This window comes from Bacillus sp. SIMBA_005 (assembly GCF_046535585.1).
Taxonomy (GTDB): Bacteria; Bacillota; Bacilli; order Bacillales; family Bacillaceae; genus Bacillus; species Bacillus pumilus.
Genome location: NZ_JAWRWI010000007.1, coordinates 1 through 115,343 on the forward strand (window position 1 = coordinate 1; position 115,343 = coordinate 115,343).

A 115,343-nucleotide genomic window follows, 5' to 3' on the forward strand; every position below is an offset into this window, starting at 1 on the left:
TGATGTTTTTATCAAAAAAATGTGAAAACCCCACTTTTACTTGAAGTAAAGGTGGGGTTTGTCTACGGTCTGAAAGCACACTGAGGTGTGCTTTTTCTATTTCATTCAGCCTGGCTTTTTGTGATCGCCTGTTCAAGATCTGCAATAATGTCTTCAATCGCTTCTGTTCCGACAGATAAACGAATAAGCTCTGGTGTGACACCTGTCGCTTTTTGCTCTGCTTCACTTAATTGCTGATGCGTTGTACTGGCAGGATGAATAATCAGTGATTTAGAATCGCCCACATTTGCAAGGTGTGAGAACAGCTTAACAGAATCAATGAGCTTTTTACCAGCTTCTCGTCCACCTTTAATACCAAATGTGAGAATGGCGCCTTGTCCTTTTGGTAAATAGGTTTTAGCAAGCTCATAAGATTCATGGCTTTCAAGTCCTGGGTAGCTTACCCAATCTACTAGAGGATGATCTTGTAAGAATTGCGCTGTTTTTAACGCATTTTCACTATGTCGCTCGAGACGCAGATGCAAAGTTTCTAAGCCTTGGAGAAGTAAAAATGAGTTGAAAGGTGACAAGGCTGCTCCTAAATCACGTAAGAGCTGTACACGTGCTTTTGTAATATAAGCCGCTTCTCCAATTGCTTCGGTATATGTCAGGCCGTGATAACTTGGATCTGGTTCAGTCAGCCCTTTGAACTTATCACTGTCGTCCCAAGGAAACTTGCCGCTATCCACAATGACACCGCCAATTGATGTACCATGACCGCCAATGAATTTCGTAGCGGAATGGACAACAATGTCTGCACCAAACTCAATCGGTCTTAATAAATAAGGACTTGCGAGTGTATTATCCACAATAAGCGGAATATGGTGCTTGTGTGCAATGGCTGAGATGGCTTCAATATGTAGAATGTCGCCTTTAGGATTCCCAATGCTTTCTGCATACACTGCCTTCGTTTTGTCTGTAATCGCTGCTTCGAGTTCTTCTAAATTGGATGAATCAACAAATTTCACTGTAATACCGAGTTTTTTGAGTGTATGAGCAAATAAATTGTACGTGCCTCCATATAGGCTGCTGGAGGAGACAATTTCGTCACCAGCTCCTGCAATGTTTAAAATAGAATAAGTGGTCGCTGCTTGTCCAGAAGAGACAGCGAGTGCACCAATGCCGCCCTCAAGCTCGGCGATCCGTTTTTCAAAGACGTCATTTGTAGGGTTCATAATGCGAGAATAAATATTTCCGGGTTCCTGCAGTCCGAATAAATTCGCAGCATGCTCACTATCTCTAAAACCGAAAGAGCTTGTTTGGTAAATAGGAACGGCTCTTGAATAGGTTGCTGAATCAAGCTCCTGACCTGCGTGAATGGCTTTTGTTTCTAAACGGAATGGACGTTCTTCTGACATGTGTGTATCCTCCTTTTGTTAGATAAAACCAACTACTTTGATAAGAAATATTTAATATGACTATAAAACTTGTTTCATGCTTGGTCAATCATTTTTTAGATAAATCTGAAAAAATAATCAATAAAGTTGATGGGCCTTTTTTATTTCAATGAGAAAGGGTGTAGATATGCTGAGGAAAAGAGAGATTGTGTTATTAGAGAGTACGGATCAGTTTTTTTTTTTGAAAGCAGTACAGCTAGTGAAGTCATTGGAATGCCAATGCTGTAAGTTGCTTTTTCATAGAAAGAAGCGAATCATATGTTGGATGTTACTCAAGAAAAGAAAGGGCTTTTTTCCCAATGGACTTTCTTGTATATACATATTTTAAGTGACAAGAGAAGAAGGAAAATAGACTCACTCTTTTGTCGGAATTATCAGTAAATATTTCACAAATGGTGTTTTAACGACATATAATCAGGACTTTTTTATCTGATATATCGGGGGAATTCTTTCTATTTCACAAAAAAGAAAGCATATATAAAGGGATTGATAAATAAGGACTATTTCAAAAAAGGGAGAAAAAAGATGGTTTCATTGCCATTATATGGGTTTTGTGGTTCTTAAGGGGTGGGAAAATCTAGATAATAAGATAGGGTTTCTACACTTAAAAGTGAAGAATTGAATAAAAAGTCACATTTTACTCGAAAGTACGTTTGGTCAAAAATGGGATCTTCTGTTGATGTTTGGAGAGTGAAGCCTATGATACGATCATCATAAGCTGGGAGGTGAAAAGTATGACTTATGCAGCGCCGCAAGTTGACTATTCCACTATGGAACCTGCTATTATGGACCAAGCTTGGTTCTTAGTATTTGTTGCTGTCCTTCTTGGATTGGGAGCAACAGTTGTTCTAGGAGCAGCAGTTTGGTGTTTAGCAAACGGCAAGGGTAGCTTTACAGGAGCCGTTCAGTGGGAAAGTGGCTTAAAAGTCCAAATTGAATGTAAGTAGCTATACTTAGGATTCATCTTTTTACTTCTATGAAATGACACCAGGGCTAAACCGTCTGTGGCGGGCGGTTTAGCCTGATCTGTTTTTAAAGAATATGCAGACACTTGGAGGTTATATGTTTACGATCGAGAAATTAACCAAGACGTATAAAAATAACGTGACTGCTGTCAATGATTTTCATTTAAAGATCGCCCCTCATCAAATCGTTGCTGTTGCTGGACCGAATGGTTCCGGTAAAACAACGATGATTAACTGTATACTCGGCATCATTAAGCATACAGAAGGAACGATTCTGTTGCAGGACGAGACAAATGACGAACCATCCTTTAAAAAACAAGTAGCCTATGTTCCAGATGACCTGCTGCTTCCTGAAGCATTGACTGGTGCTGAATATTTAGATTTTGTTTCTTCTATGTATGAATGTAAAACAATTCATAGAAGAAATCAACTAATTGAACTGTTTGATATGGACTCGGCTTTATCAAGACCGATTGAAACCTATTCACATGGTATGAAAAAAAAGACACAGCTGATTGCCGCCTTTATGCTTGATAGTCAATTGGTGATCATGGATGAGCCCTTTAGAGGACTTGATATTGAAGCGGTTATAAACACAAAGAAACTGATGAAGCGTTATGCCGAGCACCATGGTGCGATCTTGCTTTCAACGCATGATATGCTTTCAGCGGAAGAGCTGTGCCACAAAATCGCCATTATTTCTAAAGGAAATAAAATGGATGAAGGAACGGTCTCAGCCTTAAAGGAGAAATATCAATCAAGTACATTGGAACAGGTGTTTCTGAAAGCTTCAATGTTAAGTGATAGGGGTGCACATTTTGATGAAATCATTAATCATTTCTAGAATGATGCTTAAAATGTGGCAGCAGGAGATGTATAAGCTCTTTGATACTCAGACGAAGCGAATCATTGTGATCTTATTCTTTTTATTTGCCATCACAATGGGCGCCATCATCGGATATAGTTTTACGGGCGTCTTTATGAAGGCTTTCTTAAATGGAGATGAACGTTCACTTGGATTACTTGTTGTATCAATGGCGATCAATGCATCCATCTTTACAAGCCTGTTATTCATTTTGATCAAGGTCAGAACGCCTGAGCAAGACCGTTTTTCTATGCAGCTAAGCTGGTTCCCGCTTTCTACCTTTCAGAAAAGCCTTGGGTACTTTATCCCGATGGTGACAGTGGTGGCAGGGCTTGTTTTATTTTTTATCGGTATTCTGCTTTTACCTAATTTTATTGCCCAGGGAATAGGTATTTTCTTTATCTTCACGTTCTTTTTGATGGTGATTTTGCAATCGCTTTTTGTCTTAATGCTTTTACAGCTCATTTATAATATGACCTATTTGGTCGTACTGAAATTAAAATTACCGTTGCAAAAATTTGCAGCGATCTTTGTTTTATTAGCACTAGTTGTGGCGTATGGAATGACGCACTTTAATATCAGTCAAATTCAGCAATCATATATACAGTTTGATTATCATTTGATGTATTTTACAGCACCGTTTTTCTTAGCGGCTCAAGGAATGTCTCCTGAAGGGGTAAACTATGTAATTTTGATTCTGTTTATCCTTTTATCGGCGGGCGGCGCCTTTCTTTCTCTTGCGATGATGCCGATTATGGCAGAAAAAAAAGCGTTAACCTTTTTAAACAAGCTGCCATTTTCTTCTTCAAAAAAATGGTCACTTATTGTAAAGGAAATGAAATCACAGGTGCGAAATGAAGAAAACATTTTAAACTTTCTCATTCTCCTCATTGTGATCTTATTCGTCCGTTATCAATTTGGATTCCGCTTTGAAGAAGAAGCATTTTTTATTCTCTGCGCTCTCGCTGGATTAACCGCCTTCAATTCATTTGGCAATGATAAACGAATGCTGGGGATGTACAAAACGTTTGGCCTAAGGTCTTGGGAAGTGGCTCTGTATAAGTTTATCGGGCTTTTGCTTGTTGGTGTACTGCAAATTGCAATATTTATGCTGACAACGCTGACGCTTCCTGATCAGGTTTGGAACGTATTGATTGGGGCCGCTGTCTTATGCAATGCCACTGCGCTCTTTTATGTGGTAGGTATTTTACTTCCGCTTGATCGGAACAATCCTTACACAGGCATTTTTTCATTTGGAGCACTTATTTTACTCATGATTCCGATTGTTTTTATTGGAAACTATGTCATAGGGGAGTCGAGTCAAACACTTCAGTGGCTGCTTGTAGCTGCATTTGAAGGTCTGCTCATCTTTGCCATATATAAAGGTTTTTCATGGAGGTATTCACATGATTCAACTTCTTAACAATAAGCTAAAGATAGAGCGGGTTCCGGCACTCGCGCCGTATGTGACCTTACAAAAGAGGCATCTCACGGATACGCAGTATGGAAGCACACTCCCGATTAATGAAAGTGCCTATCATATGTTAAAGAAAGTAGATGGCAAAAGAACAGAAGCGAGTATTACCGCAGAGCTCGCTGATTTGTTTCAGGTCGATGAGTCTGTGATTTCTCGTGACTTTTATCAACTGATGATGGGGTTGAATCAGCACCACTTAATGTCTATTCATTATCAATCACCATATCGGGTTGTAACAGCCTGCTGTCAATTTTTTAAACAGTATCAAGTGAAAATGAAGGAACGATTTGATTGCACTGGTCACTCGTTCCTTCACATTTTTGGGACAGCATTGCTCATGGTGACACGTAAAATCATTTTTTTCTGGATGCTTTTTATGGTCATGGCAGGGCTCGCTTTTTTATTCATTCCTGACCGGTCGATTGCAGCCATTGCGATTTATTTTACAATTATTTATTTTGGATTAATTACCGGGACCGCCTTACATGAGGCAGCACACGGCTATGCGCATCGGAAATTTGCGGGACGGGATGGTCCACAAGGGTTTTTTGCGAGTGATATGATGTCTGTGAAATTTGTGAGACCCGTATTAGATCCGTTTCAGAAAAAGCAGGTATGGATTACCTTGCTTGGGCCGCTTGTCCCAGGTGTGATCGGGGCAGCAGGGGTCATTGTGACCGTATTATGTCTAAAAGAAAATCCAATTTCAACAGGCTTCTTTATTTTTTCAATCACGTATTTTATTCAATTACTCTATCTTCTTCCGTTTATGGGGGATGGTAAATCCATTATGAAGCAACTATTGCTTGGGGGAATGGGAGGACAACGATCATGAACGTACAGGCGATGAAACAAGGTGCTATTGTTGGTGGTTTCTTGGGGTTTTTAGGCTTTCCGATGCTGACAATCGGTGTATTGTTTTATCATTTATTTCAATCAAAAACGAATGATGCTTTATTATTTAACAGTCTCGCTTTTGAGATGGAAGGTTCATCCGCATTTACTTTTCAAATCAAGCCAAACTTTTTTATTTATATGATTGTGATTTTTGCCGCGAGTTTTCTCATTGTGGCTTTCTTATCAGCCATGAAGCAGAAAAAAGCGAAAGGTTAGGAGAATTCTCCTAATCTTTTTTTGTATGTAAAACCAAATTTTAGTATAATAGAAAATAAAAAACATCAAAGGGGATCTCAATGTTAAAAAAATGGAGTGTTCTTATATTCACTGTTTTTCTATTAGCAGGATGCGGCGAGAAGGCCGAAGAAACCACGCAAACCGAGAAGACGGTATCTACAATAAACACGGAGTCTACTAACAAGAAAGTAACCATTGAACAAATGAAACTGACAAAAAAAGAAAAGAGCTTACTAGAAGCATCAACCACTAATGAAATGGTGGCTTTAACAATAAAAGGATTAACGAAGAAGGATAAGAGTATTACGTTTATCGGGAGTCATTATAAAAATGGCCGATTAGCTAATAAGGAAGCATCATCTGCCACCTTTACTTTACATCAGGATGGAACCGACCAAACGATGAATGTGCTCTTACAATTAAGACATGAGAAAGATACATATGAATCACAATTTAGTATGTGGTCAGACAACAAGAACGAGGGAATGACGAAAGCGACGGCAAGCTTTCCGTTCAAAGTAAGTGACTATGTTTTCTCTGCTCAATCTGAAACTGTCAAAGTCTCTTCTGGAGGAAAGGCACTGATTGCGTACACAGCGGCAATGGGGAAAGACGGAAATTCACCGATGCTTGAAAAGATTGAGAAAAATCCTAAGCAAGCGCTGAAGAATAAGTCACATGCCTACTTATTTTATATCCAACTCGATAAATAACTATCGTAATATATACGGAGAATATGAAGTTTTTTGACGGAAATTCTTCATATTCTCTTGACGAATTGTTAAGAAAGTTGTAACATAATAAAAGTCAACGCGATGACGTTGCTTTTTAAAAATTGATGCGGGTGTAGTTTAGTGGTAAAACCTCAGCCTTCCAAGCTGATGTCGTGAGTTCGATTCTCATCACCCGCTCCAATACATAGTTTTGTTTATAACGCAGTATTTCGTTTCTTAGATAAACGAAGTGTTGCGTTTTTTATTATGTCAGTATAATGTGAAAAAGCACTGTCAAGCTACAGTGCTTTTTCAATAAGTTCATATTTACTTTCTCCACCATGTATTTGTACAAACATCTTCGTCAAGGATTGAATGAGAGCTTCACTCTTTTCCCGGGAAATAGATGGCGGAAACAGGATGATTTGCAAAATGTTTTTTGTTTCTTGAGAAATGTGAGCTTTACTTGGTTGAGAAAATAATTCCTTAAGTCCTGCGTTGTCCTGCCATTCAATGTGACCTCTTTCATATTTTGCTAGTGAAAGCGGCTCTTCTATTCGATCAGCATCGAATGTCAGGATAGGCAAGAAATATTTTAAAGAGAAAAAGATCGACAAATCCTGTACGGAATTGGTCGAGTCAATAAATTGTTCTTTTTGGATATCAGCAAGAATTGGCAAGAAAGGGATGTCTTTTAAAAGATCCATCCATTCTTTGATTGCTGGTACTTCTTCTAAGACTTTATCTTCGTATTCAAAAAATAAAGATTCTTGAAACAGGCGGAGCCTGCCTTTTAACATTTGCGGGGAAGTGCCAACTTCAATATGCGAATATTCAATCTGTCCAACATGGATAGACGGGTTTTCAGGATGAGAAATTTCCATATGTATCTTCACAGTGACTCACTCCAATCGGTCATGATACACTCGTATTATACTGAAAACAATAGAATAAACAAAGAAAGGAGGTTTGCAAGGTGATTCATGTTGGAGAATTAAAAGAAGAATTGATTCAATATGCGAAAGAAATTGGTGTTGATAAAATCCGATTTGCAAGTGCTGATACATTTGATTCATTAAAAGACCGCCTCATCTTACATGAATCGTTAGGGTATTTGTCAGGCTTTGAAGAGCCTGATATCGAAAAACGAACAAACCCTTCTTTGCTGCTTCCGAAGGCCAAATCAATTGTTGCGATAGCGCTCGCGTATCCTTCCAAAATGAAAGATGCTCCTCGAAGTACAAAGGATGCAAGAAGAGGGATCTTTTGCCGTGCTTCTTGGGGAACAGACTATCATGTTGTGCTGAAAAAAAAGCTCGATATGCTCGAAGAATTCTTGCGAAGCAAACATGCCGATATACGAACAAAGTCAATGGTGGACACAGGGGAACTGTCCGATCGTGCAGTAGCGGAACGTGCTGGCATAGGTTTTAGTGCGAAGAACTGTATGATTATCACGCCAGAGTTTGGGTCTTACGTGTATTTGGCTGAAATGATCACAAATGTCCCATTTGAACCGGATGAAAAAATTGAAGACCAGTGCGGAACGTGTAATAAATGTGTAGATTCATGTCCAACTGGTGCACTTGTAAATCCAGGACAGCTGAATTCTCAACGGTGTATTTCCTTTTTAACGCAAACAAAAGGATTTTTGCCTGACGAATTTCGTTCGAAAATAGGAAATCGTTTATATGGGTGTGATACGTGCCAAATTGTCTGCCCGATCAATAAAGGAAAGGACTTTCACCTGCATCCTGAAATGGAGCCGGATCCTGAAATTGCGAAGCCGCTCTTAAAACCGCTTCTTACGATCAGTAATCGAGAGTTTAAGGAAAAATACGGTCATGTTTCAGGTTCATGGCGGGGGAAAAAGCCGATTCAGCGAAATGCGATTTTGGCACTTGCACACTTTAAAGATACATCTGCCTTACCCGTGTTGATTGATTTGATGCACAAGGATCCGCGGCCTGTTATTCGGGGCACGGCTGCTTGGGCAATAGGGAAAATTGGTGATGTGGAGCTGCTCCCAGAGCTGGAAAAAGCCCTTGAGCGGGAAAGTGATGAAGAAGCGAAACAAGAAATTGTTAAAGGGATGGATCTTTTACAGACACCTTTAAATACTAAATAACATCCCTATGAACATAGAATGAACCAAACAGAGATTTTAAAAAAAGTTTGGTGGTGTCTGTGTGAAACAATTATTAGAGCAAACATTAGAAGACAGGCTTGGTTATTTATTAAATGGGAGTGCAATCAAACAGCCGCAGCTGATGTCTGATGTGGAAGCAGTCGAACGGAAAAAAGAGCTTTTTGCTAGAAGACAGGTGGAAATTGTCAAAGCGAAAGCCAAAGCAACACTCCTAGATTCATCGATTCAGGATGACGGTGCTCAGCATGTGCAGTATCTCGCTCATCTCACTTATGTATGCAAGGATGTAGACGATTCTTTTTATTTAGAGGAACAGGTAGAAAAAAGAGAAGCGTTCCTTTACAACGACATGCTTGTAAAAGATCGATTGATGATAGAAGAACGTCAAATGGAAGAGCAAGTGGATGAGCGCTTTCAGACCGAAGAACAGTTTGGGAGAGCCTTTCACTATGACCGGCGGGCAGCCGTGCAATATGCGGAGACCTACTGGAATAAACGAAATCCTGCCTATAAAAATTTTGAAGATAACTGCACAAATTTTATTTCACAATGCTTGAAGGCAGGGAATGCGCCAACGAGAGGATATCCGAACCGCGGATCTGGCTGGTGGGTGAGGCCGCATACGTGGAGCTATAGCTGGACAGTAGCTCATTCGATGAAAAATTATTTAGCGAATTCGAAAGCGGGTTTAAGAGCAAAGAAACTAAAAGAAGCGCAGGAGCTTCAAATTGGTGATGTCATTTGCTACGATTTTGAGGGAGATGGCAGGTATAATCATACAACCATTGTCGTCGATCACGATAAAGGCGGGATGCCTCTTGTGAATGCTCAGACATATGACAGCCGTATGCGTTATTGGTCGTATGAGGATTCGACCGCCTATACACCAGCTATTCGTTATATGTTTTTTCACATTTTGGACGATGCCGCAAAGGATAGTTAATGGTATAATGTTGAGCGGAAAAGAAAATTAGAGGTGAACTTTTTTGGGACTTCATGTCGTTTTATATCAACCAGAGATTCCAGCTAATACTGGAAATATTGCGCGTACATGTGCAGCAACAAATACAACCCTTCATCTGATTCGTCCGCTTGGTTTTTCGACAGATGATAAAATGCTGAAGCGTGCAGGACTCGATTATTGGAAATATGCCAATGTGGTCTATCATGACTCGCTTGATGAATTGTTTGGGGCTCATCCGAAGGGACAATTCTTCTATATTACAAAATTTGGCCAAAAGCCGCATACGACATTTGATTACTCTCAGCTAGATGAAGACTATTTCTTCGTTTTTGGCAGAGAGACAAGTGGATTGCCGAAGGATTTGATCGAGCGGAATATGGACCGCTGCCTTCGTTTACCGATGACAGAACATGTTCGTTCTCTGAATCTATCGAATACGGCAGCAATTCTTGTGTATGAGGCACTTCGCCAGCAGCAATACCGTGATCTGATTTAAGGTCATCATGAAAGCCGGGATACTGATCTCGGCTTTTTTATATGAAATAAGAAACAAAAAGGAGGAAAATACGACACTTTTATACTTTTTTTGACATGTAAAAAAATAGGTAGTATGATAGATTGTGATAACGCTTTCAAAAATTGAATCCATTAGGAGGAAAAATGAGATGAAAAAGCTACTGATCACTAGTGCCATTAGTTCAGCTATTTTAATGGGGACGATTCCAGTCAGTATCCCAGGTCTCTCTCTAACGCAGGAAATAGAAGCAGCGCAACTATCGAAAGGTATCGGCGGGCGTACTTATATCAATAGCAATGGATCTATATTGGTCACAAAGATTCAACTCCCTTCCGCAATAAGTGTGTCAAATGGGACAGCTTATATTTATTCTGGGTTCACAGGATCAAAGGAAGCGGATATTGGTCTTCAATACAGTTCAACTTATAATGTGTGGAAACCTACGATGAAAGTAGGAGCAAATAATCAAGAGACATATATCGAAGGGAAAAATGACTTTACGTATACAAAAGGATTTAAGCCTGGAAGTACTGTGCAAATGACCATTTACAAAAACTTGAATGGACATACAAGAGCAACGTTCTGGGGGACAAATAATGTTGGTTATACCGGGCGTATCATCACGGAAATCCAAAACTCAAACATTGGCTCTGTGACGAAGTGGAAATTACTGTCCACAGTAGCAGTGACTGACGATATCTACCGGAAAGATATTCGTGCGAACTTCTCTACTCGTTTTACTGACATTACATTAGACAGTCGTGCCGTCACACCTGTGATTGATACGCAAGACTTTACGTCCATTCAGGTATCAGGAAATACAGTGAATATGCAGGTGCTAAAAACAACGAACTAAATGAAAAAAGGATGTTCCGCTAATGGAACATCCTTTTTTTCATTTACCAGGCTTGCCTTCGTAGCCAGCTGTGAAAATGGATACTAAAAACGTAATGATGACGCCCATCATAATGACCGTTCTCATATAAGCTCCCCCTTATCCCTTTGTTTCGATCGCTGCCTGTTTCATATGATGTGAAGTTCGCCTCTGAAAAGCAGGAGAAGAAGATCATTTTTCTCCTGTTTTTCCTTTATTATGAAGGGTCTTGCGGATGGTTGTCAATTCAGTTTGCCAATTCGTCATTTTGAAGAACGAAAGCATGTAATAGGACGCCTCCGCATAGATTGTAAAACAGTATCTGATTACTTGCTTCAATCTTGAAAGAGGAGGTTCATATGGATATTTTAAAGAAAATCGAACAGCACAGAGAAGAAGAGCAGCGTCTTAAATGGGAAGGCACATTTGGCGAGTATTTAGACATAATAAAGGAAAATCCACTTGTCGCTCAATCTGCTCATTCTCGCGTTTATCATATGATTAAAGACAGCGGGATTGAAGAGGAGAATGGGGTCAGAACGTACAAATTTTTTGATCAGGAGCTTTTTGGATTAGAGGAATCACTCGAAAGATTAGTGGAGGAATATTTTCACCCTGCTGCCAAGAGGCTCGATGTGAGGAAGCGTATTTTGTTATTGATGGGACCAGTGAGCGGGGGGAAATCTACGCTTGTTACTAGGCTGAAAAGAGGACTAGAAGAATATTCACTGACAGATAATGGCGCAGTCTATGCGATCAAAGGCTGCCCAATGCATGAAGATCCGCTTCATCTTATTCCGCAAAATCTGCGGGAGGATTTCTATAGAGAGTATGGCATTCGTGTGCAGGGGAATTTGTCTCCTCTCAATACGATGAGGCTGGAAGAGGAATATGGCGGACGAATTGAGGATGTAAGGGTTGAACGGATCTTTTTCTCAGAGGATAAACGGACCGGTATTGGTACCTTTAGTCCGTCTGATCCGAAATCTCAGGACATTGCTGATTTAACAGGGAGCATCGATTTTTCAACCATTGCTGAATTTGGATCAGAGTCAGATCCAAGGGCCTACCGCTTTGATGGAGAACTCAATAAAGCAAACCGCGGGATGATGGAGTTTCAGGAGATGTTAAAGTGTGATGAGAAATTTTTATGGCATCTTCTGTCATTAACACAGGAAGGAAATTTTAAAGCAGGCCGTTTTGCCTTGATTAGTGCAGATGAATTGATCGTTGCTCATACGAATGAAACCGAGTACAGGTCATTTATTTCAAATAAAAAGAACGAGGCCTTGCATTCAAGAATTATTGTGATGCCAATTCCTTATAACTTGAAGGTAACAGAGGAGGAACGCATTTATCATAAAATGATTTCAGAAAGTGATGTCGCAGGTGTGCATATTGCCCCGCATACACTGAAGGTGGCAGCGATGTTCTCCATTTTGACAAGACTCAAAGAGCCGAAGCGTTCTGATATTGATTTGGTGAAAAAAATGCGTCTGTATGACGGAGAAAGTGTCGAGGGCTTCCAATCTGCTGATATTGATGAGATGAAAAAGGAATTTCATGATGAAGGGATGAGCGGAATTGATCCGCGGTATGTCATTAACCGCATTTCCTCCACCATTATAAGGAAGAATATGGAATCTATCAATGCGCTGGATGTCCTTCGTTCGTTAAAAGAAGGGCTCGATCAGCATCCATCTATCTCAAGCGAGGACCGGGAGCGCTATTTGAATTTTATTTCTGTTGCGCGAAAAGAGTACGACGATATTGCGAAGAAGGAAGTACAAAAGGCATTTGTGTATTCCTATGAGGAGTCAGCGAAAACGCTCATGGATAATTACTTAGATAATGTCGAGGCCTATTGCAACAAAAACAAGCTGCGTGATCCATTAACCGGTGAAGAAATGAATCCTGATGAGAAGCTTATGCGTTCAATTGAAGAGCAGATCGGGATTTCTGAAAACGCCAAAAAGGCTTTCAGAGAAGAAATTCTGATTCGTATTTCGGCTTATGCGAGAAAGGGCAAACGCTTTGATTATAATTCTCATGAGAGATTGCGTGAGGCGATTCAGAAGAAGCTGTTTGCTGATTTAAAAGATGTGGTAAAAATCACGACGTCAACGAAGACACCGGATGAACAGCAGCTGAAGAAAGTGAATGAAGTAGTGGCTAGATTAATTGATGAACATGGCTATAATTCAACAAGTGCAAATGAACTTTTAAAATATGTAGGCAGTCTTCTCAATCGTTAATAAATGAAGGAGGCATTATTGGCGCACCTGCACCGGTAATGTCTTTTTTAGAAATGACCGTCAACTTGGGTGACGAGCAGCATAAGATAAAGGAATCGGTGGTTAGAAGAATAGTGCAAACAGGTGAGGAGGGGGATGGATGTCCCGGCAAGAAAAAAGTCAGTTTATTGTATCTCAGGAAGACTGGTCCCTCCATCGAAAAGGCTATGACGACCAGCAGCGTCATCAGAAAAAGGTCAAAGAAGCGATTAAAAACAATTTGCCGGATCTTGTCACAGAAGAGAGCATTATCATGTCTAATGGAAAAGATGTTGTTAAAATTCCAATTCGTTCGTTAGATGAATATAAAATTCGGTACAACTACGATAAAAATAAGCATGTGGGTCAAGGCGATGGAGACAGCGAGGTAGGCGATATTGTCGCACGTGATGGATCAGACAGTAAGCAAGGGCAAGGAAAGGGGCAGAGCGCAGGAGATCAGGCTGGAGAGGATTATTACGAAGCTGAGGTCTCATTAATGGATCTTGAGGAAGCGCTGTTTCGGGAATTAGAGCTGCCAAACCTTAAACAAAAGGAGCTTGACGACATCATTGTCGAGCAAATTGAGTTTAACGATATTCGCAAAACCGGGTTAACAGGGAATATTCATAAAAAACGAACGATGCTGTCAGCATTTAAACGAAATGCAATGACAGGCAGTCCTTCCTTTTATCCAATCTACCCAGAGGATATCAAATATAAGACGTGGAATGAAGTGACCAAACCAGAGTCGAAAGCCGTCGTTTTGGCAATGATGGATACGAGCGGAAGTATGGGACTTTGGGAAAAATATATGGCGAGAAGTTTTTTCTTTTGGATGACACGTTTCTTACGGACAAAGTATGAGACGGTCGATATTGAATTTATTGCCCATCATACAGAGGCGAAGGTTGTAGATGAAGAGCATTTCTTCTCGCGCGGTGAGAGCGGGGGGACGATTTGCTCCTCTGTCTATCGAAAGGCGCTAGAGCTCATAGACGAACGTTACCCGCCGTCACAATATAATATTTATCCTTTTCATTTTTCTGATGGAGACAATTTGACCTCAGACAATGCACGGTGCGTGAAACTTGTTTCTGAAATTATGAAAAAAGCCAACTTATTCTGTTATGGAGAAGTGAATCAATACAACCGTCATTCCACATTAATGTCAGCATATAAGCATATACAGGATGAGAAATTTAAGCATTATATTTTGAAGCAAAAATCAGATGTTTTTCTCGCCCTAAAAAAATTTTTTCAGCAGGAAGAAGTTCTTTCGTAAATAGCACATTAAAAAAAACCTTTCAGTATAAGGGCTGAAGGGTTTTTTGTATGGAGAAGGAAGGGATCACCAGAAAAAAAGTAAAACTTTCTCTTTGACATTTCAATTTTCATTTATTAATATTTAATCTTGTTAAATATAAGTTTTTCAAAAAAGATGCCGATCTTCTTTTCTTCTTTTTCTACTCTTTGCTCATGAGTGAACAATAAGTATAAATGGGCTGCACACCATTATTCATGCGGGGAAGATGAAGGGGAAATAACAGTTTTATGAGCTTACTTCATATTCTGTCAGATGATGGGCATTCTAAGTTTGCTAAAGCAGATGACACTATATTTTTATACATGAAAGGAGAAACAAAACATGAACAGAGGGCGTTTATTGCTAACGAACATTATTGGCCTTATTGTGATTCTTGCCATTATTGCCGGAGGTGCTTATTACTACTACGAAAGCACAAATTTTGTCAAAACTGACGAGGCGAAAGTAACAGGTGACATGTATCAAATCACAGCACCAGCAGCTGGACAAATCAAAGGCTGGGATATCAATGAAGGTGACGAAGTGCAAAAAGACAGCACTGTTGCAAAAGTTGAAGGAGAAACAAAAACAAACGTTAAATCAGTGGCTGATGGCACATTAGTCAAAAAAGAAGTACAAAATAATCAACAAGTGCAGCCTGGTACAGTTCTTGGTGAAACGATTGATTTAAGCAAGCTTTACATCACAGCAAATATCAAAGAAACAGATATTAAAAACATTGAAAAAGGCGACAAAGTCGACATCGTGGTAGATGGTGATCCTGATACAACATTTGAAGGAACAGTTGAACAAATTGGTTATGCGACAAATTCAACATTCAACATGCTGCCAGCAACAAACTCAAGTGGTAACTATACAAAAGTGACACAAAAAGTAGCAGTGAAAATTTCAATTAAAAATCCATCAGACAAAGTACTTCCTGGTATGAATGCTTCTGTCAAAATTTCATCTTAATGATGATTGATATCAAAAAATGAAAGGAGGTTGTCTGAGATGGCAAATCAACCTGCAGCAACAAAACAGGGAGCAGGCTCCTTGTCTTTACTGATCATTTTAATGGCCGGCTTGTTCGTCGCGATTTTGAACCAAACACTTCTGAACGTAGCTATGCCCCATTTAATGACTGAATTTAATGTGAGTGCAACGACGATTCAGTGGCTTACAACAGGTTATATGCTTGTCAACGGTGTGCTGATTCCGTTATCTGCGTTTTTAATCACACGCTTTGGACAGCGCAGTTTATTCCTAGTTGCCATGATCTCGTTTACACTAGGGACCTTTATTTGCGGGATTGCACCGAACTTTTCGACCATGCTCATCGGCCGTTTGATTCAGGCAGTCGGCGGCGGTATTCTGCAGCCACTCGTAATGACAACAATCCTTTTTATTTTCCCTCCAGAAAACAGAGGGAAAGGAATGGGGATTTTCGGTCTTGCGATGATGTTTGCTCCTGCGGTAGGACCAACTTTATCTGGTTACATTATTGAACATTATTCTTGGCGTATTATGTTTTATGGACTTGTTCCAATCGGAGCAATTGTCATTATCGCGGCTTTCTTTATGTTTAGAAATATTGTAGAGCCTAAAAAGATCAAGCTGGACAGCCTTGGTGCGATTCTTTCCATCGTTGGTTTTGCTTCGCTCCTATACGGAGTGAGTGAAGCTGGAAGTGATGGCTGGACAGATCCGATCGTCTTATCGACGATTATTGTAGGTGCGATTGCGATCATTCTCTTTATTTTCCAACAGCTGAAAGCTGATAATCCGATGCTTGATTTCCGAGTGTTTAAATACAGCATTTTCTCATTATCAAGTGTCATTAATATTATTATTACAGTTGCCTTATACACTGGGATGTTCTTACTTCCGATTTATTTGCAGAACCTCGTTGGGTTTACCGCATTGCAATCCGGGCTATTAATGCTTCCAGGAGCACTTGCGATGCTGATAATGTCCCCGATTTCAGGTATTTTGTTTGATAAATTTGGACCTCGTCCGCTTGCGATTGTGGGGATGCTCATTACCGTTGTCACCACATTTGAGTTTACAAGGCTGACTATTGATACATCATATAGTCACATTGTGCTCATGTATGCAATTCGTGCATTCGGTATGTCACTCCTTATGATGCCGGTGATGACAGCTGGGATGAACCAACTACCACAGCACTTAAACAGCCATGGGACAGCGATGTCTAATACATTAAGACAAATAAGCGGTTCGATCGGTACGAGTTTGATCACAACGATTTATACGAATCGGACAACATTCCATTATTCCAATATGGCGGATCAAACAAATACAGCGGACCCGTTCTTTATGAATTCATTCCAGGCGGCTGTGTCGAATGTGATGCACCATATGGGCATGACAGCTGAAGCTGCTCAAAAATATGTATCTACCCAGCTCTTTACGAAAGCACAGGTTGATTCAAACGTAATGGGTATCAATGATGCTTACATGTGGGTAACGTTATTCTGTGCCGCTGGTGTCATTCTCAGCTTGTTCCTGCGTGATGTACGTAAGGATAAAAAGCGAAAAGATCAGCAGCATAAAAAACAAGAAATGACACTGCTTCCAGCACCTAAGGAAGCAAATCAAGATGCAAGATAAGTGTGGAGGGACCGTACATGAAAATTTATGTCGTATACGATAGTGAAGGTGACCATACGAAAGCACTGGCAGAAGCAATTGCAGCGGGTGCAGGTGAAACAGAGCAGGCAGAAGTATTCGTTGATCACGTAAAAGATGCGGATATTCGCAAGCTTGATCAAATGGATGCAATCATTTGGGGCTGCCCTGGTCACTTTGGGACCATTAGTGCTGGATTAAAGACATGGATTGACCGTCTTGGCTATCTATGGGCAGAGGGAAAACTAATCGATAAAGTCGGTGCCGTTTTCTGTACAACTGCTACAACGCACGGCGGTTTAGAAATGACAATGCATAATTTGATTACACCAATGTTCCACCAAGGGATGCTTGTCGTTGGTCTTCCTGGAAATGTGCCAGAAAATGCTTTATACGGCTCTTACTATGGAGCAGGTGTGACATGTCCGATTGATTCTGATGAAGTGATTTCGACAGAAGGCATTGAACTCGGGAAAGCATTAGGAAGACGTGTAGCATCAGTCACTGCGTCATTTAAGCGATAAGGAGAGGGTTCTTTTGGCGACGATTATTGTAGCGTTAGTAGCTGCTGTTCTAGTCATTATCGGATTAGTAGCATTCAATGTTAGACACGCTTCGGTCGAGAAGAAAGAGATCAATGAAGATGTGCCCAATCAGCCTGACGTGGCCCGCAGCGAGTCAGAAGTTGCGGTGAGACCTGTAGAGCCTGAAGTAGAAGAGGAAGCGTCAACGCCTCCTCAAACGGATGAACGAGTGCCTGGAGATGATTTCTATAGACAGGCGCTTCAAAAGTTTAAGCAGCCAGAACCACCTGTCAAAGAAGAAGAACCAGAGACAAAAATGAATGATGATATGTATCGTTCTGCTTTGCAGAAGCTAAAGCAGAAGGATAAATAAAAAAGAGAACCTCTCGTCAGGTTCTCTTTTTTATTATGGCACAAAAAAACCGCCGGCAGAAGCCGGGCGGTTTTCCTTCACTCTATAAAGTGCTAAAGAGCAGATGCTCTTAAATTACGCTTTGTTAACGTTAGCAGCTTGTGGTCCACGGTTACCTTCAACGATTTCGAAAGAAACTGCTTGACCTTCTTCTAAAGTTTTGAAGCCTTCGCCTTGGATAGCAGAGAAGTGAACGAATACATCGTCTTGACCTTCTACTTCGATGAATCCGAAACCTTTTTCAGAGTTGAACCATTTTACTTTACCTTCTAACATGAAATTTCCTCCTAAAGCGATCATAACGCTTAAATTCACTATTCTTGCTCTTACACAAACTTCAAAGACGAAAACTCTTTCAAAACTTTCTTCTTAAAGATGATACGAACAAAAATAATTACCTTTACTTTACCAGTGTTTGCGGGAAAAAACAACTGTTATACGAAAACTTTTTTAAAAATAATTAGCGATAACAAATTGAGGAAAAAGCCTATATTCATTGGCCTCTTTTTCTCCTTGAGAAGCTCACTTGATTTCGGCCAGACTGCTTCGCTTTATAGAGCTCCTGGTCAGCTATAATCGGTAATTGTTTGATATCTGGACTTGTCCCGGGGTAATACGCACACCCAAGTGATACTGTAATATGAATGGACATGCCATTTTGTAAATAAACCGGCTGATCTGCTATTTTTCTCCGTAAGCGTTCTGCAATCTGCCATGTTTTTTCAACTGTACAATTTGGTAGAAAGACTGCAAATTCCTCGCCGCCGATCCGGCCAATATAATCAGAACTTCTTGTGTTTTTGATCAGCCTTTTTCCGATTTCTTTTAAAACCATATCTCCCTCATGATGTCCATATTGGTCATTGATGGATTTGAAGTAATCAATGTCTAAGTAAATAAGGGACATTTGATGGATAGGCTGCTTAAATTTCATCGAAAAAGCATCATTTAAGACCTCATCGAACTTCCGTTTATTTAAAACACCTGTTAAAAAATCATAATGAGCTTGGAATTTATATAAATTCAGCAGCTGATATGCTTTTGTTTGATGCTCAATGACGTAAAAGTTAAACAATCCTGCAATAAAAGAGAACATCCAATAAGCAAAATGCAGTTCAAATGATGTCTCATGCACGATTAAGATAAATAGGCTTGTGGCAATCACATTACCTAACGTAATGGACAACAGCATTTTCACAACATGATTCATATGCCGTTCAGCAATTAAAAAAGAAGCAGTTGCGATGATCATCATGGAAAAAATATTGATGAAAGAAGCGACGTTGGCTTCGATTAATAATCGACCAATGATCACAACAAAGGCTGCAATGATGGTTTGGGCGATGCCTCCGTAAAAGGCCGTTAAAATAAGGGGGATATGTCTTAAATCGATGATGGCTGGTCCTGCTTTGATAGAGAAGAACATTAAAAGGACACCGAGTAACCCAGAAAGAATGCCTTTGCATAGTTGTCTAAGCAGGGTATCTTCTTTCTTAAGGAAATTCTCTTTAAACACAAGCATAAATAAATAATGGAAAGTGACAAGAATTGTTAAATTAATAAAGAGGTCTCTTAGCAAAATTAAATCACCTTTTTAAAATTACTAAAATTTGTTGCAAAAGAAAAGGGGAAAAAGGATAATTAATAAAAATTTCACTTATGAGGGGAACGAAACACATGCGAGGAAAACGTTTCCCAGATGAAACGGACTGGCTTTCTTTTTTTGAAACGGAGCCTGATGAAAGGTTCGAGAAAGGGATGCCTATTGAATATCAAAGCCTGACATTTCGATTTGAGAATCAAGACGAGCGCTTTGTTGTCACGATGTACCTTGGAAGTCAAGAATTTACGTTAAAAGCTGTTCGAAAAAAAGATGGATCTGTTTTAGGCATCTATGATTTTAAAACCGTGCAGCATGTAGAGATCAAAAAGGATCGGCCGAACGAAAAAGAGCTTTTAATCATAATGGAAGCTTATCACGATTTTATGGCAACAGTTGAAATCACCTTTTTACCTTTCTTCTCTGTGATGGTGAAAGAACATTTTTCAGGAGAATAAACAGGAGCCTCTATACATGAAGGCTCCTGTTTTCTTATTTGTGCTCGATGTCATTGATCACTTGCTGGATTGATTCATCATCCATCACATTCATGACACTCTCATCAATATGGAGAGACTGTGCATAAGACTCTCTTGGCTGATGGTTTCTTGATGTTGATTGGTGCTGGTTCGAATGGTTTGGCTGTACAGCAGTGAATGCTTGCTTCATCATTTGTCCGATTTCCGCAGTGCCCTTTGATTCTTTCTGTGCGTGTGACTCGTGTCGAGTCGAGTCATGGTGCTGTTGATCTTTTCCCTTCATCATTGAAGACATGTTCATTTGCGTCATGCTTTTCAGTCTTCTTCTTAAAACCGGGGAAAATAATGCAATGATGGCTGTTGATGCTGCGATCATTGCGCCAGTGCTCATGCCTTTTCTTTTTTTAAACAAACGAATCCCTCCATTTGGTCGTGATGATACTTCTTCATCATGTTTAGGATGACCAAACAAAGCTGAATTATGAATTCATTTCGCTGAAAGAGAGGATGGATGCATAAAAAGCCGACTGGATGAAAAACCTAAGAGCAAAAGGAGGGAATAATTGATGAATAAGAAATGGATGCTATCTTTACTACTCGTTCCAGCATTGATCACCACTGGATGTGGTATGAACAACCAAGGAGACGAGCGAAGAGGAACAATGAAACGACAGTATGAAAATGTCACATATAAGAATGACAACATGAGGCAGGATCAGCAAAATGTCCAAACACCTCAGAAGGTCAAAGTGGCAGATAAAGCGTCAGAGCTTGTAGCCAACATGTCTGAAGTAAAAACAGCGAACGTACTTGTTACAGGAAAGAATGCATTTGTTGCCGTTATGCTTGAAGGCGATAAAAGTGGTAATGTCACAGAAGATTTGAAAAAGAAAATTTCTGATAAAGTCAAATCAACGGATCAACAAATCGACAATGTGTATGTATCTGCCAATCCAGACTTTGTCGACCGCATGGAAGGGTACGGAAAACGTATTAGAAGCGGAGAGCCTATCTCAGGATTTTTCGATGAATTTACTGATACGGTCAGACGTGTCTTCCCTGAATCAAAATAGCTACGACAAAAGCCGTATGTCATATGCGGCTTTTTTGTTTGGAACCGCACCTTGCGCACCTGACTGCATAAAGTGAAAAATATATCACCTCTTGTTGATCTTTGTTTCTTCATAGAAAGAGAAAGAGGCTGCAGGATGAATTCAGGTGGGGAGCAAATGAAAGCCAAGTCGTCTTTGATTCATAAAAAGCTTGTAGGCGGAATGATAGCAGCAGGTCTCATTTTTTATGCTTTCACCGCGTACTTGATTTATGTTGCGTTTCAGCTGACAGGACAATATTTAGAGCAGCAGTCTTCTCCTAAAACAATTCTAACGGAGGGACTCAATAAGCAAGTCTATGAACATATTAGAATATACTATGCAGAGGAAGAGGACGCTTTTGTTGATTTGACAATCGAGGCCATGGATCAGGCAAAGAAGAGGACAGCGTCAGTGTTTCAATTTGAAACTGACAAACCTTTAGACATTATTTATTTTGATGATAAAGAGACAATCGAGCAATTTGCCGGGATCAAGCATATTACAGGTTTTTACTCTGATCATGATCAAATGATAGGGCTATATCCAGATAAGCGGGAAGCATTATTGAAGAAAGAGACACTCCCTTTATACTTTTTCAACACGTTATTGATTCATGAATATGCTCACTTTGTTTTCTATGAAAAAGTTCATTCTTACGAAGTGTCTCCGGTGATCTTTCCCCTTTGGTTCCATGAGGGGACTGCAGAATGGACGGCCTATGATGTGTTAAATGCTACGTCTGAGCGGTTCGACGTCATTCCCTTTCAGTCTCTTCATTCCGATCAAGATTGGCAGGACTCCCGGATGACGTATGAGACAGATGTTTATGTGCAAAGCTACTATATGATTTATGAGCTCGTGCAGCTTTATGGACGAGACGTCATACATGAGATTATGGAGGAAACGGCGAAGACTGGCCGTTTTGATAGAGGTTTTGAACAAGCGACAGGACAGCGGCTCGCAGATTTTGAAGATCAGTTTAACAAGATATATCAAATAAAAAACGGCTGACCTGAGGATATAGGCCGGCCGTTTTTTATTTAATGAAGCGGTTTTTGCTGATTGGCTTTGTTTGGCGGCATTTGAACTTGGCCCTTCATTGGGGCAAATGTAGACGTCATCGCCTGCATATCTTGAGCTGTAAGCTGCGGAACTTGATAATAGCTATGTTTATTTTGATATAAGAAAATTTCATACGCCATTTCAATAAAGTTCGGAATTTGCGCTGCAAGCACACGTCGCACCACAGGGTTTGTTACCTCTAGTGCAGTCATTGAAAGTAATCCAGCATGTGATTTCACGAGACCTAGCATATGCCCTGTAATTCCCGTGTCTTTTACATCCTGTAACGATTGATTTGGCTTCTTAGGCTGAGATGGTTTTATTCCGTATGTCACCTGTGTTTGTTCTTTCATCATATACGTAGATGTTTCTTCACTAGGCTTTTGACCAGTAGAAAAACAATCTACTGTGACATTATACTGTGACAATACAAATTGATATTGTCGATCTAAAATGTCGGATAATGCGGGATCTTGGATGAATTGGCGAAAGATCATGTATTGATCCAAAATATTAATGGTCCCTGCTAATACTTCATGTAAATCAAATAACTCATGCCCGCCATGATTGAATTGGGGCTGCTGGACATTTCCTTGAACGTTTGTCTGCTGATCGTTTTGCATAGAGATTCCTCCTATTGTTTATACATTCTGTTTTAATGTGAGGATGTTTTCCTTCTTTCATGCAAAAACATTATTTACAATTAGAGGGTTTTCTTCCTTTTTGTCGAAAAAAAGTATCAGACGAATGAACATGGGGGTACCAGATGCAGGACAAAATCATTAATCGTTTGATAGAAGACGAACATGTGCAGACACCAGTGATTGGCATCGGTGTTTCGCCGTTTGAACAGCATCATCTTGAGGCTTTTTTTCAATCATTTCCACATGAATTAAATGCCTCTTTTATTGTTGTGCAAAATCATGTGACAGGCGATTGTATAACTGATTTGGAAGCACTTGTTTTACCGATTGGCTACCGGGCAAAAACGATTAAACATGGTGAGAAAGTCATGAAGAAGACGATTTATTTTTGTCCACAGCATGCGGTGGTGACGTTAACAGAAGATCAGCGGCTACACCTATCAGACCAGCTGCCGGCGTGCATGGCTTGCTCTGTGGACTTGCTTTTTCAGTCTCTTGCCAGCGTTCAAAAGGAGGAGGCTTATGCGATTTTCTTTCAAAAAGGTCATTGCGTGGGAAGTGGCTTGCTTCAGTTGGTTGAGCAGGGCGGTACAGCTTTATCGTGCAGTGAGGAAGAAAGTGGTTTTGACACCTTGTATCAACAAACATTCAAGGATCCTACCACCCTTGCGGCATATATCTCCAATATCATGAATGTTCCGCACATCGATGAGGCAGATCCTGTTTTACTGAGAATTATTGAACGACTTGAAATGTATAAAGGCATTGCCTTTTCAACCTATGAAAGGAAAAGGCTGCTATCTGTCATTCAAAAACGAATGAAGGTTGCAAAAAAACGGATTTCATTATTATCAGAGTACGACAACTTATTAGAAAGAGAACCAGATGAGCTTGACCTTCTGCACGTACAGCTTCTAAGCGGTATGACATCTTTTTTTAGAGATATGGAGGCTTTTCATGTATGTGAACATCAGATCATTCCGTCGATCATTGAAAATGCGGTGAAAAACGGGAAATCTCGATGCCGTATTTGGATTGCTGGATGTTCGACAGGAGAGGAAGCCTATTCTTTTACGATCTTATTTTTAGAAGAAATGAAGCGAAGACAAGTGACCATTGAACTTCAAGTATTTGCAACAGATATCAACCGGAAAGCCATTCAAACAGCTAGTAAAGGTCTTTACTCAGTAGAGTCTATGGCAAGGATGCCGGAAAAATGGCGGGCGCGATATTTCGAAAGGAAAGGTGACGCTTTTATTGTGAAGCAGTCGCTTAGAAAACATATTGTCTTTGCACCTCACAATTTATTGATCGATTCACCTTTTATCCACCTCGATTTTATCAGTTGCCGAAATGTTCTGATGTACTTCCAGCCTGAAGTGCAAAAACGAGTATTGTCCCGATTCCAATATGCTTTAAAAGACCAAGGGATGTTGATATTAGGGCCAAATGAAACTGTACCCAATATCCCTCGTTTGTTTCATTTGTTCAATGAAAAATGGAACATTTACACTCATTCAAACGTTTCAAAACCACATGTCCCTTGGACACCAGACGCTCGTGATATCGAGTTGAAAGCGCGAGCCGAACAATATATGCAAGAAGTAAGCAAGGATTATGATGCATGTATGGTCATCAACGATAGTGACAAAATCCTGGCAGTATCAAAGGGTGCGTATTCTTTTTTAGATCATACAGAAGTGTCAGATCAATCATGTGAATATGTGACACCTGATTATATGAAAGAGATGCTCAGTCAAACCTTTCAAAAGGTGTGGACAGACGAGACAGAGGTTGTGTTTCAACATGTTCTCATTTCGGAAAAAGGCAGAAAGCAGTATGCAGATTTTACCGTGAAAAGTTTTGACCGCCGTTTTAAGGGAGTTTACGTCATTCTCATTCGAATGAATGAGAGAGGGAAAAATCAAAAGAACGGCAGGGACATAGGGATGTCAGATCAGAATTCAGTCTACCAACAGCGTATTGTCGATTTGGAAAATGAACTCAATGAAGTCAAACAAAAGGAGCAGGAGGCAAGGGCTCAATTAAAAGCAAAACACACGCAATTAGAGGAGTTTGAGAAAAAACACGAGCATTATATAAATATCATAAACAATTTAAGGGTGACGAGAGAAGAACTGTACAGACCCTCTGTCAAGCCGGAGCTGGCAACGCTGTTTGTGGACAGGGACATGAATATACACTATTACACTCCTACAGCTGCCTCTTTATTTACTTCTGCGAAAATCAGACATCAGCAATCCTTTCAGTCGATGGCTAAAAAGCTTACGCAGGAAACGCTCTATCATGATATCCAATCCGTCATATCGAATAGGCGCGCGATCGAACGTGAAATTGAAACGAACGAAGGCGAGCAATTCACTGTTCACATCACACCCATCTACGATGAAGAACATGAAGGCGCGGTGATGACTTGGATTAAAATGACTGAAGTAACGAAAATCAAGCAGTCGCTTCATCTAGCGGTAACGGCACTTGATAACAGCCATATTCATATTGTTGTGGCAACTGAGGAAGGAGTCATCCAATGCGTGAACCAGCGTTTCTGTCAGTTTGTCCAGCAACATGAATATGACCTGATCGGCAAAGATATTTTTTCTGTCTATCATTCACTATGTCAATGTGATGATTTAGAGAAGCAATGGAAGGTTTGTTTAAGAGAGGGCAGTTGGACAGGTGAGCTGTACTTTCAAGATTTATCTGGACGTGAACGATGGGAGAGAGTCTCTTTACATCGAATTGATGACCCTGACAAAATGCAGTCAACCGTCATGCGGATTTCAGAGGATATCACCAATCAAAAGCAGTCAGAGAAGATGCTGATGAAATCAGAGATGCTGTCAGCAGTAGGGCAGCTTGCAGCAGGCATCGCTCATGAGATACGGAACCCGCTGACCTCATTAAAAGGATTTTTACAGCTGATGATTCAAAGTAAGAAGTATCAGAAAGATTATGCAGATGTGATGATGTCAGAGTTTAATCGGCTCGAGTCGATTATTAATGAATTCCTCGTTCTTTCTAGAAGCAAATCGGTGAAATTTGAACCAGTACATGTCAATCTTCTGCTCGAAGAAGTGATCATGGTCGTTGAATCTCAGGCGGTCTTAAAAGGCGTGTCCATTCAGAAAAAGCTGTCTCCGTCGCTCCCTAACATTCAAGGCATTCCGAATGAACTAAAACAAGTCTTCCTAAACATCCTTAAAAATGGAATAGAAGCGATGGATGGTGTGACAGGCGTCATCAAGGTGGCCTCTCTCATGAAAGATCAGCAAATGATGCTGATCTTTGAAGACCAAGGAAAGGGAATACCAGAGGACGAAATAGGGAAACTCGGTGAACCATTTTATACAACAAAAGAAAAGGGGACAGGCCTTGGTTTAATGATGACCATTAAAATCATCGAAAGCCATGGCGGCACCATTCGTTTTGAAAGCAAAAGCTTTGAGGGGACACGAGTGATTATTACCTTTCCGATGAGTTAAAAAAGACAAGTTTTACATGAAATCCATTCAACATCAATATTTACTTTGTACACTATGAGAGATGAAGCGCAAAGGGGAGAGGTCTAATGAGACGAATGCTATCTATTCGAATGATTTGTTGTTTGGTTTTGGTGATCTTTAGTTTGCAATCCTTATTGCCTGGCATGTCCGCAGGGAGCGAGGTCAATGCATCTGAAAAGAAAGAAATGGTGTGGAAACAAAAAAAGATTGTGCAGATCAAAAAAGCCCGTCAGCTCATAGGAGAGACTGTGACGGTGAGCGGAATTGTGACAGCAGATCAATCAGCTGTTGGCAATGGGAAACTGTCCACATACATTCAAGACAAATCAGCTGGAATCAATGTTTATTCAGCGCAGCCCAATCACTTCCCGGAACTAAAAGCAGGGATGAAGGTGACAGTGACTGGTAAAATCACGTCTTATAAAGGACTGATTGAAATTGTGCCAGATCAAGGCAGTCTGAAGATAGATGCTGTGAAGCAAACCTTGCCAAAGGCGAAGCGAGTGTCTGTGAAGCAGCTAGAAACGGAACAAGCCGGTAAACATGAAGGAAGACTAGTAAAGCTCAAAGGCTATGTAGAGGCAAAACCAGCGCAGCCGGCTGGTGGTGGATACAATGTGGTGATCATTGATAAAAAATATCACAGCACCACTCTGAGAGTGATGGTCGATACGAATGCGATTGATAAAGTAAAGACAGGGAAATGGTACGAGTTTACAGGGGTGTTAAGCAGGTATGATACGCTGCAGGTGCTTCCAAGACATAAGGATGATATCAACCTGCTGAAACGCCAGCCAAAGCCGCCAAAGATGAAGAAAGAATACAAAGCAACGGTTGACCGTGTGGTGGATGGAGATACGATTCATCTAAAGAAGCCCGTTTTAGGTACAACAAAGGTGCGCTTTGTGAATATGGACACGCCTGAAACGTATCATCAGCCAAAAAGCGAATTAGACAAAAACCAATTGCGTTTTGGACAGCAAGCAACTGACTATTTAAAAACACTGCTTTCGAGTGGTGACCAGGTCACATTAAAGATTGGTCCTGAAGCAAAGGATAACTATGGACGTCTTTTAGCTCAAGTGAAAACCAAAAAAGGGTTAAATACAAATCTAGAGCTTGTGAAAAAAGGATATGCTCCTACTTATTTCATCTGGCCAGTAGGAGATGAAAAGGAGTATCATACGTATCAAAAAGCAGTAAAAGAAGCAAAGGAAAAAGGACTGGGCATATGGAACGAAGCGGACCCTCTCTTGGAACAGCCGTTTGAATTTAGAGCACGTGAACAGAAAAAAGGACTGACACGCTATGTTGGTGACTCATCTGTCAAAACCTACGTGTCCCCTGACAAATGGAAAGAAATCGATGTGGACAAACGGATCTTTTTTGCTTCCAAAGAAGAAGCAGAACAGGCTGGTTATCAGCCTGTAAAGGATGCGGACGACGTACCATTAACGATTTTAAGTATGAATGATTTACACGGTAAAATTGATCAAGAATACGAGCTGGATCTAAAAGGTGATGGCAATAAAGGCATGTATGGACGAATGGATTATGTCGCGGCCTATATGAAGCAAAAACAAGCAGCGCACAAAAATACGATTACGGTCCATGCCGGAGATATGATTGGCGGGAGCTCTCCAATATCTTCTCTTCTACAAGATGAACCAACCGTTGAACTCATGGAGAACATTGGATTTGATGTGGGCACGGTCGGCAACCATGAATTCGATGAAGGGGTAGACGAGCTATTGCGTATCTTAAATGGCGGAGATCATCCTAAAGGCACAAAGGGGTATGATGGACAGAACTTTCCGCTCGTTTGTGCGAACTGTGAATACAAGGATACTGGCAAACCGCTTTTACCAGCTTATGAAATCATCGATGTCGATGGAATCCCAGTCGCATTTATCGGCGTTGTGACCAAGTCAGCCGCAGGAATGGTCATGCCAGAAGGGATTAAAGACATTCAGTTTACAGATGAAGTCAAAGCCGTGAATGAAGCCACGAAGGAATTAAAACCATAGCGGTTTTAGCTCATATGACAGCCTCTCAAAATGGAGATACAATCACTGGAGAGAGTGCAAAGCTTGCCAAAGAAGGTGATGATGAAATTGACGTCATCTTTGCAGGGCATAATCACGAAGTGGTCAATGGAGAGGTCAATGGAAAATTAATTGTGCAAGCCTTTGAATATGGAAAGGCGATTGGCGAAGTCAATGTGACACTTGACCGTAAAACGAAGGATATCGTCAAAAAGAGTGCGAAAATCCAGTATATAGATCAAGCAGGTATAGAAAAGGACAAGGAAGCAGCAGACATCTTGGCACATTACGGGAAAGAAGTGGAGCCGATAATTAGTGAGGTTGTTGGAGAAGCCGGGGTCAAAATGGAAGGCGGCTATTCAAATGATGGAGACACGCCGCTCGGTAATTTGATTGCGGATGGTATGAGATATTCAATGAAAAGTGACTTTGCCATGATGAATGGAGGCGGCATTAGGCAAAACCTTGAAAAAGGGCCGATAACGTGGGGAGATCTCTTTAATATTCAGCCATTTGGCAACGTTTTAGTCAAACTAGAGATCAAGGGAAAAGACTTAGTAGAGATCATAGAAGCACAAATTTCTCCACAATTTGGACCAGATTATAGCATTTCAGGCTTTTCATATTCCTATGATCCGGTAACATATAAAGTAGTCGACTTGAAGCTGCCAGACGGTTCAGCTGTAGCTCTTGATCAAACGTATACACTCACTGTGAATAACTTCATGGCAACTGCAACTGGCAGTAAATATGCACCAATAGGCAGGCTGGGGCAAAACCCTGAAACAGGCCCAGAAGACTTAGAAGCGACTGTCGATTTTGTGAAAAGCTTTGAGGGAGCTTCCATTGTGTATCAAAAAGAGGGACGAATTCAAAAAGCAAAACAAGAAGAAAAAGCAGCAAGCTAAAGAGCGTATCATCTAAGAGAAATGGAACAAGCAAAGGAGTTTAAGCATGAAAAAGTGGCTTGCACTGACTGTGATGACAGCTGGGATTGTGCTTCTCGGCTGGGGAATTTGGCAAATCGCATCGACTCATCTTCAAACAGCCCAATCATTAGACGAAGCGAAGAAGGTCGTGGCGGACGATCAAGGGATGTCCAAGAAGCAGTTTGCTCCTGAAATGGGGAAAGCCTCTGGCATCCTGACGATTCCAAAATTAAAAGCAGACCTTCCCATTGTCGAAGGGACGGATGCCGATGACCTTGCGAAGGGAGTAGGACACTACAAAGACAGTTATTATCCGGATCAAAATGGACAAATCGTCCTTTCTGGCCATCGTGACACGGTGTTTCGCCGGACAGGCGAACTGGATATTGGAGATCAACTGAAAATCACTGTGCCGTATGGTGAATTTATATATGAAATCACACATACAAAAATTGTCGATCAGCATGATACATCCATCATTACATTGCAGAATGAAAAGGAAGAGCTCATATTAACCACATGCTATCCTTTTCATTTCGTCGGCAATGCGCCAGAGCGGTATATTATTTATGCAAAAAGAGTGTCTGAATAAAGAAAAAGAGCCTGCGTATGAAAGCAGGCTCTTTTGTTAATGGATGATTTGACTCATGAGCTGGTCCATATCAGGTGGTAGAGGTGCTTCTATGATTAGATGCTCGCCTGTAAAAGGATGTTTCATGTCTACTTGCTTGGCGTGAAGAGCACACCTGTTGATGTATTCACGAACTCCGTCATATAATGTATCCCCAACTAGTGGATGCCCGATACTGCTCAGGTGAACACGAATTTGATGCGTTCTACCCGTCTCTAATTGAAGTTTAACCGCTGTTAGTTGCAGACGTTTATTTATGTCCATGACCTGAAAATGAGTCACAGCTTTTTGCCCTGTAGGGGAGATTCTTCGTTTGACTGCATGGTGTTTGTCACGGCCGATCGCTGCATCGATGGTGCCTTTCTTCTTTTTGAAAAGTCCCTCTGCGATGGCGATGTATGTACGTTTGATTGTTTTTTTAGAAAGCATTTGATCAAGAGCCGCATGGGCTAATCTATGCTTTGCAAATATGACGGTGCCGCTCGTGTCTTGATCAAGTCTGTGGATATGTCTTACCCGCTTTTCTTCTCCATTTGCTTGAAAATGGAACGCCACAAGATTTGCCAGTGTGCCTGTTTGTCCTTGTTCATTCGGATGAGTGGGTCGTCCGGCAGGTTTTTGCACAATTAATAAATGCTCGTCTTCGAAGAGTACCTCTAATTCACCGTATTCCGGTGTCACATCACTTTCTTCTGTTTCAAATAAATCAATGATGATCTGGTCGCCTTGACTGACTTTAGCCGCGTGATGGGCAGGCTTTTGATTTAAACGGACTTTTTGATGCTCCATCCAAAAATGAATAATTGGTTTTGATGCAGATACGGCCGTCTTTAAAAAATGACTGAGTGATGTGTGATGATACTGCTCGTCTACTTTGAGTGAGAGCGTGTGTCCTTTTATGATCATGATATCCGTTCCTCTCTATGGGTATATATAGGAAACACTTACCTTGGCGAACGCCTTTTTTTCTGTGCTATTCTGAATGGAGAAATAACGACAGAGAGGTAGATGTCACGTGAGATTAATGAAAGCTGCTACAGACCTGCAAGAGCAGGCAATTGAAGAAATATCAAAGGATGTTGAAGATCTTCTTTCTCATGCTGTCAATGGACAGCAGCGGGATATGCGTCAAAAAGATCGCTCCCTTACCTTTATTGATGGCGTATATAACGGGACGATGGATGATGCTTTTCGTATTTTATCGGGACTTCAGCTATTACATACCATTATTGTAAAACCGAAACGTCATATCACCAAACGTGATCGTGAGTTATTCGAGCGAAACCGTGAGCAGGTCAATGCCTGCGGCTTTTCTTTTCCGTTTGATCTAGACGATTTTGCCAGTCGTCACCTTCAAAATGCGTAAAAGATGGTGTGAACTTCCTTGTTAACTTACAAGGCCCTCGCACATACTATTTTTAAGGGAACGGAGAAACCTTTAAGATCTGTAATACCAAACCCGCTCTTTTTCAACATTGCCTATTTCTCCACGAATCGGAGCGCTTGGATCTCTTGCAGAATAAACCGAACACGGGTAGGAGCCTGACAAAATGGTGCAGGCTCCTTTTATACATAATCATTTTAGCAGACATTCATCTTTGAAAGTCAATTTTATTCACGATATGATAGCATGGAGTATATGTTTAAGACTTTTGTAAAAAAAAGGAGTGGCCTCGTTGGTAAAGGCGATTATATTTGATTTTGACGGATTAATTTTAGATACAGAAACACATGAATATGAGGTTTTACAAGAAATGTTTGCGGAGCACGAGTCAGATCTGCCTCTTTCTGTATGGGGCAAGGTCATTGGCACGCAGGCAGGCTTTAAGCCATTTGAATATTTGGAAAAGCAGCTAGGGAAGACGCTGGATCATGAGACACTCACAGCAGATCGGCGTTCTCGTTTTCAACAAAGAATGAAGGACGAATCAGCAAGACCTGGCGTAGAAGCTTATTTAGAAGCAGCAAAGGAGCTGGGGATTAAGATTGGACTTGCTTCCAGCTCAGACTATAAATGGGTGTCTGATCACCTGAAGCAGATTGGTCTTTTCGACTACTTTGAATGTATCCGCACGTCAGATGATGTGGAAGAAGTGAAACCAAATCCAGAGCTCTATTTGCAAACCGCACGCTGCTTAGGGGTAGAACCAAAAGATTGCGTGGCATTTGAGGATTCTGTAAATGGATCAGTAGCTGCCAAACGCGCAGGCATGAAATGTGTCATCGTCCCAAACAAAGTGACGAGCACGCTGCAATTTGAAGAATATGATGTCAGATTAGAATCCATGGCTGAAATCGAATTGCTCCAGCTATTCCATCAGCTTGAAAAAGAGGATCAGTAAGGGGGCAAATACATCATGGCAGAAAAACTAGACTTAACGCGATTTGAAAAAAGAATGGTGATCCGTAATATCCGGGAAGAGGATATTGACCGAATCATTGCCTTGCAAGAGGTATGCTTTCCTGGCATGGATCCTTGGAAACGAGAGCATCTTGAAAGCCATCTTGAGCATTTCCCAGAAGGGCAGTTTTGTGCTGAATTCGAGGGGGAAATTATTGGCTCTTGTTCAAGTTTATTAATTAACTTTGATGAATACGATGATCGCCACACGTGGCAGGACATTACAGATGATGGGTACATCACAAACCATAATCCTGATGGAATGAATATGTACGGAATCGAAGTCATGGTGAGTCCTGAATACCGACGAATGAAAATTGGACATCGTTTGTATGAAGCAAGAAAAGACTTGGCAAGAAGATTAAATTTAAAAAGCATCATCATTGGCGGGCGCATTCCGAACTATCATAAATACCAAGAGGAAATGACGCCTCGCCAGTATGTCGAGCAGGTCATGCTTCACCAAATTTATGATCCTGTTTTATCTTTTCAGCTGTTAAATGAATTTAGTCTCATGCGGATCAATCCGAATTACTTGCCAGATGATAAAGCATCCAGCACATATGCGACGTTAATGGAATGGAACAATGTCGATTATCGCCCGCAATCGAAAAGGTATTATAAATCGGCGTTCCCTGTTCGAATTTGTGTAATTCAATATGCAATGAAACAAATTCATTCCTTTGAAGAATTTATGAACCAGGTCGAGTATTATGTGGATGTCGCATCAGATGCATCAGCTGACTTTGCCGTATTCCCAGAAATTTTCACGACGCAGCTCATGTCTTATTTAGAAGAGCGGTCACCAAGTCTTGCCGTGCAGCGGATCACGGAATATACAGAGGACTACATCAATTTGTTCACAGACCTTTCTGTGAAATATAACATTAATATCATCGGTGGTTCCCACTTTGTAGAAGAGGAAGGGAAAATCTACAATATTGCCTATTTATTTAGACGTGATGGAACGATTGAAAAACAATATAAGCTTCACATCACGCCAAATGAAAGAAAATGGTGGGGGATTTCAGCAGGTGACCAAGTCCGGGTATTTGATACGGATTGCGGCAAAATTGCGATCCAAATTTGCTACGATATAGAATTTCCTGAGCTTGCACGGATCGCAGCGGACAAAGGAGCGAAAATTATTTTCACTCCGTTCTGTACAGAAGACCGCCAAGGCTATTTAAGAGTACGTTACTGTGCACAGGCGAGAGCAGTTGAAAACCAGATTTATACCGTTATCTCTGGAACAGTTGGCAACCTTCCGCAAACCGAAAATATGGATGTTCAATATGCACAATCGGCTATATTTGCCCCATCAGACTTTGAATTTGCAAGAGATGGGATTGTAGGAGAGTGTAATCCAAACATTGAGATGGTCGTCGTAGGTGATGTCGATTTAGAAATTTTAAGAAGACAAAGACAAGATGGGACTGTACGTCAACTGAAAGACCGAAGAAGAGATGTGTACCATATTGAATATAAGAAATAATGAAGGAAGCGCCTATCGTTGAGGCGCTTCTTTTTGATGACATCAGATTTTTTCAATTGACAAAGGGATGCTGGAGAAAAAGCTGAATATACTTAAAGGAGATTATGTGTTCAAGAAGGAGAGGAACATGAGGCGACAATCTAAACATTTGTATATCAATTTGCCGGTAAATCATGTGAAGGAATCTATCGCTTTCTTTGAGCGGCTGGGTTTTGAATTTGAGCAGCAGTTCACGAATGATCAGGCGGCCTGTTTGGTCATTGATGACACGATCACCGTCATGCTGTTATCTCTTAGGCATTTTCAATCTATTTCAGAGAAACAATTAGTGGATGCAAAAAAAGCATCAGAGGTGATTATCTCTATGCGCGTTCATTCACGGGAAGAGGTCGATGAGCTTGTCGAGCAGGCAATGGCGGCAGGCGGTTCACCGTTTAAGGAGAAGCAGGATCATGAGTTCATGTATGGATGGAGCTTTCAGGATCTAGATGGTCATTTGTGGGAAGTGTTTTATATGGATGAGGAAAGAAGCGGCCTTTCATAGGGGTGCTTCTTTTTTATTGTTTATCAGTGGTATGATAATGAGGAGCAGAAGGAATCTGGAATTCAACTAGAGAAAAGTAGGTGCAGCATGGAGTTTTTACTTGTCTTACTGCCAGTGTTCGGCATATTCCTGATCGGGTATATCGGGCAGAAGGCGATTGGTTTTGACATACATACGCTCTCATCAATGTCTTTATATTTAATGTCACCATTTCTTGCGTTTGAAACCTTTTATCAAAACAAAGTGTCGATGGACTATGTGTATTTATCCATTTTTGTTGTCGGGCTTTGTCTTGCACTTATTTTATTTGTTTTTATTTTATCTCGTATTTATGGGTATTCGAATGAAACGTATTGCGCCATGATTCTGTCGTCAGCCTTTATGAACAATGGAAATTATGGCACGCCCGTTGTGCTACTTGTCTTCGGAGCAGCAGGATTGGATATTGCGATCGTGTTGATGGTGCTGCAGCAGCTTGTCATGAGTACAATCGGCATGTATTATGCAGCAAAGGGCGGAGAGGATGCAGGAGATGGAAAGGTCGTCTTGAAAAAAGTGCTGCGTATGCCAGTTGCTTACGGGGCGCTCATCGGTCTATTATTTCAGCTGATTGACCTTTCATTACCTAAAGAGCTGATGACGGGTATTCAGCTTGTGGGGAATGCTGCCATACCGACGATTATGCTTATTTTAGGCATGCAGCTTGCCGTGATCTCTTTTAAGCAAGTGGATTATCGCAATATTTCTTATGCTGTATTGCTGAAGCTGTTTATCTCCCCACTCATCGCATTTGGCTTTACGCTTATTTTACCGGTAGATGATATGGTGAAACAAATTATGATTTTAGTGGCAGCGATGCCGACAGCAGCAAATACCACGCTGATGGCTGTACAATTTCGAACGAAGCCTGAGTTTGTCTCAAGCACGACATTTCTCAGTACAATCTTAAGTATCGTGACATTACCAGTTTTATTATGGATTTTATCCATGCACCCTCTGGGATAGGGGATAGGCGGCAAACAAAGGGGGACATATGAATGAATGTAGATGTTCATTTCCAAGTGAGTGACGTGTTGAAAACGAAGCATTTTGCGCATGCAAAAGTGTTAGCAGGGGAAAAAGGATTGTTTCGGCAGGTCAAATGGATACATGTGTTAGAAGTTCCTGATGTAGAGGATTTATTAAATGGCGGCGAGCTTATATTAACAACAGCCGCAGGCTTCCATGATCAACTGGATGTGTTTCAAGCGTTTTTACGACAGTTGATTGATTCAGGGGCGGCCGGCTTGTGTATTGAATTTGTCCCGCTAAGATTCGAAGTGCCAGAAGAATTACTGACTTATGCAGAAGAGAGAGATTTTCCGCTTATTCTGTTTACAAAAGAAGTGAAGTTCGTCAACATCACGCAACATCTTCATACGATGATGATCGAGCGTCAGTATCAAATGATGGCTGATTTAGAAGCATTGTCATCAAAGCTAAATGAGCTTTTGCTGACTCCGCATCCGCAGATGGATATTTTGGATCAAGTGTATCAGCATGTAAGGGGGATTCTTTTACTCCTCCCTGTTCAGGGCGAGCCGATTATTTTATGCGATTCTTCCAAACAAACGGAAGAACTGGTCATGAATTATTTGCAGTTTGCTTCCGTGCCAAAAGGATACGAAGTGACACAAAAACAAGTGCTTGCACTCAAACAAACATTTGCAGATCTTGTGCTCATTCATCAAGCAGACACGCTCTCTGAATTTGAACTGCTTGTGATGGATAAAGGAGCGAATGCTCTAGCCCAGCAAACATTAAGAGAGCTTTATACAGAAGAACTGAAAAAGACAAAAGAAAATGAATGGCTGCAAAAATGGTTTCAAGAAGAGCATACAGAACAAGAGATTATAGAGCACCTTGAAGAAACAGAAGGGGTGAAAAAGCCAACTGGCTGCGTCGTCTTGCTCTTTCAAAAGCATCATCAAATTGAAGAAATCGCAGGGAATCTTTACTTTCTTGTCTCTTGCCGCTCTATTTTTCAGCGTGCTGGTTTCCATCTGATTGCATATGAGCATCAAGAACAAACCTTGTTTATTTTACTAAACACGAGAAAGAAAGAGGACTGGAAAGAGCGTGCGGAAAAGGCTGCAAACGACATCAAACAATTGTATAATCGGGAGCAGCCCCGAGGGGCCGAGATCAATTTTGGTATCGGTCAATATTGTGAAAAATTTCAGCACATGAGAAAAAGCTTTCAAGCAGCCAAAGAATTGCTGCATTTAAAAAAAGTGATGCCTCAGCGGGTGGAAAGCCCATTTTACCAAGATCTACATATGCTCCGTCTCATGCCTATGATGAAGGAAAGCGGTCTGCTTGAATGTATGGTGAAAGAGTATTTAGAGCCCGTGATTGTATACGATAATCAAAATAGCGGGAGACTCTATCAAACGCTGAATATCTTTTTACAAACAAACGGTTCTAAAAAAGAAACCGCAAGCCAGCTTTATATTGTCAGGCAAACTCTTTATCATAGACTGGATAAACTGCATGCCTTGCTCGGTGAGGATATGATGAAGGCGCCAAAACGACAGGCGCTTGAATTTGCGATTCTTGCTCATGAATTCCTGCAAGGAAATAAACGTTAGCGATTTTGCCAAGGCATTAAGAAAAGTGTCTTATGATGGTGTTCAATCAGTTGACGATCTGTCTAATGTAATCGGCCTGACCCCTTTCTTATAATGAAAGTATCGATTGGTTCTCTTTTACAGGCGTTCTAGTGCCAGTTTCATAAGCCTCACGTTTCATCCATATAATGAATGGAGCGGCAATGTGCTGCTGAACTGGTCTAAGCTTCTTTAATGATGAAAACGGATACATGGGGGCGGGAAGATGAAAATACATGAGCAGGCTCAAAATCTTCAGGCGAAAGATGATCAGTTGATTTGGCATCATATGAAAGGGACAAACAAGGAAAATGAAAGTATGGTCATTCACGAGGCAGAAGGTGCTTGGGTGACAGATATTCATGGGAATCGCTATTTAGACGGAATGTCAGGCCTTTGGTGTGTAAATGCCGGATATGGCCGGAAAGAGCTTGCAGAAGCGGCGTATAAGCAATTAAAGACAATGCCTTACTATCCGCTTACACAAAGCCACGTGCCGGCGATTCAGCTGGCTGAAAAGCTAAATGAGTGGCTTGGCGGAGATTATGTCATCTTCTTTTCTAACAGCGGTTCTGAAGCCAACGAAGCTGCATTTAAAATGGCTAAACAATACCATGCGCAAAAAGGAGAGAGTACTAGGACAAAGTTTATCTCCCGGTATCGGTCGTATCACGGCAATACAGCAGCAGCTCTTGCCGCAACCGGTCAAGCGCAGCGTAAATATAAATATGAACCATTAGGTCAAGGCTTTATTCATGTCGCACCGCCTGATATGTATCGTCATCCTGAGGATCAAGAGAATCTGGCAAGTGCTGCGGCAATAGATCAGGCCATGACGTGGGAACTAAGTGAGACGATAGCTGGGGTCATTATGGAGCCGATCATTACGGGCGGAGGTATCCTAATGCCGCCAAAAGGGTATTTGAAGAAGGTCAAAGATATCTGTGAAGCCCATGGAGCGCTTCTCATTGTAGATGAAGTCATCTGCGGATTTGGACGGACAGGGAAGCGGTTTGGTTTTATGCATGAGGAAGTAAAGCCGGATATTATCACCATGGCAAAAGGGATCACAAGCGGTTATTTACCACTTTCTGCAACGTGCGTGAAACGAGAAATCTATGAAGCCTATGCAGGAGAAGATACGTATGACAGGCTGCGCCATGTGAATACATTTGGCGGTCACCCTGCTTCCTGTGCGGTGGCACTTGCGAACCTAGAGATTATGGAAAACGAGCAATTAGTGGAACGGTCCGATGCGCTCGGCCGGGATATGCTTGAACGTTTGCAAGAGTTAAAAGAACACCCATTTGTCGGAGATGTCAGAGGAAAAGGGTTGCTGTTTGGCATTGAGCTTGTTCAGGAGCAACAATCCAAAAAACCAGCTGAACCACATGTCGTCGGCCAATTGATTGCTGAATGTAAAAAACGCGGGCTGATCATCGGGAAAAATGGGGATACAGTGGCCGGCTATAATAACGTTGCCCAGCTTGCACCGCCGCTTAATATAACAGATGATGACGCCTCATTTATCATCAATACCTTAAAAGAAAGCATGGCACAGCTATAGCAGAGAGACTTCTCTGCTTTTTTTTATTGAATAAAAGTTTGCTTTTCATCATTTTGAGCTAGTTCTAGGAAGGTGATGTGAGATGAAAGCGGTATTGGGCACACTACGTGTATTGAAAAATAGAAGAGTTTCTATTACTGTTAGGAGAAGACTGATCCAATACACTTTTGAAGGAGACGGCTTATGAGTTTTCATGATCAACCCATTTTACCTGCTGTGCGCAATATGAAGCAATTTGAGGAATTTTTAAAAAGTCCATTTACATATGGTGTTTTACTTGATGTTCATTTAGGCCGGCTTAAGGGCATCATGAATGAGGCAAATGCTCATCACAAAAAAATGTTTGTCCATGTTGATCTCATTCACGGGATTAAACATGATGAGTATGGAACAGAATTTATTTGTCAGGAAATGAAGCCAGCAGGAATTATTTCTACTAGGTCTTCTGTCATAGTAAAAGCCAAGCAAAAAAAGGTATATGCCATTCAGCGAATGTTTTTACTGGATACAAGTGCCATGGAAAAAAGCATGGAGTTCGTTGGGAAACATCGTCCAGATTTTATTGAAGTATTGCCGGGCGTCGTGCCAGATTTAATTACAGAAGTGCGCGAGCGAGCTGGGATCCCGATTTTTGCAGGCGGATTTATCCGTACAAAAGAAGATGTAGAAAGAGCGCTTGAAGCAGGGGCTACAGCTGTGACGACCTCAAATACCACCCTTTGGAAAGCGTTCCAAAAGTAAAAAGATAAAATGTGAATATTTATTGACAACGTTTTCATCCTCTGATACTATAGCACTAAGTTAATATCATGTGATGGAGAAATGGAGATCCACAACAACGCTTTACTAGGTGACAAATGACCCTAATGTAAAGTATGTTTGTTGTGGATCTTTTTCTTTATCTTTTCTACACATTCATAGGGGATGGCAACTGAACCAGAGGAGGAATTTTTCATGACACCATTTTGGGGAGAAGTCGTAGGTACAATGCTGCTCATTATTTTTGGAGGCGGTGTGTGTGCGGCAGTTAATTTAAAGAAATCACTCGCATATCAATCCGGCTGGATTGTAATCGCTTTCGGATGGGGATTTGCAGTAGCCATTGCAGCATATGCAACTGGTGGAATCAGCGGAGCGCATTTAAACCCCGCACTCACAATTGGGCTTGCGCTAGAAGGAAGTTTTCCTTGGGCTGATGTTCCAATGTATATTGTTGGTCAAATGCTTGGCGCATTAATAGGGGCTACTATTGTCTTTTTACATTACTTACCGCACTGGAAAGCAACAGATGATCCAGGTGCAAAACTAGGTGTATTTTCAACTGGTCCTGCGATTCCGCATACTTTTGCAAACGTACTTAGTGAAGTCATCGGTACATTTGTATTAGTTCTTGGAATCTTAGCGATTGGTGCAAATAAATTTGCAGACGGAGTCAATCCGCTGATTGTTGGTTTCTTAATTGTTGCAATTGGTCTTTCTTTAGGTGGAACAACTGGTTATGCAATTAACCCTGCACGTGATTTAGGTCCGAGAATCGCACATGCGATCTTGCCGATTCCAGGAAAAGGTCCATCGAATTGGAAGTATGCTTGGGTGCCAGTCGTTGGTCCAATTTTAGGCGGGGCATTTGGCGGTGTTTTCTACAATGCAGCCTTTAAAGCGAACGTCACTCCAGCCTTTTGGATTGTAAGCGTTATTTTAGTTGTGGTATTGTTAGGACTCTATGTCACTACGAAAAACCAAACAAATGCTGTAAATGAAAGTATGTAAGGGGAGGAAAACATCATGACAAAAGAAAAATATATTCTTGCATTAGATCAAGGGACAACAAGCACAAGAGCGATCTTATTTGATCAAGAAGGCAAAATTGCACATACAACTCAGAAGGAATTTAATCAATACTTTCCGAACCCAGGCTGGGTAGAACACAATGCAAATGAAATTTGGAGCTCTGTTCTATCGGTCATTTCAACTGCTTTAATTGAATCAGGAATTGAAGCAGACCAAATCGCTGGTATCGGAATTACGAACCAGCGTGAGACAGCGGTTGTTTGGGATAAACATACAGGCGCACCTATTTACAATGCCATTGTTTGGCAGTCAAGACAAACGTCTGGCATTTGTGAAGAGTTAAAAGAACAAGGACACAATGAAACGTTTAGAAATAAAACAGGTCTTCTCATTGATGCTTATTTCTCAGGTACAAAGGTAAAATGGATCTTAGACAATGTAGAAGGTGCCCGTGAGAAAGCAGAAAATGGTGACTTACTGTTTGGCACAATTGATACTTGGCTGATTTGGAAGATGACAGGCGGTAAATCACACGTCACAGATTACTCCAATGCGTCCAGAACATTAATGTTCAACATTTACGATTTGAAATGGGATGAAGAATTACTTGATATCCTTGGCGTACCGGCTTCTATGCTTCCAGAGGTGAAACCATCTTCACACATTTATGGTGAAACAACAGACTATCACTTCTTTGGCAGAAATATTCCGATTGCAGGAGCGGCGGGAGATCAGCAGGCTGCTTTATTCGGTCAGGCTTGCTTTGAAGAAGGAATGGCGAAGAACACATATGGTACAGGATGTTTCATGTTGATGAATACAGGGGAAAAAGCCATTAAGTCGGATCATGGTTTATTAACGACGATTGCATGGGGCATTGACGGCAAAGTTGAATATGCTTTAGAAGGAAGTATTTTCGTTGCTGGCTCAGCGATTCAATGGCTGCGTGATGGACTCAGAATGTTTAAAGACTCGAAAGACAGCGAAGCTTATGCAGAGCGCGTTGAGTCAACAGATGGCGTATACGTCGTTCCGGCATTCGTTGGTCTAGGCACACCATACTGGGATAGTGATGTCAGAGGCGCTGTGTTTGGGTTAACACGCGGTACTTCAAAAGAGCACTTTGTCCGTGCAACGTTAGAATCACTTGCTTATCAAACGAAAGATGTGTTAGATGCGATGGAAAAGGATTCAAACATTTCATTAAAAACATTGCGTGTTGATGGCGGAGCTGTAAAGAATGATTTCTTAATGGGCTTCCAAAGTGATTTACTGGATGTGCCTGTAGAGCGTCCAGAAATTAATGAAACGACGGCACTCGGTGCGGCCTATCTTGCGGGAATAGCAGTTGGCTTCTGGAACGACCGTTCAGACATTGCAAAACAATGGAACCTTGACAAGCGCTTTGATCCTAAGATGGAAGAAGACAGCCGTGACTCGTTATACAGCGGGTGGAAAAAGGCTGTAAAAGCAGCTCAAGCTTTCAAATAAACCAAAAGTATGGTATACTTCAAGTAAGTTAATAGAACGGTTGGAGAACTGGAGAGACCGCAGGCACCGAAGTGTAGAAATACGCTTTGGGTGTTTGCGGTCTCTTTTTCTTTACCGTACAACATGGGAGGAACAAGAGATGACTTTTTCTAGCTTAGAAAGAGAACAAATGCTGCAGGAAATGACAAAAAAACCATATGATGTGTTTATCATTGGTGGGGGTATAACAGGCGCGGGTACAGCACTTGACGCGGCTTCACGAGGAATGCGTGTCGGTCTTGCAGAAATGCAGGATTTCGCAGCAGGTACGTCTAGCCGCTCAACGAAACTAGTGCACGGTGGACTTCGTTATTTAAAACAATTTGAAGTGAAAATGGTCGCAGAGGTCGGTAAAGAGCGTGCCATTGTATATGAAAATGGTCCTCATGTGACAACACCAGAATGGATGCTTCTTCCGATGCATAAAGGCGGCACATTCGGTAAGTTTTCAACATCCATTGGGCTTAGAGTGTATGACTTTTTAGCTGGCGTCAAGCATAGTGAACGCAGAAGCATGCTAAGTGCGAAGGAAACACTTGCAAAAGAACCGCTTGTGAAAAAGGACGGTTTAAAAGGCGGCGGCTACTATGTTGAATACCGTACAGACGATGCACGCCTTACAATCGAAGTCATGAAAGAGGCTGTGAAATTCGGAGCAGAAGCGGTCAACTATGCGAAAGTAAAAGAATTTATTTATGATAAAGGCAAAGTGGTCGGTGTTGTCATTGAAGATGTCATGACGCAGAAAACCTACGATGTATATGCGAAGAAAATCGTCAATGCGACAGGTCCGTGGGTCGATCAGCTAAGAGACAAGGATCACTCAAAAGAAGGGAAGCACTTACAGCATACAAAAGGGATTCACTTAGTATTCGACCAATCAGTCTTCCCATTAAAACAAGCGATCTACTTTGACACACCTGATAAACGGATGGTCTTTGCGATTCCAAGAGAAGGCAAAACGTACGTTGGTACAACAGATACAGTGTACAAAAAGCAGCTGGAACATCCGCGTATGACAAAAGCAGATCGTGATTATGTCATCAAAGCGATTCAATACATGTTCCCTGATCTCAATATTACAGAAAAAGATGTAGAATCTAACTGGGCTGGTCTTCGTCCACTTATTCATGAAGAGGGCAAAGACCCTTCAGAAATTTCTCGTAAGGATGAAGTGTGGACATCATCTTCAGGCTTAATCACCATTGCTGGCGGTAAATTAACAGGCTACCGCAAAATGGCTGAGCACATTGTGAATCTTGTACGTGATGGACTAAAAGAAGAAACAGGCAAAGACTTTGGACCATGTAAAACAAAGCATATGCCAATTTCAGGCGGTCATGTAGGCGGATCAAAAAATATGGCTGCCTTTGTCCAAGCGAAAACAGCAGAAGGAGCATCTGTTGGTCTAACAGAACCAGTTGCTCAAAAACTTGCCGAAAAATATGGCTCAAATGTCAGCAGTCTTTTCAAACGTGTAGAGCAGCTTCAAGGTGAAGCAGACAAACGAAACATTCCAGCGTATGTACTCGCAGAGCTTGTCTATGCAATCGAAGAAGAATTAGCTGTTACCCCTGTCGATTTCTTCTTAAGAAGAACAGGAAGTCTATTATTTAATATCAACTGGGCAAAAAAATATGCACAGCCTGTCGTTGATTATATGGCAGAGCGTTTTGGCTGGGATGAAGAAGTCAAACAGAAGCATCAAACAGAATTAGATCAACTATTCCATGAAGCAGTTGTACCGCTTGATGCTGAATAAAAGAAAAGCCGCTAAGGGCTAAAATCAAGTATATTTTAGCCCTTTGTCAACAATCTGAAGCCGATCAAGTATCGGCTTTTTTTATTTGTTCATCATTTTCTTCATCTCCCAACGATATAGCATGACATAAAGGTTGATTCCATATAAAATAACAGGAGAGGTTATTTTATTGATGATAAGAGCTGGGAGGACGACCATGAGTTGGAAGAGGAATTATGAGCGATGGATCAATGAGAAGCACCTGGATACTGAGCTAAGGGAATGGCTGGAGGCACATCAAGATGATCAACAAGCACTTGAAGACTGTTTCTACAAAAACCTTGAGTTCGGCACTGGAGGAATGCGCGGGGAGATTGGTGCTGGCACGAACCGAATGAATGTGTACACGGTTCGTAAAGCATCTGCAGGCCTTGCTGCGTATATTGCGAAACATGGAGAGGATGCAAAAAGAAGAGGCGTCGCCATTGCATATGATTCACGCCATAAATCGCCTGAATTTGCGATGGAAGCAGCCAAAACTCTTGCTTCACAGGGCATCCAAACATACGTATTTGACGAACTGCGTCCAACACCAGAGCTCTCCTTTGCTGTTCGAGAGCTGAATGCATTTGCTGGGATTGTCGTAACAGCAAGTCACAATCCACCAGAATATAATGGCTATAAAGTATATGGAGAAGACGGCGGACAGCTGCCACCATTTCAGGCAGATCAAGTCATTCAAGAAGTAGATGCAATAGAAAATGAACTGTCGATTTCAGTTGATTCAGAAGAAACGTTAAAACAACAAGGGCTGATCAAGATGATCGGAGCAGAAATCGATCATGCTTATATTGAAAAATTAAAAACGATCAGTGTCCACCCTGAGCTGGCAGGTGAGGTCGATGTTAAAGTCGTTTTCACACCGCTTCATGGTACGGCCAACCAGCCTGTCCGAAAAGGACTTCAAGCTTTAGGCTATCAGCATGTAACCGTTGTGCCTGAACAGGAAAGACCAGATCCGCAATTTTCAACAGTGACATCACCAAACCCAGAAGAGCATGCAGCATTTGAGTATGCCATCAAGCTTGGCGAAAAGCAGAATGCCGATATCCTCATTGCAACAGACCCAGATGCGGATAGGTTAGGTATTGCGGTCAGAGATCATGATGGAGAGTTTACCGTCTTAACAGGCAACCAAACAGGAGCCCTATTGCTCCATTATTTATTGTCTGAAAAACAAAAGCTTGGTCAGCTGCCGCCTCGTCCTGTTGTGATGAAAACGATTGTCACAAGTGAGCTCGGGCGTGCTGTTGCTTCCGCATTTGGTGCCCATACGATGGACACACTGACCGGCTTTAAGTTTATCGGAGAAAAAATCAGGCAATTTGAAGAGAGTGGAGAATACACATTTCAATTCGGGTACGAAGAAAGCTATGGCTATTTGATCGGCGACTTTGCCCGAGATAAAGATGCGGTGCAAGCAGCGCTGTTAGCTGTCGAAGTTGCTGCTTTCTATAAAAAACAAGGCAAGTCCTTGTACGATGCGCTTGTTGATATTTTCAAGGAGTTTGGATTTTACCGGGAAGGGTTAAAGTCGTTAACCTTAAAAGGAAAAGAAGGCGCAGAGCAAATTTCAGCGATCCTTCATACCTTTAGAACAAATCCGCCAGCTGCTATTGCGGGTCAGCGCATCACTGTCATCGAGGATTACCAATCAAGTCAAAGACACCTCGTTTCCGAAAAGAAAGAAGAAACCATTCATCTGCCAGCATCAAACGTGCTGAAGTATTTTCTTGAGGATGGCTCGTGGTTCTGTTTAAGACCTTCCGGCACTGAGCCTAAAGTGAAATTTTATATGGCTGTCAAAGGTACATCGTTAACAGATAGCGAAGAAAAGCTGAAGCATTTGTCAGAAGAAGTGATGAAAGTCGTTTATGAAATCGTGGAAGAAACAGCTAAATAAACAAACAAGGCCATCGTGAATGCATGATGGCTTTTTCTCCATCAAAAGGATGAGAAAAAATCATCCTTTTAGAGAAAGAACCGGCAGAATGCTCATGATATAATGAGCGTAATGAAAAGAGAAGGCAGCAAAGGCCGGGGGTAAACAGTATGGGAGAATACCAAGAGAAGGTTGAGACATTAAAAACGTTAAAAGAAATTGCTGAAAAGCTAAATGAAGGCACGGAAATGAAAGAAACGCTTCATGAAGTGCTTCATATGTTGATGGATATCACAGGCTTTCACTCAGCATGGATTTATTTTATAGAAAAAGACGGCTCGTATGAACTGATGGCAGAGGTCTCCTTACCCGAAGCGCTGGCAAAGCATCAAAAAGAGCTCATGTGCCAAAACGATTGCTATTGCATCAATCGATACACAAAAGGTTCACTCCAATCAGCCACAAACATTATGAATTGTAAACGCATCGAAACGGCGATGAAAAAGCAGCTCGGGGATACTGAAGGAATTACGCATCATGCGACGGTTCCCCTCAAAGCATGTAAGCGTACGTTCGGATTATTGAATGTGGCGGCAAAAGGAAAAGTCACATTTACGCAAGAAGAATTGAACTTGCTTGAAAGCATTGCGCTTCAAATTGGTACGGCTATTCAACGGATGAAGCTTGTGCAAAACGAACATCAGCATGCTCTTTTGGAAGAAAGAAACCGGCTTGCACAGGACTTGCATGATTCCGTTAACCAAATGCTATTTTCAGTTAGTCTGACGGCGAAAGCCGCCCGTCAAATGACAAACGATCAGAATTTAGGGGAAATGATTGATTTTATTCAGCATTTGTCACAAGATGCACTGGTTGAAATGCGGTCACTCATTTGGCAGCTAAGGCCAAGAGGACTTGAAAAAGGATTCACAACAGGGATTCAAGAATATGCAAAACTTTTAGGATTACGCTGTACATTATCGTTATCAGGCTGTATGGAGATGGATCATACCCAGCATGAAACGTTGTTTCGAGTATGCCAGGAAGCGCTGAATAATTGTCAAAAACATGCGGAAGTAGAGGAAGTTAAGGTCCAGCTTGAACAATCAAAAGACACGTTTGAGATGAAAATCATCGACCACGGAAAAGGGTTTCAGTATGACGAGCAAATGAGCCTTCCCTCACTCGGTCTGAAAGGGATGTCTGACCGCATCAAAAGAGCTGGAGGGACATTTTGTATAGAGTCTGAGCTCGGTAAAGGAACCACTATTCAAGTAAAGGTGCCATTTTCTCAAGAAAGGAAGGGGTCGTCATGAGAGTCGTCATTGCAGATGATCATCATATTGTGAGAAAAGGGCTTGTGTTTTTCCTGCAGACACAGCCTGACGTTGAAATCGTTGGTGAGGCTTCTAATGGAGAAGAAGCATTAGAAATTGTCAGACAAACGCGCCCTGACATCGTTCTCATGGATTTATCGATGCCTGTAATGAATGGCATTGAGGCAACGAAACAAATGACGCTGGAAATGCCTGATACCCGCATTGTGATCCTGACAAGCTATGCGGATAAAGATTATGTTATTCCCGCTATTCAAGCAGGGGCAAAAGCCTATCAGCTCAAGGATGTAGCGCCAGAAAAACTTCTTACGACAATGATTGACGTACAAAAGGACACCTATCAATTAGATGGTCATATCACCAATTTTCTTGTGCAGCATTTAACTGAGCCAAAAGAGCAAAGATGGGAGTTAATGAAAGAGCTGACCAATAGAGAGCGAGATGTCTTATTCGAAATTGCAAAGGGGAAAAGCAATAAAGAAATTGCCTCATCTTTGTTCATTTCTGAAAAGACTGTCAAAACGCACGTATCTCATGTATTATCAAAACTAGAGCTGGCAGATCGTACCCAAGCGGCTCTGTATGCAGTGGATTATCAAAAAAGTCAGCCCAAAGAGCTGCTATAACAGAAGGGAATTTAGTCGTTATGCTAAAACTTTTAAGCAGCACACATTCAGTTCAATGAATTGAATAAAAGAGCACAGTTGTTGGTTTATTTGACGTGCCCTTTTGCGTGATAAGAGAAACATGTTCAGTCTAATTTCTATGAGATAAACGTTAAAAGACTTGATGAGTATATGCTCATCAAGTCTTTTTTTATTTTGAAGGTGGTGATAAACCGGCTGACTTGACATTAAAAAAGGAGGAAATGAGCATGGGCACATATGAATTAGTGAGTGATTATCGCCATGATAACGAATTGAAAGAAAGCTTTAATCAATTAGCGATCAAAACTTTTGATTTGGATTTTAGTGACTAGTACAAAAGAGGATCTTGGGATGAAAAATATATTCCTTATCCCTTTGTCCATCACGGGAAAGTGATATCAAACGCTTCCGTTTATCTCATGTCACTAATCAGTGATGGCGAAACGTATCGAGCTGTTCAAATTGGCACGGTGATGACGGATCAAGCCTACCGCAACAAGGGATTAGCGACAAAGTTAATGCAGCATATTATGGATACGTACGAACATGACTGTGGTTTGATTTTTCTTTTTGCCAATGAAACTGTACTGGACTTTTATCCGAAATTCGGCTTTACCCGTTACCAAGAAAGTGAATTTAGCCTCGATATCGGCAAAAGCGTCATTCAAATAAATAAGGACATGCGCTTCAAGCAGCTAACATTGGAACATGACCTGCCATTACTTGAACAGTTCGCAGAAAAACGTCAAACGGGTTCAATGAAATTAGATGCTGAGGATCATGGCAGCTTATTAATGTTCTACTTTACATTGGTTTGGCCGGAGGCCATTTTCTATATTGAAGCATTGGATACGATTGTCCTGATGAATGAAGAAAATGAAACCATACATGTCTTTGATATCATTTCTCTTGAGCCACAAAATATAGAGGAAGTTGTTGCACATATTATGAATGAAACGACGAAAAAAGTGATGTTCTATTTTACACCTGATCCGTCAATTGACGGCTTACACACGGTGAAGGCGCCAAATGATGAGGATGCGCTGTTTGTTTATACAAAACAAGATTGGGCCAAAGACCACTTTATGCTTCCAATTACTGCGCACTGCTAAATGTATGTAAAAAGGCTGATCATCAGCCTTTTTCTTTATGTGTACATCGGTTGTGAATAAACTTCAGAAGCAGCAGCCTCTGAAGCATGGTCAATGTACTGCAGGAGCCCATATAAACATTTTTCAACATCAGCATCGTTTCGGTTAAATTGATACGCGTGTAAGAAATGCTCAATACGTTTCGAGAGCAAGTCATCTTGCGTACGTACCATAAGAATAAGTAAATTATCCCACTGCGAGCGATGCGTATAATAAAGTGCTTTATCATAATCCGCCACATTCATTAAACCTTCTCCTTTCCCTTGAGAAGTCCTCATTAGTTTGCTCGGAACATATCGACATTTTCAGGGGAAAAGTTGGTGTCCGCATCAATCGTGTACCGGGAATTATAGGCTGAATAAATGCTTCATGTATGAAAATGGATCGATCAGCAAAACATAAACAAAATATACATGAAAGTGAGATCAATGATATCATGCAGCCGAAATGGTGGGTGCCGTTTGCAGCGGGAATGGTTTTGTTTGGCAGTTTCATGATCCATCCTGCAACAAATGCAGCGATGCAGCCTGTTGAAAATTGGGAAAGACTTGCGTACACAGCGCTGCAAGAGGAATATGAAGGCGCCGCTTTAAACGATTATCAATATATCGGGCGTACACAAGTAAATGAAGATCAGACAAAAGATGTCTTTCGCGTCACAGTGAAGGAAGGCTCAACGCTTTTTGCTGCGCATGCAGAAATCTATTTTCACCCGGTCACCGGTCATTTGATTAGTATTAACGTATTCCGGCTATAAAAAAAGCACCTCTATTAAAGAGGTGCTCCAGCGTGGAGACAAACCCTTGCATTCGTTGTGTGCTGGTGCTCACATCACAAATGCGCGCCAATACTCGTCCTTCCTAGGGCTGCAAAGGTTTTCTATTCCGCTGAAAAGAAGACAAAGGGGCTAAAATCAAGATCTTTTTAGCCCTTTGTCAACATTCTTAAGCCATTATTTCATGCTTCCTTGCAGGTATGAGCGGATATCTACGCCAAGTGAATCGGCTAATCGTTGTCCATAATCTTCATCTGCACGATAGAAGTTGCAGATCGCAAGTAATTTTGTTTTGTCATTTACGTCTTTCAGGTCAGCTGTTAGGTTTTTGATCAATGCTTGTTTCTCTTCTTCTGAGTAGCTTCGATATTTTTCCCCAGCTTGTTTGAAGTCGTTTGGTTTTTCAATTTTTTGTCTCACCATTCGATCACCGTGAAGAACTTGTTCGCTTTCTTTGTAGTGAGGATTTTCTTTTGGCTGATCATCGTAACGGTTTGGTTCATAGTTAATATGACCGCTTGGACGAGTCGTTGTCATAAAGCCATCCTGCTGATTATTGTGTACAGGTGCATAAGGACAGTTCACCGGAATACGCATATAGTTGGCACCAAGACGATGACGCTGCGTATCTGGATATGAGAACAGACGGCCTTGAAGCAGTTTATCTTCAGATGCTTCAATTCCTGGAACAAGTGCACTTGGTGTGAAAGCAGATTGCTCTGTTTCAGCAAAGAAGTTCTCAGGATTGCGGTTCAGTGTCATGCGTCCTACTTTTTGAAGCGGGTAATCTTCTTCGCTCCATGTCTTTGTTGGATCACAAGGATCATAATCAAGATCATCATAATCGCTCAGCGGCATCAACTGCACATATAAGTCCCATGCCGGGTAGTTGCCATTTTCAATCCTGTCATATAAGTCTCTTGTCGCATGCTGGAAATCATTTGCTTGGATTTCTGCTGCTTCTTCCATTGATAAATTGTGAATACCTTCTGAAGGTCTCCAGTGATATTTCACATATTTTGTTTCTCCATATTTGTTGACCCATCTAAATGTATGCACACCAGAACCGCGCATTTCAGCGTAGCTCGCAGGAATTCCTTCATCAGAGAAGAGCCATGTGAGCATATGAGTGGATTCAGGTGTTAAGGTCATAAAATCCCAATAACGGTCAGGATCTTGAATATTGGTTACAGGATCTGGCTTGAGAGAGTGAACCATATCAGGGAATTTCAATGCATCACGTATAAAGAAGATCGGCAAGTTGTTACCAACTAAATCATAGTTGCCTTCTTCTGTGTAAAATTTGACAGCAAAGCCGCGCGGATCACGCAATGTTTCAGGTGAACCTTTAGGATGAATAACGGTTGAGAAGCGAACAAAAACATCTGTCTGTTTTCCTTCTTCACTTAAAAAGGCAGCTTTTGTATGTTTCTCCATGCTATTTTCAACTTCAAACACACCATAAGCGCCGGCGCCTCTTGCATGAACGACACGCTCTGGAATACGTTCACGATCGAAGTGTGCAAGTTTTTCAATCAAATGGTAATCATCAAGAAATGTAGGTCCGCGGTGACCAGCTGTTCTTGAGTTTTGGTTATCGCCAACAGGTACGCCTTGGTTCGTTGTCAAATTTTTATGATTTGAATTTGTCATTCTTTTTCTCCTCCTGTAAACAAAAAAATGGTTTCTAGCAATCTATATACCCTAATTATATTGAATCAAACATGATAGTCAATATCTATTTATAATAATTTTAAATTAATTATTATTACAAGGAGGTAAAGAAAAAGACGAAAGAATAGAATTCTTTCGCCTAAAGGAGGAGCTCTCTAAGAGCATCTTTGTTTTGAGTTAAATCTTTTAATGTGTATTGGTCAAGTACGCGCAAGTAAGCAGTAAGTGCTTCATGAAGTACATGCTTTAATGAACAAATCGGGGAGATGATACAGTTGTTTTTGCTTGGATCAAAGCATTCAACCATGACTAAATCATCCTCTGTATAACGGACAACCTCTCCAATGTTAATGCTTTCTGGGCTTTTCCCAAGCCTAATCCCGCCATTTCGCCCACGTATTGTTTCTACATACCCTCGTTTTCCAAGATGGTAAATCACCTTTGTCAGATGATTTTTAGAGATGCCATAAACATCGGCGATCTGCTGAATATTTGACAGTTCATTGTTCTCTCTTGATGCTAAATAAATGAGTACTCTTAATGAGAAATCTGTATAATTCGTTAGTTTCATTTTGACGACCTCTAAACCTGATAGAGTTTTGTATCATCGTAACACACTTTAGACAAAAACTGTTCGAGAAAGTGTTAAATGTGACAACATTTAAAACATGTATTATAAATATTGCTTTTATAAGCTGTCATCCATTACGATAAAGATGTATTTAAAATACATCTTTTGAAAGAAGGAATAACGATGTTATCTAAAGATCAAATGAATGCCATTAAACAATCAGCCCCTTTATTAAAAGCCGAGGGAACCAAACTTGTGACTGTTTTTTATCAAAATATGATTCGTCAGCATCCAGAGCTACTCAATCAATTCAATAAAACAAACCTTATGAACGGAAGTCAGCCAGAGGCGCTTGCTGCAACACTATACCAAGCTGCACTGCATATCGATCGATTAGAAGAATTACTTCCTGCGGTCAAACAGATTGCCCATAAGCATGTCAGTGTGATGGTCAAAGAAGAGCAATATCCAATCGTCGGATTTCACCTAATTGAAGCGATGAAAGAAGTGTTTGGTTTAACGGAAAAAGATGACACACTTTTAGCTTGGAAGGCGGCATATGACATCATTGCGAATATCTTTATTACGATTGAAGCAGAAATGATGGAGGAGAATGTAAAACAAACAGGCGGATGGTCAGATGTGAAACCGTTTGTGATTAAGAAAAAAGTACAGGAATCTCCAGCACTGATCTCCTTTTATTTAGTACCAGAAGATGAGTCAGAGCTGCCAATGTTTGAAGCCGGCCAATACATTACGGTTCAGGCAGATATGCCGGGTGAGGCTTATATGTGCAGCAGACAATACAGCTTATCAGATCAGCATCATCCATCTTATTACCGCATCACAGTGAAGCGCGATGGTCATGTGTCTACATTTTTGCATGATGAAATGGAAGAAGGAGACGTTCTTCAAGTGAGTATGCCGCAGGGAATGTTCTGCTTGCAAGAAGACACAAAAGAGCCTGTTTATTTCATTAGTGCGGGTTCTGGCGTCACACCAATGATCGGTTTATTGAAAACAGCAGCGCAAAACAGCCAGCCATTTACAATGATTCATGCAGATCGATTAGAGGATGTCACCGCTTTTGAACATGAATTTGAAAGCGTTCTAGCTTCAGCTCCTCATGGCCGCATCCTCTTATGTAATGAACAATTTGCGCAGTCTGGTAAAGGTGAGCTTGTTGAAAAGGCAGCTTCCCGCATTGACCGTCCATTCCTTCAATCAGTGGTTGGTGAAGGGAAAGGTCAATTTTATCTATGCGGTTCCCCGGTGTTTACACAAGAGATGATTTATATACTAAAAGAGCTGGGAATTCCAGAACAGAATATACATTTCGAGTCATTCGGTGGGCAGTCCACAAAAGAAATGGAAGTCGTCTAAACGAATGGCGGAACATCATGTTTTTTTAGATGCGCTCATATAGTAGGGATAAGTCCGATGAGGAGGGATGGTTTCCTTGAGCGTATCAGAAAAACGTCTTTTACAAAGAGCCATTGATGAAATTACAGAAATTGCAGAAGGATTTGGTCTAGATTTTTATCCGATGAGGTATGAAATCTGTCCCGCGGAAATTATTTATACGTTCGGTGCATACGGAATGCCAACACGATTCAGCCACTGGAGCTTCGGGAAACAATTTCATAAAATGAAGCTTCATTATGATTTAGGATTAAGCAAAATTTATGAGCTGGTCATCAATTCAAATCCTTGCTACGCCTTTCTACTTGATAACAACACGCTTGTTCAAAATAAATTAATTGTGGCTCATGTACTGGCTCACTGTGACTTCTTCAAAAATAATTGCCGTTTTCAAAACACAAAACGAGACATGGTAGAAAGTATGTCAGCAGCGGCAGAGCGGATCAAGGAATATGAGCACCTTCATGGAACAAAAGAAGTTGAATCCTTTTTAGACGCCGTATTGGCTCTTCAGGAGCATATTGATCCGTCTCTTGTACGTTCAAAACTAAGCTGGAATATCGGCGATGAAGAAGAATATGAAGATGACAAACCAAAGCGTCAGACGCCGTATGATGATTTGTGGGGAATGGATGAGCCGAAAATACGTGAGAAAAAGAAAATCGCCAAGCCATTTCCGCCAAAGCCGGAAAAAGATATTTTACTCTTTATTGAGGCGCACTCCCGGGAGCTAGAGCCGTGGCAGCGTGACGTCCTCACGATGCTGAGAGAGGAAATGCTCTATTTTTGGCCGCAGCTAGAAACAAAGATTATGAATGAAGGCTGGGCATCGTATTGGCATCAGCGGATTATGCGAGAGCTTGATTTGGATTCAAGTGAATCGATTGAGTTTGCCAAATTAAATGCTGGCGTGGTGCAGCCGTCAAAAACGGGCATCAATCCTTACTATTTAGGTCTGAAGATTTTTGAAGATATCGAAGAGCGCTATGACAACCCATGTGAAGAATTAAAAAAAGCAGGGGTGACAGAAGGATCAGGCCGCAGCAAAATGTTTGAAGTCAGGGAGATTGAATCAGATATTTCCTTCATTCGAAATTACTTAACAAAAGACCTTGTGATGAGAGAAGATTTGTACTTGTTTCAAAAACAAGGGAGAGATTATAAAGTCATCGATAAAGAATGGAAGGCTGTTCGTGATCAGCTAGTCAGCATGAGGGTCAATGGCGGTTTTCCTTATTTGACCGTGATGGATGGCGACTATTTAAAAAACAACGAACTCTATATTAAACATTGGTATGAAGGCATTGAACTAGATCTGAAATACTTAGAAAAAGTACTCCCATATTTGCACCAGCTATGGGGAAGAAGTGTGCATATCGAATCCATTCTTGAAGGAAAAGAAGTCATGTTTTCGTATGATGGAAAAGGGGTTCATAGAAAATATCTCGCATAAAAAAATCAAAAAAAGATGTCTCTGAGCAGACATCTTTTTTTGCCGATTTTATTGGTTTTTCAGCAGTTTGAAAATGTGTTTTGCTTGATCAGTGTTTTCCATCAGACCTTTTAGCTTTTGGCTTGTTGGGCCATACGCAAAGAATGGCACTTCATCACCCGTATGACCTGATGTGGTCCAGCCTGTATGAGATCTCACGTTGATCACTTCTTCAATCGCATCATCAATTTTAACAGCATCCTTTGTTTCAGCAGCCTTTTGAATGGAGGCCATTTCTTCTTTTGTGAAATCAAGATCGATATATTGTTTTAGCGCTGATTCAACAGTCATGCCATTGACGATTTTGTTTGCGATAAAATCAGGGGTCTTTTTCGCTGCTTTTACCGGTTTATAATCCCAGCTGCCCGAGCCGTCTGCCCCAAAGGAGAGTCCGCCAGTTGAATGATCGGCAGTGGTGATGATTAACGTATTTTTATCCTTTTTTGCAAAACGAATCGCTTCTTCAAATGCTTTTTCAAAATCCTTCATTTCACTCATGGCACTCACAATATCATGATCATGTCCAGCCCAGTCAATTTGGCTGCCTTCAACCACAAGGAAAAATCCATTTTTGTTTTTAGACAGCTGTTTAATAGCTGAGGATGTCATGTCTTGCAGGGAAGGGGTCTTTTTATCACGATCAATCGCTTTATCAAGACCGCCATCTGCAAAAATGCCTAACACCTTTTGATTTTTGTTTTTTTGTAAGGCCTCTTTATTGGTGACATAATCATAGCCAGCTTGCTTAAATTCCTTCGTTAAATCACGATCCTTTCGGACAAAATCGACGAGACCTCCGCCAAGCATGACATCGACTGTATGCTGTTTACCGATTTTTTCATCGAAGAAATCATCAGCGATGGATGCTGTGTTTTTTCTCGATACATCGTGAGCCGCATACGCAGCAGGAGTGGCATTTGTTAATTCAGAGGTCACGACAAGTCCCGTAGATTTTCCCTTCCGTTTTGCTTCTTCTAGAACTGTTTTTAATTTTTTGCCCTTTTTATTTACACTGATTGCATTGTTGTAAGTCTTTTTACCAGTTGCCATAGCTGTACCAGCTGCGGCAGAATCAGTGATATTGCTTTTCGAATCATTAGGGTATGTTTTGTGCATGCCAGTGAGGTAAGGGTCAAACGCTGTTTGTTTTGAAAGGTCTCCGTTGTGCTTAAATGAGCGGTAAGTTGAAAGGTACGGTGTTCCCATGCCATCCCCGATCAGCACGATCACATTTTGCACGTCATTTTTGGGCTTCTTTTTAGCCTCTGCTTTGTCCGCTTGTCCAAATTCAATTCCTGAAAAAATGCCAATCGATAGCACAGATGCTGCCGCCACTGCAGCGATTTTCGTTTTCGAGCTTTTCAACACACTCATTCATTTTGCCTCCTCATTGTTTATGTATCGCTCTTACGTTTACAATGGTAGAGCAGAATTGTGGATTCCCATTTACAGGATCGTAAAAATCCCTTTAAAATTGTAAAGGTCCACTTTACATAGAATGAGCCAAAAAGAGAAATGAATGTATCATTTATCCATGACAAGATGCATTTATTTTGTCATGATTGTGTAATGAAAATGAAATATAAAGAACCCTAAAAAAAAATAAATTTTGCCGAATTAATAAGCATAATGTCGTAGGAAGTCAAGACTATTTCTTCTGGTATTTGATCCTTATAATAGTAAGTAGATAAAAATTCGGATCACGATAGATACATACAGGAGGAACAAATGAAAAAACAATTGATCACAGCTGCAAGTGCAGTTCTACTTGGGACGACATTATTTGCCGGAGCTGCCTCAGCACAATCAGTAAAAGTTCAAAAAGGTGACTCTCTTTCTGTTCTAGCGAAAAAATATAAGACAAGCGTGAGCAAGATTAAATCAGACAATAAGCTGAAATCTAACACGATATATATTGGACAAACGTTAAAAGTAAATGGTACTGCCGCTAAAAAAACAACGAAAACATCAAAAACAACAACAAAAGTAAAAGCGGCGTCAGCGACAGCCACTCATAAAGTTGTGAAAGGTGATACATTATCGAAAATCGGCAAAAAGTACGGCATGACTGTAAAAGAGCTGAAATCGTTAAATAAACTCAAAACAAACCTGATCAAAATTGGGCAAAAGCTAAAGGTCAAAAAGACGTCTAAAAAAGTAAAGACAACACCTGTTAAAGAAAAAACAGTTTCTGTTTCTTCTTTAAACACGTCTAAGCTTGTTTCGGATGCTAAAGCGTACAATGGCACACCATATAGATGGGGTGGAACGACACCAAAGGGCTTTGATTGCAGTGGATTTATGTGGTATATCATTAACAAGCAAAAAAAGATTTCAAGACAAACAACTGAAGGTTTCTGGGGATCAATGAAAAGCGTATCTTCTCCAAAGGTTGGCGATTTTGTGTTCTTTACAACATATAAATCGGGTCCATCTCACATGGGTGTCTACATTGGGAACAACAAGTTTATTCATGCTGCTTCCGATGGTGTGACGATCAGTGATATGAATTCAAGCTACTGGAAGCCGATTTACCTTGGAGCGAAAACATTTGTGAACTAATTTATTTTAAAAGACTGCTTATGAAGCAGTCTTTTTTATTTGCGCTGTAGAATGAAGAAAATAAATCGATAGAAAAAGCCCGTGTTACTTGGCATTAGTCAAGTAACACGGGCTTTTCATTTTGAGAGCGGCTTAAAAGCCTAATTGAAGATCGACATCGATCGATACGATGGCATAGACACATAAAATGACAAAGATATTCAGTACGACACCGAGGAACCCAGGGCCCGTACGGCCTTTTTTAATGAACAGTTCAATTATGCCAAATGGAACTGCGGCCATTGCAAAAGGGAGCATCTGAAAAGAATAAAATGTCACATTACTGATAATGGCGAGGTTCAGCATGAGCAGGGATAATATCGCTGTACCGACAGAAATCCAGCCAAATACATTATGCTCTTTAAAAATTCTTACCAATTCCATAATTCCACCTCGCTCACTTTTGCCGTTTTAATGCGTTTTGTCTTCACAAATTTCTCGATTTCTTTCGAAGGACCTGTGATTACAGAGCCATAAATCGTGACACCATTTTGGTTGATATAGCGTATTCGGTTTGACAGATCCAATTCAGGTCTGCCAGAGATCGTTTTTGCCCAGGTTGGGTGCTGATTGACATAAGCAAGGGCATCTTTAAATTGATCTACCTCTGTTTTTGATGTGTGCTGAAGCTCTTTTAAGAATTCAGAGTCTCTCCCAGGAAAGCCAATTGGCCGCTGATTCCCGCTTAATGAATCCTCTGTTTTAATCGCATTCCAGAGCACTTTCATATCATATTTTTTAGCAAAGGAATAAACGTCCTTTGGTATATACGCTTTGTCATAGGAGACATACACTTCACTGACTGTTCCTTCAGGAAGCTTGTCTAAAGTAGTGAGTGTTTGTTTTTTTGATGCATCTGCCTGAGTAGAAGGATGGGTAAAGAAATCCTCTGTCTCGCGTGCGCTGTCACCATAATATGAGATCGTAGGCTGCTTTAATTTATCGAAGAACATCTCGATTTGCTCACTGCCAATGGCTTCTGTTTTATTGCCAATTTGTTTTTGCAGCTTCAGTTCTGTGTTCATTCCAAAAAGCTTGACTTGGCCTTTTAAATCTTTCATTTCAATTGCCACGTTTGGTTTCGTCAAAGCGACTGTTACAGCGGCTGTTTCCATGAAATGATTCCCTTTGCTCTCTGCTCCGCCAACGCCGTAATATAGATAACTTCCTAATGTACAAAGCGGTAAAATAATAAGTGTAGAGATGACAGCAAGTACAGAAATACGTAAATAAGACTTTCTTTTTCCGTATTGCAAGATGGCTTTTTGCTTTTCAGGACTGATGGAAAAATCGGTCCAATCCGAGCCGTTCAGTTCCTGACTTAAGCGTTTTTCGTTTTCTTCAAGCTCTACTTCAAACGCCATCATTTCTTCCTCGTTCATCTCACCATTATTATATTGTTCCCATCGCTTGTTAAACTCTTCATTCATCATTAACACCTCTGTTATATAGTGCTTTTAGGCGCTGCCTTGCACGAAATAAAACACTTTTAAAATTTGCTTCAGTAATATTCATGACCTTGGATGCTTCCTTGTAATTCAGTTCCTTTAAATAATACAATGTCAACGCTTCCTTGTAGTTATCTGGAAGCTGTTCCAAATACATGTTGAGGACTTCTTTTATTTCAACCTGTTCAGCAGGGCTTTGTACAGACGTTTGTAAAAGGCCGCCAATAAGATCATCCGATATGGTCACTTCTTTTTTATGTTTCCTGACATAATCAATAAAAGCATTTCGTGCCACCTGAAATAACCAAGGTTTCACTTTGCTATGGTCGTAGGAATGAATATGTATATAAGCACGCATAAAGGTTTCCTGCAATAAGTCTTCTGCCAAATGTTTGTCTTTTGTCATGGAGAGCAGAAACCTGTAAACATCGTTCATATACATTTGATAAATTTCATCGATCGTCACTGATTTTTCTCCCCTCTATGTTATAAACGCATAAGAAAGGCATAAAGTTGCACGAAACTTCTCAATACCGTACAATACTCATCTCTTTCGCCGAATCAAAATCATTTCTCCTTATCATAGCGAAATTTGCGCCATTTATAAAGCATTTTCAATAGAACAAATCAGGAAAAAACCTTAAAAAACGACAAAATTGGACACAATTCTTCTTCTATTCTCTCCTAAAACCATAGACCTGAATACAGAAAGAACGATGATTCTGAATGAAAAATGATGTGATGGTTTGATTGTTTCAAAAAAATTAGTACCAGGTAATAAAAAATTTGTTATAATAGAAACAAATCCTTCATTTTTCAAACAAAGGAAGTGCACTATGTATAAATTTTCAGGCTATACCATTAAAGTATTATTTACTCTCCGAGGCGGAATCAAAGTATATCAAAAAGAGAATCTGCCAACGGATCGGGGATTTGTCATTGCATGTACACATGAGGGTTTTGTGGATGTTCTTGCATTAGGCGCAGGGATTCTTCCGTTTGAGATCCACTACATGGCGAAAAAAGAATTGTTTGCAAATAAATGGATCGGTGGATTTTTAAAGAAGATTCATGCCTTTCCAGTTGATCGAGAGAATCCTGGGCCAAGCAGTATTAAAACGCCCATTAAATTATTAAAAGAGGGAAAGATCGTTGGGATTTTTCCAAGCGGAACACGTACAACAGAGGATGTACCTTTAAAAAGAGGTGCGGTTACCATTGCGCAGCTCGGTAAAGCGCCAATCGTTCCAGCAGCGTACAAAGGGCCGTCCAATGCGAAAAGTCTTTTCAAAAAGGGGAAAATGCGCTTAATTATTGGTGAACCGATAGAGCAGTCAGAATTTGAGCATCTGCCGCCAAAAGAACGTTTAGGTGCCATGACTGAAGTATTAAACACGAGAATTAAAGAACTTGAAGCTCAATTAATGGAAAAAGGATAAGAAAAACGACCGCTTGCTTTGGCAAGGGTCGTTTTTTTCTTAAGAAGCGCCTTCTTCAGCGGCTTCTGCTAATTGTTCATTTAACTTTTTGACTTCGATATATACCACATGGTGTCCATCGACTTCATTAATGATAAATTCATAGCCTTGTTCACGAATGGTGTCATTTTTCTCAACTTCATATTTCTGAGTAAGGAACCAGCCGCCGATCGTATCGACTTCTTCGTTATCAAGCTGCGTACCTAAGAGCAGGTTGACTTGATCAACTAGGACCTTTCCATCAAAGATGTAATGGTCTTCTCCAAGTTTACGCACTTCGTTGATTTCATCCATATCGAATTCATCACGAATTTCACCGACGATTTCTTCAAGGATGTCTTCTACAGTCACAAGACCAGCTGTACCGCCGTATTCATCTGATAAAATCGCCATGTGTACACGTTCGCGCTGCATTTTGAGCAATAGATCATGTACAGGAACGGTTTCAATTACATGAATAATTGGATTGACAAACTTTTCGATCGTATCACTTGTAGAACACTCACCGCTAATGCAGGCAGTGAGAACCTCTTTAATGTTCAGAACACCAATCATATTATCTTTATCGCCATCTTCAATTGGATAACGTGTATATTTCTCTACCTTGGTCACCTTCAGCATTTCCTCAATGGTAATATCATGAGGGAAGCTGACAACTTCGGTACGAGGAATCATAATTTCTTTCGCCAGACGGTCATCAAATTCAAAAATTTTATTTACATATTTGAATTCAGACTGGTTAATTTCGCCGCTTTTATAGCTCTCTGATAAAATAATCCGCAATTCTTCTTCAGAGTGCGCCATGTCATGCTCAGAAACTTGCTGAAGACCGAACGCTTTTGTTAACAAACGAGCAGATCCATTTAATACCCAGATAAACGGGAACATCACTTTGTAAAAAATCATGAGCGGTCTAGCAAAAAGAAGAGATACTTGCTCTGCCTTTTGAATGGCGAGTGTTTTTGGTGCAAGTTCTCCAACCACAACGTGTAAAAACGTCATAATACTAAACGCAATAATAAAAGTGACAATAGAACTAGCTGATTGAGGAATGGACAGCTCTACAAATAGTGGAGCAAGCATGTGCGCAATTGTTTCTTCCCCTAACCAACCAATACCAAGGGCGGTAATGGTAATACCGAGCTGACAGGCTGACAGATACTCATCAAGGTGAGTCGTGACATGCTTGACAGCAACTGCTGTTTTATTACCTTCTGCGATTAACTGATCAATTCTTGAGCTTCTTAAGCGAATGATCGCAAACTCTGATGCAACGAAAAATGCGGTTAAAGCTATAAGCAAAGCAACTATAAGTAAATTAACTATGTCCAATTAAGGCCTTCGTTCTGACTTTGAGAACGAAGGTAACACCTCCTGTTTAGTAAAAATTTTAACTTAACAGCAGTAAAAATGATTGGACAGCCGTCATCTTTTCAGGTGTAAGCTGTTCTTTTAATTTTTCACGTTGTTCTGGTTGAAGCTGCTTACAACGTACTAAAATGCGGTCCATATGCTCGTTCATCCGATCGATATCAGAGGTTAAATGGACAAGTTCATCAGGATCTTCCTTTTGTGAAGGGAATTGTTCATCTAATCTGGATTTGATGTCAGAAAGAGCCAATCTCTGCTGTTTGCAAAGAACGATTAATTGTAATCGTTTTAAAGCATGTTCATCGTAATAACGATAATTTGAGCAAGATCTAACAGGCGCAAGCAATCCTAGATTTGTATAATAATCTACAGTACGTTTCGTCACCTGTGCAATCTGTGCTAGTTCACCAATACGATACTTTTTCTCAGCCCCATCTGAACATCTCCTCCTAACCGTCACGTTATAGTTTATGAAAATAGTTTAATATAATTCTAGCCTGAAATACAAGTTAATTGTTCATATTTCCTGCCGATATGAAGAGGAGAGAAGGATTTCTCAGTCTAAATGGTCCTGTCAAATTTCACATAGTGATACAGGAATTTTCAGATTATTTATGGTAAGATAAAATGAAGACCGTTTCATATATATGTAGAGAAGCGGATTTATACGTGAACCGGAGGTGGTTAAGTGGGGCCCTCAATATAGTCTTATTTAATCAGTTAACCGTTTTGCAAAACATAACATCATCAATCAGGAGGTGACTCCTTGTTCTTCTAAGAAAGAGCAAGGTTAAATGGACGATATTGTTAATCTGAGTATAGTCGGTGTTTTGATTGCTTTAACAGCTTTCTTTGTTGCATCTGAATTTGCCATAGTAAAGGTGAGAAGCTCAAGAATTGATCAGCTTGTTGCCGAAGGGTCCAAAAAGGCCATCGTGGCGAAAAAGGTGACATCAAGGCTGGATGAATATTTGTCAGCCTGTCAGCTCGGTATTACAGTGACATCCCTTGGTTTAGGGTGGATTGGTAAGCCAGCTGTAAAAGAACTTTTGGTTCGAGGTTTCGGTTTGACAAACATTCCTGATTCAGCAATCAGCCTGATCTCAGCAACACTTGCGTTCTCTATTATTACCTTTTTGCATGTAGTCGTCGGTGAGCTTGCACCAAAAACACTGGCGATTCAAAAGGCGGAAAAAATGACGCTCTGGCTGTCAGGCCCGCTGCATGCATTTTATATCCTAATGTTCCCTTTCATTTATGTGTTAAACGGGTCAGCTCGGGTTCTAACCAAAATGATGGGCATCGATATGGGGTCTGAAAAAGAACATTCCCATTCTGAGGAAGAATTAAAGATTTTATTATCTGAGAGCTTAAAAAATGGGGAAATCAACCCATCAGAATATAATTATATGAACAAAATTTTCGACTTTGATAATCGAATTGCCAGAGAGATCATGGTCCCGCGGAGAGAAATTTGTGCCATTCCAGAAGATATGCCGCTAGATGAGATTCTCTCCATCATGACGCAGGAGAAGTATACACGCTTTCCTGTGTTTTCAGGCGATAAAGACCATGTCATCGGCATGCTGAACAAAAAGCAGCTCTTTGCAGATCTTGTGTATCAAGTAGAAAAGGATCAATTGAAGATTCAAGATTATATATATCCAGTGATTGAGGTCATTGACACGATTCCTATTCAGGAGCTTCTCGTCAAAATGCAGCGCGATCGAATGCATATGGCGATTTTAACCGACGAATATGGTGGAACGTCTGGACTTGTTACAACAGAAGATATATTAGAAGAGATTGTTGGCGATATTCGAGATGAGTTCGATGAAGATGAGCAGCCGGTTATTCAAAAAAGAGCCGATCATCATTATGTTTTAGATGGCAAAGTCAGATTAGATGAAATTCAAGATTTGATCGGAATGTCATATCATGATGAAGAAATTGATACAATAGGCGGGTTAATCTTAAATGAGAATATTGATATCCGAGAAGGACAATCCATTTATCTTGATGATATTCGGATGAAGGTCTTGGAGATGGATGGACGCTATGTGAAAAAGATCGACCTGAAGAAAGGCGTCACCTCATCAGAAAAAGGAAATGCACGCATAGGGCGTGATATAAAAGAGCCGCTGTTAGTAAACGAAATGACCTTGAGCGAAAAATAAGCTCAAGGTTTTTTTGGGTATTTAGTCTCTTTTTACGAATGTTTGTTCGGGTTATAATGAGAACAAACGTTCGATATAAGGGGGATGAACATGCTTTGGTATGAAACAGCAAGTATCACGGAGAAAAAAAACTCAATGAAACGAATTGAGTTTCATTTGAAGAACTTCAAAAATTACCAGGCGGCGATTTTAAATATCGAAAGACAGCTTGAAAAAAGAAGTACGCATCATTTGGATCACATGACACGGAAGAAGTTAGAAGAGCAAAAAAATCAGTATGAACTCATCGTTGCGTGTGTTGATACAGCACTAAAAGAGTTGGATGAGATAGAGAAGCAGCTCATCGATTACAAATACTTTCGTGATTGGCGTATGGCCAAGTGTGCGATGGAAATCGGCTACAGTGAAAAAACCCTCTTTTTAATGAAGCGCCAGCTTATGGATCAACTGCTTATCAGCTTAGCCGCTATTACCAATATTTAAAAAAGGTGTTGTCCTATTTGATAGAACGCAGAAAAGAGACAGAAAGACCCGATGATTGTCATCAATAAGTAGACAGCAAGTTTTCCGATTTGCCGCTGCTCTAGCATGGTTGCAGATTCTACACTAAATGTAGAGAATGTTGTAAAGCCACCGAAAAAACCTGTTCCAATGATCATAAGCAGCGGATGATTGGCAGTCACGGCACCTGTCAGTATACCTAAACCGGCAGCACCTAATAAGTTGATGAGAATAATACTGTATGGGAAACGAGCATGAGACTTAGATTTCTGTATCGTTTGGCTAATGAAAAAACGAAGGGCGCTGCCGATCCCGCCGGCAATAGCTGTATATAAAATGATCATTTATCTGCCTCCTCTCTGCTGCTTATTTTGATGAAAGAGCCGCTGAGCTAACATTAGTCCACATAAGGCAGCGGCTACTCCGGCAATGACTGAGAGCAGGGTGTAGATCACACTTGAAGTGAACTGCCCAGTCTGTAATAAAAGAATCGTTTCTTTTGAAAAAGTGGACATTGTCGTAAAACCTCCGCAAAATCCTGTTCCGATCAAAGCGGCAAGATATTTTTTTCTCTTATGGAACATAAAATATCCTGTTGAAAAACCAAGAAGCAGACTGCCTGTCACGTTTTCAATTAGCGTTGCATAGGGGAATGTTTGGCTGACAACAGTTTGGCTCAGTTCATATCTGCAAAGTGTCCCAATCAGTCCGCCAATAAATACGGCAAGATATGCTTTCATTTACATCATTTCTCCTTTAGAAAAAATGGCGGGTGATCCGTCACGACACCATCAACGGGATATTTTTTGATCCGATCAGCTGTTTTTTGATCTTTCACAGTCCATATAAACACATCCATCCCGAATGCGTGGATGCGGTCTATCCACCATTTATTGATCATCGTTTTCTTCATATTAAGACAATTTGCAAACGAGCTGTATGCCGTTAACTTTCTTTTCGTCAGTTTAAATGCATTAGGCTTTATAATCAAAGCTGTTCGAAGAGAAGGGGCGAATGCTTTGATTCTTTGCAGTGCATGATCATCAAAAGATTGAATCATGATGTGACGAGAATAGGCAAAACGATTGATGATGTCGGCAACTGCCTTTTCAATTCCTATCTGCCGTTTTGGATGTTTGATCTCGATCAATATCCCAATCCGCTGACTGTATCTTTCAAGAATTTCTTGTAATGTCGGAATTCGTTCATTCGTGTACTGTTGGTCAAACCAGCTTCCTGCGTCCAGTTTTTTCAGCTGATCAAGTGTATAGCTTTTGACGAAGCCGTTTCCGTTCGTCGTTCGGTCAACTGTATCATCATGGATCACGACGACGTGCTGGTCCATTGTGAGCTGTACATCTAATTCAATATAATCTGCACCCTGCTGAACAGCTAAATCAAACGCAGCGATTGTATTTTCTGGGGCAGCGCTTGATGACCCTCTATGCGCGATAATATACATATGCTCCAGCTCCCTGACGTAAGTTCTGGTCTTATCATATCAAATGCTTTCCCGTTTTTCCTTCTTTACTATATGGAGGGAAGAAGAGCAGTATGTAAGGGTGAACGGCATGTGCCGAGAAAGTATGAGGTTTCAAATATGAAAAGTTACAGGAATATCCCAAGCCATGATTGAGTAAATCTGAAGTACATCAATTTTTTCTTCGATCAATTTTGTCCAAATCGTCAGCGTTCGCCAAAATATTAGTGCTTTCGTCATGTTGACTGAAAATTCTGATGTTTTATAATGATGAAAAGGAGGCGAGATGATTGGGTAAAGGGAGAATTAGAGTGGAAGAACGTATTAAGGTCGAAACGGATGCTGAAATGTTTAAAGCGACTCTCCTTGATCAGGCTCAGAAGAAAAAGTAGTTTGCTGCCCGTCGATATGTCTCTAGCCAAAATTTCATAATTGAACATCATGCCTCGGGACTGGTCCCGAGGCTTTTTATTTAGAGGTCAGACATTTATGAGAGGACATAAACGAAGGTTATATTATAAACTAGAGAGGATTGTTTTAAAGGAGAGAGACAAACATGTTTACACAAAAATGGATGGATACATATTTTACAGTAGATGTTGCGATCCAAATCGGCATTAGCCTTTGTATTTTATTGCTTTTTTTATTGCTTCGGAAAGTATTTACGAAGTACTTATTTCATCTTCTCTTTAGGCTGACCAATCGGTCTAAAACGGAGGTCATTAACCAAATTGTTGTGGCATTCGAAAAGCCAGCCAGACTGTTTTTTGTCGCACTTGGGTTATATTTTGCGTTAAGACAGGCACCATACTTTGAGCATCATATGGATGTCATCGTCAAATTATATAGATCCTCTATTATATTGATGCTGACATGGGGGCTTTGTAATTTAACCGCAGCTTCTTCTTTCTTATTTCAAAAAGTAAATTCGAAATTTGAATTAGAAATGGATGATATTTTAGCGCCATTTTTATCGAAGGTGCTTCGTTTCATTATCATTGCACTAAGTATTAGTGTGATTGCACAGGAATTTAATTATGATGTAAATGGACTTGTGGCTGGTCTTGGTCTAGGGGGGCTAGCCTTTGCGCTTGCTGCACAGGATACGGTGGCGAACTTTTTTGGAGGAATCGTCATCATTACAGAGAAGCCTTTTACAATGGGCGACTTTGTGGAGACGCCAAGTGTTCTGGGGACTGTCGAGGACATTACATTTCGAAGTACAAAATTTAGAACACCTGCTGAAGCAGTCGTGACAGTTCCGAATTCTACGCTTTCAAAGGAACCAATCACGAACTGGACGAGAATGAATAAACGCCAAATAACGTTTTCCGTACGTGTATCCTACAATACACCAAAGGAAAATCTGGACCATTGTATCAAACGACTCAAACAAATGCTTTATGAGCATGATGGGGTGCACAAGGAGACAATCATGGTGAATCTCGATGTACTGGCAGACAGTTATTTGAATTTATTTTTCAACTTTTACACAAACACGACGGCCTGGGCTGAAAACCTAAATATCAAACAGGACATTAACTACCGGATCATGGATATCTTCCATGAAGAAGGTGTAGAATTTGCCTTCCCTGGACAGACCATTTACATGAAACAAAAAGGTGAAAAACAGCTGAGTGAATAAAGGAGGAAGGATGAGTGGATCAAACAAAGGTGGCAGTGCTAAGAGAGAAATTAACGCAGGCTTCACATATAATGGTACTTTCAGGTGCGGGCATGAGCACGGAATCAGGTATTCCCGATTTTAGATCAACGGGCGGCTTATGGACTGAAGACACCGCTCGCATGGAAGCGATGAGCCGGTCCTACTTTTTATCAAACCCTCATCAATTCTGGCCGAAATTCAAGGAATTGTTTCAGATGAAAATGAGCGGGAAGTACGAGCCGAATAGCGGGCATACCTTTTTAGCCAGCCTTGAGAAACAAGGAAAACATGTAGAGATTTTTACCCAAAATATTGATGGTCTGCATAAAAAAGCAGGAAGCCAGCATGTATATGAACTTCACGGCTCTATTCAAACAGCTACTTGCCCATCATGCCAAGCGACATATGAACTGCCTTATTTATTACAAGAAGAAGTGCCTGTATGTCTAAAGGTTTCCTCAGACGGACGGACATGTGGGCAAGTGCTGAAAACAGATGTTGTCCTTTTTGGAGACAGGGTTAAACATTTTGATCAAGTAGAGAAATCACTTCAGCAAGCGGACCTTCTGCTCGTCATGGGAACCTCCCTAGAAGTAGCGCCAGCAAGATATATTCCAGAAGATGCCGCTCAAAATCCTTCCATCTTCAAGGTGATGATGAATTTGAGTGAAACAGAATACGATCCACTGTTTGATCTTGTCTTTCATGAGCGAATTGGTGATCTCGTGAAAGCTATATAAATCATCAAAAAACCCGCATCTAATAGGTGCGGGTTCTCTTTATTGCTGCAGCGGCGTCATTGTTTCATCAAGAACTTCAAAAGTATAGCCCTTCGCTTTTAGCTGTGTGAGCAAACTGTTTAAGTATTTTGCTGTCGCTGGCTGGTCGTGCATTAAGATGATCTTTGGTTCCTTTGGATGTTTTGTCTCTAGCACTTGCAGCTGATTCAATACTTCTGGTACATATTTTGAGCTTTTATATTTCCAGTCAAGACTGTCAATTGTCCAATCCCAGTAGATAAAGCCTTTTTGTTTTAAACGTGCTTTTTGTTGATCGGTTAAATTTGGGGCGCTGCCATAAGGTGTTCTCACAAGGTGTGTATACTCTCCTGTGACAGAAGCCAAAATGCGCTGATCTTCTTTCATCTCATTGACGGGAGAATCACTTTTTTGATAAAAGCGTTTCACATCGTGTGTGATCCCATGAAGCCCTAACTGATGACCTTCTTGATGAAGTCTTTTCACAGCGGCCGGATGTTCCTTAATCTGCGGCCCAAGCATGAAGAATGTAGCCTTTACTTGATGCGCCTTGAGCACATCTAAAAGCTGGTTTGATGTCGCTGACGGACCATCATCAAAGGTTAAAAAGATCGTTTGATCCGTTACGTGTTTGTTTGGGTTGATCTTAAAATGTGCATCTAATGTTTTCGTAGAATCATCTTTTGCTTTCAGACTTGTGCTTGTGTCTCGGAATTGACTGCTCGCAGACATTTTAGTCGGCTGGTCTGCTGCCTGCATATTGGTTTTAGATATATCCCAAATAAAAAAGAGGATCAGTGACAGAATCACTAAACCAATCGCCTTTGAGAGCAGCATCGTGTTTGAAGGTGTCTGTTTTTTCGTAACCCGTTGCATTACAATCGCTCCAATAAATCAAAAATTTGTGTCGAATCATGTAGTAGATTCTGTCTTTTTTCACTGTTTTTTGTCGTGTTTATATGGAGTAAGTATACAGGAAAAAAGAGCCTATGAATATAGAAGATGCTAAAAAATTGGAATCTTTTTGGTTATGAGTCTATCTTTGTTACAATAGAAAGTTGACCATTTATCATGATGTGAAATAATTCTGAATAATCATTGAAACATACCCATTTATCCGCTAAGATAGCATCAGATTCAACCATTAATGCGAAGCGAAGGGGAGATTCCGTATGAAAGTATTGTATAATGACGATTTCATTGAAAAAAAGGATGCTCATGTGGATATTGAAGACAGAGGTTATCAATTTGGAGACGGTGTCTATGAGGTTATTCGTGTATACAATGGGACTTTGTTTACATTGAAAGAGCATACAGAGCGTCTGTTCAAGAGTGCAAAAGAAATCGGCATTCATCTTCAAGGTGCAGTATCAGATATGGAAGAAAAGTTAAAACAGCTCGTCGCCCATAACCAATTAACAGATGGTGGTGTGTATATTCAAGTCACGCGGGGCATCGCACCTCGTAAACATCAATATGGCGATTCTCTCACTCCTCAAATCACAGCATATACGTTCCAAGTGAAAAGGCCTGTTCAAGAGCAGACAGCTGGTGCAAAGGCCATAATATCTGAGGACCTTCGCTGGTTAAGATGTGATATTAAAAGCTTAAATCTCTTATATAACGTCATGGAAAAACAGAAAGCATCTGAAGCTGGTGCGTTTGAAGCCATTCTCATTAGGGATGGTTTTGTGACAGAGGGTACCTCCTCGAATGTATATGCCGTCATTGATGGCGTGATTCGCACACATCCCGCAAACAATTTTATTCTAAACGGTATTACCCGTAGAAAGCTTCTTGAAGTATGTGAAGAAGAGGAATGCAGTGTTGAAGAAACACGTATAAGTAAGGAAGAGCTGCTGCGCGCGCAGGAAATTTTCATCAGCTCGACGACGGCTGAAGTCATTCCGATTGTTGAAATTGATGGCCAGCCAGTAGGGGAAGGCGTTCCAGGAGAGTTGACAAAGCGTGTACAGGAAGGCTTTCAGCAAAAAATTAAACAGGAAAGTGAAGCATCGATTTCTTCATAATAAAAAGAGGCTGTAAACGAATGTTTACAGCCTTTGGTGATTCTTTTATTTGACAATAAGCACAGGTATATCTGATTTTGATGATAATTTTTCACTTACACTGCCAAAGAGCATTTTTTTTAATCTGCTTTGGTCACGGGCTCCCATGACAATGAGGTCTGCTGAAATGTCTTCAGCATATTCGATAATCGCTTCTGCTGGTTCTCCCTCAACAATTTCAATGGCAGCCTCAAACTGCTCCTCATTTAAAAGCATTCTTGCTTCTGCAACGACCTCTTCTGTATGGTCTTCAAAAATCAAGGGACTTTGCTGTTCATCATGAGGTACATACACAGGGGGCGTTTGAAGGTCTGCCATGCCGCTGCCGATATAAGCACCGCCAGTCATTGGGCGAGGTGCATCAAACACCTGTCTGCTTGATTTGCCATCATGTGCATAGGCAACGGTCAGCTTGGCATGCAAGGTTTTGGCTAAAGCGATTGCCTTTTTTAATGCTTTCTTACTGTCTTCATGTCCATCAAACGCAACGACCATCCGATCAGCTTGAAACAATGTCCTCATTCCTTTCAAAAGGAGTCTTTACACTCATGGTATACCCGTTAGCTGAAAAAGATACACATAAAGGGTGTGAATTTTTTGTTAGAAAATTTCATTTATTGAAAAATATTTATTGACAAAATGGTGACAGCCACTATAAGATAAAAAAAGATTCAAGAGCCAAAAGGAGGAAATGTCATGTGCAACATCATTGGAAGAATGAAATCAAACTGCATGAATGGGTTGATTCACGTGACAATTACACCTTCATTGGTCATTGAAAAGGGACTCGTATGTTCCAATTGATCGGATGAATCAAGGCGTATGTTGCGTATTTGTCAACATGCGCCTTTTTACATGACGAAAAGAGGCGTACCAGATAGCTGGTTGCCTCTTTTTTTGTTGTATTCATTTCGTATTTCGAAATAAAGGGATGGAGATCAACAAGTAAATGAAGAGGAGTGAAAGCATGTGAACATGCCAAAAACAAGACAAATGACAAAAAACAAAAAAACAATTCAAGGTGACAGTCAAGAAAATATAGAAAGCGGCTAGCTTTAAAAGGAGAGACAAACATGTTTTCAGTATTTACGAAATTAGGCTGGTTCTTCAAACAAGAGTGGAGGCGTTATACGATCGCCATTACGCTCCTGCTCATTGTGAATGTGCTTGAAATGCTGCCACCAAGATATCTTGGGCAGGCAGTTGATGACATTCGTTCTGGTCAATTTACAACATCTAGTATGATGTTTTATGTAGCCATTTTTTGCTTGCTAGGTGTCGTTGTCTATACACTGACATATTTCTGGATGTATCAGTTATTTGGCGGCGCAAATGTCATGGAACGTGTGATGCGCGGGAAACTTATGCGTCACTTACTCAAGATGACACCCACCTTTTATGAAAAGAAAAAAACCGGTAACTTAATGGCATTAGGTACAAACGATTTGAATGCTGTAGCTTTAACGACAGGTTTTGGCGTTCTGACATTGGTGGATTCCACTGCTTATATGCTGATGATCTTTTTTACGATGGGTCTGACGATTAGCTGGAAATTAACTTTAATGGCGATCATTCCTATGCCGCTGATGGCGCTCTTGATTGCGTATTATGGCAGCAAAATTCATGATCGCTTTACAGTTGCTCAAGATGCATTTGGTGATATGAATGATCGCGTCCTTGAATCGGTCGCAGGTGTCCGGGTCATCCGGTCTTTTGTACAGGAGAAGCAAGATGTCGAACGCTTTCGCCAAATGACAGATGATGTATTTCAAAAAAATATGAGAGTGGCGGTCATTGATTCATTGTTTGAGCCGACAGTGAAATTACTTGTCGGGGTCAGCTACTTAATAGGAATTGGATACGGTGCCTACCTTGTATTCCAAAGCGATTTAACCATTGGTGAGCTTGTCGCTTTTAACGTATATCTTGGGATGATGATCTGGCCAATGTTTGCGATCGGCGAGTTGATTAATATTATGCAAAGAGGAAATGCGTCGTTAGACCGGTTGAATCATACACTCAGCTATAAGCCGGATGTTACAGACGCTTCTCAGCCAAAAATGTTACAAGAGCCTGGCGATATTCAGTTTGACCACGTGACATTTAGGTATCCAACTTCCCCAAAAGATAATTTAATTGATGTGTCCTTTACGGTTCGAAAGGGGCAGACGATCGGAATTACAGGCAAAACAGGAAGCGGTAAAACAACTATTGTAAAACAGCTTCTGCGCCAGTATCCAACAGGTGATGGTCACATCCTGCTATCAGGAATCCCAATCCAAGAGATCGAATTGGATCAGCTATTTCAATGGATTGGATACGTACCGCAGGATCATATTCTCTTTTCAAAAAGTGTAGAAGAGAATATGTGTTTTGGTCATCGAGACGCAAAACAAAATGAATTAGCACAAGCAATCAAAGATGCTTATTTTGAAAAAGATTTACGTCTTTTGCCAGAGGGTCTCGAAACGATGGTCGGAGAAAAAGGTGTGGCGCTGTCAGGTGGACAAAAGCAGAGAATTTCCATTGCGCGCGCTTTATTAATAGATCCCGACATTTTAATACTGGATGACTCGCTTTCTGCGGTAGATGCAAAAACAGAAACCGCTATTTTAGAAAATTTAAGGCAAAATCGTCATGGGAAAACGACGTTTATTACGACTCATCGTCTATCAGCTGTTGAGCATGCAGATCTTATACTTGTCATGGAAGAAGGACGCATCGTCCAAAAGGGAACTCACGAAGAGCTCATTCAGCAAGATGGGTGGTACAAAGAACAATTTCTGCGTCAACAGCTGACAAACCAGCTGGAAGGAGGGGATGAGGCATGACAACGGGAAGAAGACTCCTCGCCTACGCACTCCTTTATAAAAAAGTACTGTCTGTTGCCTTGATCTTTCTCATCATTGCAGTAGGTGCTGAACTGACAGGACCATTTATTGGGAAGAAAATGATTGATGATCATATTTTAGGTGTAGAAAAGCCATATGTCGAGGTCAATGAAAAAACAGACAAAACCGTTTATTACCAGGGAAATAACTATATACGAAGCGATCGATTAGACAGTGAGATGGAATCCGGAAAACAAATCAATGTGGTGCAAGTCGGATTCGGTTACTATTTTGTAAATGAGCCGATTCGCTTTGACGGAAACCGAAAAATATCGGGAGATCAACTTACCATTGAAAATGGAAACGAGCGCGAGACCTATCAAGTACAGCCTTTATCAAAAGAGGAAATTTTCTCTTTTTATGAGCCGGAAATCAGTGGTTTGGTGCAGCTTGTTCTATTTTATCTAGGGCTTCTCGTCATTGCGATTTTCTTTCAATATGCGCAGCATTACCTGTTACAGCGAATAGCCAACCGAATTATTCAAAAAATGAGAGTAGATGTGTTTGAACATATTCAAACGCTGCCTATCCGGTATTTTGATAATTTACCGGCTGGAAAGGTTGTAGCGAGGATTACCAATGACACTGAAACCATTCGTGATTTATATGTGACAGTCCTCGCCAATTTTGTGACGAGTGCGATTTATATGATTGGGATTTATATTGCCATGTTTTTATTAAATGTGAAGCTGGCACTTATTTGTTTGGTGGCGGTACCGATTATTTTCCTATGGTCAATGACCTACAGAAAATTTGCATCGGTATACAACCACCGCATTCGTTCGATCATTAGTGACATCAATGCCAAGCTAAATGAAGCCATTCAAGGGATGACCATTATTCAAGCGTTTCGTCATGAAAAAGTGACAAAAGAGGAATTCGATGAGCTGAACAACAATCACTTTCGATATCAGCGAAAGATGCTTCATTTAAATTCACTTCTGTCGCATAACTTGGTTAACCTGCTTCGGAATTTAGCCTACGTGGCACTCATTTGGTATTTTGGCGGTGCCTCTTTAAGTGCGACGGGAATTGTGTCGATTGGTGTGCTCTATGCGTTTGTCGATTACCTAAATCGATTATTTCAGCCGATTACAGGCATTGTGAACCAATTCTCGAGATTGGAATTAGCACGGGTTTCATCGGAAAGGGTTTTCCGATTATTAGATGAGCCAGGAACAACAGTGGAAGAACCTGTTCAGAAGGAAATGGAAGGGCACGTTCAGTTCCAAGACGTCACCTTTGCTTATAATGAAGGGAAAAATGTATTAAAGAACATTACATTCGAGGCCAAAAAAGGCCAGACGATTGCACTTGTGGGGCATACTGGTTCTGGGAAAAGCTCGATTATGAACTTGCTGCTGCGTTTTTATGACATTCAGCAAGGAGACATTCTCATTGATGGGGAAAGCATTTATCGCCAGTCCCGGCAAACGTTGCGGAAACAAATGGGCATTGTGCTTCAAGACCCGTATTTATTTTCCGGAACGATTGCATCCAATGTCAGCTTAGGAAATGAAGACATTAAAAGAGAAACGATTGAATCATCATTAAAACAAGTAGGCGCAGTAGAGTTATTGAAGCACCTGCCAGAAGGATTTGATGAACCAGTCGTTGAAAAGGGAAGTACTCTTTCCTCAGGGGAACGTCAGCTCATTTCATTTGCTCGTGCACTAGCATACAATCCAGCGATCTTAATTTTAGATGAAGCCACCGCAAACATTGATACAGAAACAGAAGCGATCATTCAGCGAGCGCTTGATGTCGTCAAAGAAGGACGAACAACTTTTGTCATTGCTCACCGATTATCCACCATTAAGAAAGCCGATATGATTTTGGTTTTAGAAAAAGGGGAAATTGTCGAGCGGGGCAGTCATGATCAACTCATGCAGCAAGAAGGGCTATATGCGCAAATGTACGAACTGCAAAAGGGTGCTGTGGCAAACAGCTGATGAATCACAAAAAGAGCCTATTCATATTGAATGGGCTCTTTTTATTTGCATAAAAAAGTCGAGCGATCGTTTTTGACCTCGATCTTTACTCATTATGCGTCATTAGTAAGCAATACCGACACGTTGATGTACAAATTCCTTCGAATTTAACTGCTGATATAAAAAGTGTGCGGTATCTTCAACTGAAATTTTCTTTCCATCTATAGGGAGAAAATCTTTCTCATAGCGATATGACCGTGTCACTTCTCCGTCTGGTAAATAGGTTGGACAAATAATGGTCCAATCTAAATCAGTCGATTGAAGGAGTTCAAACGCTTTGGCATGCTCTTTAGCTGCTCGGGAAGTGGTCCGCCTTGATTCATTTGTTTCAAAACGGTAATGCTCCGGCTGCTGCCTTGCCTTTAAAATACCTGCCGTACCTATTGTAATAATTCTTGATGTATTTGATTGCTTCATGGCTTGTACGATATGCTCCATTGAAACAGATAATGTATCATCACCATCTGTGGATAGACAGCTCACAACAATATCTGCTCCTTTGATCGTCTCAAGCACATCTTCTAGATTTCTTGAATTGCCGGTGACTTGAAACATACCCGCAAGCATTTCTTCTCGGTTTGTCCGAATCAATGAACGAACGATGTAACGATCATCTACTTGAACGAAACGAAGAAATGCTTGTCCTACACGTCCATGAGCACCGAAAAGAGCTATTTTCATCTATTCGATCCCTCCACTACATACTATAAGTGAAAAGAACCCAAAATGGTACAACTTTTATGTGATGCTTTTTTTATAAAGATGAAAGGACCGAATACTATGAGCATATTCACATAATAGAGAGATACCGACGAATTGTAGAAGTTCAAAGTTCATACCGGAAATAATGTCCATGAAGATCCGCTCCTTTCTACTCCATAATATGAGCTGGAAAGGAGATTGGTGAGGGATAACAACAAAAAAAGAAGACACCTTAAGAGGTGCCTCCTATGATCCAGATATGAAATTGAAATTAAGCTTTTGTTCCACCCATGTGTTGTTGAGCGTAAGAGACAAGACGTTTTGTGATTTCTCCACCAACTGAACCGTTAGCACGAGCTGTAGTTTCTGCTCCAAGGTTAACGCCAAATTCAGAAGCGATTTCGTATTTCATTTGATCGATTGCTTGCTCTGCTCCAGGAACTAGTAATTGATTTGAACTATTAGAATTAGCCATGATGTGAATCTCCTTTTTGTATGTGATTTTTTTATGGTTGGGTTTGCTGGAATCGCACCAGCGAAATGATCAAGTCATTTGCCACTTGGCGAAACCCAATGCGGTAACTGCTTTGTACTAAGTATTATGGTGATTTTCGAAAAAAACATACGAGAAAAGAACATGGTAAATGTTGTTCAACATGCAAAAAAGCCATCACTCAATCATGAGTGATGGCACTGCATATATATTTATTCAGCGGAACGAATGCGGAGCTCCGTATCTGAGTCAAAGAAGTGGGCTTTATTCATATCGATGGCAAGAGGTATAGTTTGTCCGGCCTGAACATCGGTACGAGAATCAACACGTGCAATAAAAGACTGACCATCGAGAGAAGAGTAAAGCATCGTTTCTGCTCCCATTAATTCAGCAACTTCTACGCTCGCATCGATCTTTGTGCCCTCAGACGCTTCTATAAACACGGGTTCATCATGAAAATCTTCTGGTCTGATCCCAAGGATGATATTTTTTCCGATATAACCTTGGCTCCGTAATACCTTCATCTTTCCTTCTGGTACACGTATATGCGTTTTTCCAACTGCAATGGCACCGTCAGAGAGCTTTCCTGTAAAAAAATTCATCGCAGGAGAGCCAATGAATCCACCAACAAATATATTTTCTGGATTTTCATATACATCCTTTGGCGCTCCAACCTGCTGAATAAAGCCATCTTTCATTACAACAAGACGAGTAGCCATTGTCATAGCTTCAGTCTGGTCATGTGTGACATAGATAAATGTCGTTTGCAGACGCTGATGAAGCTTAGATATTTCAGCACGCATTTGAACGCGAAGTTTTGCATCTAAATTAGAAAGCGGCTCATCCAAAAGAAAGACCTTTGCATCACGCACAATTGCTCTCCCAAGTGCAACACGCTGCCTTTGACCGCCAGACAGTGCTTTTGGTTTCCTGTCCAAATATTGCTCAAGGCCTAATATTTTAGCGGCATTTCGAACCCGCTCATCAATTTCTGCTTTCGGGAACTTCCGCAGCTTTAATCCAAAAGCCATATTATCGTATACATTCATATGAGGGTATAATGCATAGTTTTGGAAAACCATTGCGATATCCCGGTCTTTTGGTGCTACATCATTCATCCGTTTGCCGTCTAGAAGAAAATCCCCTTGTGAAATCTCTTCAAGTCCTGCAATCATGCGAAGGGTTGTTGATTTTCCGCATCCAGATGGACCAACAAACACAATAAATTCTTTATCTTCTATATGTAGATTAAAGTTGTCTACTGCTGTTACCTTGTTATCATACACTTTATAAATTTGATTGAGCATCATTTCAGCCATAAATGATAACCTCCCCATTCTTTTATTGAAAGCGCTTTATATTGTACATAAAGTGTATAAAATGGGGAAGCGTCTGTAAATGGACAACGTGCACAACATCTTATTTTCATTTTTGGGCAGGTTGCTCATGTCACGGAATGTTATGAAATATCGAGAAGGTTCATTATAAAATAAACAGCAGATGCTTCTGGAAAATGTCGTATATCTATTCCTGTTCGCTCAATAAATTTATCGATTCGATATTGAAGGCTGTTTCTGTGAACATATAAAGCTTTTGCTGCCTTAGATGCATTTAAGTTACATTGCATATAAGTCATGAGGGTACGGTAAACGTCCCGATCAAGAACCGCCTCTTTAAAAGCATCTGAAATAGCATGAGAGAGGGCGGATTCATCATAACGCAAAAGTGATGGCAGACATTGATAAAATGTGGAAATCCCTGACCTAAGCTTACCTCGCTGCATATGATCAAAGACAAGCTGCTGTTCATTTAACAATTTCTTCTGTAAATGTTCATTTGGCAAATGGAGTTGTCCTTGTAAAAAGAATGAGTCTGTTAAAAAGTCACTTGTAATGGCTAGAGACAAATCATATAGCAGCTCTAATTGACTATTTTCTGATGTAGCGTTTGTTTGAATCAGCATCGCTGTATGAGCGCCTGTCCAAATGAAATGAGTTTGTTCGAGGCTGTGAACCACAGCCTCTTTTATTTGCTGCCTTTGTTCTGCTTGATGTGACATTTTAAAATAATATACACGGACGGGGTGCTGAACGGTTAGTGGTTTGTTATCAAAAAGATAGCTGTACCATTTTTGTTCATCCTCAGTCCGCTTTGTGTGAGAAAGATCAATTGGTGTAAGGAAAGTATTGAGAAGATGTGTTTCTCTCGCTGTAAGCTTTGATTTGTCTACTCCAAATAATTCGCCTTCGTCTGTTTGGTACCAAAGTATTTGATGATCATCTGTAGGGGAGCTGATGATATGCTCTCCGTAAACAAGCTTTAATTTTTCTAACATGGCGAAGCTCCTTAAACAGTTTAATCATAGACATGGAATAGCATTAATTCGTGGATTTCTTCTTTTAAGGTTGGTTCAACTTCATGAGGCGGAAGCTGAGAGCCCCATTCAATATCACCTGTTTTGTGGTAGATGCCTTCGTAGTGCGCACCATTGTGAAAAAAGGATATTTTCCAGCCTGGCAATTGTGCTTTTTTAAAGAGAGGTTTCCATTGAAAATGAGAAATCATATCATCATTGCCTCCTTGCTTTTATTGATGAAACAATAAATAAACACGACAATACGGAAACAATCTTGAACTTGATTTTATTGTATCTCATCTGATGAAAAGAGCATAGGAAAAGCATAGATTTCATCACAACCTTACTTTTTTAAAAAACTGTCAATAGATGTTTGTGTGGTCTGTAGTTGTTAAGGTCGTTTGTGAAAGGTAAGAGGCGTAATCCATGATTCTTTTTCCAATCAGCCTTTCTGAGTTTCGCAATGAGACATGCTGGAAAACCTCTCGGCCAGGGCGAGAATTGGCTTCAAATATCCAGATAGCTCCTGTCCGATCAATACCTAAATCAAAACCGATTTCACCAATATGACCGGACAATTTTTCATCAATTACCTGACTAAGCATGATAGCGGTATAAGAAAGCTGCTCTAAGATTTTCAAACGCTTCTTCTTTTCTGGAAAAACATCATAAAGTGTTTTCACCGAGCCTCCATGTGAATGGTGAGTCGTGACGGTGTGATTGCCAGAAATTTTTGCTGCTGCTGCTGTGACTGTCCAATGACCGTACTTATTTTTATTGGTATGAACTCTGAAATCCATTGGTTGATTGTCTATTTGAAGAAGTGCAATGCCTTGTTGAGCCATAAATTCTTGAATTGCGTGATCTTTCCGGAGATTGATAACGAAATCCTCTAAAGAGTCATATGGAACAGCCCTTCCTTGATTTGAGCATACAGTGATTCCATGAGCCTTCTTGTTTAATTGATAAATACCGTCGCCATGACTGCCGTTCGACGGTTTTAAGTAAATGACCTGATGTAGATGGAGGAGTGTTTCTATTTTATTTAGAGCGTCCACCGGGTCCAATTGTATGGAATGTGGAAGAAAAGGACATGTTTTTTCATCTGTTAACAATTGTTCATGAATGTCCCATTTATTAAAAAAATGAGGGTTGAACCAAGGAATATCATAGTCTTGAGTGAGTTTGCGCTTTGTTTCTTGAATGAATGCTGACTGAGCAGCCTTTCTATTTGGAAGACGATCGTAAATGACTGAAGGCAGGGGCATTTGTTTTTTAACCCATGTTTTCTGTTGGTACAACAATCCTTCTACTATTCCTTTATCCCAATCAATAGAATGTGTCCCAAAAAGATAAGCAAAACCGGCATGCTGTTTGAAAGAGCGCAGCAGTTTGATAAAAAAGTCTGATCTCGTTCCTAGTGGCTGCGTGCTTTGCTCAAAACCTGCGGTGAAAATACCAAGCAGTGGCCCTATAAACAGGGTATGATCAATGGCAATCACATCAGCTTTTGATTGATAAGGAATGAGTAAATCTCTATATAGATCTTCTGATAATAAAATTTTATTTGGATGTTGATGATAGGAAACGGTGAAGTCATCTACTAGACGGGAACCTAAAGCAAGAGAATAGACCGCCTCCTGCTTTTTAAAATGGATGGGAAGATGAATTGTTTTTTCACTTGCGGGATGAGTGGCGATGATGTAACGATTTTTGTTCATGAGAAACCTCCTCTGGTTGTGACTTCATCGATTGGGCATGTGCAAGAATGGTACGAATCAATTCATTTTCCTTGTCAGGATAAGCTTTTAAAAAAGCGGATCGCCCTGGTTTTGATCTTATATTTGATATGAAAAGCCTGCCTTCACTTGTATGGAGTAAGTCTACAGCGAATTCAAAGCAAGGGGAAAGGGTTTTATCTATATATGCTGGTAGAGATGCTTGAATGGATGCAATATCATCTAAAAGAAGCTCTTTGATGTGCGGCTGCAAGGTGTTTAGATAGTGATCAAAGCCTATCATGGATGCTGATTTTTGTGTAATGCTTAAATGATTATTTTCTGTAGGTGATTTTGTGTGAATCCCTATGCGATTCCACTGATTTTGTGAATCTTTCATCAGGAAAATCCTTATTTCATTGAATAAAAAGTCTTTTTGATCATTCGTCTGAAAAAATTGAAGGAAATATCGGCCTACATACTTTCTGCACCAGCGCTCTATATCTGATGGACGCGAAAATGTGATGACTTGTTCGGGACTTAGCTGAACAGTGAAAGTGTTGTCTTTTAAGAAAATGAAGTAAGTAGATGCTGCATGTTGTGGAGAGAGCGGCTGCATTTTACAATAACCGTCTTTCCTTAACATGCTGAGAAGGTCTGATGGCTCTTTTAATAATGAGCAGACAGGTAAATATGGCTGTAAAGCAGGGAGAAGGCGGAGCTGCTCGAATAGCATCATTTTATTTGAAAGACCTGTATTCAAAAAATCTGTTTTCGGATACTTTTTCAGCCATTCCATGATTGGTTTTGCTTTTTTAGATTGTGCGTCATGTTTGTAAAGGCATCGATCGTAAATCAAGTCAGGAATTTCAAATTCTGCTGCGGTGAATCCTTGACCATTCGTATATGTTTGACCTTGTATTAAATTTGAAGCCGGCTTTAAATCAAGTGGTGTAAAACGGACAACCTTTAAACCATAAGCAGGGGCAGCTTTGGCTAGCCCACGTGTGAATGCCTCTTCATACTTCGGTGAAAGAGTCACAATACCTAATGTTGATGTCATTAAAAAACACCTTCTTTTCAACTTCTTTTTTTACCAGCAGAAAAACACTTTTTCATGATTTTACATAAAGATTGCGCTCCTTTATCATTACGACAGATCGATTGATCATATGTCTAGCAGCATGCTTCATTTGCTTGAGGACATGACAACAACTATAATACGTATAGATTAAACCAATAAACATCGGGTATTGTTTGAAAGGTAGATGACGACTTTGAATATATTCACAACGTTTATCTTTATGATTGTTATAGGTGCCGTTATAGGAGCAGCGACAAACCATCTTGCGATTAAAATGCTTTTTCGTCCTTATAAGCCGTATTACTTATTCGGGAAACAGCTTCCTTTTACACCAGGGCTCATTCCTAAAAGAAGAGATGAAGTAGCCAAGCAGGTTGGAGTCTTGGTTATGGAGCATTTGCTCACGCCAGAAGGTATTCAAAAGCGATTTGAATCATCTGAGGCTAAGCAGGAGATCTTGCATACAGTTCATCGATTGATTGATAAAGGCGCTGACATGGAGATCACAATGCTCTCTTTGTTAGAAAGATTCGGTGTATCGCATGCTGACGTCAAAGCAGATGAATGGATTCATCATTGGTCTGATCAGAAGCTCGATTCATTACTAAAAAAATATAATGAGCAAACGTTATCTGAGTTACTCCCATTAGAAGTAGAAAACAAAATTTCGTCAAAAATTCCAGATGCAGCAGATTATATTTTAAAGAGAGGCATCCATTACTTTGAAAGTGAAGAAGGTAAAGCGAGGCTTGGCAATATGATTGATGATTTCTTAAAGGAACGCGGCATGCTTGGCGGTATGGTTCAAATGTTTTTAGGAAATTCAAGCTTAATTGACCGTGTACATCCTGAAATCATTAAATTTTTAAGAAATGCAGAAACAAAGAGGTTTTTATCAGATTTGCTCGTTCAGGAATGGGACAAGGTGAAACAATTTTCTCTTCAGGAACTGGATGATAAATGGAATGTGAAGGAGCTTGCTTATAGTGTGAAAAAGCAATTGCTTTCACACTTCTCTACAAAGCTGATATTAGACAAGCCAGTTGGATCTTATGTCAGCGTAGTAGCGGTTGATCTCAAAATACACTTAGCACCAGTGCTTGTCGATAAGGGGATTAAAGCAGCATCAAATGCATTAGAGGGACTGCTCGCAAAGCTCAAGTTTGAAGATATCATTCGTGAGCAGATTGAACTGTTTCCGCTTAAAAAAATGGAGGAGCTTGTCGTTAGCATTTCCAACAATGAACTTAAGATGATCACGTTTTTAGGTGGTTTTTTAGGGGGATTAATCGGCGCAATTCAAGCAATCTTTGTCACGTTATTTTAAGACAGACTAGAGAAATTTTAATGAATTCGTTGTATATATGTGAAACGAAAGCCATAGTTTGTTATAGTGGAGTGGTGTCCGCCGATCATATCGGTGATAACGGATAGAAAGGAGACATAACATGTCTGTAAATGTTTATGATGTTGCATATGACCTTGAAAAAGCATTGCGTCATAGCGAAGAATACTCAACTCTAAAAAATCTTTATGATGAGGTTAACGCGGATGAGTCCTCTAAAAGAATGTTCGAGAACTTCCGTGATATTCAAGTAAACCTTCAACAAAAACAAATGACTGGGCAAGAGATCACACAAGAAGAAGTGGAGCAAGCACAAAAAACAGTGGCACTTGTTCAACAGCACGATAAAATCTCTCAGTTGATGGAAGCAGAACAACGTGTGAGTGTTCTCATCGGAGAATTAAATAAAGTGATCATGAAGCCTCTTGAAGAGCTTTATGGGAATCCAGAAGAAAATTAATGAAAAGGGCGATGATATTCGCCCTTTTTTTATTTCACATATTCCCTGTCCAACTTTTCAAAAAAAGGTTGTCGAAGCTCATAAATTCTGCGATAATACTTATATTGAAAGTGCTTTCAAACAAGCGCTCTCATGGGACAATTGGGTGCGTTTCACTTGGGATTTAAGGCGATTAGCCAAACGAGAGAGAAGCGCTTCTGGGAGAAACGCAAAGCATAAGGGGATCTGATATAAGCAATGCTTTGGTGTGTGAAAGATAAGGGGATCATGGGGAGCTTCATCACCTCATTGTGACGCATCCAAACCATACATAAAAAAAAGCCTAGGGGTAGGCTTTTTTTATTTGCAAAAGATTCATAACACACAGGGCTCTTTCAACTGCATGTTCTAAAGCACCAAGCTAGGGCATATCCTCATCGTAAGTACAGTCATCAAGAAGGGGGATGCCTCAGTGTCAAAAAAACTACTTGCACTCAATATAGATGGAACGTTACTTCGTTCCAATGGAAAAATCCATTCCGCTACAAAAGAAGCTGTGGAATATGTAAAGAAAAAAGGGGTTTACGTGACGCTTGTCACCAATCGGCATTTTCGTTCCGCACAAAAAATTGCCAAGGCGTTGAAGATTCCAACGTCAACCCTTGTAACGCATAGTGGTGCATTTATCGCGAATAAACTCGATGAGCCGCTTCATGTGAAGAAACTAACGGAAGAAAAAACATTTAATCTTGTGCAAATTCTTGAAAGCTTTGATTGTAATGTTCGCTTGCTGCATGAAAAATTCTCGATTGGCAACCGGAAAAAAACGCAGTCACAGCTGATGGGAAAGACGTTGATTCATCCGTCTGATCCAATTTTCTATCCCGTGCAATTTGTTGAATCGCTAAGTGATATGCTGATGGATGAACCGGTCAGTACACCATTGATTGAAGTGTATTCAACCGCAGAGCTTCAGGCTGAAATTCACCGAACCATTCAACAAGCTTTTCCATCTGTCGATCTTATTCGGATTAGTGATGAGAAAATGAATATTGTATGCAAAGGCGTATCGAAAGAAGCGGGGCTTTCTCTTTTGACCTCAGCCTTAGGTTTGACATTAGAAGATACGGTGGTCATTGGGCAGGGAACAGATGATATTCCAATGCTCGAATTGGCTGGCTTAGGCGTTGCGATGGGAAATGCACCTCATTCTGTTAAACGTAAAGCCGATTGGGTGACACGTTCACACGATGAACAGGGAGTCGCTTATATGATCAGAGAATACTTTAGAATGCAGCAAAGAGAAGGATTTTTACATCAATTCGATATTAAGCGATAATATAGACGAAGGTCCTGTCAATCAAGAAATGGCAGGGCCTTCAACTGTTCCAGTCATTGCTTTTCCTACATAGATTTTGTAAAATGAAACAAGTTTGAAGATAAAGGTGATACGATGCGAATTTTAATTAAAGGGCTGTCAGATGAACGATTTCATCGCCCGCTTGTCAATATAGCCAATTTATTTGAAGAAGATAGTGAAGTGCTGTTTGGTCCAGATGAATTGCATGATGGACTAGTCATGGAGTTTAGCTGGAAAGAAGAAAATGGAACGGTGGAGGCATCTGGTCACATCGCTGGAACAGACATCACTAGTCGTTTTTCGCGAGACGTCCCAAAGGGATTGAACGACAAGGAGCGCTGGAAGCAAATTAAAAACACAGTGCTGTCTGTTTATTTACATCTGCTTCAGGAGCACACAGGAATGACGCAAAAGTGGGGGATTCTCACAGGGATACGTCCTACAAAATTACTTCATAAGATGCTGAGAGAAGGTATGACAAAGGAAGATGGGCATGCCGCATTAAAGCGTGATTATTTGATTCATGATGAAAAAATCGATTTGATGCAGGAAATTGTCGACCGTCAGCTTCAAGCGATTCCTGACCTGTATGACCTTCAGCAGGAGGTAAGTATTTATATTGGTATTCCTTTCTGCCCAACAAAATGCGCTTATTGCACGTTTCCTGCTTATGCGATTAAAGGACAAGCTGGAAGAGTGGGAACGTTTTTGTTTGGTCTGCATTATGAGATGCAAAAAATCGGTACTTGGCTAAAAGAACATGGGATTAAAGTGACGACCGTTTACTTTGGCGGAGGTACGCCGACAAGTATCACTGCGGAAGAAATGGATTTACTGTATGAAGAAATGTACCTCTCATTCCCTGATGTGAAACATATACGGGAAGTGACTGTCGAAGCAGGACGTCCTGATACGATTTCGCCTGATAAGCTAGAGGTGCTAAACCGATATCATATTGACCGGATTAGTATCAATCCACAATCGTATGAGAATGAAACACTGAAAGCCATTGGCCGTCACCATAGTGTAGAAGAAACGATTGAAAAGTATCACTTATCAAGACAGTATGGCATGAATAACATTAATATGGACTTAATTATTGGTTTGCCGGGAGAAGGGCTAAAGGAATTCCAGCATTCCTTGCAGCAGACTGAAGAACTTAAGCCTGAATCTTTAACTGTGCATACGCTCTCCTTTAAAAGAGCGTCTGAGATGACGCGCAATAAGGACAAATATCAAGTAGCTGACCGAGAAGAAATCACACGTATGATGGATGAAGCGGTCGCTTGGACGAAAGCACATGACTATCATCCTTATTATTTATATAGACAAAAAAACATCTTAGGGAACCTTGAAAATGTCGGGTATTCATTAGATGGACAGGAAAGTTTGTATAATATCATTATTATGGAAGAAGTGCAGACAATCATTGGGATTGGATGCGGTGCTGCTAGTAAATTCATTGATCCACGTTCAGGAAAAATTACGCAATATGCCAATCCAAAAGATCCAAAATCATATAATGACCGTTATGAACACTATACTGAAGAGAAAATTCAATTTCTTGAGTCATTATTTGTTCCTCACGTTTAAACACTGCGGTGACGTAGTGTTTTTTTCATTTGTAAAAGGGTATATAAGTGATAAAAAGTTAAAGCAGGTGTACATATGATTGATGTGATCGGAATTGGGATTGGACCTGCCAATTTAGGTTTGGCGGCTTTGTTAGAGGAGTATGAAGATGTTTCATGCTGTTTTTTTGAACAGGAGTCTGAATTTGCCTGGCATCCTGGTATGCTGATCAAAGGAACGGATTTACAAGTCTCCTTTTTAGCTGATCTTGTGACGATGGCGAATCCAAGGAGCAGATATACATTTTTAAATTATTTACATGAATCCAATAGACTTCACCGGTTCTATACATTTGAACAGTTTGACATTCCGCGAAGAGAATTCAATGAGTATTTATCATGGGTCGCAGGTGAAATAGATAGCTGTCAATTTGGCATGAAGGTAGAAGAAGTGACGGACTGTCAAGGTGGTTATCTTGTGAAAGTCAGGTGCTTAAAGGATGGATCGCTTTCTGAGTATCGGGCAAAGCATGTCGTGCTTGGAACAGGGAGCAAACCGATGATTCCTGTCGATGTGCCTGATGCTGCACTGCCAAATGTGACCCATAGCAGCCGGTATTTAGATCAGCAGAAAGAACTTCATGAAGCTGAGTCGGTGACGGTGATTGGCTCTGGGCAGAGTGCAGCCGAAATCTTCTTAGACTTGCTTCAGCATCAGAAGAAAGGGCAGCAGCTATCTTGGTTTACGCGATCTAGTGAATTTAGAGAGCTAGAGACGGCTGAGCTTGGTCAGGAGCTATTTACACCAAAGTACGTTGAATATTTCCATTCGCTTCCTTATGAAGAACGAATGAACACATTGCCTAGGCTGACTGGATTAAGAAATGGGATAGATGCATCGACGCTCTCACGCATTTATCAAGAATTGTATCATCGGTCTGTTTCTGGCGAAGAGCCATCTGTGATTATTCAGCCAATGACCGAGCTTGAAGCGATTCAGGTGGAGGAGAATCAGTCTCTGAAGCTGAAACTAAAGCAGTGGCAGCTAAAGAAAGAAAAGAGTATAACAGTAGATCGTGCCGTATTGGCTACAGGGTACACACCGAATATCCCGGCGTGGTTTAGTGCGTATGAACCTTTGATTGAATGGGAAAGTGAGGAACATTTTAAAGTGACAAAAGACTTCAGGCTTGTGTTCAAAGACAAGCGTCCGCATCATTTCTTTACATTCACGCACCTAGATCACTCTCATGGAACAGCGGCGACCAATTTAAAACTATCCATCTACCGCAACCAGAAAGTGATTCAAACGATTCGCGGGGTCAAAGAAGCGCCAGTCAAGCAAGAAACAGCTTTTCAGCAATTTGAATAAGAGATAAAAAGGGCCCAAGCATAGGGCCCTTTTTCATTAGATTGTCGTTTCTTTTTTCGCTTTTGGTTTTTCTGTTTGCCATTTGAACACTTTGTTTAGGATTTGATAGATTCGCTTAGATTCCTTCGTCACCAGTGGACCTAATATCGCAAGGATTAAGACATACAATGCAGCAAATGGCTTTAAGGTAGCGGCAAGTCCGCCCGCAATACCGAGCTCGGCTACAATAATTGAAAACTCTCCGCGTGATACGATGGTTAAACCAATATTAGAAGACGCTTTATGAGAAAGTCCAGCTCTTCTCCCAGCGAACATTCCAGCAGTGAAATTCCCAATGAAGGTGAGGATCACAGCGCCAATCGCAAGCCAAAATGCATCACCTAATGTAAATGGATCAATGCTGAGACCGAAGCTGAAGAAAAACATGGCTCCGAAGAAATCTCTAAATGGTACCACAAGATGTTCAATGCGGTCAGCGTGCTCTGTTTCTGAGAAAACAAGACCAAGTAAGAGAGCACCAATGGCCTCTGCTACATGGATCGTCTCTGAGAAACCTGCGACAAAAAATAAAGCCGCAAAAATCACAATGATGAACACTTCGTTCGAACGGATATCGAATAACTTGTTTAATCGTTTCGGCAGCATACGTGCAATGATAAAGAAAAGCATCATATAACCAAAAGCAATGAAAATAGATAATAAGGCACCGCCAACTGTTGTGGCATCTCCTAGGACAAGACCGGATACGACGGATAAATAAACAGCGAGGAAAATATCCTCAAACATGATGATCCCAAGAATTAACTCAGTTTCAGGGTTCGCTGTCCGTTTCAAATCAACAAGAACTTTGGCCACAATGGCACTGGATGAAATCGTGATAACTCCTGCCATAATGAGAACTTCGAGGACCCCAAACCCTGTAATAAAGCCGTAAAGCAGTCCTAAGCTGAAGTTAATCAAAATATATATAGATCCGCCGACAGCAATGGACTTGCCCGATTTAATGAGCTTTCCCGCAGAGAACTCAAGTCCAAGGTAGAAAAGAAGGAACAAGACGCCCATTCTGCCAAAAAACGAAATAATGTCGGTGCTTTCAATAAATTTTAGATCAATGATCCCAATGGTTGGAGCATGCGGACCAACGATCATACCAAGGACAATGAGGAAAGGGATGATTGAGAATTTCATTTTATTGGCGATTAAGCTGGCGATGGCGATGAGAATCAGTGCCGTCCCAACTTCAAAGACTAAATGATCCATTCATCACTCTCCCCCTCTTGAAAGAAAATCACGTATCAATCGCTTTAAGTGTTTTCTTTCGCCTGAAATGACCAGCGTATCATTTGCTTCAATAATCGATTCGGCACCAGGGTTGAGTAATTTTTCATTTGTATGCTTTATGATCGCAATGACGGTGACTTCATAGTTTTGCCGCACATCTAAATCACCGAGTGTATATCCAACCGCTTTTGCTTCTTTTTCCACCTTAAACCATTCAATCATCAAGTCGTTGAAGGCCATTTCAATGGTTTCGAGTGCCTGTGGTTTATATACCATGCCGCCAATAATTGCAGCGATTTGCCGTGATTCAGCATCATCGAGAGAAATGGTGGACAGCACTTCATCTGGATCATCATCATCAAAACGATAAATCTCCCGTCTGCCATCATCATGAATCACGATCGTCATCTTTTCTCTATTTCTCGTTTCAATTTCAAATTTCTTTCCGATCCCAGGAAGATCATTTTCTTTAATATTCATTTTATCCCTCCGAATATGATAGGTTGTGATTTTCATATAGTGAATACGGATGAAATAAAATGAATCAGTATAGATAATTTGATTGATACATAATGGGGATCGCACACTTCATTTTCAAAAAACATAGATCAATCGATAACACAGCTGATGGAGCAGGCTTTAGAAGAAAAATCTTTGAATCAGCCAGTGATAATTTGTCCTTTAATAGAATAGAAGAGGCATGTTTTTTTGAAAATGGAGGTGTCTTCACAGCGTGTATTTCTTCATCGTAGATGGATGGAGAAATAAGACTAGGTGTGCTCGCTTCTGCTTGTGGATCAAAAACGACATTTGAAAAAGGAGAAAACATGACGATGAAATGAACTAATATGAATAGGGAACACCTGATCAACCATTCTCCCCCTTTCACCATCAATTTCTTTCTTCATTTACTATATAAAAATATATTTTTCGTTTCAACAATTATGCTTGTTTTGGTATCAACTGATCCTGAAATTTTTTATGCAGAGGAAAAAGGATTATTCGGGTTGAAATGGAAGTAAGTCATGTGCTTAAAAAAGGGGGATGGATGATGACATATATCAATTGTCAGCTAGACGGGGATATTTTTGAAATCGTTTTCAATAGACCGGATGCTTACAATTCATTTCATGTGGAGATGTTTGCTGAATTCAAAGAGGCATGTGATGCGGCGGAGGATAGTAGTGCAAAAGTCGTTGTGATCAAGGGTGCGGGAAAAGGGTTTTCAGCAGGCGGAGATATTGGCATGATGCTTAAGCAGGAAAGTGAAGAGGATTTCCATCATGTGATGGATTTGATCGAGGGGATTACGCTTTCTCTTGCAGGTATGAAAAAAGTGACGATTGCCCTTGTCCACGGGTCAGCGGCTGGCCTTGCTTTTAGCTTTGCTTTAAGCTGTGACTACTTGTTTATGCATCAAGATGCAAAGCTCGCCATGAATTTTAATGGAGTAGGTTTAATTCCAGATGGCGGAGGGCACTTTTTCCTTACAAAAAGAGTCAGTGAACAAACCGCGAAACAATTGATTTGGAGCGGACAAAAGCTTCCGGCTGAAGAAGCGCTAAAGCTGCGCCTTGCAGACGGCGTATTTCAAGAGGAAGTCGATGCGTATCAAAAGGTATGTGTGAAGCCGTTTATGAACATGCCGCTTCAAGCATTTATCGAGACAAAGCGAATCTATTTCCAGCAGTCAGAATCACAGCTGCTAGCCGTTCTTCAAAAGGAGAGGGCAGCACAGGCTAGACTGAGGCAAAGCCATGATCATAAGGAAGGCATTCAGGCCTTTTTAGAAAAAAGACGACCTGTGTTCCAGAATGTATAAACGAATGTGAGGCCGGCGAATGCCGGCTTTTTTAACGTTCAAATAAAAGCAGCTTGCCTGCATCATCAACGAGCCGATGAGAATGCTTCGTGTATTGCTGTTCTAATAAGCGATGGCGACCTAATTCCTTTGCCTCTTCATCACTATCTGTTGTGATTTTTTCATTTAGTAAAGTCTCACCTGACGGGTCAAATACAGTTAAAAAGTATGTCTTCTCCATTCCTCATCTTCCTTTCCTCTGCTTTTCTATGTAATTAAACAAGGAATAAGACAAAACCTCTTTTTTACCCCTTAAAAATGTGTTTTTTAGAATGAGAGTGATAGAACGTGCATTCGCAAAAATGGCATGATAAAATATGGACAATGACAGTATCGGACAAGGAGATAGACGTTTGACTAAGCTCACCTTTATTCATGCCGCAGATTTACATTTAGACAGTCCATTTGCAGGAATGTCGAATATCCCTAGCTTACCCTTTAAGCGGCTCAAAGAAAGTACATTTCAAAGTGCGAAGAATATGTTTGATCTCGCCATTGCTCGAGCAGTAGACTTTGTGCTGCTGAGCGGAGATTTATTTGACGAATCTAACCGCAGCCTGAAAGCACAGCTGTTTTTAAGAAATCAGTTTCTAAGACTGCAAACCGAAGGGATTGAAGTCTTTATTATTTATGGTAATCATGATCATTTAGGCGGTGAATGGACACCGATTGAGTGGTCTGAGAATGTGCACGTTTTTTCAACCAGTACCCCAAGTGAGCAATCCTACTATAGAGGAGATCAGCTTGTCGCAAGTATTTATGGATTTAGCTACAAAGAGCGTGCTGTCTATGAAAATATGACCTCTCATTATGTCAAAAAGACAGATGCTGCCTATCACATTGCGATGCTTCACGGTACATTAGCTGGACAAGAAGGTCATGACGCGTATGCACCTTTTCAGCTTGAGCAGCTCCTTTCCCGAGATTTCGATTATTGGGCGCTTGGACATATACATAAGAGAGCTCTTCTGCATGAAGACCCGTTGGTTATTTACCCTGGTAACATGCAGGGCAGACATATAAAAGAAAAAGGAGAGAAAGGCTGTTACGTTGTTCAACTCTCTGAGGATTCTGCGGCAGCGGAATTTATTAGCTGTGCGGATGTGATGTTTGAGACACTTGAAATAGACATCACAGAGACGGTTCATATGACGGATCTTGTGACACTTGTGGATAACAAAATCATTGAACTGAAAGAAGAAGGCGTCCCTCATTTTGTGAAAATCGAATTGACGGGTGATTCTCCTTCTTACTTTGAGCATACGCAGCTTGAGTTGCTTGAGGAGCTGATGGCCGTTCTTCATGAACAGGAGGAAGATGAAGATGTATTCGTTTGGGTGATATCGATTGACTGCCAGACAAACGAGGACGTCGCCTATCCAGAAGATTCCTTTTTAAAGGAACTCACTGCTGAAATTTCACAGTTTGAGGCATATGAAGAGCTTCTATCACCGATCAAGCGTCACCCAACCTATAGAAAGTCAGGAAAAGCTCTTACAAAAGAGGATGAAGTGGATATAAAAGAAGAAGCACAAAGGCTGCTGACAGAACAGCTTAAGCAATTATGAGAAAAGGAGAGGCACAATGAAAATACGTTCACTCCATATCGCCCATTTTGGAAAATTTTCAAATCGGACCTTTCACTTTTCTGATGACGGTTTTCAGCTAGTTTACGGGCTGAATGAATCGGGGAAAACGACATTGAAAACGTTTATTGAATCGATGTTATTTGGTTTTTCGAAAAACAAGATGTACAAGACGAAGCAGGGTTCTTTTTATGGTGGTTCCCTCACTTGCCAAGATGACGAGTTAGGCGTCATCTATATTGAGAGAACATCCGATCGCGGTGGGCAAGCACAGGTGTTTTTACCGAATGGTGAAGTGAAAGACGAAGCTTTTCTAAAGACACTTTTAAAGGGAACGGATCGCAGATTATATCAATCAATCTATTCGTTTGATGTGTTTGGACTTCAAAATGTCCAAGCCTTGAATCAGGACCAGATAGGCGAATTTCTACTTTTCTCAAGTTTATTTGGCTCAGATGCAGCCACCAAGATGGATAGCAGGCTGCTAAAGCAGCAGGAGCAGCTGTTTAAACCAAATGGCCGCAAGCCTGAATTAAATCAGCAGCTTGATCGCTTAAAAGAGCTGGCAGGTCAACTGAAACAAGCGAGATTGGCAGAAGGCAGCTATATCGAAAAGAAACGGGAGCATTCTGAATTATTGGAGACGATCGAAAAGCTTCAAAATGAAATGAAACAAGCGGAAGAACACCTTCAGAAACTGACTGAATCCATTCAAGTGTATCCCATGATTGAGAAAAAAGTGGAGTTGAAAAAGGAATTAGCCCGCTATCCAGACCGAGTCAAACGTTTTAGAGCAGAAACTGAGCATGAGCTGGATAAACTAGAATCACACCTTCACCCGAAAAAGGCTCAATTGACTGCACTGAAACAGAGGTTAGATCATTTGCAAACCTCACTCGTACAAGTTCAACCGCTTTATGACAAGGAAACCTTTATGGAGATGAAACGAGTCGTAGATGAAGCATCTAATGTTGAGCTTGTGAAAAAGCGCATAGCAGAGTGTCAAGCAAACCGTGATTCATTGAAACAAAAAATAGACGAAGCGGTCGCAAAGTTAAACTGGGAGCGCCCGATAAAGCTCGAACAAATCGACGATTCGCTTGAATTCGAGTGGGAATTAAAGGAGATTGTCACTCAATACGTTCGTCTCATGGACCGAAAAGCGCAGTTAGATGAACGATTTGATCACGCAAGACATGAGCTGGACGAAGCAGAAGCCGCGCTAAAAGGATTAAAGGAACAAGAAGTGAGACTGCGCGGAGCAGAAGATGAAGCGAAGGAGACAAGAGCGAAAAAGAAACGGGTTTATTCCCTGGCGTTGTTATTCCAAGGCTTGATCGCATTTGATGTGGTGTTTCTGTTTGTTCTATTCTTTTTAACAGAGTGGTGGATCACGCTCTCGTTTGCGGGATTTTCTGTTTTTCTCTTCTTTGTCATTTACTCATCCAGTCAAATGAGCCCTATGAAACAAAGAAACGGCGAAGCCGCCTTAGATTCCTTTCAAGTGCAGGCAGCTTCAGCTGAAACACTTATGAGGCAGAAGGAGCTGCTTTACGAAAGAATCATCCGGCAATATGAAGACTGGGAGCTAGAGCTGGAGCCTGTCCAGCAGCAAGTAGAGGAAAAGAAGAGACAGCTTGGCTTGTCGTCTGAGCTTTCTTTCCTAGTAGAGGCCTTCCATATTCTAAAACAATTAAAAATCAATACAGCGGCATATGAGGAGCTTCAGCGTGAAATAGAAGAACTCTCCGATCAGCAATCGATTTATGAGCGCAAGGTTTCAGCGTTAACCAGTATTCTTCAAAAAAAGGAAGGAACTATTCAGGAGAATATTTCAGCCTTTCAAGAGATATTGGAAGATGAGGCGAAAAGAGAAAAAGAACGTCAAACATTACATGTATCCATTCAACATGCGATGCAGCAGCTCGCGACACTAGAAGGTGAAATTCAATATTACGAAAAACAAACTGATGAGCTTTTTCATCAAGTAGAAGCAGAGTCCAAAGAAGATTACCAAGTACTTTCTCATCTATCGAAAGAATACCGGGAACGGCTTTTGGAGCTGCAGCAGCTGAATCAAGAGCTTCATAGAAACGGTAGTTTTGATGAGGAGGAATGGATTATTCGCAAAGGACTACTTCTCCTTGAGGAGGAGTGTGCAGAAGCAAAGCAGCACCTTCATGACATTCAATTGAATGCGGAGAATATGGAAAAGCGTTTAGCAGAACTAGCAGTGGAAATCCGGCAAATAGAAGCTTCTGGAACGGTGTCTGATTTGACTCATCAGCTTGCCGCAGAGCAGGAGCATGCGAAGCACCTCGCAAAAAAATGGGCGGCCATTCAGCTTGTCCGCTCCGTCATACGAGAAAAATTGAATGAGCATAAAGAAACAAGGCTGCCTGCATTGGTTCAAACAGCCTCTAGTTTTATTCAACCGTTAACAAATGATCGTTATGAAGCAATTTTATTTTCACCTGAAGATGATTTCCTGATGGTGAAAAGAATGGATGGACGACTATTCCGTCCAGAGGAGCTTTCACAGGCAACGTGTGAACAGATCTATCTAGCGATTCGTTTTGCGCTTGCTTTGTCTCATCAACAAGATTGTCAGCTTCCGTTTATGATGGATGACAGCTTTGTTCATTTCGATCACGTACGTTTAGGCAGAGTGCTGGAGATGATGAACGAACTCACACGTTTTGAAACACAGCTGTTTTATTTCACCTGTCATGAGCATATGAAGCAAGCGGCAGAAGATGGACAGGTTACGAGTTTAGCAGTTGAATGATTGACAAATAATGACTTATGTTATACTTATATGAGCAGAAACATGGAAGGAGCTTTTATTGAATGGCTAAAGGGATCATGACCTATGATGTCGGCGAACAAGTTGACCTGCATTTATTAATTAAATCATCTACTAAAGGGATTGCGAGTAATGGCAAACCATTTTTAACGTTAATTCTTCAAGATCAGAGTGGAGATATTGAGGCGAAACTATGGGATGCGAAGCAGAATGATGAACAAACCTATGCCGCACAAACCATTGTGAAGGTAGTAGGCGATATTCATCATTATCGCGGGAGGAATCAGCTGAAACTTAGGAATATACGCCCTGTTGCTGAAAATGAGCAAATTCGAATCGATGATTTTCTCGAAACAGCTCCTATTCCAAAGCATGATATGATGGATACGATTATGCAATATATTTTTGATATGAAAAACCCTAATATACAGCGTGTCACAAGACATTTGCTAAAAAAATATGGACAGGAATTCGCTGACTATCCAGCAGCGACAAAAAACCATCACGAATTTGTCTCTGGTCTTGCTTATCACGTGGTGTCCATGCTGCATTTGGCTAAATCAATTGTTGATCTATATCCATCTTTAGATCGAGATCTTTTATATTCAGGCATCATTCTTCATGATTTAGGAAAAGTCAAAGAGCTTTCAGGCCCAGTCTCAACCACCTATACGGTGGAAGGGAATTTAATTGGTCATATTTCGATTATGGTGACAGAAATTGCGAAAGCTGCTGAGGAGCTTGGCATTGATTCAGAAGAAATTCTGATTCTACAGCACTTAGTCCTAAGTCATCACGGAAAAGGAGAGTGGGGCAGCCCAAAACCACCAATGGTAAAGGAAGCCGAAATTCTCCACTATATTGATAATTTAGATGCGAAGATGAATATGATGGATCGTGCGCTTGAGCATGTGAAGCCAGGAGAATATACAGAACGTATTTTTGCGCTAGAGAATCGTTCATTTTATAAACCAGCCTTTCACGAATAACCATGTCAAAACGTCCGCTTATGCGGGCGTTTTTTTCATAACTTGTCTTCTCTTTGCATAAACATGTAACACAAGGGAAGAGAGAGCTGTTCTGAAAAAAAGGAGGCGATAAAAAATGTTGTTTTTTCCATGGTGGGTGTATGCATGTATCATTGGCATTATTTTCTGTGCGTATAAATTAATGACAACGGCTAAAGAGGAGCAAGAGATTGATCAATCCTTTATTGAAAAGGAAGGAGAAATTTTTATCGAGCGAATGGAGCAAGAAAGAGAGCGCAGACGTCAGGGGGAGCAAGTGAAAAGATCCCAGGATACGTCGGCACATGAAGATCACTCGATTGCTTAAATCTGGTCATAAAAAACCCCCTCTGCACGTTCATTGCAGAGGGGGTTTTTTGTGATTATTGGCCTTGTTGATTTTGTGCGGGTTGTTGAGACTTTTCTTTGAACGTGTTTTCAAGCTCTTTATCTTTTACTTTCACATCTGCATCTTTCACCAATTTGTTTAAGATGGTTTGGATTTCATTTGTGTCTGCTTGTTTTTGATTAGTTAGTTCTTTTTTCAAGTCTGCTTTCATGTCATCGTATTTACCGCGTTCTTCGGTCTTTTTAATGATATGGTAGCCGAATTGTGATTTCACTGGTTTGCTGATTTCATTCACTTTTAGTTTGAATGCAGCTTTACTGAAGTTTTCGTCCATTTGACCTTCTTTTGCGAACCAGCCTACATCTCCGCCTTGTGCAGCTGAAGCGGTATCAGTTGAATATTCAGACACAACAGCATCCCATTTTTCACCTTTATCTAATTTCTTTTCCACTTCGTCAGCTGTTTTCTTATCAGCTACTAAAATGTGGCTTGCGCGGATTTTGCCTTTTAGGTCATCGTAATACGCTTTTACTTCTTTATCAGTGATTTTGATGTTAGCTTTGGCAGCCTTTTGAGTCAGCAGCTCATATTTCACTTGATCTTTGATGTAATCTTTTCCGAATTCATCTTGAAGTTGTTTTAAACGATCTTCACCAAGTGTCTTTTTATATTCTTCCATTTTCTTATCAATTTCTTTATCAGATACTTTGTATTTGTCAGCAAGAACCTTTTGTTGAACAAGTAGATTTAAAGCATCTCCACCTGCTTGTTTCTTAAGAGTTGTATAAAGCTCTTCTTTTGTGACATCTCCTGATTTTGTTGTTGCGATGACATCTTTATCACCGCTACTGCATGCGCCAAGAGTTAAAACACTAACTGCTGTTACAGCTGCTAAAGCCATTTTTTTCATTCAAAAAACACTCCTAATCTTTCCAATTTATTTATCATTGCTTGTATCATAACATATTGTGACACGCTGTAAAAAGAAATGCAAATGGGAGGGCATTCGTCTAGTCAAAAATTTGCGCGCGACATACACATATAGTGATCACAAAAAGGAGGCTGAATTATATGGGAGCAGGATATTCTAATGGATTTGCTTTATTGGTCGTGCTATTCATTTTGCTGATCATCGTTGGTGCAGCATATCTTTATTAATTAAATCGCTGTGACAGAAAGGAGCCGTCCTGCCATGCGTGCGGGCGGTTCTTTTTTTAAACGATGACAGGTGCCTAAACGTTTTCAATTTTATTGCATACACTGAGCTTAGAACAGAGGAAGAACTGGCAGGAGGTGTTTTTACATGGGAGGAGAAGTCTTCGCTGGCGGTTTTGCACTAGTCGTCGTGTTATTCATCTTATTGATCATTATCGGTGCATCTTGGATTTGCTAATTAATCAATATACACAAAAAGCTGCCCTCAAACTGGCAGCTTTTGCTTTGATCTTAAATAGATATGGTAATTTCAACAAATGATGAGATCAGTAAGATCAGTATCGATACATTGATAAAGCGAAACACCTTATCTTGCCGTTCTTCAGGAATCTCTCTGACAAGGCATAATGTATTAGTAAGCCTGTTTATTGAATACACAATAAACGCGGCAAAGACGATGAAGTAAAATAAAACTATCGGAGATCCCCCCTCTCTATGCTATTCCCATACTACATTACCAAATTTTTTATGAAAAAGATAGAAGTTGGCTTTAAAAACCTCATGATGAGGATGTTTGGTCAACTAAAATATCAAACTCGTCTTGGGCTTGATCGATGATGCAGGATTTAGGTGCTTTAAGCAGTTTCCATGCAAATAAAAAGTCAGGCAAACAATAGCCTGCATGAATACTTGCGATGATGATAAAATAGTGTGCATACATAGGAAGCGCCACACCTAAAACAAAGTAAACCGGTGAAATCACACAAAATGGACTGAGAAGTGAATAAAGCATGATGTTCTTTGGCACACGCTGCCAGCAATTTCGTTTAAATAGCGTCATTTTTTTCTTGTTTTTCATCACTGGGATCAAGTGAACCACACGGTGGACGAGCAATGTCACAAGTAAAAGCATAGCAAAAAGCGGTGCGTTGTGACTGCTTAGTCTCGTTTCAGGATGAGTCAGTTGAAAACATAAAAAAGCCGTAATGAAAAAAAGTATAGCAAGACTTATGGCTGAAATCAGCAGTCTTGTATAACCATAATCCTTTTCAAGATTAATGGTCTTCCAACAATTCATTTTTCATCCTTCCAATCTTAAAAAACTAATTGAATATCTCAAGATAATTTACTCTTCCTGAGGATAAAAATCAATGGTTTTCATGAAAAAAAATAAAATGTTGCCTTCATATGGAATAAAGAGAGGAAACTTTGGGTTTTTCAAGAAAAAAAGACAGAAGAGGGAGGTTCGTCTCTTTCGTCAATGAGTAATTTCGGCTAGAATAGAAAGACTAAGAGAAAGAGGGAACGTACATGAGTATTGAGGAACGAATGAGCCAGCTCGAATATTATATGGAACTTTTGCTGACGGCGACCGATATGAGCCGTTATCCATATTATGCATTATTGATCAGACAGCGGGTATCGAAAGAAGAGGCGCTGGAAATTGAGCGTATTTGTGCTGAGCTTTCAGAGGAAATGGACAAGCAAAAAGCACAAGGCTACGTCATGTTTGACGATATGCTTGCGCTTTTTGCAGGACAGTTAATTGAAAAGCTGGATGTGCATGAGACGATATTTGCATTGCATGATCAAGGGCTGTTTCAGCCGTTAATGAATGAATTTATAAAGATCATTAAACAATTTGATTTGCTTTAGCCGCTTTTTCTGCTGCATCAGCTGAGTCTTCAAGTTCCTCAGGTTTTTTCGTGACTTTTCCTCGCTCATTCAAAAAGTCTTTCTCAATGTTTGAAAACGATTTCTCGAAAATCTCCATGAAGTCCTCACCATAGATGTTTCGGATAATACACATCATTTCTAAAATCTCAGGGAACTTTCCGTAAATGTCATGAAGCGGCTGTGCGCCTTTGACAATACCAGTTCGTGCCGGGTCATAATCTTCGAGTAGTTTATGGAATGTCTCTTCGCCTTTTGGCGTTAGCTCAATATACGTATTGCGTTTATCGTTTAACTTTTTAGAAAATTTTAAAAATCCTCGTTCCTCCAGTTTCTTGGAGAAGTTAAACGCCGTTGATACATGCATGACGCCAAACTTTGCAATTTCTGATATTGAAGCTCCTTTTAATTGATACGCAATCCACAAAATATGATGTTCATTGATATTTAGGTTATACGGTTTGATCCACTGCTGCCAGTCCTTTTCAATGGATTTCCAAAGAGCTTTGCTCAATTGGGCCATTCTTTGACTGAATAAAAGTGCTTCTTTTACATCGAAAGGCTGTTCCGAATGATTCATCCATTTCACCTACTTCTCTTTTTCTTGTAATTCTATTATGCCAATAAAATAAAGATTAATAAAGCTGAAAATTCAAGAATTTTTAAAACTCATGAAAAACATTGACAAAATAACCTTTTTTCAACAAAAAAAGTGTGGGATACGCACCCCGCACACTTTTGTAAACGAATATTTTTTCTTGAGTATATTAGTTTTGTAAGGTTTTCTCCAGTTGTTTGAGCTTTTCCTCAATTTCCTGAATTTCCTTTTGCAAATCCTGCTGATGAGGTTTGATTTCTTCGCGCCATTGCTGAATCGATGTTTGTAATTCAGTTCCGACTTCTTTAATAACCTCTGCGCTTTCTTTTGCTGTTTCAACAATTTGCTCTTTTAAAGCTTGTCCATCTCTTTTTAATCTTGTCAGCGTATCTTCGAATTTGTCATAGCCGTCTTTCATCTTTCCGCGCACATCTCTGCCAGAAGAGGGAGTCGTCAGGAGCACTGCCGCACCTCCGAGGAGACCGCCTACAAATAATCCTGTTAATAAAGAACGTCCACTAGCCATTCAAATCACCTCTAGTCAAATTTTACACATTCGCATGTTCTCTCTGAGCTGACGATCAGCTTCATTGAACTTCCATACATAGCTTGCTTTATTTTAGCATACTTTTGAAGAAAAGGGAGGGGAGAAGGTTGTCTGTCTTTCTGTTCGTTTTTACGTGTATCGGTGTCGTTTTTACAGGTGGTTCTATTCATTATGCAAGACAGCTGGGGTATGCAGGGTCTTATCCGCCAAAACATGTATTAAAGCAAAAAGCACTTGTGTGTGCGGCAGGTGCAGGAATTTCGCTCCTCATTTTGCTGCTAACCCTTTTTCTTTTATAAAAGCATGAAAAAAACCTCTTCATCTATTATGAAGAGGTTCGATTATTCGTTAAGCAACTTCTATCATTCTTGCACGTCTGAGAATGGACTGTGCAATTGGGAAGACAAATACCATGGCAATGGTATTAATCACGGCTGCTGGCAGGACGACGCCTACAAGAAGTGCCGGTAATGCAGCTGGCAGTCCAGTGATCAGTAATGCGGCAGATAAGAAAATCACGCCGGATACGATGGTTCCAATCGCAGTTAACACAGCGGTCAGCACTACTTTGTTCTTTATCTTCATGCAAGATAGGAAAAGGGCTAAGAAGATAAAGGCTGTCACTGGTTTATCAATCATATTTGGAATTTGTCCGCCTGGGAAACCTGTTGTTAATGCAGAAATGGCGCCAGTTACGAGGGCAATAACCACTACATGCTGTACCTTTGGGAAAAGGATGATGCTTAAAAACATCATGACCAGCATCATATCAGGTTTCATTCCGAAAAAGATGGGCGGGAAAATCGTATGCAAAACAGCTCCCATTGCTGCAAGCAATGACATAATCACTAATTCTTTTGTTTTCATTTCTATGCTCTCCTCTGCTAAGCTCTTAGAACTCTCCAATAATATGGCTCATCATTTATTGCAAGAGTCATCACTTTATATTTCTCGTTATTATAACAAATTTATTTCTCTATAGAAAAGCTTTTTCACTCATTTTCTTGCTGGAACTTTTTCATAAAGTCCGCAAGCTTTTGGCAGTCTTCAATCGATACCGCATTGTAAATAGAAGCTCTGCATCCACCGACAGAACGGTGGCCGGCAAGCCCAACCATTTGTTCCTGCTTTGCTTTCTCTACAAAGGAAGCAGTGAGCGCATCATCACGAAGGGTAAACGTGACATTCATATGCGATCGGCTGTCAGTGCGTGCGTGTCCTTTGTAAAAACCGCCGCTTTGATCAATTGTGTCATAGAGAATGCCTGCTTTTTGTTCATTGCGTTTTTCCGCTGCTTCTACACCGCCAGCCTGTTTGACATGGTCAAGGACAAGAGACAGCATATAAATCGCAAAAGTCGGTGGTGTGTGATAAAGAGAGCCAGCTTTTGCGTGTGTTGAATATTTTAATATTTTCGGTGTGCTGCTTTTCTCTTTTTCTAATAAACGTTTGCGCGCGATCACAATCGTGATACCAGAAGGCCCTAAGTTTTTTTGTGCCCCAGCATAAATGAGATCAAATTGAGAAACATCGATTTTTTTGCTGAGAATATCACTGGACATATCCGCAATGAGCGGTAATGATGTACCAGGGAACGTTTTCCACTGAGTGCCGAAGATCGTATTGTTTGATGTGATGTGTAAGTAAGCGCCATCTGTTAAATCGGAGGCATCTACTTCTGGAATATACGAGTAGTTGTCGTCTTCACTTGAAGCAAACACAGATGTTTCACCAAACCCTTTTGCTTCTGATAATGCTTTTTCTGACCAAGCGCCTGTTTGAATGAAATGAGCCGTTTCGCCTTCATGTAAGAAGTTCATAGGAATCATCGCAAATTGAAGGCTAGCTCCGCCCTGTAAAAAGAGGACTTCATAATCTTCAGGAATGTCCATCAGTTCCACCAACAGTGCTTTTGCCTTATTGTGGACTTCTTCATATTCACCGCTGCGATGAGACAGCTCCATCACAGACATTCCAGTTTGTTTAAAATCAACAAGTTCTTCCTGTGCTTTTTGAAGCACTTCTAGCGGCAGTGCCGCCGGACCAGCATTAAAATTCGTCGTTCGCTTCATCACAATCTCTCCCTATTTCTCGCGTTAATGGATCAAAAGATAAAACCATCCTATCACAAATTTGAAGCAATTGGACAAAAAATTTGAATCGTTCTAAATATCTTACTATTAAGAAATGAAGGGGATAAAAAGAGGGGGCAGAAATGAGAAAAACCTCATCTATTAAGATGAGGTAAGGCGAGTATGGATGGCAGAAGAAATGTCTTTTAAATCCTCTGACGTGTATTGATCTTGATGTGATTTCCATACGGCACCAAAGCCATCGCCTTTGCCGTAACGCGGAATGATATGCATATGGTAATGGAACACAGATTGTCCAGCTTTTTCGCCGTTGTTGTTTAAAAGGTTTAATCCAATGGGTTCAAATTCCTGTTTGATGGCTCTTGCAATTTTCGGAATCGCTTGGAAGTAGTGATTAGACACTTCTGGTGTCATTTCGTAGATGTTTTCTTTATGTATTTTCGGGATTACAAGGGTATGCCCTTTTGTTACTTGGCTAATATCTAGAAAAGCCAATACATGCTCGTCTTCATATACTTTTGCACATGGAATGTCTCCATCAATGATCTTGCAAAAAATACAATCGCTCACGTCATGTCACTCCTCATTCATTTTCCTTCATCGTATCACAAAAATGAGCAAAAAAGAAAACAGGATAAGCGAACTCCTTTGGTCGCTCATCCTGCTCCTGCAGAAGAAATGCTGATGCTTTCATTCGATATGCCTTTTGAATTCTCTATTTACTGAAATAAAGAATTCATATGCCTGCTATTTCTGCCGTAAACACCTCATTTGACGTTTTGGTTTGTCGTATACATATTGTATAGGACACAAAAATCAAGAATCAGTGAAGCAAAACAGAAGCTAAGGTTTTTAGATGAAAAACCAACTTGTTATGCGGTTCTTTGCCTTTAACAAACACCTCATTTACTTATTGGTCATCAAGTTCATTTCTTCTACATACATTATGATGACCAAGACGCCTATTTTTTATTCAGGACTTGTCTATAGGTAAACATTTCAAATTACCTTTCGTTTTTGTTACTATAAAGGAAAAACGAAAGAAAGGAACGAATTCATGTCCCTTCTCACTGTAAAAGATGTAACGGGTGGATATACGAAGAATCCCGTTCTAAAAAATATCTCATTTGAATTAGAAAGAAATCAAATCGTCGGTCTCATCGGTTTAAACGGGGCGGGGAAAAGTACAACCATTCGCCATATCATTGGACTCATGAAACCGCATAAAGGTGTTATTGAATTGAATGGACGAACCCTTCAAGAGGATCAAGAGGCGTATCGCTCGCAGTTTACGTTTATTCCAGAAACACCTGTATTATATGAAGAATTAACTTTAAAAGAGCATTTAGAGCTGACAGCGATGGCTTATGGGCTATCAAAAGAACAATTAGATGAACGGCTGCCGTCATTGCTGAAAGAATTTCGAATGGAGAAACGTTTGAAGTGGTTCCCTGCTCATTTTTCAAAAGGAATGAAGCAGAAGGTCATGATTATGTGTGCATTTCTTGTTGAACCAGAACTGTATATCATTGATGAACCGTTCTTAGGTCTTGATCCTCTTGCCATCAATGCACTGCTTGAACGGATGAATGCTGCAAAGAAAAACGGCGCTAGTGTCCTGATGTCAACGCATATCTTGGCGACAGCAGAACGCTATTGTGATTCCTTTATTATTTTGCACGAAGGGGAAATCAGAGCGAAAGGAACACTGACAGAGCTGAGAGAACAGTTCGATATGAGAGATGCGACACTCGATGATCTTTATTTGGAATTAACAAAGGAAGAAAGCTATGAGTAAAACGACTCAAAGCATTTGGAAATCCCGATTAGAGGAACACATACAAGATACAAGAAAATATTTAAAATATATGTTCAATGATCATCTTGTCATTGTGCTCATTTTTTTCCTTGCAGGCGGAGCGAGCTGGTATAGTAACTGGCTTAAACAAATTCCAGCTCATTTTCCTTCCTACTGGGTCATGGCAGTTGTTTTCTCATTGGTGCTGACAAGCTCTTACGTGCGGACGTTGATCAAAGAAGCAGATCTCGTGTTTTTACTTCCTTTGGAAGGGAAGATGGAGCCTTATTTAAAACAAGCTTTTAACTTTAGCTTCATTTCTCAGCTGTTTCCTCTCATTGCCGTATCCATTGTCGCACTCCCGCTTTATTCGGCAGTGTCTTCAGGCGGCATCAAGATGTATGTGCTTATATTGGCGCAAATGATTTTGATTAAGGGTTTGAATACAGCCATTCAATGGAGAATGACGTATTTCCAAGGAAAACAGATGAGAAGGCTTGATGCAGTCCTTCGTTTTCTATTGAATATGATTTTAATCTATACCGTTTTACAGGCATCCTATGCAATCGCAATCGTTTTTTATCTGATCTATGGTGTCTATCTTGTTTACTTAACAAATGCAGTCAAAAAGCAGCCTTTTCAATGGGAATTGCATATTTCTGACGAATTAAAACGAAAACAGCGTTTTTATCGTTTGGCAAACTTATTTACAGATGTGCCTCATTTAAAGAAACAGGTGAAAAGAAGAGCCTATATGGACTGGCTTTTGCAGTTTGTTCCGTATGACCAGCGTAAAACTTTTTCTTACATGTATGTGAGGGCATTCTTACGATCAAATGACTATTTTGGTCTCGTGTTTAGGCTAACAGCCGTGTTTGTGCTGATTATTTTGTATACAGGTGCAGCAGGCTGGGTGGGTGCACTGCTTGTCTTGTTCACCGTGTTTATCACAGGTGTCCAGCTTGTGCCGTTAACGAAGCACTTTGCCCACCTTTCATTACAGGCACTTTATCCAGTTACTCAGCAAGAAAAGGATCGGAGTTTTTTTATTCTCGTCCGTAACGTGCTCATCATCCAATCGATTTTGCTCAGTTGTTCAGTACTACCGGCAGGAGGATGGCAGGGAAGTGGACTTGCCCTTCTGATTTCACTGGCATTTGTACTTGTCCTTTTCAAGCCTTACGTACTTAGTCGATTGAAAAAGATGAGATAAGAAGAGATATGTTTCTGACCGCAAGCGTATGATGACATCGAGGAGGGGAACGGATGAATGCAGCTGAACGGGAGTTATATGAAGAAGCCATTCTTTTTCAAACGCGTTTTTTAAGAAAACCATCAAAGATCGAACGCTTTTCAAAAGGAGTTCAGCAGCAGGTGAACCGACGAATCCCTGCCAGGTTTCATCAAGTCATCACAAGTGCGGTCAAAACAATGGTTGAATCCACCGTATCAGGATCTCACTTCACTTCATTTTCAGTCATTGATGAACAATTAACCATCATTGAGCGGAATGAACTGGCAAAGGAGAAAGTGAAGTACTATCAAAAGGCAGCTGCGATCGAAGGAATTGGAACAGGTGCAGGTGGTATTTTGCTCGGTATGGCAGACTTTCCGCTGCTGCTTAGCATCAAGATGAAATGTCTTTATGAACTGGCATGTATTTATGGCTTTGATTTGTCTCAAAAAGAGGAAAGACTCTTTTTGCTCTGTATATTTCAACTTGCCTTTTCCGGCAGTGCGCATCGTCAAAAAATGATGAGCATCATCGAAGATTGGGAAACGAGCCGCGAGAAAATGGATTGGTACAGCTTCCAGCAGGAGTATCGAGATTACATTGACCTAGTGAAGCTGTTTCAATTAATGCCGATCGTCGGAGCCGCTGTTGGCGGTGTAGCAAATCATCACCTGACAGGACAACTCGGAGATGTCGCTCGTCATGTGTTTCACTTACGGGTGTTGAGAGAAATGAAATAGAAAAGCCGCTGTTTGCCAGCGGCTTTTTTTTTATTCATCGTAGGAAAGGACGGCACGGGCGAGTACCTTTGCTGCGATGGGCATTGCTTTTTCGTTGATATCAAACTTCGGGTGGTGATGGGGATACACGTCTTCGCTGTTTTCCGGCATGGCGCCTGTGTAAAAGAAGGTACCAGGGACATGCTGAAGGTAGTAAGCAAAATCTTCTCCACCCATTTGGGTTTCGGCTTCTTTTACTTCTGTGACACCATCTGTTTGTTTTGCGATGTCAGCAATAAATTCAGTCGGCTTTGGATGATTTTTGACAGCAGGATATCCTCTTACATATTCATATGTGTAGCCGGCATCATGCATGTCGCACACCCCTTTTACAACCTGTTCAATTTCTCGTTCGATGGTGTGTCGTGCACTTTCTTCGAAGGATCGTGCAGTACCAGTTAAAACTGCTGAATCTGCAATGACGTTAAAAGCATTCTCTGCCACAAAACCTCCAACAGATACAACAGCAGAATCAACTGGATTGACTTTACGGGCTACGACTTGCTGCAAGTTTGCGACGATTTGTGAACCGATAAGGACAGCATCTTTTGTTAAGTGAGGCTGGGCGCCGTGTCCGCCTTTCCCCTGAACTCGGATAGAGAAGCGGTCGGCAGCTGCCATAAAGTTCCCGCTTTTATAAAGAACCGTGCCACAAGGCTCTGGTGACCAAAGATGTGTCCCGAATATGACATCGACACCGTCTAAGCAGCCATCTTCGATCATTGGTTTTGCGCCGCCTGGCGCATATTCTTCTGCGTGCTGATGAATGAGGACGATTTTCCCTTTTAATTGATCACGGTGCTCATTCAAAATTTTCGCTAAGACAAGTAGTGTCGCTGTGTGCCCATCGTGCCCGCATGCATGCATTACACCGGGCTTTGTCGACTTGTAAGGCACTTCCTTTTCATCATGGATAGGAAGTGCATCGAAATCAGCCCTGAGGGCAATCGTCGGTCCCGGAGAAGCTCCTTCGATAAAGGCGAGTACACCATGGCCGCCCACCTGTGTACGTGTTGGTATATGTAATCTGTCGTAGTAGCTGGCGATGAAAGCGGCTGTTTCTTCTTCCTGGAAAGAAAGTTCAGGATTCATGTGGAGATGGCGTCTAATTTCAACCATTTCCTCATAATGTTCATCAAGACGTTCATTGATGCTTTTTTGTAAAGTAGAAATTGTCATTGATTTGAAAACCTCCTTCATACTCTTTTACTGATTGTATGGTAATTGTTAGAATCTTTCAACAGAAGAGGATGTCGTATGCGCATCAAAAGGTCATTTTACATAATAAGTCGAAGTTGCTATGAAGCGGGGAAAGGGAGGAATTGTATTGGGAAGCTGCCCAAATTGTTCAAAAGTGTTTTCTTTCGTTGAAAAGTTTCATTTATCACATACGAAAATGATGATGTGTCCAAGCTGTCGGCATCAAATCAAAGAAACCTTTGTATCGAAAATGAGTTTTTTCATGATCTGCTTGATTCCGCTATTGGTGATGCTCATTCAATTGAAAGGGGCATCGCCTATGTTGAAGTGGCCGATCTTATTAGGATGGCTCCTATTGAATTTCTATGTACTTCAGCCGATCATACATCGGTACGAGCTGACATCACGACGTTAAAAAGAAAAGCCCAGCGATTGGGCTTTTTTTTTCATGAAAAAAGAAGTGCTGAGAGCAGCACTTCCTTAATTGTCTGTAACGGCATGATAGGATGTGAGATAAGCAGGACGAGAGAAGATGGAGCCAGTATCATCGTTTGGCTGAAAGAATGCTTCTGATTCTTGAAAGTCTTCAAATAAGTCCTCTGATTCCCAAAGCGTCATAATTAAATAAACTTCTTCATCTTTTTTCGGTCTTAACACTCGAAGAGCCTTGAAGCCCCGCTGATGTTCTGAGATGTTCGTCTTCTTCTTGAAAGTAGATTCAAACAGTGCCCTGCTTTCAAGCTTCACAGGGATATGATTCAAGGTGACGAAGCCAGTATGGACAAGCTCACCTTTTGCATAAATCACATCATAGGCATGAGGGGCTTTAAAAACAGTCTCACCCTCCGTCTCATGAAAAAGAGCTGCTTGTTCTTTTCCGACCATATAAAGCAGATTTTCCTGATCGTGTTTTTTTGCGATTTTATGCAAGAAATCTGCTGTTCCATATGTCATATAGACATTCATCTAAACCGCCTCCCGCTTGATAGTATAACAAAAGAATGATATATAATTCTTTGGTAGTCAATCCATAAAACATATTATGAAGCAATACATCCCATACTATCCGTATAAAGGAATGAGGTGACCTAATTTGAAGAAAAAGAAGATAATCATTCCATTAGTCATTGCAGGAAGTACCATCGTACTTTCATTTATTGGCTATCTGACCATTTTATTTTTAGGACATTATGTCATAGATGAAAAGAAGCTTGTTTTTCACGCTTCATCTAAGATCATTGATCAGAATGGAAAAGAACTCACAAGTATGTATTCAGAAAATCGGGACCCCGTGTCAATAAAGGATGTACCCGATAAAGTAGCAAAAGCCTTTGTATCTGTCGAGGACAAGCGGTTTTATGAGCATCATGGAATAGATGCGCAGTCAATTTCAAGGGCGGTTTATCGAGATATATTAGCAGGTGGAAAGGTAGAGGGCGGCAGTACAATTACTCAGCAGCTCGCAAAAAATATTTTTCTCACAAATGACAAAACCTTTTTGCGGAAAACAAAAGAAGTCATCATTGCGATTAATTTAGAAAGAGATTATTCAAAGGATAAGCTGCTCGAAATGTACTTGAATCAGCTTTACTTTGGTCATGGCGTCTACGGTATTCAGGCAGCAGCCAATTATTACTTTAGTAAAGATGTGAAAGATTTAACTGTCAGTGAAGGGGCGACACTCGCTGCGATGCCAAAGGCGCCGTCTACTTACTCGCCTGTTTTACACCCTGATAAAAATAAACAAAGACGGGATACGATCCTGAACTTAATGAATGAGCAAGGGTATTTATCATCAACCGAAACAGTAGAAGCAAAAGGGAGAACACTAGGCATTCATTTGAAAAAGAAATCAGAAACGCCTTGGGTGGACAGCTATGTCGATCTTATCATTAAGGAAGCAGAATCAGAGTATTCCATTTCACATGAACAATTGCTTCAAGGGGGTTATACCATAACAGTTCCGATTGATATGAATCTGCAAAAGGTCACCTACGATGCGATGAAAAACAACCGTTATTTCCCGGGAAAAAGCGGTTCTCCTGAGAGCAGTGCCATCTTTATTGATAATGAGTCTGGAGGAGTTAAAGCAGCAATCGGAGGACGAGAATATCAAGCAAGGGGCTATAACAGGGTGACCGCTGTTAGACAGCCTGGATCTGTTTTCAAGCCGATCGCGGTATATGGGCCTGCGCTGCAGGAGAAAAAATTCCGACCTTATTCCCTGCTTGAAGACGAAGACAAAAGCTATGACGGCTATTCTCCAAAGAATTACGATGGGCAGTATGAAGGCAAGGTCACGATGGTGGAGGCCCTCATGAAAAGTAAGAATACAGCAGCGGTGTGGACATTAAGCCAGCTTGGTATTGATACTTCGAAAACATATCTCGAGAAAATGGGAATCGATATTTCGGATCAAGGACTTGCGATAGCCCTTGGCGGTTTAGAAAAAGGGGTTTCTCCGCTTCAAATCGCGGGAGCTTTCCATACATTTGCAAACGAAGGTGTATATAAAAAGCCTTTCTTCATTCAGAAAATCACCAATGATGAAGGAGAAACGGTAAAGAAAAATAGCAGTAAGCCAGAACGAGTGTTTAGCGTGCAGAATGCTTGGAATATGACAAGAATGCTGCAGCAAGTCGTCAAAGGCGGAACAGCCCAAAGCGGTTCATATGCTGGAGATTTAGCTGGTAAAACTGGCACAACCACATATTCAGGTGTGAAGGGTGCAACAAAAGATGCTTGGTTTGCCGGCTATACGCCGAGTACAACGGGTGCGATCTGGATGGGGTATGACAAAACCGAAAACAGTCACTACTTAACTGGCGGAAGTCAATATCCAGTGCAGCTGTTTAAGGATATTTTAACGGCGGCCCGAATGACGAATGAAACGTTTAAAAAACCAGAGGGGATTAAAGAACTTCAAGCGCCAATTCATTTAGAAGGACTATCAGGATTTGAAGCCCGCTATGCGTTTAAAATCAAAGGATTGTTTACATTAGAGCTGTCTTGGGACAAACAGGAGGATAAACGAGTTGAATACCGTATTTATGAAAAGAGGAATGGAAACGAGACGCTGATTGACTCAGTGACAGGCACAAATAGCTATACAATGCCGTATGCCAATGTGTTTTCAGATGCGGCGTATAAGGTGGTTCCGTATAATACCCAAACGCAAGAAGAAGGAGAAGGCAGTCCATATGTCAAGCCAGAGGCTTTTGGACGTTAATATTCGGCGATTTTTTGAACAATGAGCCGGTTTAGTATACCGTGCCTTGAAAAAGCGGTATAGTAAAAGCAGTGTTTGAGCCTTATACAAAGAGAGTGTAAGGCGAAAGGTGGAATGAAAGGTAATGGGAAAAACGAAGGCTTTTAATGACACGTTCTTAAAGGCGTGCAAAGGGGAAAAAACAGACCATGTACCAGTTTGGTATATGAGACAGGCAGGACGCTCACAGCCTGAATATCGTGCCCTTAAAGAAAAGTACGGGCTATTTGAAATTACGCATCAGCCAGAGCTATGTGCTTATGTAACACGACTTCCTGTAGAACAATATGGTGTAGATGCCGCGATTTTATATAAAGATATTATGACCCCGCTTCCAGCTATTGGAGTGGATGTTGAAATTAAAAATGGCATTGGACCTGTCATTGATTCACCGATTCGGACAAAAGCAGATATCGAACGTCTTGGGGAACTTCATCCTGAAGAAGACCTGCCATATGTGCTTGACACCATTCAGCTTTTAACGAAGGAGCAGCTGAATGTACCGCTCATCGGTTTTGCTGGTGCACCATTTACGATGGCTAGCTATATGATTGAAGGCGGTCCATCTAAAAACTATCATAAAACAAAAGCGCTCATGTACAGTGAGCCTGAGACATGGATGCTGCTCATGAACAAATTAGCTGATATGACGATCACGTACATACGCGCGCAGGTAAAAGCAGGGGTCAGTGCGTTTCAAATCTTCGACTCATGGGTGGGCGCTTTAAATGCAGCGGACTACCGGACATTCATTAAACCTGTCATGCAGCGAATTTTCACAGAGTTGAAGAGTGAAAATGTACCAATGATCATGTACGGAGTTGGTGCAAGCCATCTCGTGAAAGATTGGCATGACCTGCCGCTAGACGTCGTTGGACTTGATTGGCGTATGAGTGTAGACGAAGCGCGAAAAGAAGGGCTCACAAAAACGTTACAAGGAAATCTTGATCCAACGATTTTACTTTCTCCTTGGGAAGTCATTGAAGAAAGAGCAAAAGACATATTAGATCAAGGGATGAAATCAGATCACTTCATCTTTAACTTAGGTCATGGGGTATTTCCAGATGTTTCACCAGATACGTTAAAGAAGCTGACCGATTTTATTCACGACTATTCAGCTAAACATAAAAAATCATCCATCTAAACTATTTCAATTGATCTGAAGGAGTGTTGGTTGTGGAGAAAAAGAAAATGGGGCTTCTTGTCATGGCATATGGCACCCCATATAAAGAAGAAGACATTGAGCGTTATTATACACATATTCGTAGAGGCAGAAAGCCGGAGCCGGAAATGCTGCAAGATTTAAAGGATCGCTACAAGGCAATCGGCGGTATTTCTCCTTTATCAAAAATTACAGAGCAGCAGGCACATGGTTTGTGTGAGCACTTGAATGACATTCAAGACGACATTGAATTTCATGTGTACATTGGCTTAAAACATATCGAGCCTTTCATCGAGGATGCAGTTGCTGATATGCACAAGGACGGCATTACAGAAGCTGTGAGTATCGTTTTAGCGCCGCATTTCTCTACCTTTAGTGTGAAATCATATAACAAACGTGCACAAGATGAGGCGGACAAGCTAGGCAATCTACAGATTACGTCTGTTGAAAGCTGGTACGATGAGCCGAAGTTTGTGGACTATTGGGTGAAGCAAGTGAAGGATACGTATGCATCAATGAGTCAAGAGGAAAGAGATTCCGCAGTACTTATTGTGTCTGCACACAGCCTTCCTGAAAAAATTATTGCAGCAGGAGATCCATACCCGGATCAGCTCGCACAATCTGCTAAAATGATTGCAGAAGGTGCGGGAATTGACCACTATGAAATTGGCTGGCAAAGTGAAGGCAATACGCCGGATCCATGGCTTGGACCAGACGTGCAAGATTTAACGCGAGATTTATTTGAACAAAAAGGCTATCAAACATTCGTGTATGTGCCTGTTGGTTTTGTCGCTGATCATCTTGAAGTGTTATACGACAACGATTATGAATGTAAAGTCGTGACAGATGAAATTGGTGCAGCCTACTATCGTCCAGAAATGCCAAATGCGAAACCAGCATTTATTGATGCTCTGGCAACAGTCGTATTAAAGAAGCTTGACGAAAGCAAGTAATCATATAAAAGAAGGCGATCCTATGCATGACAATCAAAAACACCTTGTCATCATTGGCGGTGGCATCACTGGTTTAGCCGCCGCCTTCTATTTGGAAAAGGAAGTCGAAGAAAAAGGTCTTCCGATTCAAATATCACTTATTGAAGCGAGCCCTAGGCTAGGTGGAAAAATACAAACATTATATAAAGACGGCTACATCATTGAACGTGGACCTGATTCATTTTTAGAAAGAAAGGTCAGTGGACCGCAGCTTGCGAAAGATGTGGGTCTGTCCGATCAGCTTGTCAATAATGAAACTGGGCAAGCCTATGTACTAGTCAATGAAAAGCTTCACCCGATGCCAAAGGGTGCTGTTATGGGAATTCCAACTCAAATCAGCCCGTTTATTACAACTGGTCTTTTTTCAGTTGCGGGAAAAGCAAGAGCTGCGATGGATTTCGTGTTGCCAAAAAGCAAGCAGACCGAAGATCAGTCGCTTGGTGAATTTTTTAGAAGACGTGTGGGTGATGAGGTTGTTGAGAATTTAATTGAGCCGCTTCTATCAGGCATTTATGCAGGGGATATTGACCGCCTGAGCTTAATGTCCACATTCCCGCAATTTTATCAAACAGAACAGCAGCATCGCAGTTTGATTCTTGGGATGAAAAAATCACAGCAACATGCGAAAGCCCAGCAAGTGACTGCGAAAAAACAAGGACAGTTCCAAACGATCAATCAAGGATTGCAGTCGCTTGTGGAAGCAGTAGAAAGTAAGCTCAAGCTGACAACGGTTTATAAAGGGACAAAAGTAAAACAAATTGAAAAAACGGATGGAGGCTATGGTTTGCAATTAGACAGCGGTCAAACGCTTTTTGCCGATTCAGCCATTGTCACGACTCCACATCAATCGATTTATTCTATGTTTCCTAAAGAAGCAGGGCTAGAGTATTTGCATGACATGACCTCTACATCTGTTGCAACGGTAGCACTCGGTTTTAAAGAAGAGGATGTTCATAATGAATATGACGGCACTGGTTTTGTCATCTCAAGAAACAGTGATTTCTCTATTACGGCCTGTACATGGACAAACAAAAAATGGCCGCATACCGCTCCGGAAGGAAAAACGCTATTGCGTGCGTATGTCGGAAAAGCTGGTGACGAATCGATTGTCGAGCAGTCAGACAGTCAAATCGTCAGCATCGTGCTCGAAGATTTAAAGAAAATCATGGATATTAAAGCAGATCCAGAATTGACGACAGTGACTCGCTGGAAGACAAGTATGCCGCAATATCACGTCGGTCATCAGAAAGCTATTTCGAACATGAGAGAAACGTTTAAGCAATCATATCCTGGTGTTTATATCACAGGTGCTGCTTTTGAAGGTGTCGGAATCCCTGATTGTATTGATCAAGGAAAAGCCGCCATCTCAGAGGCTGTATCGTATCTATTTTCATAAAAAACAACTCCCTTTTCTGTCATGGAAAGGGAGTTTTTTGTGTTTGGATCATTCAAAAAGAGTTGGGAATCATAAATGTGAACAAAGTTGTTGCATCTAATGAAAAGGATATGGTATATTACTTTCTGTACTTAATGACCAAAACGTTCAAATAGTCATTTCAGGAGTGAGATCATGAGTGTTGATAGGAGACAAATGATTTTAGATGGTGCGACGAAGGCATTTACTCAATTCGGGTATAAAGCGACAACAATGGATCTTGTGGCAAAGCTTGCCAACGTCGGAAAAGGAACCATTTATACATTTTTCAAAAACAAAGAAGAGTTGTTTGATGAAATTTTCACATCCCTTTTACTGGAGATGAGGAAAATTGCGGATGAGGCAATTGATGAGAAGAATAGTTTCTCTGAAAACCTTCACTTAGCACTCTTTGCAATTTTAGAATTTCGAAAAAACCACCAGCTCACAATTAAGATTTTTCAGGAAAATGCGGAGCTTGGCACGTCAGCGGTCAAGGAAATGATCGAAAAAATGGAGCAGATGATCATTCGCTATATCAAAATGAAAGTACAAGAAGCGATGGATAAAGGCGACATTAAGCCTTGTGATCCTGAATTGACTGCATTTGTGATGGTGAAACTATATATTGCATTGATTTTTGATTGGGAAAAGCGATACGAGCCTTTAAC

At 40.7% G+C, this 115,343-nt stretch carries 114 protein-coding genes, 1 tRNA gene and 1 pseudogene (1 of these 116 running past the window's edge); 74 read left to right on the plus strand and 42 right to left on the minus strand.

From position 1 onward, the window contains the following. Window positions 1–101: 101 nt before the first annotated feature. A complete protein-coding gene (locus tag SB660_RS12625) occupies window positions 102–1,397 on the minus strand; it encodes a homocysteine synthase (protein ID WP_058014470.1) in 1,296 nt (431 codons plus the stop codon). 773 nt (window positions 1,398–2,170) lie between these two features. On the opposite strand from SB660_RS12625, the gene SB660_RS12630 reads away from it, so the two are divergent. The 7 genes from SB660_RS12630 to SB660_RS12660 all read left to right on the plus strand — a co-directional run bounded on the left by SB660_RS12630 (window position 2,171) and on the right by SB660_RS12660 (window position 6,791). Further along, window positions 2,171–2,383 (plus strand): hypothetical protein, encoded by a 213-nt coding sequence (locus SB660_RS12630; protein WP_003211695.1) that lies wholly within the window; start codon window positions 2,171–2,173, stop codon window positions 2,381–2,383. Between the two features lie 115 nt (window positions 2,384–2,498). Further along, complete coding sequence (locus SB660_RS12635) at window positions 2,499–3,245, plus strand: ABC transporter ATP-binding protein (RefSeq protein WP_058014468.1); 747 nt, start codon at window positions 2,499–2,501, stop codon at window positions 3,243–3,245. Further along, window positions 3,223–4,689 (plus strand): hypothetical protein, encoded by a 1,467-nt coding sequence (locus tag SB660_RS12640; protein WP_410582816.1) that lies wholly within the window; start codon window positions 3,223–3,225, stop codon window positions 4,687–4,689. Before SB660_RS12635 ends, SB660_RS12640 begins: the two co-directional genes overlap by 23 nt. Further along, complete coding sequence (locus SB660_RS12645) at window positions 4,673–5,578, plus strand: PqqD family protein (RefSeq protein WP_058014466.1); 906 nt, start codon at window positions 4,673–4,675, stop codon at window positions 5,576–5,578. The genes SB660_RS12640 and SB660_RS12645 overlap by 17 nt, the downstream gene beginning before the upstream one ends. Then, entirely contained in the window at window positions 5,575–5,856 is a 282-nt protein-coding gene (locus tag SB660_RS12650) for a hypothetical protein (protein ID WP_058014465.1), read from the plus strand. Before SB660_RS12645 ends, SB660_RS12650 begins: the two co-directional genes overlap by 4 nt. Before the next feature lie 80 nt (window positions 5,857–5,936). Next, window positions 5,937–6,590, plus strand: coding sequence for a putative periplasmic lipoprotein (locus SB660_RS12655; RefSeq protein WP_410582819.1), 654 nt, complete (start codon window positions 5,937–5,939; stop codon window positions 6,588–6,590). A 127-nt stretch (window positions 6,591–6,717) separates the two neighbouring features. Beyond that, window positions 6,718–6,791, plus strand: a tRNA-Gly gene (locus SB660_RS12660). Between the two features lie 98 nt (window positions 6,792–6,889). On the opposite strand, the gene SB660_RS12665 is transcribed toward SB660_RS12660, so the two are convergent. After that, window positions 6,890–7,486 carry a hypothetical protein gene (locus SB660_RS12665; RefSeq protein ID WP_410582821.1) on the minus strand — a complete coding sequence of 199 codons (597 nt, stop codon included), beginning with the start codon at window positions 7,484–7,486 and terminating at the stop codon, window positions 6,890–6,892. 83 nt (window positions 7,487–7,569) lie between these two features. On the opposite strand from SB660_RS12665, the gene queG reads away from it, so the two are divergent. The 10 genes from queG (at window position 7,570) to SB660_RS12715 (ending at window position 18,222) form a co-directional block, all read left to right on the plus strand. After that, window positions 7,570–8,718, plus strand: coding sequence for a tRNA epoxyqueuosine(34) reductase QueG (gene queG, locus SB660_RS12670; protein WP_180310821.1), 1,149 nt, complete (start codon window positions 7,570–7,572; stop codon window positions 8,716–8,718). A gap of 61 nt (window positions 8,719–8,779) precedes the next feature. After that, window positions 8,780–9,682: an amidase domain-containing protein gene (locus tag SB660_RS12675; RefSeq protein WP_061407193.1), complete on the plus strand. Its 903-nt coding sequence runs from the start codon at window positions 8,780–8,782 to the stop codon at window positions 9,680–9,682. Window positions 9,683–9,725: 43 nt separating this feature from the next. Next, window positions 9,726–10,199 carry a tRNA (uridine(34)/cytosine(34)/5-carboxymethylaminomethyluridine(34)-2'-O)-methyltransferase TrmL gene (gene trmL, locus SB660_RS12680; RefSeq protein WP_099679980.1) on the plus strand — a complete coding sequence of 158 codons (474 nt, stop codon included), beginning with the start codon at window positions 9,726–9,728 and terminating at the stop codon, window positions 10,197–10,199. Between the two features lie 169 nt (window positions 10,200–10,368). After that, entirely contained in the window at window positions 10,369–11,076 is a 708-nt protein-coding gene (locus tag SB660_RS12685) for a YrpD family protein (protein ID WP_058014462.1), read from the plus strand. Window positions 11,077–11,453: 377 nt separating this feature from the next. Continuing rightward, a complete protein-coding gene (locus tag SB660_RS12690) occupies window positions 11,454–13,349 on the plus strand; it encodes a PrkA family serine protein kinase (protein ID WP_058014461.1) in 1,896 nt (631 codons plus the stop codon). A gap of 139 nt (window positions 13,350–13,488) precedes the next feature. Further along, window positions 13,489–14,652 carry a sporulation protein YhbH gene (gene yhbH, locus SB660_RS12695; RefSeq protein ID WP_268498203.1) on the plus strand — a complete coding sequence of 388 codons (1,164 nt, stop codon included), beginning with the start codon at window positions 13,489–13,491 and terminating at the stop codon, window positions 14,650–14,652. A gap of 363 nt (window positions 14,653–15,015) precedes the next feature. Then, window positions 15,016–15,648 carry a biotin/lipoyl-containing protein gene (locus tag SB660_RS12700; protein ID WP_058014460.1) on the plus strand — a complete coding sequence of 211 codons (633 nt, stop codon included), beginning with the start codon at window positions 15,016–15,018 and terminating at the stop codon, window positions 15,646–15,648. Between the two features lie 39 nt (window positions 15,649–15,687). Continuing rightward, entirely contained in the window at window positions 15,688–17,307 is a 1,620-nt protein-coding gene (locus SB660_RS12705; RefSeq protein ID WP_058014459.1) for a DHA2 family efflux MFS transporter permease subunit, read from the plus strand. Window positions 17,308–17,324: 17 nt separating this feature from the next. Further along, window positions 17,325–17,849: a flavodoxin family protein gene (locus tag SB660_RS12710; RefSeq protein WP_012009378.1), complete on the plus strand. Its 525-nt coding sequence runs from the start codon at window positions 17,325–17,327 to the stop codon at window positions 17,847–17,849. A gap of 13 nt (window positions 17,850–17,862) precedes the next feature. Next, window positions 17,863–18,222 (plus strand): hypothetical protein, encoded by a 360-nt coding sequence (locus SB660_RS12715; RefSeq protein ID WP_268498201.1) that lies wholly within the window; start codon window positions 17,863–17,865, stop codon window positions 18,220–18,222. Between the two features lie 114 nt (window positions 18,223–18,336). On the opposite strand, the gene cspB is transcribed toward SB660_RS12715, so the two are convergent. Both cspB and SB660_RS12725 read right to left on the minus strand, forming a co-directional pair. Further along, window positions 18,337–18,537, minus strand: coding sequence for a cold shock-like protein CspB (gene cspB / locus SB660_RS12720; protein WP_003212277.1), 201 nt, complete (start codon window positions 18,535–18,537; stop codon window positions 18,337–18,339). Between the two features lie 217 nt (window positions 18,538–18,754). Beyond that, window positions 18,755–19,840 carry a GGDEF domain-containing protein gene (locus SB660_RS12725; protein WP_268498200.1) on the minus strand — a complete coding sequence of 362 codons (1,086 nt, stop codon included), beginning with the start codon at window positions 19,838–19,840 and terminating at the stop codon, window positions 18,755–18,757. A 98-nt stretch (window positions 19,841–19,938) separates the two neighbouring features. Between SB660_RS12725 and SB660_RS12730 the strand changes: the two genes are divergently transcribed. Then, a complete protein-coding gene (locus SB660_RS12730) occupies window positions 19,939–20,319 on the plus strand; it encodes a hypothetical protein (RefSeq protein WP_061407201.1) in 381 nt (126 codons plus the stop codon). Between the two features lie 34 nt (window positions 20,320–20,353). Here the strand turns inward: SB660_RS12730 and SB660_RS12735 are convergent, their stop codons facing one another. After that, window positions 20,354–20,752 (minus strand): hypothetical protein, encoded by a 399-nt coding sequence (locus tag SB660_RS12735; protein WP_061407202.1) that lies wholly within the window; start codon window positions 20,750–20,752, stop codon window positions 20,354–20,356. A gap of 154 nt (window positions 20,753–20,906) precedes the next feature. Here SB660_RS12735 and SB660_RS12740 point away from each other — a divergent pair, with 154 nt between their 5' ends. Together SB660_RS12740 and SB660_RS12745 are read left to right on the plus strand one after the other, a co-directional pair. After that, window positions 20,907–21,413: a YhcN/YlaJ family sporulation lipoprotein gene (locus SB660_RS12740; RefSeq protein ID WP_169056173.1), complete on the plus strand. Its 507-nt coding sequence runs from the start codon at window positions 20,907–20,909 to the stop codon at window positions 21,411–21,413. 156 nt (window positions 21,414–21,569) lie between these two features. Beyond that, the gene (locus tag SB660_RS12745; protein WP_339165779.1) at window positions 21,570–22,445 is read left to right on the plus strand and encodes a hypothetical protein; all 876 of its coding nucleotides are present in this window, start codon (window positions 21,570–21,572) and stop codon (window positions 22,443–22,445) included. Window positions 22,446–22,474: 29 nt separating this feature from the next. Here the strand turns inward: SB660_RS12745 and SB660_RS12750 are convergent, their stop codons facing one another. Beyond that, on the minus strand, window positions 22,475–23,119 hold the full coding sequence (locus tag SB660_RS12750; RefSeq protein ID WP_058014453.1) for a spore coat protein: 645 nt from the start codon (window positions 23,117–23,119) through the stop codon (window positions 22,475–22,477). Between the two features lie 143 nt (window positions 23,120–23,262). Here SB660_RS12750 and SB660_RS12755 point away from each other — a divergent pair, with 143 nt between their 5' ends. The 3 genes and pseudogenes from SB660_RS12755 to SB660_RS12765 all read left to right on the plus strand — a co-directional run bounded on the left by SB660_RS12755 (window position 23,263) and on the right by SB660_RS12765 (window position 30,230). Beyond that, the gene (locus SB660_RS12755) at window positions 23,263–26,643 is read left to right on the plus strand and encodes a CheR family methyltransferase (protein WP_144462493.1); all 3,381 of its coding nucleotides are present in this window, start codon (window positions 23,263–23,265) and stop codon (window positions 26,641–26,643) included. Window positions 26,644–26,729: 86 nt separating this feature from the next. Further along, window positions 26,730–29,617, plus strand: a pseudogene (locus SB660_RS12760) (5'-nucleotidase C-terminal domain-containing protein). A 46-nt stretch (window positions 29,618–29,663) separates the two neighbouring features. Further along, window positions 29,664–30,230 carry a class D sortase gene (locus SB660_RS12765; protein WP_058014450.1) on the plus strand — a complete coding sequence of 189 codons (567 nt, stop codon included), beginning with the start codon at window positions 29,664–29,666 and terminating at the stop codon, window positions 30,228–30,230. Window positions 30,231–30,266: 36 nt separating this feature from the next. On the opposite strand, the gene SB660_RS12770 is transcribed toward SB660_RS12765, so the two are convergent. Continuing rightward, the gene (locus SB660_RS12770) at window positions 30,267–31,175 is read right to left on the minus strand and encodes an RluA family pseudouridine synthase (protein ID WP_268498195.1); all 909 of its coding nucleotides are present in this window, start codon (window positions 31,173–31,175) and stop codon (window positions 30,267–30,269) included. A 109-nt stretch (window positions 31,176–31,284) separates the two neighbouring features. Here SB660_RS12770 and SB660_RS12775 point away from each other — a divergent pair, with 109 nt between their 5' ends. From SB660_RS12775 to SB660_RS12845, 15 genes are all read left to right on the plus strand, one after another. After that, window positions 31,285–31,635, plus strand: coding sequence for a DUF5365 family protein (locus SB660_RS12775; protein WP_034663751.1), 351 nt, complete (start codon window positions 31,285–31,287; stop codon window positions 31,633–31,635). A 310-nt stretch (window positions 31,636–31,945) separates the two neighbouring features. After that, window positions 31,946–32,611 (plus strand): HAD family hydrolase, encoded by a 666-nt coding sequence (locus SB660_RS12780; RefSeq protein ID WP_012009393.1) that lies wholly within the window; start codon window positions 31,946–31,948, stop codon window positions 32,609–32,611. 15 nt (window positions 32,612–32,626) lie between these two features. After that, entirely contained in the window at window positions 32,627–34,165 is a 1,539-nt protein-coding gene (locus SB660_RS12785; RefSeq protein WP_012009394.1) for a bifunctional GNAT family N-acetyltransferase/carbon-nitrogen hydrolase family protein, read from the plus strand. 127 nt (window positions 34,166–34,292) lie between these two features. Further along, window positions 34,293–34,709: a VOC family protein gene (locus SB660_RS12790; protein WP_339165357.1), complete on the plus strand. Its 417-nt coding sequence runs from the start codon at window positions 34,293–34,295 to the stop codon at window positions 34,707–34,709. 87 nt (window positions 34,710–34,796) lie between these two features. Next, window positions 34,797–35,714, plus strand: coding sequence for an AEC family transporter (locus SB660_RS12795; RefSeq protein WP_058014444.1), 918 nt, complete (start codon window positions 34,797–34,799; stop codon window positions 35,712–35,714). 32 nt (window positions 35,715–35,746) lie between these two features. Next, the gene (locus tag SB660_RS12800; RefSeq protein WP_339165359.1) at window positions 35,747–37,339 is read left to right on the plus strand and encodes a PucR family transcriptional regulator; all 1,593 of its coding nucleotides are present in this window, start codon (window positions 35,747–35,749) and stop codon (window positions 37,337–37,339) included. A 244-nt stretch (window positions 37,340–37,583) separates the two neighbouring features. Beyond that, on the plus strand, window positions 37,584–38,924 hold the full coding sequence (locus SB660_RS12805; protein ID WP_339165361.1) for an aspartate aminotransferase family protein: 1,341 nt from the start codon (window positions 37,584–37,586) through the stop codon (window positions 38,922–38,924). Between the two features lie 183 nt (window positions 38,925–39,107). Next, a complete protein-coding gene (locus SB660_RS12810) occupies window positions 39,108–39,665 on the plus strand; it encodes a glycerol-3-phosphate responsive antiterminator (RefSeq protein ID WP_034663739.1) in 558 nt (185 codons plus the stop codon). Window positions 39,666–39,878: 213 nt separating this feature from the next. Beyond that, window positions 39,879–40,694, plus strand: coding sequence for an MIP/aquaporin family protein (locus tag SB660_RS12815; RefSeq protein WP_061407218.1), 816 nt, complete (start codon window positions 39,879–39,881; stop codon window positions 40,692–40,694). A gap of 15 nt (window positions 40,695–40,709) precedes the next feature. Then, window positions 40,710–42,206: a glycerol kinase GlpK gene (gene glpK / locus SB660_RS12820; protein ID WP_180309320.1), complete on the plus strand. Its 1,497-nt coding sequence runs from the start codon at window positions 40,710–40,712 to the stop codon at window positions 42,204–42,206. Window positions 42,207–42,345: 139 nt separating this feature from the next. After that, entirely contained in the window at window positions 42,346–44,007 is a 1,662-nt protein-coding gene (gene glpD, locus SB660_RS12825; protein WP_268498191.1) for a glycerol-3-phosphate dehydrogenase, read from the plus strand. 196 nt (window positions 44,008–44,203) lie between these two features. After that, window positions 44,204–45,949 carry a phospho-sugar mutase gene (locus tag SB660_RS12830; protein WP_268498189.1) on the plus strand — a complete coding sequence of 582 codons (1,746 nt, stop codon included), beginning with the start codon at window positions 44,204–44,206 and terminating at the stop codon, window positions 45,947–45,949. A 149-nt stretch (window positions 45,950–46,098) separates the two neighbouring features. Further along, window positions 46,099–47,244, plus strand: coding sequence for a GAF domain-containing sensor histidine kinase (locus tag SB660_RS12835; RefSeq protein ID WP_180309318.1), 1,146 nt, complete (start codon window positions 46,099–46,101; stop codon window positions 47,242–47,244). Further along, window positions 47,241–47,891 carry a response regulator gene (locus SB660_RS12840; RefSeq protein ID WP_268498187.1) on the plus strand — a complete coding sequence of 217 codons (651 nt, stop codon included), beginning with the start codon at window positions 47,241–47,243 and terminating at the stop codon, window positions 47,889–47,891. Before SB660_RS12835 ends, SB660_RS12840 begins: the two co-directional genes overlap by 4 nt. Before the next feature lie 440 nt (window positions 47,892–48,331). After that, on the plus strand, window positions 48,332–49,024 hold the full coding sequence (locus SB660_RS12845) for a GNAT family N-acetyltransferase (protein ID WP_410582832.1): 693 nt from the start codon (window positions 48,332–48,334) through the stop codon (window positions 49,022–49,024). A gap of 35 nt (window positions 49,025–49,059) precedes the next feature. Here SB660_RS12845 and SB660_RS12850 read toward each other — a convergent pair whose 3' ends face one another. After that, window positions 49,060–49,308 carry a YhdB family protein gene (locus SB660_RS12850; protein ID WP_024426598.1) on the minus strand — a complete coding sequence of 83 codons (249 nt, stop codon included), beginning with the start codon at window positions 49,306–49,308 and terminating at the stop codon, window positions 49,060–49,062. A gap of 128 nt (window positions 49,309–49,436) precedes the next feature. On the opposite strand from SB660_RS12850, the gene SB660_RS12855 reads away from it, so the two are divergent. Continuing rightward, on the plus strand, window positions 49,437–49,820 hold the full coding sequence (locus SB660_RS12855; RefSeq protein WP_044140630.1) for a YqzG/YhdC family protein: 384 nt from the start codon (window positions 49,437–49,439) through the stop codon (window positions 49,818–49,820). 195 nt (window positions 49,821–50,015) lie between these two features. On the opposite strand, the gene SB660_RS12860 is transcribed toward SB660_RS12855, so the two are convergent. Together SB660_RS12860 and SB660_RS12865 are read right to left on the minus strand one after the other, a co-directional pair. After that, complete coding sequence (locus tag SB660_RS12860; RefSeq protein ID WP_268498184.1) at window positions 50,016–51,491, minus strand: catalase; 1,476 nt, start codon at window positions 51,489–51,491, stop codon at window positions 50,016–50,018. Between the two features lie 160 nt (window positions 51,492–51,651). Next, window positions 51,652–52,083, minus strand: a complete 432-nt coding sequence (locus tag SB660_RS12865) for an Rrf2 family transcriptional regulator (protein ID WP_058014432.1) — start codon at window positions 52,081–52,083, stop codon at window positions 51,652–51,654. Window positions 52,084–52,266: 183 nt separating this feature from the next. Here SB660_RS12865 and SB660_RS12870 point away from each other — a divergent pair, with 183 nt between their 5' ends. Next, on the plus strand, window positions 52,267–53,466 hold the full coding sequence (locus SB660_RS12870) for a globin domain-containing protein (RefSeq protein WP_268498182.1): 1,200 nt from the start codon (window positions 52,267–52,269) through the stop codon (window positions 53,464–53,466). Window positions 53,467–53,533: 67 nt separating this feature from the next. Continuing rightward, window positions 53,534–54,958: a SpoVR family protein gene (locus SB660_RS12875; RefSeq protein WP_370338671.1), complete on the plus strand. Its 1,425-nt coding sequence runs from the start codon at window positions 53,534–53,536 to the stop codon at window positions 54,956–54,958. Between the two features lie 48 nt (window positions 54,959–55,006). On the opposite strand, the gene SB660_RS12880 is transcribed toward SB660_RS12875, so the two are convergent. After that, on the minus strand, window positions 55,007–56,371 hold the full coding sequence (locus tag SB660_RS12880) for an alkaline phosphatase (RefSeq protein WP_410582837.1): 1,365 nt from the start codon (window positions 56,369–56,371) through the stop codon (window positions 55,007–55,009). Between the two features lie 354 nt (window positions 56,372–56,725). On the opposite strand from SB660_RS12880, the gene SB660_RS12885 reads away from it, so the two are divergent. Next, complete coding sequence (locus tag SB660_RS12885) at window positions 56,726–57,559, plus strand: C40 family peptidase (protein WP_268498177.1); 834 nt, start codon at window positions 56,726–56,728, stop codon at window positions 57,557–57,559. Between the two features lie 132 nt (window positions 57,560–57,691). On the opposite strand, the gene SB660_RS12890 is transcribed toward SB660_RS12885, so the two are convergent. From SB660_RS12890 to SB660_RS12900, 3 genes are read right to left on the minus strand one after another with little or no spacing between them, the layout of a single operon-like run. Next, window positions 57,692–57,982, minus strand: coding sequence for a hypothetical protein (locus tag SB660_RS12890; RefSeq protein WP_003212420.1), 291 nt, complete (start codon window positions 57,980–57,982; stop codon window positions 57,692–57,694). After that, complete coding sequence (locus SB660_RS12895; RefSeq protein ID WP_061407236.1) at window positions 57,970–59,028, minus strand: anti-sigma factor; 1,059 nt, start codon at window positions 59,026–59,028, stop codon at window positions 57,970–57,972. The genes SB660_RS12890 and SB660_RS12895 overlap by 13 nt, the downstream gene beginning before the upstream one ends. Beyond that, the gene (locus tag SB660_RS12900) at window positions 59,021–59,512 is read right to left on the minus strand and encodes a sigma-70 family RNA polymerase sigma factor (RefSeq protein WP_003211938.1); all 492 of its coding nucleotides are present in this window, start codon (window positions 59,510–59,512) and stop codon (window positions 59,021–59,023) included. Before SB660_RS12900 ends, SB660_RS12895 begins: the two co-directional genes overlap by 8 nt. A 370-nt stretch (window positions 59,513–59,882) precedes the next feature. On the opposite strand from SB660_RS12900, the gene SB660_RS12905 reads away from it, so the two are divergent. Continuing rightward, window positions 59,883–60,485, plus strand: coding sequence for a lysophospholipid acyltransferase family protein (locus SB660_RS12905; RefSeq protein WP_058014426.1), 603 nt, complete (start codon window positions 59,883–59,885; stop codon window positions 60,483–60,485). A gap of 39 nt (window positions 60,486–60,524) precedes the next feature. On the opposite strand, the gene SB660_RS12910 is transcribed toward SB660_RS12905, so the two are convergent. Beyond that, entirely contained in the window at window positions 60,525–61,856 is a 1,332-nt protein-coding gene (locus SB660_RS12910; RefSeq protein ID WP_034620023.1) for a hemolysin family protein, read from the minus strand. A gap of 58 nt (window positions 61,857–61,914) precedes the next feature. After that, window positions 61,915–62,355, minus strand: a complete 441-nt coding sequence (locus SB660_RS12915) for a MerR family transcriptional regulator (protein ID WP_034620022.1) — start codon at window positions 62,353–62,355, stop codon at window positions 61,915–61,917. A 334-nt stretch (window positions 62,356–62,689) separates the two neighbouring features. On the opposite strand from SB660_RS12915, the gene SB660_RS12920 reads away from it, so the two are divergent. Both SB660_RS12920 and SB660_RS12925 read left to right on the plus strand, forming a co-directional pair. Beyond that, entirely contained in the window at window positions 62,690–64,072 is a 1,383-nt protein-coding gene (locus SB660_RS12920) for a hemolysin family protein (protein ID WP_058014425.1), read from the plus strand. Between the two features lie 90 nt (window positions 64,073–64,162). Then, window positions 64,163–64,555: a transcriptional regulator gene (locus SB660_RS12925; protein WP_268498175.1), complete on the plus strand. Its 393-nt coding sequence runs from the start codon at window positions 64,163–64,165 to the stop codon at window positions 64,553–64,555. Here SB660_RS12925 and crcB (SB660_RS12930) read toward each other — a convergent pair. Genes crcB (SB660_RS12930) through SB660_RS12940 form a run of 3 tightly spaced genes read right to left on the minus strand, consistent with a single transcriptional unit; the run spans window position 64,552 to window position 66,035 of the window. Continuing rightward, window positions 64,552–64,917 carry a fluoride efflux transporter CrcB gene (gene crcB, locus SB660_RS12930; protein ID WP_268498174.1) on the minus strand — a complete coding sequence of 122 codons (366 nt, stop codon included), beginning with the start codon at window positions 64,915–64,917 and terminating at the stop codon, window positions 64,552–64,554. The genes SB660_RS12925 and crcB (SB660_RS12930) overlap by 4 nt on opposite strands. Continuing rightward, window positions 64,918–65,313, minus strand: coding sequence for a fluoride efflux transporter CrcB (gene crcB, locus SB660_RS12935; protein ID WP_268498172.1), 396 nt, complete (start codon window positions 65,311–65,313; stop codon window positions 64,918–64,920). A gap of 5 nt (window positions 65,314–65,318) precedes the next feature. After that, entirely contained in the window at window positions 65,319–66,035 is a 717-nt protein-coding gene (locus SB660_RS12940; protein ID WP_268498170.1) for a glycerophosphodiester phosphodiesterase, read from the minus strand. A gap of 308 nt (window positions 66,036–66,343) precedes the next feature. On the opposite strand from SB660_RS12940, the gene SB660_RS12945 reads away from it, so the two are divergent. The 3 genes from SB660_RS12945 to SB660_RS12955 all read left to right on the plus strand — a co-directional run bounded on the left by SB660_RS12945 (window position 66,344) and on the right by SB660_RS12955 (window position 68,459). Further along, complete coding sequence (locus tag SB660_RS12945; protein WP_008359843.1) at window positions 66,344–66,445, plus strand: YhdX family protein; 102 nt, start codon at window positions 66,344–66,346, stop codon at window positions 66,443–66,445. A 164-nt stretch (window positions 66,446–66,609) separates the two neighbouring features. Further along, window positions 66,610–67,698, plus strand: coding sequence for a mechanosensitive ion channel family protein (locus SB660_RS12950; protein WP_169056198.1), 1,089 nt, complete (start codon window positions 66,610–66,612; stop codon window positions 67,696–67,698). Window positions 67,699–67,727: 29 nt separating this feature from the next. Beyond that, complete coding sequence (locus SB660_RS12955) at window positions 67,728–68,459, plus strand: NAD-dependent protein deacylase (RefSeq protein ID WP_410583024.1); 732 nt, start codon at window positions 67,728–67,730, stop codon at window positions 68,457–68,459. A 39-nt stretch (window positions 68,460–68,498) separates the two neighbouring features. Here the strand turns inward: SB660_RS12955 and SB660_RS12960 are convergent, their stop codons facing one another. Continuing rightward, window positions 68,499–69,353, minus strand: coding sequence for a polysaccharide deacetylase family protein (locus tag SB660_RS12960; protein ID WP_144462481.1), 855 nt, complete (start codon window positions 69,351–69,353; stop codon window positions 68,499–68,501). A gap of 296 nt (window positions 69,354–69,649) precedes the next feature. Here SB660_RS12960 and dat point away from each other — a divergent pair, with 296 nt between their 5' ends. Beyond that, entirely contained in the window at window positions 69,650–70,507 is an 858-nt protein-coding gene (gene dat, locus SB660_RS12965; protein ID WP_144462479.1) for a D-amino-acid transaminase, read from the plus strand. A gap of 45 nt (window positions 70,508–70,552) precedes the next feature. On the opposite strand, the gene SB660_RS12970 is transcribed toward dat, so the two are convergent. Then, a complete protein-coding gene (locus SB660_RS12970) occupies window positions 70,553–71,059 on the minus strand; it encodes a universal stress protein (RefSeq protein ID WP_339165389.1) in 507 nt (168 codons plus the stop codon). 560 nt (window positions 71,060–71,619) lie between these two features. Between SB660_RS12970 and bmrC the strand changes: the two genes are divergently transcribed. Further along, on the plus strand, window positions 71,620–73,377 hold the full coding sequence (bmrC, locus tag SB660_RS12975; protein WP_339165391.1) for a multidrug ABC transporter ATP-binding protein BmrC: 1,758 nt from the start codon (window positions 71,620–71,622) through the stop codon (window positions 73,375–73,377). Next, window positions 73,374–75,389 (plus strand): ABC transporter ATP-binding protein, encoded by a 2,016-nt coding sequence (locus SB660_RS12980; RefSeq protein WP_268466927.1) that lies wholly within the window; start codon window positions 73,374–73,376, stop codon window positions 75,387–75,389. Before bmrC ends, SB660_RS12980 begins: the two co-directional genes overlap by 4 nt. A gap of 102 nt (window positions 75,390–75,491) precedes the next feature. On the opposite strand, the gene SB660_RS12985 is transcribed toward SB660_RS12980, so the two are convergent. From SB660_RS12985 to SB660_RS13015, 7 genes are all read right to left on the minus strand, one after another. Beyond that, the gene (locus SB660_RS12985) at window positions 75,492–76,109 is read right to left on the minus strand and encodes an NAD(P)-dependent oxidoreductase (RefSeq protein ID WP_339165393.1); all 618 of its coding nucleotides are present in this window, start codon (window positions 76,107–76,109) and stop codon (window positions 75,492–75,494) included. A gap of 292 nt (window positions 76,110–76,401) precedes the next feature. Beyond that, entirely contained in the window at window positions 76,402–76,605 is a 204-nt protein-coding gene (locus SB660_RS12990; RefSeq protein WP_003210761.1) for an alpha/beta-type small acid-soluble spore protein, read from the minus strand. A 230-nt stretch (window positions 76,606–76,835) separates the two neighbouring features. Beyond that, window positions 76,836–77,942 (minus strand): ABC transporter ATP-binding protein, encoded by a 1,107-nt coding sequence (locus SB660_RS12995; protein ID WP_339165394.1) that lies wholly within the window; start codon window positions 77,940–77,942, stop codon window positions 76,836–76,838. A gap of 140 nt (window positions 77,943–78,082) precedes the next feature. After that, complete coding sequence (locus SB660_RS13000; RefSeq protein ID WP_180309303.1) at window positions 78,083–78,958, minus strand: helix-turn-helix domain-containing protein; 876 nt, start codon at window positions 78,956–78,958, stop codon at window positions 78,083–78,085. A 20-nt stretch (window positions 78,959–78,978) separates the two neighbouring features. Further along, on the minus strand, window positions 78,979–79,188 hold the full coding sequence (locus SB660_RS13005; RefSeq protein WP_003211787.1) for a YheE family protein: 210 nt from the start codon (window positions 79,186–79,188) through the stop codon (window positions 78,979–78,981). Between the two features lie 153 nt (window positions 79,189–79,341). Next, the gene (locus SB660_RS13010; protein ID WP_180309302.1) at window positions 79,342–80,700 is read right to left on the minus strand and encodes a YheC/YheD family endospore coat-associated protein; all 1,359 of its coding nucleotides are present in this window, start codon (window positions 80,698–80,700) and stop codon (window positions 79,342–79,344) included. After that, window positions 80,657–81,760 carry a YheC/YheD family protein gene (locus SB660_RS13015; RefSeq protein WP_180309301.1) on the minus strand — a complete coding sequence of 368 codons (1,104 nt, stop codon included), beginning with the start codon at window positions 81,758–81,760 and terminating at the stop codon, window positions 80,657–80,659. The genes SB660_RS13010 and SB660_RS13015 overlap by 44 nt, the downstream gene beginning before the upstream one ends. Before the next feature lie 214 nt (window positions 81,761–81,974). Here SB660_RS13015 and SB660_RS13020 point away from each other — a divergent pair, with 214 nt between their 5' ends. From SB660_RS13020 to SB660_RS13040, 5 genes are all read left to right on the plus strand, one after another. After that, a complete protein-coding gene (locus SB660_RS13020) occupies window positions 81,975–83,108 on the plus strand; it encodes a DUF445 domain-containing protein (protein WP_061407246.1) in 1,134 nt (377 codons plus the stop codon). A gap of 121 nt (window positions 83,109–83,229) precedes the next feature. Further along, window positions 83,230–83,586: a YlbF/YmcA family competence regulator gene (locus SB660_RS13025; RefSeq protein WP_012009440.1), complete on the plus strand. Its 357-nt coding sequence runs from the start codon at window positions 83,230–83,232 to the stop codon at window positions 83,584–83,586. A gap of 451 nt (window positions 83,587–84,037) precedes the next feature. After that, window positions 84,038–84,904: a Cof-type HAD-IIB family hydrolase gene (locus SB660_RS13030; RefSeq protein WP_180309299.1), complete on the plus strand. Its 867-nt coding sequence runs from the start codon at window positions 84,038–84,040 to the stop codon at window positions 84,902–84,904. A gap of 114 nt (window positions 84,905–85,018) precedes the next feature. Continuing rightward, window positions 85,019–86,518 carry a coproporphyrinogen III oxidase gene (locus SB660_RS13035; protein WP_180309298.1) on the plus strand — a complete coding sequence of 500 codons (1,500 nt, stop codon included), beginning with the start codon at window positions 85,019–85,021 and terminating at the stop codon, window positions 86,516–86,518. A gap of 75 nt (window positions 86,519–86,593) precedes the next feature. Further along, window positions 86,594–87,868, plus strand: coding sequence for a lysine N(6)-hydroxylase/L-ornithine N(5)-oxygenase family protein (locus SB660_RS13040; RefSeq protein ID WP_058014405.1), 1,275 nt, complete (start codon window positions 86,594–86,596; stop codon window positions 87,866–87,868). Between the two features lie 36 nt (window positions 87,869–87,904). On the opposite strand, the gene SB660_RS13045 is transcribed toward SB660_RS13040, so the two are convergent. The 3 genes from SB660_RS13045 to SB660_RS13055 all read right to left on the minus strand — a co-directional run bounded on the left by SB660_RS13045 (window position 87,905) and on the right by SB660_RS13055 (window position 90,020). Next, entirely contained in the window at window positions 87,905–89,128 is a 1,224-nt protein-coding gene (locus SB660_RS13045; protein WP_180309297.1) for a cation:proton antiporter, read from the minus strand. 3 nt (window positions 89,129–89,131) lie between these two features. Further along, window positions 89,132–89,629: a cation:proton antiporter regulatory subunit gene (locus SB660_RS13050; protein ID WP_180309296.1), complete on the minus strand. Its 498-nt coding sequence runs from the start codon at window positions 89,627–89,629 to the stop codon at window positions 89,132–89,134. Window positions 89,630–89,693: 64 nt separating this feature from the next. After that, on the minus strand, window positions 89,694–90,020 hold the full coding sequence (locus SB660_RS13055; protein WP_257474551.1) for a potassium:proton antiporter: 327 nt from the start codon (window positions 90,018–90,020) through the stop codon (window positions 89,694–89,696). 177 nt (window positions 90,021–90,197) lie between these two features. Between SB660_RS13055 and SB660_RS13060 the strand changes: the two genes are divergently transcribed. Beyond that, entirely contained in the window at window positions 90,198–90,971 is a 774-nt protein-coding gene (locus SB660_RS13060; RefSeq protein WP_180309294.1) for an enoyl-CoA hydratase, read from the plus strand. A 31-nt stretch (window positions 90,972–91,002) separates the two neighbouring features. Here the strand turns inward: SB660_RS13060 and SB660_RS13065 are convergent, their stop codons facing one another. Further along, complete coding sequence (locus SB660_RS13065) at window positions 91,003–91,191, minus strand: YhzD family protein (protein ID WP_180309293.1); 189 nt, start codon at window positions 91,189–91,191, stop codon at window positions 91,003–91,005. Window positions 91,192–91,363: 172 nt separating this feature from the next. Between SB660_RS13065 and SB660_RS13070 the strand changes: the two genes are divergently transcribed. From SB660_RS13070 to SB660_RS13085, 4 genes are all read left to right on the plus strand, one after another. Beyond that, the gene (locus SB660_RS13070) at window positions 91,364–92,578 is read left to right on the plus strand and encodes a metallophosphoesterase family protein (RefSeq protein WP_180309292.1); all 1,215 of its coding nucleotides are present in this window, start codon (window positions 91,364–91,366) and stop codon (window positions 92,576–92,578) included. A gap of 16 nt (window positions 92,579–92,594) precedes the next feature. Beyond that, window positions 92,595–95,384: an ATP-binding protein gene (locus SB660_RS13075; protein WP_410582851.1), complete on the plus strand. Its 2,790-nt coding sequence runs from the start codon at window positions 92,595–92,597 to the stop codon at window positions 95,382–95,384. 62 nt (window positions 95,385–95,446) lie between these two features. Beyond that, complete coding sequence (gene yhaM, locus SB660_RS13080) at window positions 95,447–96,391, plus strand: 3'-5' exoribonuclease YhaM (RefSeq protein WP_061407256.1); 945 nt, start codon at window positions 95,447–95,449, stop codon at window positions 96,389–96,391. Window positions 96,392–96,506: 115 nt separating this feature from the next. Continuing rightward, entirely contained in the window at window positions 96,507–96,737 is a 231-nt protein-coding gene (locus SB660_RS13085; RefSeq protein WP_061407257.1) for a sporulation YhaL family protein, read from the plus strand. 55 nt (window positions 96,738–96,792) lie between these two features. Here the strand turns inward: SB660_RS13085 and SB660_RS13090 are convergent, their stop codons facing one another. Further along, window positions 96,793–97,668 carry a peptidylprolyl isomerase gene (locus SB660_RS13090; protein ID WP_058014397.1) on the minus strand — a complete coding sequence of 292 codons (876 nt, stop codon included), beginning with the start codon at window positions 97,666–97,668 and terminating at the stop codon, window positions 96,793–96,795. A gap of 161 nt (window positions 97,669–97,829) precedes the next feature. On the opposite strand from SB660_RS13090, the gene SB660_RS13095 reads away from it, so the two are divergent. Both SB660_RS13095 and SB660_RS13100 read left to right on the plus strand, forming a co-directional pair. After that, entirely contained in the window at window positions 97,830–97,916 is an 87-nt protein-coding gene (locus SB660_RS13095; RefSeq protein ID WP_008361129.1) for a YjcZ family sporulation protein, read from the plus strand. 145 nt (window positions 97,917–98,061) lie between these two features. Further along, window positions 98,062–98,151 carry a YjcZ family sporulation protein gene (locus SB660_RS13100; RefSeq protein ID WP_017360317.1) on the plus strand — a complete coding sequence of 30 codons (90 nt, stop codon included), beginning with the start codon at window positions 98,062–98,064 and terminating at the stop codon, window positions 98,149–98,151. A 53-nt stretch (window positions 98,152–98,204) separates the two neighbouring features. On the opposite strand, the gene SB660_RS13105 is transcribed toward SB660_RS13100, so the two are convergent. Then, entirely contained in the window at window positions 98,205–98,390 is a 186-nt protein-coding gene (locus SB660_RS13105; RefSeq protein WP_072368131.1) for a hypothetical protein, read from the minus strand. 82 nt (window positions 98,391–98,472) lie between these two features. Further along, window positions 98,473–98,991, minus strand: a complete 519-nt coding sequence (locus SB660_RS13110) for a DUF3267 domain-containing protein (RefSeq protein WP_058014396.1) — start codon at window positions 98,989–98,991, stop codon at window positions 98,473–98,475. 233 nt (window positions 98,992–99,224) lie between these two features. Here SB660_RS13110 and SB660_RS13115 point away from each other — a divergent pair, with 233 nt between their 5' ends. Next, window positions 99,225–99,569 (plus strand): YhaI family protein, encoded by a 345-nt coding sequence (locus tag SB660_RS13115; protein ID WP_058014395.1) that lies wholly within the window; start codon window positions 99,225–99,227, stop codon window positions 99,567–99,569. On the opposite strand, the gene SB660_RS13120 is transcribed toward SB660_RS13115, so the two are convergent. Further along, a complete protein-coding gene (locus SB660_RS13120; protein ID WP_034663587.1) occupies window positions 99,547–100,167 on the minus strand; it encodes an HTH-type transcriptional regulator Hpr in 621 nt (206 codons plus the stop codon). The two genes, SB660_RS13115 and SB660_RS13120, sit on opposite strands and share 23 nt — an antisense overlap. Before the next feature lie 187 nt (window positions 100,168–100,354). Then, a complete protein-coding gene (locus tag SB660_RS13125; protein WP_007497160.1) occupies window positions 100,355–100,711 on the minus strand; it encodes a YtxH domain-containing protein in 357 nt (118 codons plus the stop codon). A 128-nt stretch (window positions 100,712–100,839) separates the two neighbouring features. Between SB660_RS13125 and yhzF the strand changes: the two genes are divergently transcribed. Continuing rightward, window positions 100,840–101,031 carry a membrane protein YhzF gene (gene yhzF, locus SB660_RS13130; RefSeq protein ID WP_003211362.1) on the plus strand — a complete coding sequence of 64 codons (192 nt, stop codon included), beginning with the start codon at window positions 100,840–100,842 and terminating at the stop codon, window positions 101,029–101,031. A gap of 49 nt (window positions 101,032–101,080) precedes the next feature. On the opposite strand, the gene SB660_RS13135 is transcribed toward yhzF, so the two are convergent. The 3 genes from SB660_RS13135 to SB660_RS13145 form a co-directional block, all read right to left on the minus strand. After that, window positions 101,081–101,599: a tryptophan transporter gene (locus SB660_RS13135; RefSeq protein ID WP_003212065.1), complete on the minus strand. Its 519-nt coding sequence runs from the start codon at window positions 101,597–101,599 to the stop codon at window positions 101,081–101,083. A gap of 125 nt (window positions 101,600–101,724) precedes the next feature. Next, window positions 101,725–102,804, minus strand: a complete 1,080-nt coding sequence (gene serC, locus SB660_RS13140; protein WP_410582859.1) for a 3-phosphoserine/phosphohydroxythreonine transaminase — start codon at window positions 102,802–102,804, stop codon at window positions 101,725–101,727. A 162-nt stretch (window positions 102,805–102,966) separates the two neighbouring features. Continuing rightward, the gene (locus tag SB660_RS13145; RefSeq protein ID WP_024425457.1) at window positions 102,967–103,395 is read right to left on the minus strand and encodes an HIT family protein; all 429 of its coding nucleotides are present in this window, start codon (window positions 103,393–103,395) and stop codon (window positions 102,967–102,969) included. Between the two features lie 487 nt (window positions 103,396–103,882). Between SB660_RS13145 and SB660_RS13150 the strand changes: the two genes are divergently transcribed. Genes SB660_RS13150 through SB660_RS13160 form a run of 3 tightly spaced genes read left to right on the plus strand, consistent with a single transcriptional unit; the run spans window position 103,883 to window position 106,597 of the window. Then, a complete protein-coding gene (locus SB660_RS13150; protein WP_058014392.1) occupies window positions 103,883–104,623 on the plus strand; it encodes an ABC transporter ATP-binding protein in 741 nt (246 codons plus the stop codon). Beyond that, window positions 104,616–105,836 (plus strand): ABC transporter permease, encoded by a 1,221-nt coding sequence (locus SB660_RS13155; RefSeq protein WP_169056219.1) that lies wholly within the window; start codon window positions 104,616–104,618, stop codon window positions 105,834–105,836. Before SB660_RS13150 ends, SB660_RS13155 begins: the two co-directional genes overlap by 8 nt. A 53-nt stretch (window positions 105,837–105,889) precedes the next feature. Continuing rightward, complete coding sequence (locus SB660_RS13160) at window positions 105,890–106,597, plus strand: EcsC family protein (RefSeq protein WP_180309289.1); 708 nt, start codon at window positions 105,890–105,892, stop codon at window positions 106,595–106,597. A gap of 30 nt (window positions 106,598–106,627) precedes the next feature. Here the strand turns inward: SB660_RS13160 and SB660_RS13165 are convergent, their stop codons facing one another. Next, complete coding sequence (locus SB660_RS13165; protein WP_169056221.1) at window positions 106,628–107,815, minus strand: M20 family metallopeptidase; 1,188 nt, start codon at window positions 107,813–107,815, stop codon at window positions 106,628–106,630. 283 nt (window positions 107,816–108,098) lie between these two features. Between SB660_RS13165 and SB660_RS13170 the strand changes: the two genes are divergently transcribed. Next, a complete protein-coding gene (locus SB660_RS13170; RefSeq protein WP_234034871.1) occupies window positions 108,099–108,251 on the plus strand; it encodes a hypothetical protein in 153 nt (50 codons plus the stop codon). A gap of 65 nt (window positions 108,252–108,316) precedes the next feature. Here SB660_RS13170 and SB660_RS13175 read toward each other — a convergent pair whose 3' ends face one another. After that, complete coding sequence (locus tag SB660_RS13175; protein ID WP_169056223.1) at window positions 108,317–108,802, minus strand: antibiotic biosynthesis monooxygenase family protein; 486 nt, start codon at window positions 108,800–108,802, stop codon at window positions 108,317–108,319. Window positions 108,803–108,929: 127 nt separating this feature from the next. Between SB660_RS13175 and SB660_RS13180 the strand changes: the two genes are divergently transcribed. The 5 genes from SB660_RS13180 to SB660_RS13200 all read left to right on the plus strand — a co-directional run. Beyond that, entirely contained in the window at window positions 108,930–111,065 is a 2,136-nt protein-coding gene (locus tag SB660_RS13180) for a transglycosylase domain-containing protein (RefSeq protein WP_410582863.1), read from the plus strand. Between the two features lie 124 nt (window positions 111,066–111,189). Continuing rightward, window positions 111,190–112,248: a uroporphyrinogen decarboxylase gene (gene hemE / locus SB660_RS13185; RefSeq protein WP_058014385.1), complete on the plus strand. Its 1,059-nt coding sequence runs from the start codon at window positions 111,190–111,192 to the stop codon at window positions 112,246–112,248. 32 nt (window positions 112,249–112,280) lie between these two features. Continuing rightward, window positions 112,281–113,219: a ferrochelatase gene (gene hemH, locus SB660_RS13190; RefSeq protein WP_410582865.1), complete on the plus strand. Its 939-nt coding sequence runs from the start codon at window positions 112,281–112,283 to the stop codon at window positions 113,217–113,219. Between the two features lie 22 nt (window positions 113,220–113,241). Continuing rightward, window positions 113,242–114,654: a protoporphyrinogen oxidase gene (hemY, locus tag SB660_RS13195; protein ID WP_323640067.1), complete on the plus strand. Its 1,413-nt coding sequence runs from the start codon at window positions 113,242–113,244 to the stop codon at window positions 114,652–114,654. A gap of 174 nt (window positions 114,655–114,828) precedes the next feature. Then, window positions 114,829–115,343, plus strand: the 5' portion of a protein-coding gene (locus tag SB660_RS13200; RefSeq protein WP_180309285.1) for a TetR/AcrR family transcriptional regulator. Its footprint extends 64 nt past the window's final position; 515 of the gene's 579 nt are visible here — the first part of the coding sequence; it begins with the start codon at window positions 114,829–114,831; the stop codon falls past the right edge of the window.

Excerpts from the sequence above, each read along its gene's own strand:
- SB660_RS12790 (WP_339165357.1), top strand. The coding sequence starts at position 34,293 with ATGAGGCGACAATCTAAACATTTGTATATCAATTTGCCGGTAAATCAT.
- SB660_RS12860 (WP_268498184.1), bottom strand. The coding sequence starts at position 51,491 with ATGACAAATTCAAATCATAAAAATTTGACAACGAACCAAGGCGTACCT.
- crcB (WP_268498172.1), bottom strand. The coding sequence starts at position 65,313 with ATGAAAGCATATCTTGCCGTATTTATTGGCGGACTGATTGGGACACTT.
- SB660_RS13085 (WP_061407257.1), top strand. The coding sequence starts at position 96,507 with ATGTTGTTTTTTCCATGGTGGGTGTATGCATGTATCATTGGCATTATT.
- SB660_RS13010 (WP_180309302.1), bottom strand. The coding sequence starts at position 80,700 with ATGAACAAAAATCGTTACATCATCGCCACTCATCCCGCAAGTGAAAAA.
- glpD (WP_268498191.1), top strand. The coding sequence starts at position 42,346 with ATGACTTTTTCTAGCTTAGAAAGAGAACAAATGCTGCAGGAAATGACA.
- SB660_RS12705 (WP_058014459.1), top strand. The coding sequence starts at position 15,688 with ATGGCAAATCAACCTGCAGCAACAAAACAGGGAGCAGGCTCCTTGTCT.
- yhaM (WP_061407256.1), top strand. The coding sequence starts at position 95,447 with ATGGCTAAAGGGATCATGACCTATGATGTCGGCGAACAAGTTGACCTG.
- SB660_RS12905 (WP_058014426.1), top strand. The coding sequence starts at position 59,883 with ATGTATAAATTTTCAGGCTATACCATTAAAGTATTATTTACTCTCCGA.
- SB660_RS13090 (WP_058014397.1), bottom strand. The coding sequence starts at position 97,668 with ATGAAAAAAATGGCTTTAGCAGCTGTAACAGCAGTTAGTGTTTTAACT.
- SB660_RS12645 (WP_058014466.1), top strand. The coding sequence starts at position 4,673 with ATGATTCAACTTCTTAACAATAAGCTAAAGATAGAGCGGGTTCCGGCA.
- SB660_RS13100 (WP_017360317.1), top strand. The coding sequence starts at position 98,062 with ATGGGAGGAGAAGTCTTCGCTGGCGGTTTTGCACTAGTCGTCGTGTTA.
- SB660_RS13065 (WP_180309293.1), bottom strand. The coding sequence starts at position 91,191 with ATGGAGAAGACATACTTTTTAACTGTATTTGACCCGTCAGGTGAGACT.
- SB660_RS12655 (WP_410582819.1), top strand. The coding sequence starts at position 5,937 with ATGTTAAAAAAATGGAGTGTTCTTATATTCACTGTTTTTCTATTAGCA.
- SB660_RS13175 (WP_169056223.1), bottom strand. The coding sequence starts at position 108,802 with ATGAATGTCTATATGACATATGGAACAGCAGATTTCTTGCATAAAATC.
- SB660_RS12630 (WP_003211695.1), top strand. The coding sequence starts at position 2,171 with ATGACTTATGCAGCGCCGCAAGTTGACTATTCCACTATGGAACCTGCT.
- SB660_RS13165 (WP_169056221.1), bottom strand. The coding sequence starts at position 107,815 with ATGACAATTTCTACTTTACAAAAAAGCATCAATGAACGTCTTGATGAA.
- SB660_RS12795 (WP_058014444.1), top strand. The coding sequence starts at position 34,797 with ATGGAGTTTTTACTTGTCTTACTGCCAGTGTTCGGCATATTCCTGATC.
- SB660_RS13115 (WP_058014395.1), top strand. The coding sequence starts at position 99,225 with ATGAGTATTGAGGAACGAATGAGCCAGCTCGAATATTATATGGAACTT.
- SB660_RS13035 (WP_180309298.1), top strand. The coding sequence starts at position 85,019 with ATGCGAATTTTAATTAAAGGGCTGTCAGATGAACGATTTCATCGCCCG.
- SB660_RS12815 (WP_061407218.1), top strand. The coding sequence starts at position 39,879 with ATGACACCATTTTGGGGAGAAGTCGTAGGTACAATGCTGCTCATTATT.
- SB660_RS12755 (WP_144462493.1), top strand. The coding sequence starts at position 23,263 with ATGCAGGACAAAATCATTAATCGTTTGATAGAAGACGAACATGTGCAG.
- SB660_RS12765 (WP_058014450.1), top strand. The coding sequence starts at position 29,664 with ATGAAAAAGTGGCTTGCACTGACTGTGATGACAGCTGGGATTGTGCTT.
- SB660_RS13075 (WP_410582851.1), top strand. The coding sequence starts at position 92,595 with ATGAAAATACGTTCACTCCATATCGCCCATTTTGGAAAATTTTCAAAT.
- SB660_RS12990 (WP_003210761.1), bottom strand. The coding sequence starts at position 76,605 with ATGGCTAATTCTAATAGTTCAAATCAATTACTAGTTCCTGGAGCAGAG.
- crcB (WP_268498174.1), bottom strand. The coding sequence starts at position 64,917 with ATGATCATTTTATATACAGCTATTGCCGGCGGGATCGGCAGCGCCCTT.
- SB660_RS12690 (WP_058014461.1), top strand. The coding sequence starts at position 11,454 with ATGGATATTTTAAAGAAAATCGAACAGCACAGAGAAGAAGAGCAGCGT.
- SB660_RS13155 (WP_169056219.1), top strand. The coding sequence starts at position 104,616 with ATGAGTAAAACGACTCAAAGCATTTGGAAATCCCGATTAGAGGAACAC.
- SB660_RS12800 (WP_339165359.1), top strand. The coding sequence starts at position 35,747 with ATGAATGTAGATGTTCATTTCCAAGTGAGTGACGTGTTGAAAACGAAG.
- SB660_RS13025 (WP_012009440.1), top strand. The coding sequence starts at position 83,230 with ATGTCTGTAAATGTTTATGATGTTGCATATGACCTTGAAAAAGCATTG.
- SB660_RS12855 (WP_044140630.1), top strand. The coding sequence starts at position 49,437 with ATGAAAATGGATCGATCAGCAAAACATAAACAAAATATACATGAAAGT.
- SB660_RS12865 (WP_058014432.1), bottom strand. The coding sequence starts at position 52,083 with ATGAAACTAACGAATTATACAGATTTCTCATTAAGAGTACTCATTTAT.
- SB660_RS12750 (WP_058014453.1), bottom strand. The coding sequence starts at position 23,119 with ATGCAAAACGATCAGCAGACAAACGTTCAAGGAAATGTCCAGCAGCCC.
- SB660_RS13160 (WP_180309289.1), top strand. The coding sequence starts at position 105,890 with ATGAATGCAGCTGAACGGGAGTTATATGAAGAAGCCATTCTTTTTCAA.
- SB660_RS12710 (WP_012009378.1), top strand. The coding sequence starts at position 17,325 with ATGAAAATTTATGTCGTATACGATAGTGAAGGTGACCATACGAAAGCA.
- hemE (WP_058014385.1), top strand. The coding sequence starts at position 111,190 with ATGGGAAAAACGAAGGCTTTTAATGACACGTTCTTAAAGGCGTGCAAA.
- hemY (WP_323640067.1), top strand. The coding sequence starts at position 113,242 with ATGCATGACAATCAAAAACACCTTGTCATCATTGGCGGTGGCATCACT.
- SB660_RS13050 (WP_180309296.1), bottom strand. The coding sequence starts at position 89,629 with ATGAATATTAAAGAAAATGATCTTCCTGGGATCGGAAAGAAATTTGAA.
- SB660_RS13120 (WP_034663587.1), bottom strand. The coding sequence starts at position 100,167 with ATGAATCATTCGGAACAGCCTTTCGATGTAAAAGAAGCACTTTTATTC.
- dat (WP_144462479.1), top strand. The coding sequence starts at position 69,650 with ATGAAAGTATTGTATAATGACGATTTCATTGAAAAAAAGGATGCTCAT.
- SB660_RS13150 (WP_058014392.1), top strand. The coding sequence starts at position 103,883 with ATGTCCCTTCTCACTGTAAAAGATGTAACGGGTGGATATACGAAGAAT.
- SB660_RS13110 (WP_058014396.1), bottom strand. The coding sequence starts at position 98,991 with ATGAATTGTTGGAAGACCATTAATCTTGAAAAGGATTATGGTTATACA.
- SB660_RS12895 (WP_061407236.1), bottom strand. The coding sequence starts at position 59,028 with ATGAATGAAGAGTTTAACAAGCGATGGGAACAATATAATAATGGTGAG.
- SB660_RS12850 (WP_024426598.1), bottom strand. The coding sequence starts at position 49,308 with ATGAATGTGGCGGATTATGATAAAGCACTTTATTATACGCATCGCTCG.
- SB660_RS12950 (WP_169056198.1), top strand. The coding sequence starts at position 66,610 with ATGTTTACACAAAAATGGATGGATACATATTTTACAGTAGATGTTGCG.
- SB660_RS13060 (WP_180309294.1), top strand. The coding sequence starts at position 90,198 with ATGATGACATATATCAATTGTCAGCTAGACGGGGATATTTTTGAAATC.
- SB660_RS12740 (WP_169056173.1), top strand. The coding sequence starts at position 20,907 with ATGAATAAGAAATGGATGCTATCTTTACTACTCGTTCCAGCATTGATC.
- SB660_RS12745 (WP_339165779.1), top strand. The coding sequence starts at position 21,570 with ATGAAAGCCAAGTCGTCTTTGATTCATAAAAAGCTTGTAGGCGGAATG.
- SB660_RS12730 (WP_061407201.1), top strand. The coding sequence starts at position 19,939 with ATGCGAGGAAAACGTTTCCCAGATGAAACGGACTGGCTTTCTTTTTTT.
- SB660_RS12875 (WP_370338671.1), top strand. The coding sequence starts at position 53,534 with ATGGTTTCCTTGAGCGTATCAGAAAAACGTCTTTTACAAAGAGCCATT.
- serC (WP_410582859.1), bottom strand. The coding sequence starts at position 102,804 with ATGAAGCGAACGACGAATTTTAATGCTGGTCCGGCGGCACTGCCGCTA.
- yhbH (WP_268498203.1), top strand. The coding sequence starts at position 13,489 with ATGTCCCGGCAAGAAAAAAGTCAGTTTATTGTATCTCAGGAAGACTGG.
- SB660_RS12640 (WP_410582816.1), top strand. The coding sequence starts at position 3,223 with ATGAAATCATTAATCATTTCTAGAATGATGCTTAAAATGTGGCAGCAG.
- SB660_RS12700 (WP_058014460.1), top strand. The coding sequence starts at position 15,016 with ATGAACAGAGGGCGTTTATTGCTAACGAACATTATTGGCCTTATTGTG.
- SB660_RS12770 (WP_268498195.1), bottom strand. The coding sequence starts at position 31,175 with ATGATCATAAAAGGACACACGCTCTCACTCAAAGTAGACGAGCAGTAT.
- SB660_RS12960 (WP_144462481.1), bottom strand. The coding sequence starts at position 69,353 with ATGCAACGGGTTACGAAAAAACAGACACCTTCAAACACGATGCTGCTC.
- SB660_RS13135 (WP_003212065.1), bottom strand. The coding sequence starts at position 101,599 with ATGAAAACAAAAGAATTAGTGATTATGTCATTGCTTGCAGCAATGGGA.
- SB660_RS12685 (WP_058014462.1), top strand. The coding sequence starts at position 10,369 with ATGAAAAAGCTACTGATCACTAGTGCCATTAGTTCAGCTATTTTAATG.
- SB660_RS12830 (WP_268498189.1), top strand. The coding sequence starts at position 44,204 with ATGAGTTGGAAGAGGAATTATGAGCGATGGATCAATGAGAAGCACCTG.
- SB660_RS12985 (WP_339165393.1), bottom strand. The coding sequence starts at position 76,109 with ATGAAAATAGCTCTTTTCGGTGCTCATGGACGTGTAGGACAAGCATTT.
- SB660_RS12650 (WP_058014465.1), top strand. The coding sequence starts at position 5,575 with ATGAACGTACAGGCGATGAAACAAGGTGCTATTGTTGGTGGTTTCTTG.
- bmrC (WP_339165391.1), top strand. The coding sequence starts at position 71,620 with ATGTTTTCAGTATTTACGAAATTAGGCTGGTTCTTCAAACAAGAGTGG.
- SB660_RS12995 (WP_339165394.1), bottom strand. The coding sequence starts at position 77,942 with ATGGCTGAAATGATGCTCAATCAAATTTATAAAGTGTATGATAACAAG.
- SB660_RS12870 (WP_268498182.1), top strand. The coding sequence starts at position 52,267 with ATGTTATCTAAAGATCAAATGAATGCCATTAAACAATCAGCCCCTTTA.
- glpK (WP_180309320.1), top strand. The coding sequence starts at position 40,710 with ATGACAAAAGAAAAATATATTCTTGCATTAGATCAAGGGACAACAAGC.
- SB660_RS12940 (WP_268498170.1), bottom strand. The coding sequence starts at position 66,035 with ATGTATATTATCGCGCATAGAGGGTCATCAAGCGCTGCCCCAGAAAAT.
- SB660_RS12890 (WP_003212420.1), bottom strand. The coding sequence starts at position 57,982 with ATGGAATTGGTAAGAATTTTTAAAGAGCATAATGTATTTGGCTGGATT.
- SB660_RS13045 (WP_180309297.1), bottom strand. The coding sequence starts at position 89,128 with ATGGATCATTTAGTCTTTGAAGTTGGGACGGCACTGATTCTCATCGCC.
- SB660_RS13000 (WP_180309303.1), bottom strand. The coding sequence starts at position 78,958 with ATGTTAGAAAAATTAAAGCTTGTTTACGGAGAGCATATCATCAGCTCC.
- SB660_RS12840 (WP_268498187.1), top strand. The coding sequence starts at position 47,241 with ATGAGAGTCGTCATTGCAGATGATCATCATATTGTGAGAAAAGGGCTT.
- SB660_RS13170 (WP_234034871.1), top strand. The coding sequence starts at position 108,099 with ATGATCTGCTTGATTCCGCTATTGGTGATGCTCATTCAATTGAAAGGG.
- SB660_RS12625 (WP_058014470.1), bottom strand. The coding sequence starts at position 1,397 with ATGTCAGAAGAACGTCCATTCCGTTTAGAAACAAAAGCCATTCACGCA.
- SB660_RS13040 (WP_058014405.1), top strand. The coding sequence starts at position 86,594 with ATGATTGATGTGATCGGAATTGGGATTGGACCTGCCAATTTAGGTTTG.
- SB660_RS12980 (WP_268466927.1), top strand. The coding sequence starts at position 73,374 with ATGACAACGGGAAGAAGACTCCTCGCCTACGCACTCCTTTATAAAAAA.
- SB660_RS12925 (WP_268498175.1), top strand. The coding sequence starts at position 64,163 with ATGCTTTGGTATGAAACAGCAAGTATCACGGAGAAAAAAAACTCAATG.
- cspB (WP_003212277.1), bottom strand. The coding sequence starts at position 18,537 with ATGTTAGAAGGTAAAGTAAAATGGTTCAACTCTGAAAAAGGTTTCGGA.
- SB660_RS12920 (WP_058014425.1), top strand. The coding sequence starts at position 62,690 with ATGGACGATATTGTTAATCTGAGTATAGTCGGTGTTTTGATTGCTTTA.
- SB660_RS12835 (WP_180309318.1), top strand. The coding sequence starts at position 46,099 with ATGGGAGAATACCAAGAGAAGGTTGAGACATTAAAAACGTTAAAAGAA.
- SB660_RS13015 (WP_180309301.1), bottom strand. The coding sequence starts at position 81,760 with ATGACATCAACATTAGGTATTGTGACTCTTTCACCGAAGTATGAAGAG.
- SB660_RS12880 (WP_410582837.1), bottom strand. The coding sequence starts at position 56,371 with ATGAGTGTGTTGAAAAGCTCGAAAACGAAAATCGCTGCAGTGGCGGCA.
- SB660_RS13005 (WP_003211787.1), bottom strand. The coding sequence starts at position 79,188 with ATGATTTCTCATTTTCAATGGAAACCTCTCTTTAAAAAAGCACAATTG.
- SB660_RS12885 (WP_268498177.1), top strand. The coding sequence starts at position 56,726 with ATGAAAAAACAATTGATCACAGCTGCAAGTGCAGTTCTACTTGGGACG.
- SB660_RS12785 (WP_012009394.1), top strand. The coding sequence starts at position 32,627 with ATGGCAGAAAAACTAGACTTAACGCGATTTGAAAAAAGAATGGTGATC.
- SB660_RS13125 (WP_007497160.1), bottom strand. The coding sequence starts at position 100,711 with ATGGCTAGTGGACGTTCTTTATTAACAGGATTATTTGTAGGCGGTCTC.
- SB660_RS12635 (WP_058014468.1), top strand. The coding sequence starts at position 2,499 with ATGTTTACGATCGAGAAATTAACCAAGACGTATAAAAATAACGTGACT.
- SB660_RS12845 (WP_410582832.1), top strand. The coding sequence starts at position 48,332 with ATGTCACTAATCAGTGATGGCGAAACGTATCGAGCTGTTCAAATTGGC.
- SB660_RS12805 (WP_339165361.1), top strand. The coding sequence starts at position 37,584 with ATGAAAATACATGAGCAGGCTCAAAATCTTCAGGCGAAAGATGATCAG.
- SB660_RS13095 (WP_008361129.1), top strand. The coding sequence starts at position 97,830 with ATGGGAGCAGGATATTCTAATGGATTTGCTTTATTGGTCGTGCTATTC.
- SB660_RS12810 (WP_034663739.1), top strand. The coding sequence starts at position 39,108 with ATGAGTTTTCATGATCAACCCATTTTACCTGCTGTGCGCAATATGAAG.